At 59.6% G+C, this 104,953-nt stretch carries 81 protein-coding genes, 11 pseudogenes and 1 riboswitch; of the genes and pseudogenes, 47 read left to right on the top strand and 45 right to left on the bottom strand.

What is annotated here, in order from left to right:
• Window positions 1–478: 478 nt before the first annotated feature.
• The 6 genes from AC0L2D_RS28755 to AC0L2D_RS28730 all read right to left on the bottom strand — a co-directional run bounded on the left by AC0L2D_RS28755 (window position 479) and on the right by AC0L2D_RS28730 (window position 6,300).
• On the bottom strand, window positions 479–823 hold the full coding sequence (locus AC0L2D_RS28755) for a DMT family transporter (protein ID WP_027163129.1): 345 nt from the start codon (window positions 821–823) through the stop codon (window positions 479–481).
• Between the two features lie 136 nt (window positions 824–959).
• Window positions 960–2,015, bottom strand: a complete 1,056-nt coding sequence (locus AC0L2D_RS28750) for a quaternary amine ABC transporter ATP-binding protein (protein ID WP_473543580.1) — start codon at window positions 2,013–2,015, stop codon at window positions 960–962.
• Window positions 2,012–3,046 (bottom strand): ABC transporter permease, encoded by a 1,035-nt coding sequence (locus tag AC0L2D_RS28745; RefSeq protein ID WP_473543578.1) that lies wholly within the window; start codon window positions 3,044–3,046, stop codon window positions 2,012–2,014. Before AC0L2D_RS28745 ends, AC0L2D_RS28750 begins: the two co-directional genes overlap by 4 nt.
• Before the next feature lie 174 nt (window positions 3,047–3,220).
• Window positions 3,221–4,192 (bottom strand): ABC transporter substrate-binding protein, encoded by a 972-nt coding sequence (locus AC0L2D_RS28740; protein WP_473543576.1) that lies wholly within the window; start codon window positions 4,190–4,192, stop codon window positions 3,221–3,223.
• Between the two features lie 150 nt (window positions 4,193–4,342).
• Complete coding sequence (locus tag AC0L2D_RS28735) at window positions 4,343–5,428, bottom strand: mandelate racemase/muconate lactonizing enzyme family protein (protein WP_473543574.1); 1,086 nt, start codon at window positions 5,426–5,428, stop codon at window positions 4,343–4,345.
• Between the two features lie 26 nt (window positions 5,429–5,454).
• Window positions 5,455–6,300 carry a LysR family transcriptional regulator gene (locus AC0L2D_RS28730; RefSeq protein WP_473543572.1) on the bottom strand — a complete coding sequence of 282 codons (846 nt, stop codon included), beginning with the start codon at window positions 6,298–6,300 and terminating at the stop codon, window positions 5,455–5,457.
• A gap of 145 nt (window positions 6,301–6,445) precedes the next feature.
• On the opposite strand from AC0L2D_RS28730, the gene AC0L2D_RS28725 reads away from it, so the two are divergent.
• From AC0L2D_RS28725 to AC0L2D_RS28715, 3 genes are all read left to right on the top strand, one after another.
• A complete protein-coding gene (locus AC0L2D_RS28725) occupies window positions 6,446–7,354 on the top strand; it encodes an NAD(P)-dependent oxidoreductase (protein ID WP_473543570.1) in 909 nt (302 codons plus the stop codon).
• A gap of 23 nt (window positions 7,355–7,377) precedes the next feature.
• Entirely contained in the window at window positions 7,378–8,151 is a 774-nt protein-coding gene (locus AC0L2D_RS28720; protein ID WP_473543569.1) for a class II aldolase/adducin family protein, read from the top strand.
• Between the two features lie 136 nt (window positions 8,152–8,287).
• Window positions 8,288–9,214, top strand: coding sequence for a 2-hydroxyacid dehydrogenase (locus AC0L2D_RS28715; RefSeq protein WP_473543568.1), 927 nt, complete (start codon window positions 8,288–8,290; stop codon window positions 9,212–9,214).
• Window positions 9,215–9,248: 34 nt separating this feature from the next.
• On the opposite strand, the gene AC0L2D_RS28710 is transcribed toward AC0L2D_RS28715, so the two are convergent.
• The gene (locus tag AC0L2D_RS28710) at window positions 9,249–10,325 is read right to left on the bottom strand and encodes a GlxA family transcriptional regulator (RefSeq protein WP_473543566.1); all 1,077 of its coding nucleotides are present in this window, start codon (window positions 10,323–10,325) and stop codon (window positions 9,249–9,251) included.
• A gap of 98 nt (window positions 10,326–10,423) precedes the next feature.
• On the opposite strand from AC0L2D_RS28710, the gene AC0L2D_RS28705 reads away from it, so the two are divergent.
• From AC0L2D_RS28705 to AC0L2D_RS28680, 6 genes are all read left to right on the top strand, one after another.
• Complete coding sequence (locus tag AC0L2D_RS28705; RefSeq protein WP_473543564.1) at window positions 10,424–11,494, top strand: GlxA family transcriptional regulator; 1,071 nt, start codon at window positions 10,424–10,426, stop codon at window positions 11,492–11,494.
• Between the two features lie 397 nt (window positions 11,495–11,891).
• Window positions 11,892–12,092: a hypothetical protein gene (locus tag AC0L2D_RS28700; RefSeq protein WP_473543562.1), complete on the top strand. Its 201-nt coding sequence runs from the start codon at window positions 11,892–11,894 to the stop codon at window positions 12,090–12,092.
• 261 nt (window positions 12,093–12,353) lie between these two features.
• A complete protein-coding gene (locus AC0L2D_RS28695; protein WP_473543592.1) occupies window positions 12,354–12,524 on the top strand; it encodes a hypothetical protein in 171 nt (56 codons plus the stop codon).
• Between the two features lie 148 nt (window positions 12,525–12,672).
• A complete protein-coding gene (locus AC0L2D_RS28690; protein ID WP_473543560.1) occupies window positions 12,673–12,918 on the top strand; it encodes a hypothetical protein in 246 nt (81 codons plus the stop codon).
• 234 nt (window positions 12,919–13,152) lie between these two features.
• A complete protein-coding gene (locus tag AC0L2D_RS28685; RefSeq protein WP_473543558.1) occupies window positions 13,153–13,395 on the top strand; it encodes a hypothetical protein in 243 nt (80 codons plus the stop codon).
• Between the two features lie 25 nt (window positions 13,396–13,420).
• A complete protein-coding gene (locus tag AC0L2D_RS28680) occupies window positions 13,421–13,900 on the top strand; it encodes a hypothetical protein (RefSeq protein WP_473543556.1) in 480 nt (159 codons plus the stop codon).
• 364 nt (window positions 13,901–14,264) lie between these two features.
• On the opposite strand, the gene AC0L2D_RS28675 is transcribed toward AC0L2D_RS28680, so the two are convergent.
• From AC0L2D_RS28675 to panB, 5 genes and pseudogenes are all read right to left on the bottom strand, one after another.
• Window positions 14,265–14,429: a hypothetical protein gene (locus tag AC0L2D_RS28675; RefSeq protein WP_473543555.1), complete on the bottom strand. Its 165-nt coding sequence runs from the start codon at window positions 14,427–14,429 to the stop codon at window positions 14,265–14,267.
• A gap of 46 nt (window positions 14,430–14,475) precedes the next feature.
• Window positions 14,476–15,105 (bottom strand): acyl-homoserine-lactone synthase, encoded by a 630-nt coding sequence (locus AC0L2D_RS28670; protein WP_473543553.1) that lies wholly within the window; start codon window positions 15,103–15,105, stop codon window positions 14,476–14,478.
• A 93-nt stretch (window positions 15,106–15,198) separates the two neighbouring features.
• Window positions 15,199–15,923: pseudogene (locus tag AC0L2D_RS28665) on the bottom strand (LuxR family transcriptional regulator).
• A 169-nt stretch (window positions 15,924–16,092) separates the two neighbouring features.
• Window positions 16,093–16,956: a pantoate--beta-alanine ligase gene (panC, locus tag AC0L2D_RS28660; protein WP_473543551.1), complete on the bottom strand. Its 864-nt coding sequence runs from the start codon at window positions 16,954–16,956 to the stop codon at window positions 16,093–16,095.
• Entirely contained in the window at window positions 16,953–17,789 is an 837-nt protein-coding gene (panB, locus tag AC0L2D_RS28655; protein WP_473543549.1) for a 3-methyl-2-oxobutanoate hydroxymethyltransferase, read from the bottom strand. The genes panC and panB overlap by 4 nt, the downstream gene beginning before the upstream one ends.
• 175 nt (window positions 17,790–17,964) lie before the next feature.
• Here panB and AC0L2D_RS28650 point away from each other — a divergent pair, with 175 nt between their 5' ends.
• From AC0L2D_RS28650 to AC0L2D_RS28610, 9 genes are all read left to right on the top strand, one after another.
• The gene (locus tag AC0L2D_RS28650) at window positions 17,965–18,927 is read left to right on the top strand and encodes an NUDIX hydrolase (RefSeq protein ID WP_473543547.1); all 963 of its coding nucleotides are present in this window, start codon (window positions 17,965–17,967) and stop codon (window positions 18,925–18,927) included.
• A 64-nt stretch (window positions 18,928–18,991) separates the two neighbouring features.
• On the top strand, window positions 18,992–19,966 hold the full coding sequence (gene nadA / locus AC0L2D_RS28645) for a quinolinate synthase NadA (RefSeq protein ID WP_473543545.1): 975 nt from the start codon (window positions 18,992–18,994) through the stop codon (window positions 19,964–19,966).
• Window positions 19,963–21,510, top strand: a complete 1,548-nt coding sequence (locus AC0L2D_RS28640; protein ID WP_473543543.1) for an L-aspartate oxidase — start codon at window positions 19,963–19,965, stop codon at window positions 21,508–21,510. Before nadA ends, AC0L2D_RS28640 begins: the two co-directional genes overlap by 4 nt.
• Entirely contained in the window at window positions 21,507–22,388 is an 882-nt protein-coding gene (gene nadC / locus AC0L2D_RS28635; RefSeq protein ID WP_473543541.1) for a carboxylating nicotinate-nucleotide diphosphorylase, read from the top strand. Before AC0L2D_RS28640 ends, nadC begins: the two co-directional genes overlap by 4 nt.
• A 188-nt stretch (window positions 22,389–22,576) precedes the next feature.
• The gene (gene bioB / locus AC0L2D_RS28630; protein WP_027163108.1) at window positions 22,577–23,587 is read left to right on the top strand and encodes a biotin synthase BioB; all 1,011 of its coding nucleotides are present in this window, start codon (window positions 22,577–22,579) and stop codon (window positions 23,585–23,587) included.
• The gene (locus AC0L2D_RS28625) at window positions 23,584–24,723 is read left to right on the top strand and encodes an 8-amino-7-oxononanoate synthase (RefSeq protein WP_473543539.1); all 1,140 of its coding nucleotides are present in this window, start codon (window positions 23,584–23,586) and stop codon (window positions 24,721–24,723) included. The genes bioB and AC0L2D_RS28625 overlap by 4 nt, the downstream gene beginning before the upstream one ends.
• A complete protein-coding gene (bioD, locus tag AC0L2D_RS28620) occupies window positions 24,720–25,355 on the top strand; it encodes a dethiobiotin synthase (RefSeq protein WP_473543537.1) in 636 nt (211 codons plus the stop codon). The genes AC0L2D_RS28625 and bioD overlap by 4 nt, the downstream gene beginning before the upstream one ends.
• On the top strand, window positions 25,355–26,620 hold the full coding sequence (locus tag AC0L2D_RS28615; protein ID WP_473543535.1) for an adenosylmethionine--8-amino-7-oxononanoate transaminase: 1,266 nt from the start codon (window positions 25,355–25,357) through the stop codon (window positions 26,618–26,620). The genes bioD and AC0L2D_RS28615 overlap by 1 nt, the downstream gene beginning before the upstream one ends.
• Window positions 26,617–27,600 (top strand): beta-ketoacyl-ACP synthase III, encoded by a 984-nt coding sequence (locus tag AC0L2D_RS28610; RefSeq protein WP_473543533.1) that lies wholly within the window; start codon window positions 26,617–26,619, stop codon window positions 27,598–27,600. The genes AC0L2D_RS28615 and AC0L2D_RS28610 overlap by 4 nt, the downstream gene beginning before the upstream one ends.
• Window positions 27,601–27,611: 11 nt before the next feature.
• Here AC0L2D_RS28610 and AC0L2D_RS28605 read toward each other — a convergent pair whose 3' ends face one another.
• On the bottom strand, window positions 27,612–27,863 hold the full coding sequence (locus tag AC0L2D_RS28605; protein ID WP_473543531.1) for a hypothetical protein: 252 nt from the start codon (window positions 27,861–27,863) through the stop codon (window positions 27,612–27,614).
• Between the two features lie 67 nt (window positions 27,864–27,930).
• Here AC0L2D_RS28605 and AC0L2D_RS28600 point away from each other — a divergent pair, with 67 nt between their 5' ends.
• Window positions 27,931–29,577 carry an MFS transporter gene (locus AC0L2D_RS28600; RefSeq protein ID WP_473543529.1) on the top strand — a complete coding sequence of 549 codons (1,647 nt, stop codon included), beginning with the start codon at window positions 27,931–27,933 and terminating at the stop codon, window positions 29,575–29,577.
• Between the two features lie 429 nt (window positions 29,578–30,006).
• Here AC0L2D_RS28600 and AC0L2D_RS28595 read toward each other — a convergent pair whose 3' ends face one another.
• The gene (locus tag AC0L2D_RS28595; protein WP_027163101.1) at window positions 30,007–31,293 is read right to left on the bottom strand and encodes a type II toxin-antitoxin system HipA family toxin; all 1,287 of its coding nucleotides are present in this window, start codon (window positions 31,291–31,293) and stop codon (window positions 30,007–30,009) included.
• Entirely contained in the window at window positions 31,290–31,622 is a 333-nt protein-coding gene (locus AC0L2D_RS28590) for a helix-turn-helix transcriptional regulator (protein WP_027163100.1), read from the bottom strand. The genes AC0L2D_RS28595 and AC0L2D_RS28590 overlap by 4 nt, the downstream gene beginning before the upstream one ends.
• 632 nt (window positions 31,623–32,254) lie before the next feature.
• Between AC0L2D_RS28590 and AC0L2D_RS28585 the strand changes: the two genes are divergently transcribed.
• The 3 genes from AC0L2D_RS28585 to AC0L2D_RS28575 all read left to right on the top strand — a co-directional run bounded on the left by AC0L2D_RS28585 (window position 32,255) and on the right by AC0L2D_RS28575 (window position 37,809).
• The gene (locus AC0L2D_RS28585; RefSeq protein ID WP_473543526.1) at window positions 32,255–33,409 is read left to right on the top strand and encodes a porin; all 1,155 of its coding nucleotides are present in this window, start codon (window positions 32,255–32,257) and stop codon (window positions 33,407–33,409) included.
• A gap of 934 nt (window positions 33,410–34,343) precedes the next feature.
• Entirely contained in the window at window positions 34,344–35,096 is a 753-nt protein-coding gene (locus tag AC0L2D_RS28580) for a carbonic anhydrase (RefSeq protein ID WP_063171407.1), read from the top strand.
• 241 nt (window positions 35,097–35,337) lie between these two features.
• Complete coding sequence (locus tag AC0L2D_RS28575; protein WP_473543525.1) at window positions 35,338–37,809, top strand: two-component system VirA-like sensor kinase; 2,472 nt, start codon at window positions 35,338–35,340, stop codon at window positions 37,807–37,809.
• A 115-nt stretch (window positions 37,810–37,924) separates the two neighbouring features.
• On the opposite strand, the gene virB11 is transcribed toward AC0L2D_RS28575, so the two are convergent.
• The 11 genes from virB11 to AC0L2D_RS28520 form a co-directional block, all read right to left on the bottom strand.
• Window positions 37,925–38,965 (bottom strand): P-type DNA transfer ATPase VirB11, encoded by a 1,041-nt coding sequence (gene virB11 / locus AC0L2D_RS28570; protein WP_473543523.1) that lies wholly within the window; start codon window positions 38,963–38,965, stop codon window positions 37,925–37,927.
• Window positions 38,949–40,091, bottom strand: coding sequence for a type IV secretion system protein VirB10 (gene virB10, locus AC0L2D_RS28565; RefSeq protein ID WP_473543522.1), 1,143 nt, complete (start codon window positions 40,089–40,091; stop codon window positions 38,949–38,951). The genes virB11 and virB10 overlap by 17 nt, the downstream gene beginning before the upstream one ends.
• Complete coding sequence (locus AC0L2D_RS28560; protein WP_473543520.1) at window positions 40,088–40,969, bottom strand: P-type conjugative transfer protein VirB9; 882 nt, start codon at window positions 40,967–40,969, stop codon at window positions 40,088–40,090. Before AC0L2D_RS28560 ends, virB10 begins: the two co-directional genes overlap by 4 nt.
• Window positions 40,966–41,679 carry a type IV secretion system protein VirB8 gene (locus AC0L2D_RS28555; protein ID WP_473543518.1) on the bottom strand — a complete coding sequence of 238 codons (714 nt, stop codon included), beginning with the start codon at window positions 41,677–41,679 and terminating at the stop codon, window positions 40,966–40,968. Before AC0L2D_RS28555 ends, AC0L2D_RS28560 begins: the two co-directional genes overlap by 4 nt.
• Complete coding sequence (locus tag AC0L2D_RS28550; protein WP_082827328.1) at window positions 41,676–41,834, bottom strand: type IV secretion system lipoprotein VirB7; 159 nt, start codon at window positions 41,832–41,834, stop codon at window positions 41,676–41,678. The genes AC0L2D_RS28555 and AC0L2D_RS28550 overlap by 4 nt, the downstream gene beginning before the upstream one ends.
• A gap of 22 nt (window positions 41,835–41,856) precedes the next feature.
• Window positions 41,857–42,744, bottom strand: a complete 888-nt coding sequence (locus tag AC0L2D_RS28545) for a type IV secretion system protein (RefSeq protein ID WP_473543516.1) — start codon at window positions 42,742–42,744, stop codon at window positions 41,857–41,859.
• A 58-nt stretch (window positions 42,745–42,802) separates the two neighbouring features.
• Window positions 42,803–43,486, bottom strand: coding sequence for a TrbJ/VirB5 family protein (locus AC0L2D_RS28540; RefSeq protein WP_473543514.1), 684 nt, complete (start codon window positions 43,484–43,486; stop codon window positions 42,803–42,805).
• Window positions 43,487–43,499: 13 nt separating this feature from the next.
• On the bottom strand, window positions 43,500–45,869 hold the full coding sequence (locus tag AC0L2D_RS28535; protein WP_473543512.1) for a VirB4 family type IV secretion/conjugal transfer ATPase: 2,370 nt from the start codon (window positions 45,867–45,869) through the stop codon (window positions 43,500–43,502).
• The gene (locus AC0L2D_RS28530; protein ID WP_473543510.1) at window positions 45,869–46,195 is read right to left on the bottom strand and encodes a type IV secretion system protein VirB3; all 327 of its coding nucleotides are present in this window, start codon (window positions 46,193–46,195) and stop codon (window positions 45,869–45,871) included. The genes AC0L2D_RS28535 and AC0L2D_RS28530 overlap by 1 nt, the downstream gene beginning before the upstream one ends.
• On the bottom strand, window positions 46,195–46,500 hold the full coding sequence (gene virB2 / locus AC0L2D_RS28525; protein WP_473543590.1) for a pilin major subunit VirB2: 306 nt from the start codon (window positions 46,498–46,500) through the stop codon (window positions 46,195–46,197). Before virB2 ends, AC0L2D_RS28530 begins: the two co-directional genes overlap by 1 nt.
• Before the next feature lie 74 nt (window positions 46,501–46,574).
• On the bottom strand, window positions 46,575–47,357 hold the full coding sequence (locus AC0L2D_RS28520) for a type IV secretion system lytic transglycosylase VirB1 (RefSeq protein WP_473543509.1): 783 nt from the start codon (window positions 47,355–47,357) through the stop codon (window positions 46,575–46,577).
• 1,266 nt (window positions 47,358–48,623) lie between these two features.
• Here AC0L2D_RS28520 and virG point away from each other — a divergent pair.
• The gene (virG, locus tag AC0L2D_RS28515) at window positions 48,624–49,349 is read left to right on the top strand and encodes a two-component system response regulator VirG (RefSeq protein WP_473543507.1); all 726 of its coding nucleotides are present in this window, start codon (window positions 48,624–48,626) and stop codon (window positions 49,347–49,349) included.
• A gap of 42 nt (window positions 49,350–49,391) precedes the next feature.
• On the opposite strand, the pseudogene AC0L2D_RS28510 reads toward virG, so the two are convergent.
• Both AC0L2D_RS28510 and AC0L2D_RS28505 read right to left on the bottom strand, forming a co-directional pair.
• Window positions 49,392–49,880: pseudogene (locus AC0L2D_RS28510) on the bottom strand (IS66 family transposase); the annotation flags it as partial.
• Between the two features lie 140 nt (window positions 49,881–50,020).
• A pseudogene (locus AC0L2D_RS28505) lies at window positions 50,021–54,292 on the bottom strand (Ulp1 family isopeptidase); the annotation flags it as partial.
• A 1,424-nt stretch (window positions 54,293–55,716) separates the two neighbouring features.
• Here AC0L2D_RS28505 and AC0L2D_RS28500 point away from each other — a divergent pair.
• Window positions 55,717–56,054, top strand: a pseudogene (locus AC0L2D_RS28500) (polysaccharide deacetylase family protein); the annotation flags it as partial.
• A 26-nt stretch (window positions 56,055–56,080) separates the two neighbouring features.
• Here the strand turns inward: AC0L2D_RS28500 and sbmA are convergent.
• On the bottom strand, window positions 56,081–57,358 hold the full coding sequence (gene sbmA, locus AC0L2D_RS28495; protein ID WP_473543505.1) for a peptide antibiotic transporter SbmA: 1,278 nt from the start codon (window positions 57,356–57,358) through the stop codon (window positions 56,081–56,083).
• A 391-nt stretch (window positions 57,359–57,749) separates the two neighbouring features.
• Between sbmA and AC0L2D_RS28490 the strand changes: the two genes are divergently transcribed.
• Window positions 57,750–57,935 (top strand): hypothetical protein, encoded by a 186-nt coding sequence (locus tag AC0L2D_RS28490; protein ID WP_027163082.1) that lies wholly within the window; start codon window positions 57,750–57,752, stop codon window positions 57,933–57,935.
• Between the two features lie 588 nt (window positions 57,936–58,523).
• Here AC0L2D_RS28490 and AC0L2D_RS28485 read toward each other — a convergent pair.
• Entirely contained in the window at window positions 58,524–59,030 is a 507-nt protein-coding gene (locus AC0L2D_RS28485; RefSeq protein ID WP_050596322.1) for a hypothetical protein, read from the bottom strand.
• Between the two features lie 349 nt (window positions 59,031–59,379).
• On the opposite strand from AC0L2D_RS28485, the gene AC0L2D_RS28480 reads away from it, so the two are divergent.
• Entirely contained in the window at window positions 59,380–59,757 is a 378-nt protein-coding gene (locus tag AC0L2D_RS28480; RefSeq protein WP_145923796.1) for a winged helix-turn-helix transcriptional regulator, read from the top strand.
• 610 nt (window positions 59,758–60,367) lie between these two features.
• Here the strand turns inward: AC0L2D_RS28480 and AC0L2D_RS28475 are convergent.
• The 4 genes from AC0L2D_RS28475 to AC0L2D_RS28460 form a co-directional block, all read right to left on the bottom strand.
• Entirely contained in the window at window positions 60,368–61,441 is a 1,074-nt protein-coding gene (locus AC0L2D_RS28475) for a type III secretion protein (protein WP_473543502.1), read from the bottom strand.
• 319 nt (window positions 61,442–61,760) lie between these two features.
• Window positions 61,761–63,452 (bottom strand): type IV secretion system ATPase VirD4, encoded by a 1,692-nt coding sequence (gene virD4 / locus AC0L2D_RS28470; RefSeq protein ID WP_473543588.1) that lies wholly within the window; start codon window positions 63,450–63,452, stop codon window positions 61,761–61,763.
• Between the two features lie 242 nt (window positions 63,453–63,694).
• Window positions 63,695–64,564 (bottom strand): hypothetical protein, encoded by an 870-nt coding sequence (locus AC0L2D_RS28465; RefSeq protein ID WP_473543500.1) that lies wholly within the window; start codon window positions 64,562–64,564, stop codon window positions 63,695–63,697.
• A gap of 1,907 nt (window positions 64,565–66,471) precedes the next feature.
• On the bottom strand, window positions 66,472–67,068 hold the full coding sequence (locus AC0L2D_RS28460) for a DUF6088 family protein (protein ID WP_473543498.1): 597 nt from the start codon (window positions 67,066–67,068) through the stop codon (window positions 66,472–66,474).
• Window positions 67,069–68,330: 1,262 nt separating this feature from the next.
• Between AC0L2D_RS28460 and AC0L2D_RS28455 the strand changes: the two genes are divergently transcribed.
• Complete coding sequence (locus AC0L2D_RS28455) at window positions 68,331–68,852, top strand: helix-turn-helix domain-containing protein (RefSeq protein WP_473543496.1); 522 nt, start codon at window positions 68,331–68,333, stop codon at window positions 68,850–68,852.
• 370 nt (window positions 68,853–69,222) lie between these two features.
• Here AC0L2D_RS28455 and AC0L2D_RS28450 read toward each other — a convergent pair whose 3' ends face one another.
• Entirely contained in the window at window positions 69,223–69,516 is a 294-nt protein-coding gene (locus tag AC0L2D_RS28450) for a hypothetical protein (RefSeq protein WP_473543494.1), read from the bottom strand.
• A gap of 612 nt (window positions 69,517–70,128) precedes the next feature.
• Between AC0L2D_RS28450 and AC0L2D_RS28445 the strand changes: the two genes are divergently transcribed.
• From AC0L2D_RS28445 to AC0L2D_RS28430, 4 genes are all read left to right on the top strand, one after another.
• On the top strand, window positions 70,129–71,037 hold the full coding sequence (locus AC0L2D_RS28445; RefSeq protein ID WP_473543492.1) for a BRCT domain-containing protein: 909 nt from the start codon (window positions 70,129–70,131) through the stop codon (window positions 71,035–71,037).
• A gap of 437 nt (window positions 71,038–71,474) precedes the next feature.
• On the top strand, window positions 71,475–71,810 hold the full coding sequence (locus AC0L2D_RS28440) for a helix-turn-helix domain-containing protein (protein WP_473543490.1): 336 nt from the start codon (window positions 71,475–71,477) through the stop codon (window positions 71,808–71,810).
• 579 nt (window positions 71,811–72,389) lie between these two features.
• Window positions 72,390–72,689: a hypothetical protein gene (locus AC0L2D_RS28435; protein WP_082827325.1), complete on the top strand. Its 300-nt coding sequence runs from the start codon at window positions 72,390–72,392 to the stop codon at window positions 72,687–72,689.
• On the top strand, window positions 72,686–73,117 hold the full coding sequence (locus AC0L2D_RS28430) for a PIN domain-containing protein (protein ID WP_473543488.1): 432 nt from the start codon (window positions 72,686–72,688) through the stop codon (window positions 73,115–73,117). The genes AC0L2D_RS28435 and AC0L2D_RS28430 overlap by 4 nt, the downstream gene beginning before the upstream one ends.
• 141 nt (window positions 73,118–73,258) lie before the next feature.
• Here AC0L2D_RS28430 and AC0L2D_RS28425 read toward each other — a convergent pair.
• The 4 genes and pseudogenes from AC0L2D_RS28425 to AC0L2D_RS28410 all read right to left on the bottom strand — a co-directional run.
• A pseudogene (locus tag AC0L2D_RS28425) lies at window positions 73,259–73,563 on the bottom strand (nucleotidyl transferase AbiEii/AbiGii toxin family protein); the annotation flags it as partial.
• Window positions 73,556–74,173, bottom strand: a pseudogene (locus tag AC0L2D_RS28420) (type IV toxin-antitoxin system AbiEi family antitoxin domain-containing protein). The pseudogenes AC0L2D_RS28420 and AC0L2D_RS28425, both read right to left, overlap by 8 nt.
• Before the next feature lie 65 nt (window positions 74,174–74,238).
• Window positions 74,239–74,406 carry a hypothetical protein gene (locus AC0L2D_RS28415; protein ID WP_473543487.1) on the bottom strand — a complete coding sequence of 56 codons (168 nt, stop codon included), beginning with the start codon at window positions 74,404–74,406 and terminating at the stop codon, window positions 74,239–74,241.
• A 392-nt stretch (window positions 74,407–74,798) separates the two neighbouring features.
• The gene (locus AC0L2D_RS28410) at window positions 74,799–74,981 is read right to left on the bottom strand and encodes a hypothetical protein (RefSeq protein ID WP_473543485.1); all 183 of its coding nucleotides are present in this window, start codon (window positions 74,979–74,981) and stop codon (window positions 74,799–74,801) included.
• A gap of 102 nt (window positions 74,982–75,083) precedes the next feature.
• On the opposite strand from AC0L2D_RS28410, the gene AC0L2D_RS28405 reads away from it, so the two are divergent.
• The 5 genes from AC0L2D_RS28405 (at window position 75,084) to tdh (ending at window position 83,497) form a co-directional block, all read left to right on the top strand.
• Window positions 75,084–76,421 carry a serine hydroxymethyltransferase gene (locus AC0L2D_RS28405; RefSeq protein WP_473543483.1) on the top strand — a complete coding sequence of 446 codons (1,338 nt, stop codon included), beginning with the start codon at window positions 75,084–75,086 and terminating at the stop codon, window positions 76,419–76,421.
• A gap of 54 nt (window positions 76,422–76,475) precedes the next feature.
• Window positions 76,476–77,654 carry a methionine adenosyltransferase gene (gene metK, locus AC0L2D_RS28400; RefSeq protein ID WP_473543481.1) on the top strand — a complete coding sequence of 393 codons (1,179 nt, stop codon included), beginning with the start codon at window positions 76,476–76,478 and terminating at the stop codon, window positions 77,652–77,654.
• A 106-nt stretch (window positions 77,655–77,760) separates the two neighbouring features.
• The gene (locus tag AC0L2D_RS28395) at window positions 77,761–78,753 is read left to right on the top strand and encodes an adenosine kinase (RefSeq protein ID WP_473543479.1); all 993 of its coding nucleotides are present in this window, start codon (window positions 77,761–77,763) and stop codon (window positions 78,751–78,753) included.
• Window positions 78,754–79,140: 387 nt separating this feature from the next.
• Window positions 79,141–79,339: riboswitch (cobalamin riboswitch) on the top strand.
• 116 nt (window positions 79,340–79,455) lie between these two features.
• Complete coding sequence (gene metE, locus AC0L2D_RS28390) at window positions 79,456–81,801, top strand: 5-methyltetrahydropteroyltriglutamate--homocysteine S-methyltransferase (protein WP_473543586.1); 2,346 nt, start codon at window positions 79,456–79,458, stop codon at window positions 81,799–81,801.
• 661 nt (window positions 81,802–82,462) lie between these two features.
• Window positions 82,463–83,497 carry an L-threonine 3-dehydrogenase gene (gene tdh, locus AC0L2D_RS28385; protein WP_473543477.1) on the top strand — a complete coding sequence of 345 codons (1,035 nt, stop codon included), beginning with the start codon at window positions 82,463–82,465 and terminating at the stop codon, window positions 83,495–83,497.
• A 221-nt stretch (window positions 83,498–83,718) separates the two neighbouring features.
• On the opposite strand, the gene AC0L2D_RS28380 is transcribed toward tdh, so the two are convergent.
• On the bottom strand, window positions 83,719–84,756 hold the full coding sequence (locus AC0L2D_RS28380) for a cytochrome-c peroxidase (RefSeq protein WP_473543475.1): 1,038 nt from the start codon (window positions 84,754–84,756) through the stop codon (window positions 83,719–83,721).
• Between the two features lie 529 nt (window positions 84,757–85,285).
• On the opposite strand from AC0L2D_RS28380, the gene AC0L2D_RS28375 reads away from it, so the two are divergent.
• Together AC0L2D_RS28375 and hemN are read left to right on the top strand one after the other, a co-directional pair.
• Window positions 85,286–85,753: a Ros/MucR family transcriptional regulator gene (locus AC0L2D_RS28375; protein WP_027163647.1), complete on the top strand. Its 468-nt coding sequence runs from the start codon at window positions 85,286–85,288 to the stop codon at window positions 85,751–85,753.
• A 206-nt stretch (window positions 85,754–85,959) separates the two neighbouring features.
• Window positions 85,960–87,297 (top strand): oxygen-independent coproporphyrinogen III oxidase, encoded by a 1,338-nt coding sequence (hemN, locus tag AC0L2D_RS28370; protein WP_473543473.1) that lies wholly within the window; start codon window positions 85,960–85,962, stop codon window positions 87,295–87,297.
• A gap of 1,435 nt (window positions 87,298–88,732) precedes the next feature.
• Here the strand turns inward: hemN and AC0L2D_RS28365 are convergent.
• Window positions 88,733–88,945 carry a cold-shock protein gene (locus AC0L2D_RS28365; RefSeq protein WP_008874821.1) on the bottom strand — a complete coding sequence of 71 codons (213 nt, stop codon included), beginning with the start codon at window positions 88,943–88,945 and terminating at the stop codon, window positions 88,733–88,735.
• Window positions 88,946–89,724: 779 nt separating this feature from the next.
• On the opposite strand from AC0L2D_RS28365, the gene AC0L2D_RS28360 reads away from it, so the two are divergent.
• The 5 genes and pseudogenes from AC0L2D_RS28360 to AC0L2D_RS28340 all read left to right on the top strand — a co-directional run bounded on the left by AC0L2D_RS28360 (window position 89,725) and on the right by AC0L2D_RS28340 (window position 98,216).
• Window positions 89,725–91,029 carry a M16 family metallopeptidase gene (locus AC0L2D_RS28360; protein ID WP_473543584.1) on the top strand — a complete coding sequence of 435 codons (1,305 nt, stop codon included), beginning with the start codon at window positions 89,725–89,727 and terminating at the stop codon, window positions 91,027–91,029.
• Window position 91,030: 1 nt separating this feature from the next.
• Window positions 91,031–92,416 carry a M16 family metallopeptidase gene (locus AC0L2D_RS28355; RefSeq protein ID WP_473543472.1) on the top strand — a complete coding sequence of 462 codons (1,386 nt, stop codon included), beginning with the start codon at window positions 91,031–91,033 and terminating at the stop codon, window positions 92,414–92,416.
• A 979-nt stretch (window positions 92,417–93,395) separates the two neighbouring features.
• Window positions 93,396–94,879: pseudogene (locus AC0L2D_RS28350) on the top strand (NAD-dependent succinate-semialdehyde dehydrogenase).
• Window positions 94,880–95,381: 502 nt separating this feature from the next.
• Window positions 95,382–96,182, top strand: coding sequence for an HAD-IIA family hydrolase (locus tag AC0L2D_RS28345; protein WP_473543470.1), 801 nt, complete (start codon window positions 95,382–95,384; stop codon window positions 96,180–96,182).
• Between the two features lie 1,282 nt (window positions 96,183–97,464).
• Window positions 97,465–98,216 (top strand): annotated as a pseudogene (locus tag AC0L2D_RS28340) (IS5 family transposase).
• Between the two features lie 225 nt (window positions 98,217–98,441).
• Here AC0L2D_RS28340 and AC0L2D_RS28335 read toward each other — a convergent pair.
• Both AC0L2D_RS28335 and AC0L2D_RS28330 read right to left on the bottom strand, forming a co-directional pair.
• Window positions 98,442–98,957 (bottom strand): DUF2285 domain-containing protein, encoded by a 516-nt coding sequence (locus tag AC0L2D_RS28335; protein WP_473543468.1) that lies wholly within the window; start codon window positions 98,955–98,957, stop codon window positions 98,442–98,444.
• Between the two features lie 139 nt (window positions 98,958–99,096).
• Window positions 99,097–99,246, bottom strand: a pseudogene (locus AC0L2D_RS28330) (transcriptional regulator domain-containing protein); the annotation flags it as partial.
• A gap of 1,330 nt (window positions 99,247–100,576) precedes the next feature.
• Here AC0L2D_RS28330 and AC0L2D_RS28325 point away from each other — a divergent pair.
• Window positions 100,577–101,899: a prolyl oligopeptidase family protein gene (locus tag AC0L2D_RS28325; protein WP_473543466.1), complete on the top strand. Its 1,323-nt coding sequence runs from the start codon at window positions 100,577–100,579 to the stop codon at window positions 101,897–101,899.
• Window positions 101,900–102,119: 220 nt separating this feature from the next.
• Window positions 102,120–102,794 (top strand): OmpW/AlkL family protein, encoded by a 675-nt coding sequence (locus AC0L2D_RS28320; protein ID WP_473543582.1) that lies wholly within the window; start codon window positions 102,120–102,122, stop codon window positions 102,792–102,794.
• A 499-nt stretch (window positions 102,795–103,293) separates the two neighbouring features.
• On the opposite strand, the gene AC0L2D_RS28315 is transcribed toward AC0L2D_RS28320, so the two are convergent.
• Together AC0L2D_RS28315 and AC0L2D_RS28310 are read right to left on the bottom strand one after the other, a co-directional pair.
• A complete protein-coding gene (locus AC0L2D_RS28315) occupies window positions 103,294–103,515 on the bottom strand; it encodes a hypothetical protein (protein WP_473543594.1) in 222 nt (73 codons plus the stop codon).
• A 7-nt stretch (window positions 103,516–103,522) separates the two neighbouring features.
• A pseudogene (locus tag AC0L2D_RS28310) lies at window positions 103,523–103,635 on the bottom strand (transposase); the annotation flags it as partial.
• Between AC0L2D_RS28310 and AC0L2D_RS28305 the strand changes: the two are divergent.
• Window positions 103,616–103,823 (top strand): annotated as a pseudogene (locus AC0L2D_RS28305) (hypothetical protein); the annotation flags it as partial. The pseudogenes AC0L2D_RS28310 and AC0L2D_RS28305 overlap by 20 nt on opposite strands.
• Window positions 103,824–104,355: 532 nt before the next feature.
• Window positions 104,356–104,820, top strand: a complete 465-nt coding sequence (locus AC0L2D_RS28300; RefSeq protein WP_473543464.1) for a transposase family protein — start codon at window positions 104,356–104,358, stop codon at window positions 104,818–104,820.
• Window positions 104,821–104,953: the final 133 nt, after the last annotated feature.

The raw sequence follows: 104,953 nt of genomic DNA, 5'->3' as shown, positions 1-104,953 counted from the left end.
GCGGAAGTGATGCTGCGCAACTTCGAATCGATCTGGCAAACCGGAAACGGCGCCGGACGGGCGCGAGAGTTGCGGTAGGCGGGTGGGCTCGGTTTTCTTGAGGTGCCCAAATCGGTGACGGCACACCCTCACGTTCGCCAGCGGACACCTCGCGAATTTAAGCAGCGCCATATGGCTGATCGGGGTAGCTCAGCGCTGCGAAAGCTATTATCGTGCTGCGCCTGGGCCATCATCGTCGTTGCTGCGCCCCGTCCTGCTGACAGTCCATCTTCTTTGGGTCGTCCTTCATATCCTCGAACGTCAGAGCCAACTGGTCGATCTACCGCGGTCACGTTGGCAGTGGATTTGGGCTCGAACTTAGCGGTCCGTATCTGCTCCCGGCAATCAGCGCTTTCTCCGATGCATTCCCACAGTCACGGCGAGCTCGGCCAAACGTTCATGCGCTCGACCGCCAAGGCGACCAAACGAAAACTCGTGATCAGTGACCAACAGTCTTGGAGAAAACGTTGATCACTGCGACGCCGCAAATAATCAGGATGATCCCCAATACCGCAGGCAGATCAAGTGGCGTCCTATAGACCTGAACGCTCACTATGGTTGTTAGCACGATGCCGACGCCGCACCAGATTGCGTATGTGACACCCAGGGGAATCAATTTGAGGGCATGGGAGAGAAAGAACAATGCGACGACGAAGCTGGCGATGGCAGCTGCAGTAGGTCCAAGCTTCGTGAATTGCCGTGTTTCGGGCAACAGCGATGAACCGATGACCTCGGATACAATGCCCAGCACCAGGGCGCTGTAAGCTATGACCAGAGGGTTCATGAAGTCACCTCCCCGAGCGAGGCCTGACAAGCCTCTCCAGAAGGGTGCGCAGCCAAGGCGTACGGCATTTTCGCGGCAACAGTGAGGTCCATTCGGTCGACGAGCGCCATGGGAATCCCATTGTCATGGTCCTTACCTATATGTTGCTGTGGTGCCGCCCGGTCGAGGCTGTGGGTACAAGCGCTTTCAAAACGTCCGTCATCCTGAGCGTGCCCACGCGGGCTCCGTCCGAGTGCACTGCAAAGAATTTGTCAGCAGCTCCCTGGGATCGCAGGATCGCCCGCTCCAAGGTCTCGTCCCCGTCGAGGACTTCATAGCCGTCGTCGTCAGTGATCGTCTTCTCCATTACCGATCGGACGCGCAGGACGCGGGCGCGATTGATATCGCTGACGAAGTCTTCAATGTAAATGTCGGCCGGGTTGAGGAGGATGTATTGCGGCTCTCCCTGCTGCACGATCTCGCCGTCCTTCAAGATGACCAGGTGATCCGCAAGCTTGAGAGCCTCATCGAGGTCATGAGTGATGAATACGACGGTCTTCTGAAGGTCCTTCTGCAGCTCGAGGAGAAGGTCCTGCATGCTCGACCGGATGAGCGGGTCCAGCGCTGAATAGGCTTCGTCCATGAGCATCAGCTCAGAGTTCGACGTTAGAGCCCGGGCGAGGCCAACGCGCTGCTGCATGCCCCCCGAGAGCTGATGGGGATAGAGCGCCTCCGAGCCCGCGAGGCCGACCCTGCTCAGCCACTTGCGGGCCGTTTCAACAGTTTTGGCCCGTCCGTCTCCGCGGACCGAGCATGGCATGCCGGCGTTTCGCAGCACCGTCTCATGCGGAAGCAACGCAAACTTCTGAAAGACCATCGACATCTGGGTCCGGCGCAGTTGCTGGAGTCTGGCCCGGTCGAGCTTCATGATGTCTGTACCATTAACGATAATCTCACCCGCTGTGGGGTCGACGAGGCGGTTGAGGTGACGGATCAGGGTTGATTTTCCCGAGCCCGAGAGGCCCATGATCACAGTGATTTCGCCCTTTTTGATCTCGACGTTGATGTCGCGTAGCCCGAGCACATGGCCGTGGGTCTGCAGCATGTCCTTCTTATGCATCCCCGCCTTCGCGTAAGACACCATGGCTGACGCATTGTTGCCGAAGATCTTGTAGAGGTTGCGGATTGATACGAAGCTCTCGGTCATGCTCATGTCCGCGGCTGGTGCATCTTGTTGACGCGCTGGAGGGCCGCCCGGCTGACTCGGTCAAGCACAATGGCCAGGAGAACAATGCCGAGGCCTGCGACGAGGCCGACGCCGAGTTCAAGTTTGTTGATACCGCGCAGGACAAGCGTTCCCAATCCAGGCGCAGACACTAGCGAAGCGATGACGACCATGGATAAAGACAGCATGATGGTCTGGTTGATGCCCGCCATAATGTTCGGCAAAGCTAGTGGCAACTGGACGCGATAGAGCTTTTGCGAGGAGGTCATGCCAAACGCCTCCCCCGCTTCCAGAACGTCCTTGTCCACCAACCGGATGCCCAGATTGGTAAGCCTGATAGATGGGACGATCGCATAGAAGATGATTGCGATGCCGTAGAGCTTCGGCTCCGTGACGCTGAACAGGAAGATCAGCGGGATAAGATAGACGAAGGTGGGCAGCGTCTGTAGCAGGTCGAGAAAAGGCGTCAGCCAACGCTCCAGGCGGTTGCTGCGTGACATCGCTATGCCGATAGGCACGCCTAACAGGACACAGATGAATGTACAAACCATGATGATGGCGAGGGTCTGCATGGCGTAACCAAAGTGATCAATGAACGCCAGGGCTAAAAATGCCGCCAGTACGAAGACCGTCACCCCGATGCGACGCCCGGCAAAATGGGCGATGGCGACCAGGATTATGATCGCCGCCCACCATGGAAGAGACTGCATCAGGTCGATGGCGTTGCGCAGCGCCCAACTCAATGGCTGGGTAACCGGGTCCAGAACGACTTTCACGGGGTCTTTCACATCAAGGAACAGGCGTTCCAACCCGGCTGTCATGTCGCGGGTACGCGGGATGGCGCCGCACGCCTTGTGGAGGACGTCGAGGGATGGAAACGGGAAAGATTCGGCTTGGTCGGCCCCCGCCGCGCCAGCCTTGGCAAGTAGATCGTCCATCGACATGGGACCGCCGATGGCGCCGGCATCGCACCAGAACCGCAGTCCAAGCGAGTCAAAAGCTCTTTCGTACGCTGTCATGGATCGCCTTATATCGCGGGAATCCGGCAGCCACGCTCATCAGAGCGTGGCCACCGGAACTGGAGGAGATTTGCTTGTCGACGGTTGAGGTGCGCCAAGCCTTCGCGCCTTGCCAAATTCACTCATAAGGTCGATCACCTCCGTTGGGTGCGGAGCCCAGGTGAATGACGGATCTCACTTGAGGACTGCCGCGAGCTTTTCCTTGGCTTCGGGGCTGAGCCAGTCCGCCCAAATCGTTTTGTAGGTGGTCAGAAAGTGGACCGCCGATTCGTCGGCCGAAGCCTTCTTGCTATCCTGCCAGGCCAGTGTCTCGCTCATCTGCTCATTTGTGAAGGTCACCTTGGACATGAGCGCTGCAATCTCCGGCTCGCGCTTCTCGAAATCCGTCGTCGCTGCCGTCACCACCTCTGCCGGCGGATAGGCCGACTTGCCGGGTGTCTTGCAGGTTTCTACCGCGTTGCAGGCGTGAATCTCGGGGACGTACGGGCCAATGTCGACCTTGACCATCTTGTACTTGCCGAGAACGGAGGTCGGACCCCAATAGTAACCGAACCAAGGCTGCTTATTCTCGTTGGCCGCAGCTATCGCGGCTGCCAACGTCTCTCCGGAGCCGTGATTAAAAACTTCGATGCCGTGGCCTTTAAGATCGAAAGCCTCAGCCAAATGGTCGTTGGTGATCTTACAACCCCAGCCTTCCGGGCAATTGTGAAATTTGCCGCCCACCCAGTCGGGGTGCGCCAGAATGCCGTCGATCTTCGCAAGTTCCGGATGTTCGTCCACGAGGTATTGCGGAACCCACCATGCATCAATGCCGCCGGGGGTGAGGACATGGCCCAGCGTCTTGACTTTGCCGGCGGCCACCAATCCTGGATAAGCCGGCGCGCCGTTGAGCCAGAGTTCGGTGACTATGTCGGGGCGGCCGGTCTCAGCAACTGAGGTGACTGCCGTAGCCGTGGCCGATGGAACCACCGTGACCTTGCAGCCGTATCCCTGCTCCATCAGGAACTTGGAAACGGCGGTGACGATCGAGCCCGAGGCCCAGTTCATCTCGGTGACCGTGACGTCACCGCATTTTGCTTCGGCCGCAGTCGCCGCGAGCGTTGCGATGAATACAGCGGCGCTGAGTTTCAACGTGCGTGAGAGCATTGTCTTCTCCTGTTGGTTTTCCATTCCAGGCGATGTCCTCGGCAGCCTGCGCTACCTGGCCGGTTCCCCACGTCGTCAATTATAGGATCACCTAGCATTTAACTAACGAATATAATTCGACCCTGACATCGAGTTATTCGATGCTCTGTCTCAATCGATGGCGAAGCGAGTCACGGCGGCCTCGTCGAAGGTGAAACCTGTCCCGGGACGGGTGGGTATCAGGATGTCGCCATCCACGATCTCCATCTCTTCGCGAAAAAGTGGGGCGTACCACGGCATATGCTCGACGGAGATACAATTGGCGGCTGAGCCGGCAATGCAAAGGCTGTGCTCCGTGAAAATATGGGTGGAAATGGGCAGGCAATACGCCTCCGCCAAGGCTGCCACCCGGCGCATTTCGGTGAGCCCGCCAATCCTTTGGAGGTCCGGCATCAGCACATCGGCGGCGCGTGCTTCGATCGTGTTGCGGATGCCGAAGCGGGTCCACTCCGTTTCACCCGAGGCAATCGCAATGTGGAGCGCATTCCGGACCTCGGCCTGGCCGATGAGGTCGTGGACGGAAACCGGTTCTTCGAGCCAGCCGACGTCAAGTTCCTCGAGCATCCGGCCCAGGCGGATCGCCTGCTTCGGCCTGAGCGCCTGGTTGGCGTCCGCGAGGAGTTCGATTGAGGGTCCAACCGCCTCGCGGACAGCCCTGACGCGCTCAAGATCCTCTCGAGGGTTTTCTTTGCCGACGCGCACCTTCATCGCCCGGAAACCCTGGTCCAGGAAGGTCGCCGCTTCATCAACCAGCTCGTCAATGCTCTGGGATAACCAGAGCCCGCCACTGGCATATGTGCGGATGCGATCCCTGCACGCTCCGAACAGAAGGTGCAGCGGCCGGTCCGCGCTTTTGCCGATTAGATCCCAGCAGGCCGTGTCGAGCGCGGAGAGCGCGGAGATCGTGACGCCCGCATAACCGGTCGGATTGATTTCAGACCAGATGGCCGAATTGATCGCCGTCACGTAGTGGGGATCCTGGCCCACAATGCGATGCGAAAAGCCGCGGACCATCTCGTCGAACGATTTGAGCCGGACTGCATTCAACGTGAAGATATAGCTTTGGCCAACCAGTCCGGTGTCAGTTTCTAAGTATACAAGCAGGCATCCGACCGACCGCATGTTATGAATGGCGGTCGTGATCGGCTTAACAAAAGGTACGTCGGTCAGTCGTGTCTTCAACGCTGTGATTTTCATGTCATTCTCCGGCAAGGGACTGGAATTCAGGTGATTGTGTCGCGCAGGGCCTGCACAGCGGTTTCGATAAATTCCGGCGCAATGACGTCAATACGAACGGCGACAAAGACTGTCCGTTGAAAACGTGGTGCTCCCTCGACCACATGCAGGCGTCCGGACTTGACCTGGGACGCCACGGATTCGGCCAGAAAATACCCGGAGCCGTTGTTGGCCAGGATATGATCCATGGCTACCGCGGAACTGCGGATTGTGAGTTTGTGGCTGAAAACGCCCGGAAAATGCATGCTGTGCTGAGCCCGGAACGTCTCGCCCCAATCCACGAACACGTACCCCGGGACTACCCCGCTCTCCACCGGACGCGGCTTCGACGAGACCATCACGAGTTCTTCGCTGATGAGCGGCTCAATCCGTGCTTCCGCGCAATGGCGCGGATCATAAAGGACGGCAATGTCAAGCAGGCCGGCGCGCAGTTTCTCCATGAGAATGTCCGAGCGCTCGCTGATGGCGCTCGCGACCCCGTCGGGCAGCGCCTCTGCCATTCGTTCCAGCCAGCCCGGCACGACGCGCGGCCAATGATTGTCTTCAACACCCAGCGTGACAAAGGCATTCAGGCCTTCCGGTAGCGTCGCAACTTGCTGGCCCCGCTCCCAGGAACGCACGATATTCACCGCGCTTGCGTGGAATTGATGACCGCCAGTCGTAAGCGCCACTCCGTTGCGCTTGCGGTGAAACAGTTGGCGGTTCAGTCGGCGTTCAAGCGCCTTTATTCGGGCGCTGATGGTCGACTGGGTGACATTGAGTTGGTCGGCGGCATGCTGGAAGCTGCCCGTCGTGGCTACTTCCAAAAAAGCCTTGATGTGCTCGATGTTCATGAAAGGAAACCCCGTTAAATCGAATTCCTCGATATGAGTCGGTAATTATATTCGTTTGCCACGTCAACCAGAGTGAGGAAGAGTGGGCGGGTAGGAAAAGCGCCGGCGTGACGGAGCAAACTCTGGCTGGCCAACGGAGACATTTATGCGGATTGCATTCATCGGGTTGGGCAACATGGGCGGGCCAATGGCCAGCAATCTGGCGCGTGCCGGGTACGAGCTTGCCCTTTTCGACCTGGATTCAAATAAGGTCGAGGCCGTGCGGGCGACTGGCGCAGCGGCCGGCAACCGAGCAATCTCGTCCGCCCCCACCGTTGCGGAGGCGGCCGCCGGAGCCGACATAGCCTTCACATCGCTGCCAAACCCGAAGATCATCGAGGCCGTGGCGCTGTCCGAACAGGGCATTCTCGCCGGGCTGCCGAAAGCCGCCGTCTGGATTGACCTTTCAACCAACAATCTGGAGTGCGAACGACGCATCCGCGCTGCTGCCACCGACCGGGAGATTGCGTTTCTTGACGCACCGGTAACTGGCGGGATTGAAGGAGCAGCTGCCGGTACTCTGATGATCATGGTTGGCGGCGACAAGCATGTATTTGCGCGGTGCAAGCCAGTTCTGGAAAAGATTGGCAACCGGATCATGCATCTTGGCCCTCATGGAGCTGGCTACGTGGCCAAGATTTCGCAGGTGGTGCTTTGCTACCTCAACTCGGTCGCGCTGAGTGAAGCCCTGATGCTGGGAGTGATGGGCGGGGTTCCTGCCGCGACGATGCTTGGAATCATTCAAGGCAGCACTGGAGCGAGCTATGTCGCGGACCGATACGGTCCGGCTATTCTTGACGGAAGCTACGATCCTGGCTTTGCGCTCGGTCTTGCACATAAAGATTTGGTCCTGACCCTGGAGCTGGCAAGGACGGTTGGCGCCACGTTGCCCATGTGTGAACAGGTTGAGGCAATCTACAAAAAAGCTGTCGACCAGTACGGGTTTGACCAGAACCACCTCATGGCCGTGAAGCTCTTGGAAGAGCAGAATGGCACATTCCTCCGCTCCATCTGACAATACGATCGAAAGGACAACCAATGGCACATGAGATGAAAGCCGAGGACTTCAGCGTCCAGGGCGGCCATGCGAACATCTCCAAGGAAGAATGGGAAGCGCGCGTCGACCTCGCTGCTCTGTACCGCCTCGCCAACATGTATGGCTATGACGATCTGATCTGGAACCACATCACCATGCGTGTCCCAGGCACCGATCACCAGTTCCTTCTGAACCGCTTCGGTCTGCTTTATAATGAGGTGACGGCGTCGAACCTGATCAAGGTCGACGAGCAGGGAAAGGTCCTTTACGGCCCGCCGGACGTCAACACCGCAGGGTTCGTCATCCATTCAGCAATCCATAACACCCATCACGACATGAAGGTAGTGTTCCATAGCCACGCGCCGGCGGGTCTCGCCATCACGGCGCTCCAGGATGGGCTGGAGTTCCTGACGCAGGACGGCTCGATGCTTTGGGGCGACATCGGCTATCATGACTGGGAAGGCCTGTCGCTGACCCTCGAGGAGCGGGATCGTCTCGCCAAGAACATCGAAGGCAAGAAATGCCTGATCATGAAGAACCACGGGTTCCTTGCGGTCGGCGCGAACGCCGGCGAAGCGTTCATGAACCTTTATTACACCGTCCGCGCGTGCCGTGTACTGATCGATGCCTATTCCACCGGCCTGAAGCTCGACAAGAGCGGTGAGGACATCTGGCGGCTGGCGCACCGCCAATACGACGATTTCCCGCTCGGCAAATATGAGTGGCCGGCGCTTTTGCGCCAGTGCGACCGGGTCGATCCTTCGTATCGCTATTAATCGAACGGCTTGAACCCCCGGCGGAGACTGGCCGGGCTTTCCAGCGCCTACTGTCTGCAGAAGCCTTGCGCGGAGGTCGAATGGCCAGCCGTTCCCTCCGTGCGGGCCTATTCTCCTCCAAGGGGCGCCCAAACCCATGACCATCCTGTTGAACAACCATGGCTACGATAACGAAAGTTGGCGAAGGGAAATAAGCCGCCAGCTTCCTGAATTGCCCGTCAAAGTGTTCGGTGAACCCATCGACCCCAACGAAGTCGTATATGCGATGGTCTGGAACCACCCTACCGGCGATCTCAATCGCTATCCGAATCTCAAGGCAATCTTCTCGCTCGGCGCCGGTGCCGAGCATTTCGTAGCAGATGCAAGCTTGCCGGACGTCCCGGTAATTCTGCTCGCGGATCCGGCCGTCGCCCGCGACATGGCTGCCCATGCCCTTTACTGGGTACTAACGTTCCACCGGCGGTACGCGGACTACCGATCGCAGCAGCAAGACCGGATCTGGCATCGTAAGCAGATCGTCCCCACGAGAGAGTTTCGCGCTGGTGTATTCGGCCTGGGCCGCATCGGCACAGAGGTCGCCAGCCGCATTCGTGATTTTGGATACGCCGTGAGCGGTTGGGACCGCAGCGCTCGACAGATCGAGGGTGTCGACTGCTATTCCGGAAAGAACTCGCTTGCTGAGTTCCTGGGCCGCAACGATGTGGTCATCAATGCCCTCCCCTTGTCCCCGAAAACCCGCCACTTCCTCGATGGCAAGATTTTCGCGGCGATGCGCCCAGGTGGGTTTTTCATCAACATCAGCCGGGGAGCGGTTGTCCATGATGCAGCCTTGCTAGACGCCCTTGACCGGGGGCACCTTTCCGGCGCCGCCCTGGATGCATTCGCCCAGGAACCGCTTCCTCCCGAGCATCGCTACTGGTCGCATCCCCAAGTGTTCGTTACGCCTCATATGTCCGGTGCAACATTTGCGTCGAGCGCAGTTGCCGTGATAGCCGACAATGTGCGCAGGCTTGAGCGCGGATTTGAAGTCTTTCCGCTGTTCAACCGGGAAGCAGGCTATTGACGCTGCCGGCATGCGGCCAAGCTCTTCCTTTGCATCACCGCCGCTCCGATAGGCCCGCAGTCGTGGCACGCTGCTGCGTCGACACGTTCAAGAACCCTCCGGTCGGAAGGTTGCGGGCTTCGTGAGGGGCGATCTGGTGCGCCTCTCGAAAACACCTCGAAAAGTGGGACGCCGACACGAAGCCGCAGCATACCGCAATTTCAAGAATCGGCATTGCCGACTGGGCCAGCAGGAGCTTCGCGTGTTCCAATCGCAATTCTCGGAAGTAGCGGCAGGGAGAGCGACCGATATCATTGCGAAACAGACGCTCCACCTGCCGCCGCGACAGCCCCGCAGCCGCCGCAAGGTCCGTCATGGTCAGCGGGGCGGCCAGATTCCTCTGCATCAATTCGATCAGTTTCACGACGATCGGGTTGAGCCTGCCATGCTGACGCAGCAGCGGCAGCCGCTGGCGCTCATCGCCCGTGCGGACACGGCCGGCGACGGCCAACTCCGCAACGCTTACCGCAACAGGTTCGCCGCAATGATGTTTCACAAGCTCGATCATCATATCGAAGGCTCCCGTGCCGCCTGCGCAGCTCCAGATATCGTTGTCGACCTTGTAGACGGTCGCCTCCGCCTCGACGCGCATAAACCGCTCTTCGAATCCCGGCAGGGCCTCCCAATGGACGGCGCACTTGCGCTCATTGAGCAGACCAGCTTTCGCCAAAGCAGCAACACCACTCCCGAATGCGCCCGTGTCAATGCGGCGCTGCCGGCATTCGCGCAACCACGCGCTCAGCACCTTGGTTTCACGACCTTCATCAGGCTCATCGCCGCAGACGAGAGCCAGTCCGGGTCGTTCAGGCTGCTGCAGATACCTGCGTTCTTGGGCCAGGTCGGCGTCAGCCGCGACAACAATACCGCAACTGGCCCGCACGGCTTCGCCCAAGTGGGAAACCATACGCCAACGAAAGGCTTCCCGTCCGGCCGCTTTGTTGGCGAGGCGAAAGACGTCCAGGGCAGACGACAGAGCGAGGAGTTCGAACCCGTGCGCCAAGTAAAGGGTGACGGTAACTGGCTCATTGGCGGAAACGGACGCCCAAGCGTCGCGGGACCAGTGGTGGACCATGTCAGACTCTCCGCCGTGTTCTCTCAGCGACACCGGATAACCGGCTCGCGCCCTGTTTGAGGGACGCGGACAATAGGCGAAAGGACGTTTGCGTCGGTATGACAGTAGATTTGCGACAAGGCCCCGGTTCATCAGCGAAGGCGGCACAAAAAGTACGCCGAGCCCTTGCCCCGCTCTCTGTCGGTTTTCTCCTGCTCCATCGGTTTACCCTAGGGGCGTTTGCCAATTTCGTTGACGTGCTGCGTCTGGCCGCCGACGAAGGGGACCGCAGCCGCCCAATCCGCTGTCAATGGCGGATCATCTCGCCTGACATGTCGCCAATCCTGTCCAGCTGCGGCGTTGCTATCTCTCCCCACGAAAGGATCGGAGACCTTCGACGCTTCGATTACCTAGTGGTTGTCGGCGGGGTTCTTGGAGAGGAAAGCCTCTTGGTCGACGAGAGGTTCGACAACCATCTGCGGCATGCTGCCGAGGCAGGCATACCGCTCGTGGGCCTGTGTACCGGCTCATTTATCTTGCACCGCGCCGGCCTCATGCACGGCTACAAGTGTTGCGTCAGCTGGTTCCACAATTCAGATTTCTTGCGACTTTGCAAGGGACTACAGGCCGTGTCAGACCAGATCTTCGTCGTCGATCGAGACCGACTGACCTGTTCGGGGGGAGCCAGCGCCGCACATCTCGCAGCCTTTCTGATCGAGAGGCACCTTGGTAAGGCCCCGGCCGCCAAAAGCTTGCGGATCATGATGTTCAACGAGGTGGCAAAGGGCGAGACCGCCCAGCCAACTGGAAGCCTGCAGGTCGTCGTCCGGGACGAAATTGTGAAACGAGCGGTGCTGGTGATGCAACATCACCTGGAAGTCCCGCTGACTATCGGCCGCTTAGCTGACAAGCTCGGCATAAGCAAACGAATAGTTGAACGCCACTTTCGGTCGGAGCTCCGCAGCTCACCTCGAGCCGTCTACACGCAGATTAGGCTTGATCATTCGTGCCATCTTTTGCTGAGAACGGACAAGTCTATTTCCGAGATTGCACTTGAGTGCGGATTTTGCGACGGTTCGCATCTGAACCGGATTTTCCGCGCCAATTATCTGCGGACTCCTCAAGAGTTCCGTTCGCAGGGAGCAGTTCTGGCGGATGGGTGCGGAACAAAGACATCGAAACCGGCCTGAACGAGTGTTTTAGCCGTCCGAGCCCGGCTACGGTCGGCGAGGGAATGGTCATTCGTCGATATCCGATTCGCCTGGGATCTTCCTTGGTGTCAAATCTGCGGGTTGCTCTCTCCGCACTTTCTTGGCGCGAGACCCAATCGTCCTTCTTCTTGTCGTCATTGAGCTCACATCGGAAGTTTTGCCATGACTGCCCCCTGTTGGCATTCGACTATTCGCCAATTGCAGCCAAAATCAATTGGCCCAACGCTGCCACATCGCAAGCCTCGAAAAGCCAGCTTCGAAGCAGAGCTTTGCCACCCGCACATTTGAAGGCCATGCTTGCCTTATCGGCAGCGATTTGCGTCGGACACGGCCGACTGTAAGAGGGTACTCGCACTTGCCCGTACGGGAGAGCGCCATGCCCCAATCCCTTCTTCGCAAGCTTTTGAAAGCCCTCTCCTCGGAGGATTTCGCACTTTTGCAGCCATCGCTGCATCAGGTCGAACTGGCCATCAAAAGCCAGCTGGAGGTCGCATATCAGCCGATCGCGAGTGTGTATTTTCCGGAGACGGGTATCGCCTCGGTGGTCGCCACGATGACTAGGCGGGCGCAAAAGTGAGGTCGGCCTCGTTGGCTACGACGGCATGACCGGCATTGCGGTTATACTCGGCCAGGATAGGTCTCCTAATGAGACCTATAACCAAGTGGCCGGCCAAGGCTGGATCCGTCGGTCAAGAGCCTTCGCGCCGCGATCGCGAGAAGCCTGAGCCTTCGCGAGTCACTGCTGCGCTATGCCCATGCGTTCCTTGTCCAGTCGTCCCGGACGGCACTGGTTAACGGCCATTCGAAAATCGAGGAACGGCTGGCCCGCTGGTTGCTGATGGTCCACGATCGCGGTGACGGAGACAAGATTTACCTGACGCATGAATTTCTGGCGACCATGCTTGGCGCTCGTCGGCCGGCGTCACGACCGCCCTCCAAATGCTCGAATACCGGGGACTGGTCCGCGCCACGCGGGGTGAAATCACGATTATCGATCGCGCCGGAATGATAAGGCTCACGCACGGCGCTTATGGCGAGGAGGAGCAACGCCATTTCGGCTTGGTTCCGCGTGATTGTCCGGAATCAGACAAAGCCTTGCAAGCTGCGGAATTCCGGCCCTAAGTCGTTTGGTCAGGGTTTCAGGGAGGAAATTCTCGATGACCAACGCTTTTCACTCGGTCACGGTTGAACGAGCAGCCGAAGCCTATGTCCTTTCCAGGGGCAAGGCCCGGTTCCTCTCCATCGCACAGGCAATCCGCGCCATCCGAACACTCATGCCCGCATGCAAGGCGACCGACCGCGAACTGGAGGAGTTGCTGGCGGCGGCATCGATCATTCACGGTGTCCGCGTCGCCTTCGACGCAAGAACGGCGGAAGCCGCAGAACCGCGGCTCCATTCGTAGCGACGATGCCAGCGCCTGCGGAGTCCCACACCTTATCGGACCCGTGCATTTCGATGTCCGAGGTTCGTCACGCCGTGTGACGAATGTTTCCGCCTTGCGACCTCACGGATTGGAACTTCATTTCGCGAAGTGCAATCGACGCGGGATCTGCGATCGAATTCGACGCCGCGGCACCGTAAGCCGAACGCCAAATTCCCGGGAAGCCCGTGGGTTGTGCCGAGCCAGATCAGGTATATGTTTGCCGAACGGCTTGAGGACTTCGGTGTGGGAAATCACGGCAGCGTTGTTGAAGGATGGCAGGTATTAGCTGAGGACGATGCGATAGAAGCCGCGACCGAAAGGCATGGTAAGGATCCTACAACGTCGGTGGCCTATTGCGCCTTCCAAGCGTCTGGCAATGACAAAGGTCTCGAATACCGATTCTGGTTCAATCTGTTTCTGAAACTTTCAAAAAGGGATCACGTCGGGTGGGCTTAGCCAACGGGCAATTGCACGAATGGTGATGACTGAGGGCAAATATCCGGGAGAGCTCGCCTCCCCGCAGCAGATCCATGAACTGGCGGAAGAGTATCGCAAAGCGGCAGCCCTGCTCGTTCCGCTTGGCCGATCAGGCAAGCCGCTTAGCCGAGCGCCGTTTAGACTGTCCGCCATCCACGCGATTGAACTTTATCTGACCGCGCTTTTGCTCCACCGTGGGCACGAACCCAATCAAATCCGCAGGATGCATCACGACTTGGCAGCTCGGGCGAAGCACACTGTCGAAGCAGGACTGCGTCTCCGCACAAAAACCGCCAATCATCTTCAGTCCCTCAGCCAGAACCGGGAATATCTGATCACCCGCTATGGCCCGGAACTGGCCGCAACCGCCTCGCAGATCAACCGGCTCACCGCCACCCTCGAAGAGGTGGCGGTGAAGGTTACCCTTTTGATCGCGTCGTCCTCAAGAACGGATCCACAGCCAGCCGCGACCGTAGCTGGCTAGGCCTGACCCGATTACCGGCTTGCGTGGTTCAAAGCTGTGGTTCGGCGGCCTCCTTGTCGGCGTCATCTGGTAGGCCAGTGACATGATGAACCACGAATACAAGCAGGCAACCTCGTCGCGCGGCATCGGCAGCTTGTCGATTAGGTCACTCGCCAGCCTAAGGTCGCTGCATCGCTGCCCCAATCTTAGTGGCTGGTCCGTACTTACTCGGCGGCGATTGCCAAGCTTTCGCTTTCAAACTTTGCCGACATTCGCAGCGCAGCGGGAAGCCAGCCCTTGCCGTCCAGTTCCGTCTCGGCGTGCAAGCGCCTTCAGGTTTCGGAGCGTGTTCTACAGCTTTCGCCGTGGCATCGGCAGCATGACGTCAGCAATGTGGGCTTTCGACAGTCGTGTAAGGAAGGCCCCCCGGCGTCCACCTGAGGCGCATTTTCAGCCCCACCGCTTCCGCCAGCAGGTCGGCAGTTGCGATGCCTTCCCTGCCGGTTTCATGGCGGGCGACCACGGCGTCGAGGTTCGCGGCAGTCGCCATCGCCGCCCGCGGGCAGAGGAGTGGTCAGGCCGCGCATCCTCAAGCGCTATGCCGACAGGCCGAGAACCGGCTGCCACAATACAGGTCCGTTCAAACGTCCCCTCCAGCGGACGCGCATGAGGCTGGCGTGGGAAACCTCGAGAGAACCGGCGACCGCCTCCGTGTTGCCGACCGCCTTCGGCTGCCCGATGCGCGCCAACGGCCACGTTGCGAGACGCAGGATCCGCTCCATGCGCGTGTCGGTCACTGTCACAATCCGATCGAGTTCGTTGGCCAAGCCGAATTCGATCATCCCCGCGAAGAGCTCGTAGGTTGCTTGGGCCAGCCCGCCAGCCTTGGGTGTTGATGCAGGCAGATCCAGTGCGAAACGACTGCTCTCCCAAACGCGGGTACTCGCTGGCGCCGCTGTCTCACCCAGCAGCATCGGAAAGGTGTCGCGCAACATTGTCGGTCCCGTTGTCGGCAAAAAACGGACGCAACCGCAAATGCGCCAGTCGGATCCTTTGAGAAGGAGATAGACTGGCTTCAGGCCGTCATATGCGTCTGTCTCCATTTCCTCTGCGGTCTGAACATCCCATTCCAGCCTTTCCTTGAAAACCCGATGCCTCAGTCCGAACATTTCTTTGAGCTCGCTTGAAAACTCGTCGTAGAGCTCGGGTGTAATTAGCTGCATCATTTGTCGCCTCCGTGCGGGATGTGTTTCCGTCATCGAAGAGCAAAGCCGACACTGATGCAGCCTGTAGACCTTTACAGGTATCCGAAGAAAGGATCACGATCTCGACTGACGGGAAGCAGCCAGCCGTGCTACAGCCTGGTTGATGGTTCTCACACCAAGTTTTGCCTTGGCGTTTTCCAGATGGAAGGTCACGGTGCGTTTGGAGACGCTGAGAATCTGGCTGATATCCCAGGCCGACTTGCCGTCCGCCGCCCATTTCAAGCATTCGAATTTCGGGGGGTCAGGACTACGCCATCCACCACGCAGTCTTCGGCGAGCCTGCGCCGGGCATATATATGAAAGCTGATCGCCACCAGCTGCAATGCTTTTTCGTAACGTGTCAATGACCGCAAGAGAGGCGGACGGGACTGGTCGGAAGCGAAGGTCAGCGCAGCAAAGCGGCCGCGATGGTCGTGCATCGACATGGTCAATCCGCCACGAATGCCAAATCGAGCTGCTTCTTCCAGAACTCGTTGCTGTGAAGCCGCGAGATGTTGCCGAGGCCGATCCACACCCCAATCAAAAGTGTCCCAGCCTTGGAGCCCGCGCAGGATGACCGGATCATGGCTGTGGTAGCGCAATTGCATATAGCGAGATGTCCAGGAGGACGGATAATTTGAAATCAAGCGCGGCTTCTGGCAGGAGGCCGACGGGCAACTGAAATAGGCGAAGAGCGGAAAGTCGAATGCGGCCGCGGCAGAGGCCATTGCCTCACACAGATCGACAGCATCGACGCTTTCGGAGAGTTGCTCGAGGAAATCTTCAAACACGCGATGCATCTGCGCTTTGCATAACCTCCGTGCCGTTGCTCGATCGCAGGCGGAGACCTTTGGTTTAAATGCTTGGCGATCGAGAAAACGTGTGCGAGCTCGTCAGTTTGATCGCCGGCATTGCTCTGCTATTTTGGTTGATGAGGCTGTTTGTGTGGCGACTCAGCGCCGCGAGCGTCTAATTTGTTGCACCAATTGGTGACATTCCTATGTTGTCGATCAGCCGTATGTCGCCGAGCCATGCCGCGACGAGCAAGCGTGCTGGTCGGTCAAGGCTCGTCAGCGGTTGCAGATCCGCCTCGTCGCGAAGTTCCAGATATTCGACTTCGCGATAGCCTGCAGCCAGAATTGCAGCGCGCGCTTCGGCTAGAATGGGCAGGACAGGAGAGCCGCGCGCAAGCCGGTGCGCCACCCCGAGCAAGACCGCTACCAACTTTGGGGCAATGGCGCGCTGTGCTGGCGAGAGCCGAAGATTGCGCGAGGATAGTGCAAGACCATCGGCTTCGCGGACGGTCGGACAGGCCAGGACGGTGATTGGAATGTCCAGGTCCCGAACCACGCGCCTGACCAGCTGAAGCTGCTGAAAGTCCTTTTCGCCAAAACAGGCCAAGTCAGCGCCGGACTGCAGGAAGAGCTTGGCAATCACCGTCGCCACGCCATCGAAATGGCCCGGCCGGAAGCCGCCGCACAGGCCCTCGCTGATGCCGGACACCGAAACGGTCGTGGCGAAGCCTGGCGGATACATCTGCTCAGCATCCGGCACATAGAGCAAATGCGCGCCCAGCGGCGCGAGCTTTGCAGCATCTTCGTTTTCCGTACGAGGATAGGCTGCGAGGTCGGCAGCACTGTTGAATTGCTTGGGGTTGACGAACAGCGTCACCACGACCCGATCGGCCTTCTGAAGCGCCGCACGCACGAGACTCAGATGGCCTTCATGAAAGGCCCCCATGGTCGGCACAAGGGCGATACTGGCACCTGAGCGACGCCATCGCGCGGCAACGGCGCGGAGCTCGGCAACGGTTCGAACGATCGGCACGCTCATATGACGTCTCCGGTCTTCGGGTCGTTGGTGTAGAGATGTTCCGCCGCCGGAAAGCACCGTCTCCTCACGTCAGCGGCATAAGCGGCAATCGCTGCATCGGCCTGTTCGCCTAGTTCGGCGTAGCGCTTGACGAATTTCGGCCGGAAGGAGCTGAAAAGCCCGAGCATATCGTCGCTCACCAGAATCTGGCCGTCGCAGGCGAGTGAGGCGCCGATGCCTATGGTTGGGACGGCGATCTCCGCAGTGATGCGCCTTGCTAGGGGCTCGGGCACTTTCTCCAGCACCACGCAGAAGGCGCCGGCCTCCGTAACCGCACTGGCATCGCGCCTGATGCGCTCGGCATCGTCTCCCCGCCCCTGGACGCGGTAGCCACCGAAAGTATTGACCGCCTGCGGCGTTAGACCGACATGGGCCATGACAGGGACGCCGCGGGCTCCGAGGAAGCGAATGGTCTCGGCCATTTTCTCACCGCCTTCGAGCTTCACAGCTGCACAACCAGTCTGCGCCATCAGGCGCGCAGCGTTGCGGAAGGCCTGCTGGGGGCTCTCTTCATAAGAACCGAATGGCAGGTCGACGACCATCAATGATCGCAACAGACCGCGGCGCACCGCCTGACCGTGCATGATCATCATGTCGAGAGTGACGCCCAGGGTCGACGAGAGGCCGTGCACTACCATGCCAACGCTGTCGCCAACGAGAACGATATCGCAGTGTGGATCAACCAGTCTGGCGATCGGCGTCGTATAGGCCGTCAGGCAGACGAGTGGAGTCTGGCCTTTCCGCATTTGAACATCCGGCGGTGTCATCGCCTTTGTCTCACCAGCTGCGCTCAACCGTCGCATCCTTCCCTTGCGTTACCCGCCGCGGGTGTCGCGTTTGGCATATTTTTGTGCGAGTGCGAAGAGCTAAAAAAGACCTTCAGCTGTGCGGTGTTGACGTTCGTCCAGCAAGGCTTAAATTCAATCGATTCAATCACCCTGAAATTGGGGCCAAATCATTATCGCGAACATGGACCATCAGGCAAAAGGAACCAGAAAGGGCAGAGCCGCTGTCAAGGCCGACGAAGCAAAAGTGGACCTGATCGCCGTTGTGGTCGCCGTAAATGACAGTGAACCCTGTCTTCTCACGATCGGAAACGCGGACACCCTTCCGTCCGGACCATATGCGCTAGAGCATCGATCGCTGCAATCCGGACTGAGGGGTTGGGTGGAGCAACAGACCGGCCACCCGCTGGGGTACATCGAGCAGCTCTACACTTTTGCCGATCGGGACCGCATAGGGGCCGAGCGCCAGGAACGCGCCATCTCAATCAGCTATCTGGCACTCACTCGGAAAGACCAGGCAACGGGCTCCGGTAATTGTGGGTGGCGGAGTTGGTACGAATATTTTCCCTGGGAGGACCATCGCTCCGGCACGCCGGTGGTGCTCGATATTTTACGACCACGCCTGATCGAGTGGGCGGACGGCGCCAGCGATGCGACCACGCGACGCGAACGCCGGCAGCGCGCCGCGATTGCCTTCGGTTTCGACGATCGCAATTGGAACGAGGAACTCACGCTCCAACGCTATGAGTTGCTCTATGAATCTGCCCTGATCGAAGAGGCTGGTGGCGGACGGGACGTCGCGCCCGCGGCGGTATCTGGCAAGGCAATGATCGCCGACCATCGACGAATCCTGGCAACCGGCATTGCGCGGCTCCGTTCAAAGATCAAGTACCGGCCGGTGGTGTTCGAGCTCATGAGGCCGTCGTTCACGCTGCTTCAGCTGCAGCGGACCGTGGAGGCGCTCGCCGGGAGGCTCATCAACAAGCCGAACTTCCGAAGACTTGTCGAGCAGCAAGAACTGGTCGAGGAAACTGGCGAGACCTGCCTCGAGACGGGCGGGCGGCCGGCAAAGCTCTATCGGTTCCGCCATGCCGTCGTCGACGACAGGGCTGTGGCGGGAACAAAATTGCCGCTCACGCGGGCTTGACATACTTATAGTCAAGGTAGACATATTCCCCTTATTGTCAGATGGAATATAATCGGAGGCGCTGATGACTGGGGCGTTACCTATGGCTGCGTCCCTGTACGAGCGCGTCCGGCGGGTGATCCCGCCGGTCGAATGGCTGGCCTTCACCAGCGACATTGAAGCCATCCTGGCGCTGAAGCGTGATCGCAATGCGGTCATCCTTGCGCACAATTATCAAACGCCGGAGATCTTCCACTGCGTGGCCGACATTGTCGGCGACAGCCTCGCACTGGCCCGCAAGGCGGCTACGGTCGAGGCGCAAATCATCGTGGTTGCCGGCGTGCATTTCATGGCCGAGACGGCCAAGCTGCTCAATCCGAACAAGATCGTCCTCATCCCGGATCTCGGCGCCGGTTGCTCGCTGGCCGATTCGATAACGGCACAAGACGTGCGGCTGATGCGGCAGCGCTATCCGGGGGTCCCGGTTGTCACCTACGTCAACACTTCGGCGGCTGTAAAAGCGGAGTCGGACATCTGCTGCACCTCGGGCAACGCCAAAGCGGTTGTGGAATCGCTCGGCGTGCCGCGTGTGATCATGGTGCCCGATGAGTATCTGGCGAAAAACGTGGCGGCGCAGACGGAGGTCGAGATCATCGCCTGGAAGGGCCACTGCGAAGTGCATGAGCGATTCACGTCGGCCGACATCCGGGAACTGCGCGATGCGCATCCAGGGGTCATCGTGCTCGCCCATCCCGAATGCCCGCCAGAGATTGTCGCAGAGGCGGAATTCTCCGGCTCGACCGCGGCCATGGTGAAATATGTCGAGCGGGAGAAACCGCCGCGCGTCGTCCTGCTAACGGAATGTTCGATGAGCGACAATGTCGCGGTCGCGCATCCCGAGGTCGAGTTCGTCCGCCCCTGCAATCTGTGTCCGCACATGAAGCGCATCACACTGGCTAACATTCGCGTCGCACTCGAGCAGAACCGGCATGAAGTTCGGATCGATCCCGGGATTGCAGGGCGCGCGCGCCGCTCGGTCGAGCGTATGCTTTCCATATGAGCCTCGACGTTCATGACATCGGCGGGGCGCCGGTCATCATCGGCGCCGGTTTGGCAGGCCTGATGACGGCGCTTCATCTAGCGCCGGAACCGGTTGTGCTTCTGTCCAATGCGGGGCTGGGTACCGGAGCCTGCAGCGAACTCGCCCAAGGTGGTCTTGCGGCAAGTGTCGGCGGCGAGGACAGTTCCGAACTACATCTTTGTGACACCCTCGCAGCCGGCGACGGCCTCTGCGACGTGACGACGGTGCGGCGAACGGTCCAAGCTGCACCCGAAGCCATCAGGACTCTAGAACGCTTCGGTGTGGCATTCGACCGACGCGCTGACGGCGCGTTGCGGCTCGGACTTGAAGCGGCGCACTCGCAGCGGCGGATCGTGCATGCGGCGGGCGATGCCACGGGTCGCGAGTTGGTCCGCGCGCTAATCGCCGCGGCACGGCGCACAGCCTCCATCACTATCCTGGAGAACGTGGAGGCCCGCCGGCTTATCGTGGAAGACGGGGCGATCATCGCCGTGGTCGCGGCTGGGTGCACGGGCGCAATCGCCTTGCCAACGCGCCGGGCGGTTCTGGCGACCGGCGGCATCGGCGGCCTGTTTAACGATACGACAAACCCGCCTGGCTCATGTGGACAGGGACTCGCCCTCGCCGCCTGTGCCGGGGCGGAGTTTGCCGACCTGGAATTCGTGCAGTTCCACCCGACCGCACTCGAGGGTCCGCGGCGGCCGATGCCGCTGGTGAGCGAAGCGGTGCGTGGCGAGGGTGCTGTGCTCGTCGACGAGCAAGGAGAGCGTTTCCTCGCTAAAACCGCAGGGGGCGAGCTTGCGCCTCGCGACGTGGTTGCGCGCGCGGTCTGGCACCAACTCGCTGTCGGACGCCGTGTGTTCCTGGACGCAAGGCAATGTCTGGGTCCCAGATTTGACAAACGCTTTCCGGCAATCGCCGATTTGTGCCGCCAGGCCGGCATTGATCCCGCGACCGACCTGATCCCGGTGCGTCCGGCGGCACATTATCACATGGGCGGTGTTGCTGTAGACGCTGCCGGCCGCAGCTCCATCGAGGGACTGTGGGCATGTGGCGAGGTCGCATGCACCGGTCTGCACGGCGCGAACCGACTCGCCAGCAACTCGCTTATGGAAGCGGCGGTCACAGCGAGCTGGGTTGCTGAAAGCGTCGCCAACGTATCACACACCCGGCGACCGCGCGTGTGTTCCGCATTCGTGCCCAAACGGCCAGATGCCTCCGGCATCCGCCCAATCGTCTCCGCCGCGCTCGGCATCATCCGCGATGGCGAGACGCTACGCGACGTGGTCGCGACTCTGTTGCCGATTGCAGCTCACGACAGCGCTGCCTCCGACCCAGCCTTGGTCGCGCTGATGATCGCCATTGCGGCCCTGCGGCGCGAAGAGAGCCGCGGCTCGCACTGTCGTTCCGATTTCCCCGGACGCGATGCGCACGCGCGCCAGTCACGGCTGACACTGCGCAGCGCGATACAGACCGCCGTCTCACTCAGCTGGCGGGCACCGATACGGAGCACCATGACATGAGATCATTCTCACCCCTTCCCTCAACCCTGATCGAGCCGATCGTACGCGGTGCTCTTCTCGAAGACCTGGGCAGATGCGGCGATCTGACCAGCGACGCCGTGATCCCGCGTGATCGCACGGCCACGTTGGTGCTCAAGTCGCGACAGACGGGGATCGTTGCCGGGCTCGATCTGGCCGCCTTCGCCTTCATGCTCGTCGAACCTGCGATCGACATGCAAATCTGGCGCGCTGACGGCAGCGATGTCGCGGGTGGCGAAACTATCGCCATGCTGTGCGGACCGGCGCGAGGCCTGCTCACGGCCGAACGCACGGCACTCAATTTTCTGTGCCGTCTGAGCGGCATTGCCACGGCCACGGCGGCGATGGTCGAAGCCGTGCGTGGCCACAAGGCGAGGATCGTGTGCACGCGAAAGACGACGCCCGGCCTGCGAGCTTTGGAGAAATATGCGGTACGCGTCGGCGGCGGCGCCAATCACCGCTTCGGGCTCGACGACGCCGTGCTGATCAAGGACAACCACATCGCGATCGCCGGCGACATTCGCACGGCAATAGAGCGGGCGCGCGCCGCCGCAGGGCACATGGTGAAGATCGAGGTCGAGGTCGAGACGCTTGAGCAGCTCGATACAGCGCTCACGCTGGGAGTCGACGCAGTGCTGCTCGACAATATGTCGGTTGAGGATCTTACGCGCGCCGTGGCAATGGTCGGTGGCCGCGCCATCACCGAGGCTTCCGGCCGGGTGACACCGAAAATGGCTCCGGCGATTGCCGCGACAGGAGTTGACCTCATCTCGGTTGGCTGGCTGACACACAGCGCGCCCATTCTCGACATTGGCCTGGACATGCCGTGTCGCGGGAACATCAGCACTCATTTGAACTAAGGGAAACACAATGAGGAGCAACGCGCGCGCGGCTGCATGCGCAGAGACGCTGGAAAAGCACGCTTCATGCAGCTCACCTCCATACCCGGATCCCGGTATTGCGCTCACCGACGAGCCTATCGGAAGGGGCTCGCCACTGGACGGACTCGTGAGTGCGCTCGCTGATCAGCAACAGAGGTTTTTTGACGATGACGACGGGAATGAACGAGGAGTGCGGCTCGAACTGTGCCACGCAGTCGATGGAGGCAGCACTGCCCCGATGGAACCGCAAAGAGGCCGAGGCTATATACGGCATGCCGTTCAACGATCTGCTCTTCCTGGCCCAGACCATCCATCGCCAGAACTTCGATCGCAACCGGGTGCAGCTGTCGCGGCTGCTTAGCATCAAGACCGGCGGATGCCCGGAGGATTGCGGCTATTGCAGCCAGTCTGCGCATCACGAAACCGGCCTGAAGGCATCGAAGCTGATGGAGGTCAAACATGTCATCGAGGAGGCGACCAAGGCACGAGATGCTGGCGCAACCCGCTATTGCATGGGTGCTGCCTGGCGCAGTCCGAGGGACCGCGACATGGACGCTGTGCTCGCCATGATCGAAGGCGTGAAGGCGCTTGGCATGGAGACCTGCATGACGCTCGGCATGCTCGACCTCAGCCAGGCGCAACGCCTGAAAGCGGCTGGTCTCGACTATTACAACCACAACCTCGACACGTCCGCGCGCTATTACGGCAAGGTCGTTTCGACCAGGACCTTTGCCGACCGGCTCGAAACGCTTGGGCGGGTGCGCGAGGCTGGGATCAAGGTCTGCTGCGGCGGCATTGTCGGGATGGGAGAGGAAAAGGCCGATCGCATCGACATGCTGGTAACGCTGGCGAACCTGCCCGAGCCGCCGGAAAGCGTGCCCATCAACATGCTGATCCCCATCAGGGGGACGCCGCTTGCCGATGCCGAGCCCATCGAACCGATCGATTTCGTCCGCACCATTGCGCTCGCCCGCATCATGATGCCGAAGTCCTCTGTAAGGCTCTCCGCCGGCAGGACGGCGATGAGCGACGAGACCCAGGCGCTGTGCTTCTTTGCCGGGGCGAATTCCGTGTTTGTTGGCGACACGCTGCTGACAGCGGACAATCCAGGCGAGGACAAGGATACTCGTTTATTTAGACGTCTCGGCATCGAACCGATGCAATGCGAGGCGAAATGAACGAGCCACCGCTCGCCCGCTATGAAGCCACCTTGCAGGGGCTGGCCCGCAAGGACCGGCTGCGCACATTGTCGCCGCGGGGCGGGTTGGACTTCTCCTCCAACGACTATCTCGGGTTTGCCGCCTCGAAGAGACTTGGCGACGCAGTCGCGGCCGCAATCCAGCGGGGCACCCCGGTCGGCGCTACCGGATCGCGGCTTCTGCGCGGCAACGCGCCGGAGCATGAGCAATTGGAGGCAGATGCGGCGGCGTTCTTCGGGGCCGAACGGGCGCTGTTCTTCAGCAGCGGCTATGTCGCCAACTTCGCCCTGCTGAGCACCCTGGTGAAAAAAGGCGACCTGCTGATCCTCGATGAACTGGCGCATGCCAGCATGCATGAAGGGGCGCGGGCTGGACGCGCCGAGTTCAGGATGGTGGCGCACAATGACATTGATGCTTTTGAGGACGCGATCAGGTGCTGGCGCGCCGAAGGCGGCATCGGGCGCATCTGGATCGGGGTCGAGAGCCTGTACAGCATGGATGGCGACCGCGCGCCAATGGAGAGCCTGGTCGAGCTTGCCGATCGGCGCGATGCATTCATACTGGTCGACGAGGCACATGCCACCGGGGTCTGGGGATCGGCGGGCCGCGGGCTGGCCGCGTCGTTCGAGGGCCGCGACAACATCATGGCCCTTCATACATGCGGCAAGGCGCTGGGTGCATCCGGCGCGCTCGTCACCGGGCCGGGAGTACTGTGCGACTATATCGTCAATCGCTGCCGGCCGTTTATCTACGCCACCGCGCCATCGCCGCTCATGGCAGCGGCGGCGCGCGAAGCGCTCGCAATGCTGGTCGACGAGCCGATGCGCCGTATTCGGTTGCACGAGCACGTTGCCTTTGCAGGCCGGCAACTGGCCGAGCGTTGCGGAGCCAAGCCCAGCGGTTCGCAGATCCAGCCATTTGTCATTGGGGAGGTGACGCGCACAATGGCGATCGCGGCGGCTCTGCAGGCCCGCGGCTTCGACATACGCGGCATTCGTCCGCCGACCGTGCCGGAGGGTACCTCGCGGCTGCGCATTTCGCTGACGCTCAATGTCGGCAAGGCCGACATTTCGGCCATGGTCGAGACGCTTGCCGAAGTGTTGGCCACGGCATGAGCAAGCGTATCGTGGTCACCGGAACAGATACGGGAATTGGCAAGACGGTTTTTGCCGCGGGGCTCGCAGGCCTGCTCGACGGCTTCTACTGGAAGCCGGTGCAATCGGGTCTCGATGAGGAGACCGACAGTGAGGTGGTCGAACGGCTCGCTGGCCTGCCATCAGGGCGCGTGCTGCCGGAGGCCCACCGCTTGAGGAGCCCGCTTTCGCCGCACCGTTCAGCCGAAATCGACGGTGTCTCGATCGAGGCTGCCGATCTTGCATTTCCGGTCCTGCCCACACCGCTCGTCATCGAAGGCGCTGGCGGACTGATGGTGCCGATCAACCGACAGACAAGATTCATCGACATCTTCGCTGAATGGCGGCTGCCGGTGATCCTGTGCGCCCGCACCGAGCTCGGCACGATCAACCACACTTTGCTGTCCATCGAAGCCCTGCGGGTTCGCTCCATCCGGCTGATCGGCGTTGCCTTTGTCGGTGAAGAGGCGGCCGATACGCAAAGGACAATCACCGAATTGGGCGCGGTGCGTCAGCTCGGCAGACTGCCACTCCTGGCTCCGCTCACGCGCGAAACTCTGCGAAAGGCGATGATTGCCGGCTTCGACCTCGCCCAGATTGCCGAGGGCGAGTGATGTCGGGGTCGCGCGTGTGGCATCCATTCACCCAGCATGCGATCGAGCCGCCCATGCCGGCCGTTGTCCGCACCGAAGGCGCTTGGCTCCAGACGAATGACGGAAAGCGTATCCTCGATGCAATCTCCTCCTGGTGGGTGGTCACTCACGGCCACCGCCATCCACGGATGATGGAAGCGATCCGGATTGCGACCGAGATGCTTGACCAGGTGATCTTCGCCGGCCTCACCCATCAGCCGGCAGAGCAATTAGCCTCCGCGCTGATCGAAATGGTACCGCCAGGCCTCGACTGGGTCTTTTACTCCGACAGCGGCTCTACCTGCGTTGAAGTGGCGCTGAAGATGGCGCTTGGCTATTTCCGCAACATCGGCGCGCCGCGCTCGCGCATCGTCGCGATGGAACACGGCTATCATGGCGACACGATTGGGACGATGAGCGTCGGCGCCCGGGGCGTGTTCAATGCCGCCTACGAACCGCTTTTGTTCGAGGTCGACATCATTCCTTTTCCGGCCGCGGGGCGCGAGCAGGAAACGCTGGATCGTTTCGAGGCCCTGTCTCGTGACCGCCGCGCCGCCGCGCTGATCATCGAGCCGCTCGTGCTTGGCGCCGGCGGCATGCTGATGTATCCGGCCTGGGTTCTGACCGAATTGAAGAGGATCGCTGAGGCCTACGGCACGCTCTTGATCGCCGACGAGGTGATGACCGGCTGGGGACGCACCGGAACCATGTTCGCCTGCGAGCAGGCGTCCATCTCTCCGGATATGCTGTGCACCTCGAAGGGCTTGACCGGCGGTGCCGTCCCGCTGGCGGCCACGCTTGCCACCGATGCCATCTTCCAGGCCCACTATTCCGAGGACCGCAAGAAGACGTTTTTCCACTCAAGTTCCTACACCGCCAATCCGATTGCCTGTGCGGCGGCACTTGCCAATGTCGAGGTCTGGCGGAACGAGCCTGTCGCCGAGCGGGTCGCGGCCTTGAGCGCGAAACAGGCCACTGGCCTGCAACGCTTCCGAAACAATCCCTTCTTCGCCGACAGCCGAGCGAACGGCACGATCCTCGCTCTCGATCTGCGCACCGGCTCGGCCGGCTATCTGGCGGAGATCGGGCCCAAACTGCGCGCTTTTTTCCTCGAGCGTGGCATGCTGGTGCGCCCGCTCGGCAATGTGCTCTATCTGCTTCCGCCCTATTGCATCACCGGCGAGGAGCTCGACTGCCTCTATGGCACTATCGAGGAGGCCGGCGAACGCTTCGGTTCGCGGTCATGAGCCGGTCGTCGCGCATGCTGGGCTTCGGTCATCATGCGCCTGCGCGCAAGGTCGAGAACCCGGAAATCGAAGATCGTCTCGGGCTCGAACCCGGCTGGATCGAGCGGCGCACCGGAATCCGCTCGCGCTTCTGGGCAACGGGCGACGATACATTATCGGGCCTTGCCGCGCGTGCCGGCGACATGGCGCTGGCGGATGCCGGTGTCGACCGTGACGATATCGGCCTGCTGGTGCTCGCGACGTCGACGCCCGACCATCTTCTGCCGCCGAGCGCGCCGCTGGTGGCACACCGGCTGGGACTCGACCGCGCCGGTGCGGTTGACCTGACAGGCGCCTGCGCCGGCTTTATCTATGCCTTGATGTTCGCGGACGGATTCACCCGCCTGCATGGCAAAGCGAGCGTGGTCATTGCCGCCAATATCCTGAGCCGCCGCATCAATTCAGCCGAGCGCGCAAGTGCGGTGCTGTTTGCCGATGCCGCCGGTGCCGTGGTGGTTGCGCCGTGCGAAGAGCTGGATCGAGGGATTCTCGGCGCCGCGCTGGCGTCGGACGGCTCGCGCTACGGACTGATCCAGATTCCCGCCGGAGGAAGCAACAAACCGTTCCACGGCGGGCTGGAGCTCGAGCAGACCTGGATGACGATCGCCGACGGCCGCGAAGTGTTCGCCAAGGCCGTGGAGATGATGTCTCGCTGCTCGCAGGATGCCCTCTCGGCTGCCCGAATGGGATCGCAAGAGATCGACCGGTTCGTGCCACACCAGGCCAATGCGCGGATTTTCGATGCGGTCGGCAGGAACCTCGGCATAGCGGATGGAGCGATCGTCAAGACGATCGCCGAATATGGCAATTCTTCCGCCGCTACGATCCCGCTCTCGCTGTCGCTGACCCATCAGACCGAGCCATTCCGGCCGGGCGAGAAAATCCTTCTGGCTGCGGCAGGCGCCGGTCTCAGCGGAGGCGCCCTCATCATAGGAATTTAGCCGCACGGCGGTCATGCACAGGAGTGGTCACGGATGACACGAGCAAACGGGTCTGCCAAAAAAAGGTCGCCGGCAAGCTTCACGGGCGCTGGCGCGGTGACGCGAGAGCGATGAAAGTTGCAGGCGATTCTGTCGATCAGCATAATCGGCGATACTGTCTTGCCAGAAGGGTTGTCGGCGCCAGCCTGGGAGCGGAGCGGCTCATAGACAGCTTCCTCGTTCGACGAGTCATCCTGGTCGATAGGCAGGTCCTTCTGATGCATAGATCAACATTGTAGCGGCAGCAGTGCAGCCGAGAATTTGAATAAGAGGCCCCTCGAAGGCATCATCATGCAGTCCGAAAAGAATACCCATCTGCCTGCCTCAACAACCCTCGCTCCCTTTCGAAACCGGGTGTTTCGCTCGATCTGGATAGCCACACAAATATCCAGCCTCGGCTGGCTCGTGCAAACGGTGGCTATCAGTTGGCTGATGGCCACGATTTCTGCTTCGGATCTGATGGTTGCACTTGTGCAGGCTGCATCCACCTTGCCTGTATTCCTCCTTTCGATCCTGGCAGGAGCCATTGCCGATAACTTCAGCCGCCGATGGGTGATGTTTGCGGGACACTGCCTGATAGCCTTGGCGTCAACGACGCTGATGATTTCTGTGGGGCTCGGATTTGCCGGTCCCTGGCTAATCCTCGGATTGGGTTTCCTGGCCGGCTGCGGCTTTGCCTTGAATGATCCGGCCTGGCACGCTTCTGTTGGCGATATCCTTCACAAAAGGGACATCCCGGCCGCGGTCACCCTCATGTCGGTCGGATATAACATTGTGCGCAGCGTCGGTCCGGCCTTGGGGGGCATGGTCTTGGCGTTCTTTGGACCGCTGGCCGCTTTCGCCTTGGCAGCCTTAAGTGATCTGGCGCCGCTAACCGCAATATGGCGTACTCGATGGGATGTTCGCACTTCCCCTCTCCCTCGTGAACGAATGACGATGGCAATTCATGACGGAGTGCGCTTCACGGTGATGTCCCTGGAGATCAGGGCAGCGATTGCCCGCGCCACCCTTTTCGGCCTGGCAAGCATCTCCATCCTTGCATTGCTGCCTCTGCTTGTCCGGGACCAGCTGAACAGCGGACCTATCATCTACGGCATCTTGCTGGCCGGCTTCGGCATCGGTGCTTTCATCGCGGGCATGAGCAATAGCTTTCTGAGGCGGATCACGTCTCAAAACAGGCTGGTGTCCTTCGCCTCCGTCGCTTGTGCAGCATGTTGCCTTTCCCTTGCACTCACATCGTCGATCCCTGTGGCGGCCGTTTCGCTGGCACTTGGCGGCGCGGGTTGGCTCATCACCTGGACTGGCATCGACGTGTCGGTGCAGCTGGCAAGCCCCAGGTGGGTGGTCGGCCGCACATTGTCGATCTACTACGCGTTGAGCGCAGGTGGGATGGCCGCTGGCAGCTGGATCTGGGGTACTGTCGCACAGAACTACTCCTTAGGCTGGGCTTTGGAGGGCGCCGCAGGCGCTCTGTTGCTGGTTGCAGCTGCGGGAATACTGTTTCCGGTCGGTCCATGGGAGGAAACGGATCAGGAAAGTTCGGATTTTCGGCCGCCGGAGCTGGCACTCGAGTTGAAGCCCAGAAGTGGACCCATAGTGGTGAAGGTGGAATATCGTATATCCGAAGAGGATATCGAGACCTTTCTGGGCTACATGCGCGCAAGGCGGCATGTTCAGAGCCGTGCCGGTGCGCGAAACTGGACACTGCAGCGAAATCTTCAAACGCCATCAATTTGGACAGAGACATTCCGCACTCCAACCTGGATGGATTTTCTTCGCCTGAATCATCGGCTCACGGCAGCGGATAAGGAAATCGGTGATCATCTCCTGTCACTGCATGATGGGGAGCGTCCGCCTCACACAGTGCTTTCCATCGAACGCACGACTGAGGCAGCTCGTACCCGTTCCCCGACACTTTTTTCTCGCCCTCCGAGATGACGTGATACAAGAGCGATCGCACTTGGCGCCAGTCGGAGTTCGAGGACCGTGAAGGCCCCAGGCAGTACACGAGCTGATGCGGCCGGCGCTCTCTTGAGAATTGCACCGCGTGTCGAGGCCGGGGAACTGCGCTCTGGTCGTTCCGCCAGGCGGCGCGAGACGGCAAGAAGCGCATGGGTCTTGAGTGGTGGGGATCGCCGGCAGCGCCCTTCGGCGGGCAGTCAGCCAGTTGTGCGGCCCGGATGGCCGGCAAGAGGATCCGACTCGCTCCAGGCAGGCGCTGGGCCAGCCAGAACCGGGGGCTGTTCGAGCCCAAGCGTTTCGAATTGGCGCACGCATGGCCTCGAGCTTTCAGCGCCGGAGATGGTGGCCAGACAGAGATTTGACGCCCTTGAAGGGCGGCCCCGCGGAACGAGAACGCGTTCAGTATCATTGCTGCGCTCTTTGGGCGGCTTGCCTTTCGCGATGTTCGAACGCGTCGGTGAAGCTATCGAGTTCTTGGTGGGTCATCCCAAGCGCGCGCCCCTCCTCACGCCATGTGGCGACCGCCCTCTCGACTTCTGCGAGGATCGTCTTCGCTCGATCGGTCTTGATCCGGAAATAGGCAGTGACGGACATCAACGCGTCGATCGTCGCTTCCGGTCCGGTTTCCTCCGATACCCAGGTTTTCAGTTCTCGCACCCGCTCTGGGAACGGGTTGATGTCGAAGGCAGGCGCCAAGCGCCATTGCCCGCGATGCACATGGATAAAGCCGTGATTGTGGAGGTGGTCATCGACATTGGTGATAAGGATTGAGAAGGCGATGCGCCGCCAAAGTTCTTCTATATTGGCCGCTGGCTGGCTGCCGTGCTGACGGAGCACATCCACGAGTTCAGTATAGCTATGCTCGCCAGCGTCGCCTGACTCCGCGGCGATCATGGTGGCGGCGGAGACATACATAAGCCGATTTCCGTTCGGGGTCCGATCGAAGCGCCGGATGAGCGCGACTGGAGCGCCGTCGCTGTCGAGCAAACGTGTCTCGGCAGCCTCCACGCCGGCTTTTTTGGCCAGAATCATGGCGAGCACTTCGCCTTTTGTGACAGATCGATCATCGGCAATGCTCGGAAACTTACCTATAGCGAGGCGTCCGTCATCATCGACGACAGAGCATTTCGGACGAAGTCCCCCAAGGGACGTGCCACGTCCACGCAAATAGGCGAGATCCGCTGCCGTTTCGGTGTTCGTCTCGACGGCGTGTGTGGCCGCGAGGAGTTGACCGACTTCAATGAGCGGCGGCGTGGTGCGTCGACCCTCCTCGGTCTTCCTTTGATAACTCCCTGCTTCGTCCTTCAACCGGAGCGCACCAATGCGGCTCATGTCGTCCACTGCCAAGAGGTAATCCATAGCGTTCAGAGGCGGCGTTTCAGCGACATTCCCAGCCCGGCGCGCCTCTTGGCGACGCTTGGCGTGGTCGCGCTGGATGACACGCCGGCCCCATCCGTCCGGCTCGGTGTCGGCGATCGCGTTGTGGAACACCGATCCGTCGCCGGTCTTTCGATGAAACTGAGGGCCGGTAACGAGTGGCAGACCGGGTTCGATCGAGAAGCCTTCCGCTGCTCTCAGCCAACCTGCATCGTATTCAAACGCAGCGCCTTCACGCGCACCCTGCTGATCATAGCGCAACGTGCCCAGTGGCGTCGCTTCCTCGCCGAGGTGAACAGCAATAGAACGTCTCATATTGCACCGGGCGGCCTACGCACCCTTACCCTTTTGGGCAAACGTTCGGCATCGAGGAGCAGGCCTTGTTCGTCGCGCTGGGGGTCGACGATCTTAGTCAGAGCCTCGTCAAAGCCCAGAACAAAAAAGGTCATGGCGTAAGCACCCATAGCAACTGTCGGGTCTCCTTTTTCGATCTTCAGATAGGTGCTCTTTGCGATGCCCAGTCGTTCCGCCATCATCATCACGGTCAGGCTGCGTTTTTTGCGGGCGAGCGCAATGTCGGTGCCCAGCTTGACAAGCGCCCGCTTGACTCTGGGGGGCAATGTGTCGGTCACCGTCGAGCGCATCTTTGTCTCATAAAAACGACCTTAACTTATTTTAGGTCTTTTATATAAACCCAAATCTGGGATCTGTCGAGAGTAGGCTAGATAGCTGTCGGTCCCCAAAGGGTATTGGCGCTGCCACCAGACGCGCCAATCTCGTGAGCATGCATCCACCCAATCCGCATTCGCCAGATAAGCTGCACAGGGTGTCAACTTTGCCCCGGAATTCGCCGCTGCAAAACGGAACGGGCCATGCTTGACTCGATTCCGGTTGCGCGCCGGAAGCACAGAGCAGCCACGCACGCTCTTTCGACCCCACCCTTCATAGCGAGCAAAGGCTGTCGGCATCGAGCGAAAGTGTCACATTCCAAACATACGAAGTTGTCCCAACGTCTGGTTCTCGTGCTCAGCCTGCGCCGACAAGAGAGCGCCACGAGCAGCAGCCGCCAATTTGAATGTCGCGGAGCCGGTTCGTCGGAATGGCACGTCGCTTGCTGCTCCGCATGGAACGCACACTGCTAGCCCACGAACAGCGGAGATAATAATGGCGATTGATTCACAAGGGCTGCCCCTCCCCTGTGCCCCTGCTCAGCGGGTATTCCGCATTCCTCAGATTGCAAAGAAGAATGCGATCCCCTTTTGAATGGAGATCCAGAATGAACGTAAGCAGCCTTCTTCCCGGCTCGGTTGCGGCCCTGATCTCCGTTTCGGTGGCTCGCGCGGCGGACGAAATTCCCGCGTCGGACCGGACCGAATACGTCCAGATCTGCGACGTCTACGGTCCGGGCTACTTCCATGTCCCCAACACCGACACCTGCCTGCGCATCGGCGGCTACATCCGATACGACGTCGGCATCGGCGGTGTCCGTTCGCATGAGGGGGCAAGAACATCCAGTGCGAGAACCGGGGAGGCTCAGGGCACCTGGCGAAACAACACGCGTTTCACGTTCAAGACTTGGACGCGCCAGGAAACCGAAATCGGACCCCTGAAGACCTATACTGAAAGCCGCCTGAACTTCGGCAACCGCAACCCTTATCCGGGTCCGGACAGCTCTCAGAACCATGCCTTCAACAGCGGCACCAAGTTGACTTCCGCCTGGATCCAGCTTGGTGGTCTCCGAGTCGGGAAGGACGAATCGGCCTTCGACACATTTATCGGATACGCCGGGAACATCCTCAATAACGCACTTGTTCCGTATGGCGACTTCGATACCAACGTGGTTCAGTACTATCTGGATTCCGCCAGTGGCTTTTCAGCTCTGGTTTCACTTGAACAAGGGGTAAGTGAGGTCGGTTCTCTCGACAGCCATGTTCCCCACGTTGTACTAGGCGTGAGACAGACGCAGGCCGGCGGCGCGATCACCGGCGTAATCGCTCGTGACAGCAACTACGACGCTTTGGCCGGCAAGGTCCGCATCGACGTCAATGTCACAGATGACCTGTCGCTATTCGGTATGTTCGGCTACGGCTCCATTGGCAATCTCAACGACGACCCAACCAACGCTGTCGCCGCTCATGGTCGCGGCTTTTACAAGAATTGGAGCGGCGATTGGGCTTTGTGGGTGGGCGCCACCTATACGCTCGACGAGAAAACGGCGTTGAATTTCCAGGTCTCCGGTGATCAGCTCCGGAACTCCGGACTGGCTGCAAACGTCGCGTATATGGCCATTCCAGGTTTCACAGTCACAGCCGAAGTCGACTATGTCCATTATGCCAAGTTCGCTGCCGTCGACCGTGCCGGCATGAATCCGATTCACGTCGGCAAAGCGGACAGCCTCGGCGGCGTACTGCGATTCCAAAGCTCATTCTAACGCAACGAATCTGAATGTCAGAGGGCCGACAGGTGGCCTCGGGATCTGACCTTGCGACGTTCAAGATGTTGTCTTGGAAGATCATGCCCCGACGTGTTGGTGGACTTCATAGCCTGCTCAGCGAGGCTCGCATAGAGCGCTCAGCACCGGGTGCGTCCATCTGTATCCCACTTGTGCTACCCCCATTGCGATGAGCTGCTCGATATCGAGAGCTTCGGCAGCACGGCAAGAACGGTAGACACCTGGACGCTCCGTCCAGGCACTCGTCAAGTTTCCTCAGTGGTTCAGGATCAGTTTTCGGCGGGCGTCGTTGCAAAATCAGTTCTATTCACCAAGAATCTTGTTCTGGTCGGGCCATCTTCAAGGGCAATTCAATTCGTGTCTGAGTCGCAGCGGACCGTGACAGCATAAGTCACTTTGCTCCGCGTTCTTGCTGCCTTGCCTAGTTCTCCGCCGCGTCATTGTCGCCGACATATGGCGGACGCTCCGATGTGGAGCCGGTGTCCTCAGCAGCACCGCAAATCGGGCATCAATGCATCCACGTCATGGATGTTCTTATCGAAGCAATCGATTTTTCTGGCTGTCCAATGATGAATATGAAGCACTTGGCGTGGTGGGCGCCGTCGGAGTCGTTGCATGGAATCGCTTGTCCAGTGCGGCCAGGGTGCCGAGGCGATCTTCGGAGGGGTCGACCATATGATCTGCGACCCAACGGCAATTGGCCGTCGTGGAGACAATGGCTTTCAAGTAGCAGGGACCATCTGCCGGGTGAAAATAACTGATCACACCGCATGTCGGCCGAGCTGAAGTCCGCGATGGTAGCGTACCGAACTGTTCGGACCGCAAAATGCGACGACGTCGCCCACATCACAGCTGCGCCTGCAGTCCCCCCGTGCCAGCGCCAAATTGACGTGTTCAGTAGGAGCCAAAGCATATGCACCGTCGTAATCTGATCAAGGGGTTCATTGTACTGGGCGCGTGTCCTATTTGCGCTGAAGCCGCGCGGACGGCCAGCACCGAATGGGGATATGCCGGCCCGGTCGGACCCGAACAATGGGGGCATCTGGACAAGAGGAATTTGGTCTGCTCGGCGGGCATGCAGCAATCGCCGGTCGATATCAAGGGCGCGGTCAAAGCGGATATTCCGCGCATTGCCATAGGCTGGCACAGGGGCGGCGGCAGGATGGTGAACAACGGCCACACCATTCAAATCAACCTGCAACAAGGCAGCACGCTCACTCGAGGGGATCGCGTCAGTGAGTTGCTACAGTTCCACTTCCATGCGCCAAGCGAGCACCACGTCGCAGGCAAGAGTTTCCCGATGGAAGCGCATTTCGTCCATAAGGACCGCGACAGCGATACTTTGGGTGTGCTGGGCGTGTTTCTGACACCAGGCGCGACAAATGCCAGTTTTGCCAGGCTTGCTGCAGCTTTTCCAGCAACGTCAGGCGATGAGGCAACGGTCGACGACGTCGATCCGAACGAGCTTCTGCCGGCTTCGCTTGGCTACTGGACATATGAAGGATCTTTGACAACACCACCATGCACGGAAAACGTCGACTGGATGGTGGCGAGGGAACCGGTTGAGGTCGACCCAGCAGACATGGAGCGATTTACCTCGCTGTATCCCCGAAACGCGCGCCCTATCCGTTCACCCAATCGGCGCTTCATCCTGGGCCTCAGCTGAGGACCCCTGAAGCCGCGAAGGGTCGAAGCACCGCCTGCGCGTTGTATTCATCTGCTTCCACGCAACGATGTGCTCCGCATCGCGGGGGTCCTTTGGACGCTCATTCTCGTTCTGGAAGTGACCGAAAACCAAGTTTGGCGACGGTGTTGAACCGTCCTCGTAAGGGTGAGAGGTAGGCGTGGCTTTCCTATTCCAGCAGCATCCGGCCGCATACCGAACGCCTGGCGAGCTGGACTTCAGGTTGGACCTTCGCAAGGCGTGCACCGCGGATCAAACGCCGTTTCCTTGGGAAACACGGCTCAGCTCCGACAAAGCAATTGTAATCGCCCTAGCCGCCTCGGTTGCGCTCTTGGTCGGGACGCAGGGGCAGCCCCCGCAGATCAACGATGCGATCCTAAGTCAACTGCGACCGATTCAGATCAACGATGCATTGCTCCGGCGCGACGTCGCCCGCGCTCGGACGGATATGGCATTGGACTCCCGGTCGGTTGCTTCTGCCGGACAGGCATTGCAAAGGAATCGTGAAAACTTGCAACGCTCTCCCGGGGTTTCGCCCGATGAGAGCTCTGGGCAAGCCAGATTGCGCGCGCAGCTCATAAACTCGATCGAAGACAAGGAGGCTGCCGTCTCAGCCTTGGTCAAGCAAGATCAGCTTTTGCAAAACTGTCTCGCTGATCTCGCTCGCTCGCTTGGTCGCCTTGGGGGGGCACCGTCACGCAGGGTTGTACTTTCCAAGCTGATCGCGAGTTCGGCCGAACCGGGGCTCGCCCTCGCATCACAGATGGATCAGCCTCCCGACCGATTTGCTCCGAGCCAGGCCCGGGCTGCCGCGGATGTTGTAGGCAAGGCCGGCGCTGCCGCGTCTTCATTGTGGAGGTGGGACCAAGCTGCCAATCAGATCGCATCCCTCGACACATCCTCCAAGGCCGCCGAACTGGAGCGAGAGCATTTGAAAGGCTACGCTTTGGCCAGCGCGCAAGCGCAGCGTACGCGATTTTTCCTTGGCTTGCTGTCCATATGCCTCTGCATGTTTGCGATCCTTCGGTCCTCCAGGCAGCATCTGCGGATGAACCGGCTGAAAAGGCGGTTGGAGCTTGAAGAGGCAATGCGTGAGATCGAATCTCGCTTCAACGATAGTAAGGCAAAGAATGCCTCGGCGCGCCTTTCCACCGAAGCAGCGCTTAGACTCGTTCAACGCGTTTTCGATTCGCATCAATGCGCGCTCGCTCTGGTGGATCCGAGTCTCAGCAGGCAGACCGAGTGCTTTGTGGCGAACACGTGCATACCCGTCTGGAACCTCTCGCTTATTGATGAAGTCGTTTCACTTGTCCGCGCCGGACGACCAGTGTTTCACGTTGTTCCGGCGGCTGAAATCGTTCGGATCGCACCAGGCACGACCGGCTTTTGTCAAATTGTAGCTTGCAGGGCCTCCGATCAGCAGGCTGTGGTTTGCATCCTTGTTTTTGAACGAGATCGCTCACTCCCCTCAGCAGACGACCTGCGAGTTCTTGCCAGTGCCATTGTGCGTTTGAGCAACCATCTTGAAATGCAACGTGTAAATGACGAACGCGACATTCTGGTGAGTCGATGGGAGCATGTGGAAAGGCTGAGGACTGTCGGCACGATCGCAAGCGGCGTCACACATGAGTTCAACAATATTTTAGGCGCAATAATCGGATATTCAGAAATTGCCCAAAGTCTGGTGCGTCGCCCCTCTCGAATTCGGAACCACATCGACCAAATCATCTTAGCTGGCCACCGAGCCAAGCTGATCGTTGACCAGATCTTGTCCCTCAGCCGAAACCGAAAGCGCGTGCCAGTGCCTTTCAATGTCTCCGAAATTGTTATGGATCTTGCGCCATTGCTGCGGGTTACAGTTCGTGCGGATGTTCAGTTGAACTTCAAGATCAACGAGTGGGAAACGGTGATCGAGGGCAGCCCAACCGAGATACAGCAGATCCTCATGAATCTGTGCAAAAACGCGTCGCAAGCTGTCTTGAAGGAGGGCCGTGTCGAGGTTAGCGTTTCTCGCGCCCAGGTGTGCCAAACAAGGCCGCTGGCTCAGGGAACCTTGAGACCTGGAGATTACGTTCTCCTCTCCATCAGCGACGATGGCACAGGAATCGCAAGTTCGATCCTTCCGCATGTCTTTGAGCCCTTTTTTACCACGCGCTCTCGCGTCGGCGGGACCGGGCTGGGTCTTGCCGCGGTGGACAGGCACGTGAGCGCGCTCGCAGGCTGCCTTGACGTCACCTCGGCTGTTGGCCGAGGGACGCGCTTTGATATCTACTTACCGGCCTGCGAGGAGGAGCCAGTCAGCACTGACATCGTTTTCGGCCCATACGACGGATCACTTGGCAACGGAGAAATCGTTGCAGTTGTGGAGCCCGATTCAGCAGAGTTGGAGATCTACAAGGACAAGGTCGCCGCGCTGGGCTACAAGCCGGTCGGCTTCGCGACCTTCGAAAGTCTTTGCGGCTGGATCGAGAGCGGGAAGGCAGCTGACCTGCTGATCTTGGGTAGAATGCCTTTCGTTGAGCGGGAACAGGCAGAATCTGCATGCCCTACCCTCATGACGGTGCCTGTCATAGTTGTCGGTGAAATCGACCCCATGCCGGTCACATCTGCTAATCAAGCCTTCGTCCTGTGGCTAGCGAAGCCGGTCTCGTCCCGGACAATGGAGCATGCGGTTCGTACGATGATGATGGCATGATGCCGCCGACTCGCTCAGGCTATCCAAGCACTCCGAGAAAGCCCGTCAAAAGACATCGAAGTAGAACAAAATGACGCGTCACATCACCGGCTTATCGATCCCGAGACGTTGTTCCTTAGTGCTTGTTGAGAAGGTCGGCTACTGTCTCTCCCCGTCGCCGGGCATCGGCGGCGAGCCATACCTCTCCCACCTCATACACGTCGCCTTGGGTACGGAACGGTACGATGACGTCAATAGCAGCCGAGAGCATGTCAAGAAGCGTGCGGTCTTCCACAGCGGCTCCTTGCGCGCTGCTCTTGACGAGTGAAAAGAGCTTTTTGAAACCTTGGACCGGATCAGCCCCATGGATCGTGGATATCGATCCCGCATGGCCGGAAACGACTTCGCTAAGGTAGGCCCAAGCGGCATCATCACGCATCTCGCCAAGCAAAATTCGATCGGGGCGCATGCGCAAGCTGGCTTGCAACAGTTGCTCGGCCGTCACCGCACCTGCGCCTGCCCGGTCCTTCGGATAGAGTAACCGGACATGGTTCTCGTGCGGGATTGCAAGTTCGAGCGTGTCCTCGATACTGATCAACCTCTCTTGCGGGGGTATAGCGTCGATCAAAGTCTTGCTCATTGTCGTTTTGCCGCTTCCAGTAGGTCCGCAAAGCAGCATGGTGAGCCGCCCGCAGACACAGGCTCGCAAAAATTGCTCCAAGTCACCATGGTCGTAGTGGTGAAGAATCGTTTCGTCCTGCCGCTCCTGGCGCTCTTTTCGTGAGCGCCATTGATTCCAACGCGAGTATTCGTAGCGAGAGGAGACTTCCTTGAGTTCGGTCACACGACTTGAGGGACGCCGTATCGTCAGGCTTATTGTTCCTGAGGGTACAGCGGGCGGCAGACAGATCTGCAGCCGCTCTCCGTTCGGCAACTCAGTCGCACAAAGAGGGCTTTGCGGTCCAACATCTTGCTTGCGCAGCGCTCCAGCGAGGATCGCGATGTCCTCAAGATCGTCATAAGACAGTGGCAGCGGGTGTTTCGTGAAAACGCCGCCCTGTCGGACAAAGGCTTCCCCAGGCCGGTTGATAGCGACCTCTTCGGTCCTTGGCTCCTCAAGCCATTTCAGAACGGGCTCCAGAAGCAAACGCAATTGAGGATCAGCCTCGGATTGCATTGTTGTCTCTCCGGCGTCCACGATGTTGAGGGGATGGCGCCACGGCAGTGGCTCTAAGATCGTATACATCTGAGAAATCGAGGTCCCGAGCCACAAAGATGGACACGGCATCTCCCTGGTTTTTCTTCAGGGTTGGCGGAACGTTAACTGTCGCTCTCAGCGTCGTCTCGACGGCTTGTCCACCATTGCTCTGGAAGCTGTTGATGCCGCTTCCGCCGCCAGAGCTGGCCGCGTATTGACCGGCCGCCTGAAACGCGCCTTGAATGACGCTCATGAGAATGGCGCCGCCAAAGCGTTCCCGGAAGTGATTGTCCACTGTGCCAGGCATTCCGGAGCGGCCAAGCTCGTCAGCGCCTGGCGATGCTATCGAAACGAGGGCATGGTCAGGTGTTTCGATCCGCGTCCACAGCACGAAGACACGCGCATCACCCTGTTGGAGACCGCTCTGGATTTCTCCAATCACGGTCGTCCCGCGGTCCAAGAGCACGACATTGTTGGTTGTTCCGCGAACGTCTTTAGGTAAAACACACTTCACATAGCCGGGTAAATTTGTGTCAATTGCCGTTTGCAGAATGCAGGGAATGATCGCTCCTTGAGTAATCACGAGATCAGGGTGCGGCAAAAGTGTGGCCCGGCTCGGCTCCTGTATATCTGGCTTCAATCGGCCTGACAGGTCGCCACCGTTTGAAATCTCATCCGCGGTCGCCGGAGCATCTTTATGCTTGTCTTCGCTCCGCTTATCGTCATTGGGCATTTCACCGCTGCCACTGTAGGCGAAAATTGGTGATTCCTCCGGCGGCGGATCATCTGGCGCCGGTGGGGGCGGCGTGGATGGCGCAGGATCTGCCGCCTGCGCCGCCTGTACGGGTGCTGGAGGTTCAGGAGCAATCTCGATCGGCACGGGGCGGAATGGCTCGGCGTTATCGACAATTGGCGGTTTTGGCTGAGATGGCTCGTCTTGTGTGCTGGAACGACCTCCGAGCCAGATGAGCGATAGAGACGAGATGAGAACGAGAGCAGCGACGGCCAATTTCTGCGATCCCGAAACATGCCGGCGGGTCGGCTCCGAGACCATCGATCCGGATGCATGGACATCATGTCCCGCCTGCGGGCCGGTAAGATTCATCGGCCCGAGCCTTTCAAAACGCGCCACACGTTGGGTGTCACCGTACCGGTCCCTGGCGCTCGTCCCAAAGGATCATAAGCCCTGTTGAAGATGGACAAGACCGTGTTGCCATCTCTCAGACGCCATTCCCGGGCGACTGCGGATACTTCAACATAGTCGCCTTTGACCGTGTAATTGGCAGCGGCTTCCTTGCCGTCGGGATTGATGACGTAGAGGGAGGGTATGCGAGAATTGCCTGCGAAGCCAAATACGGTCGTAAAGCCATTATCGAAGACTTCCAGCGGCGCCAGCGATCGATCGCCCTTTGCGACGTAGTGAAAATTGCTTGCGTCCCGACTGGCAGTTGCGGCGGGCCGATTCAACAAATCCTGAACTCTCTGGTCTTGCAGCACTTTCGCCCGGGCCTGGCCAAGAATCGAGCGTCTTTCTGCTTCCTTTCTCCGAGCAGCAGCCTCATCACCTGGATAGGTGAACTGCACACTGTAGTATAGGTCTGGTTGCTTCTCATCGAGTTTGGGCATCGCCTTGGTTGAAATACTGAAGACGTATCTGCGTGTACCGGACTCGCTCTCGGCCAGCACGATGACCGGCTGTGGCGACAGCATCCGGCTAGCCTTAAAAAAGAGATAGTTGGCGCGCGGGAGCGCAGCCAGGTCTTTGCTATTGGAAACGGCCACGGCTGCGACAGTCTCGTTGGCCGCGAATGTGACAACCAGCGTTGCCCCCACTGCGGTCGACAGGCGCACCACTTCGTCGGGGCGGTAGGCTAGGTAGCGCATCCGCGCATCATGCTTGCCGGCAAGTGGCGTGTCTTCGGCGCACGCTTCCATCGTCAGGAAGAGTGAACAGGCCAGCGCCAGAAATACTCTTTTTGTCATGGCTGCACGAAGCCCAGGTTCGATACGGTATCTTCCGAGGCTTGATAGGATGTGACGAGTAGGCCTCCCGGATTGGTGAGCCTCGACTGCCCAGGCAGACCCGTCAAGCGCTCGTAGCGGATGGTAGCTGTCCAGGAGGTCACTATCGGCGGCTGCCCATCGATAACAAGCGTACGTTTGTATCGGATCTGCTGAACGTCGGGACTGATGTCGTTTGATGAAATATGCCCGACCTCGAGCTTGCCGCGCTTGCCGACTGTGACTTGCGGCGAGGTGGGATTGGGATAGTTGAAGAAATCTTGATATTGCTGTTGCACAGTCGGTGCGCTGAAACTGGATACGAGATCATAGGCGTATTGGGCTGTATCTGCTGTGTAGCCCTCGCGCAGGCGCACATATTCCCACAGCGAAGCGTTTATGACGGCTCGGTCTTGGGTTGCGGGCAGTCGAGAGATTGACACTTCGCTGTCTACGGTCCCGTCCGGCCGTACCCATAGGAACACAGGCACGAGCTTGGCCAAGGGGACCATGGCAGCGATGGTAAATGCCTGGGCAACATTTCCGAGGACCGCCGCCGCGGCAAAGGCTATAAGGGCCTTTGACAGGCGCCGCGCAGACTTCGCTCGTGAAGTTTGAAACGCTTCCACCTGCTTGTAGTGGGCGGCTAGCGTTTCTCTCTCCACCAGAAGGGCATGTTCAGGAAACTTCACTTGGGCTCTTCCGTACACTCAACCTGAAGATCCTCAGGTGTGGTTTCCCATTGTCCCGCGTTCAGTTGGAATGGCGTACCCGTGCAGGTCGCAAGCCGATCGGTTGTCTTGCAGGCCGCCAAAGCGAGGATTGACAACAGTAGATAGCGTTTCATGTTTTTGGCACCGGTTGATTGATTAACGACGCGCCGTTTTGGCAGGGGGGCGAGTGAGGCTGCTAGGCAGTTGGTTCGCACCTGCCCAAGAGCCGCCGGCGATGCTGCTGGCGATCGCCGGAAGCGCGACGATCAGAGCGTCGCCAGCTAGGAAAAGCATGTCGAGTTCGTAAAGCCCGATGATCTTGGCTGCTGTCGTACCGGAGTTTTTGATCACCAAAAGCATGACTCCCAGCGAGGCTGCTTCGGCAGCGATAACTATCGTTGCAACGATGTTGAGGAGGAGAAGCAGCAGCCCATACGAGAGCAGTTGGCCGATCCATTTGGTAGCCATGTCTCGAGTGTGATCAAAAAGGTAGCCTACAAGAACCAGGGGGCCGATCGCCAAAAGCACCTTCGTCAGAATTCCGACGGCATCATAGATCTCGAACGCTGTCCACAGCGCGCCGTAGAAAATCCATTCCGCTCCCTGGAAAGCAAGTATGTCCTGGCCATTCATAGGCCCAATTTCGGAAGCAACCACCTGAAGGGAATACTGAGTTAAAGCAAACATCATGTCGAGCTTCTGGGGGATACCGATGAAGGGCAAGTCGCTGCCACTGATCTGGTGAGCAAGCCTTGGAATCGTCTTTTCGAAGACCGCTTCAATGTACTGCTGGTAGTTGGCCTGGCTTAAGATAAGAGCAACGACAATCGATACCATGATTACGCGCGAGATACCCCCGCGCGCATCGACTTGACCACGCATGACCAGACAGCCTTGGATTATTATCCAAAGCGTGACACACGCAACCAGAGGCGCGCTGACCGCCTCTTGGATTTTTTCAAGCACGTTGTGCAGCCCTAACGTAAAGGCCTGATGAAAGATCGTGTCTATAGCCGTGAATGGCGCGTGAATTCTGAAAGTCATGGCGTGAGCCTGATTTGTCGCTGATCAGCGCAGCTGAGCCGGATGAACTCAGCGTCGTTTACGGGAGGACGCCAAAAATGCGAGCGGTCTTCTGGCGTTCGCGACGCTGCATCGCGGCCTCCTCTGCGGCGTGAAGGCTTGCTTGTGCAGTGGCCATCGTCAGCAGACTCGTGGCCTGGGCATTTTGGATCATCGCATCGTGAATCTGCTTGAGGACCAGACCATTGGTCACCGTGGCCTGCACAATATTTCTCGAGCTGGAAAGCTGACCAAGCGTGTTGTCGTTAGCCTTAAGGCGCTTGTCCATTACGTCCAGAGTGTCGGCTGCAAGACCTGCGGCATTGGCGGCACCAGCGATTTGCTCCTCTAACAGTTTCCCTTCTGCATCGGTGCCGGTGACTCTCCGATCTGAGTCCTGCGCAATGTTACGCGCCATAATCGAAGCTGGCGCCCGAGCATCAAACATCTGCCCCTCCAGCTTGTTGCTCGACGGGTAGTGATTTCCTTGGTTCAGTGCGCCCAGCACACCCGTGACACCGAATGACGACGTTAGCATCTCCACCATTTCGATCGTGGTAGCGAGCGTCTCGGCTGACTTTATAAGGATCGCCGCAGTGGAAGCCGCTGTTAAGGCCGATTGTGTTTCTGTTACTGGGTCGCTGACAATAAATTGCGACCGGGCCTGTGTGCTAAGCAGAAAGGAAGTAGCGAGCGTTGTTGCTGCAAGCTTGGCAAATCTCATGAATATTCCTCCGTCAGTCTTGAACTTCGTGGTAACGAGCCATGAACTCGTCGAGCCACGCACTTGGGGCATCTCCGTGTTGGTCACGAAGCTGGTCGGCAAAGCGCACGGTGTTGGCCCGCCCCGAGAGTACGGCTACATGCTCGCGCATCTGGCCGAGATCGAATTCGCAAACAACACTCCCGCTGTCGCGCTTGAGCAAAAACTTGCGGCTGCCAATTGCCATTCCCTGGCGGATTGCCTCGAACTCCTGCGTGGTGCACTTCAAGCCATCGACATACGCACCCCGGTCCGCCGTCGGTGATGGGTAGAAAATCTTCGTCATGCATTGCGCAACGAGACTGGCTCCGAGAGGCGATTCAAGCACGTGTTCAGGCTGCTGCGTTGCGAGTATCAACATCCCATTATTCTTGCGGACGGTGAGCAAGAACTTGTCGATAACAGCCGAGAACTGGGGGTTAAGCAGATAGAAGCGAAATTCGTCGCAGCTCATGACGAACCGACGCCCATCGACAACAGCGCCCACGCGATGCAGAAGATACGCGGCGGCGGGCGCACAGACCTCCTCAAATTCCAGGAGCTGCGTCATGTCGAAGCCGGTAATGCAGGCATCCAGCCTTACTTCGTCGACATCGCCGTCAAAGGCCCATCCAAGCGCGTTCCCTCTACACCACCGCTGCAGCCGCGCTCCAGCGCCCTCGGAGGGGCCGTGCAGCAGGAATTCGCGCAAGCCCGCAATTGAACGCATGACGGGTTCGAACGAAAGTTGACGAACAATGCCACGCTCCAGTCGACGGCTTTCCTCCGGCGAGATCGGGCCACGGCCGTCACTCTCGATTAGAGCCATCAACCATTCGCGCAGAAAGTCCAGCGAGGCGGAGGTGTTGTCCAGTCCACGCAGAGGGGCCAAGCCGCTCGGAGCGCCTCTGCGCAACGCCAGATATGTCCCTCCCGTGGCTCGCACCAACAGTTCACCACCCCGGTCCTTATCGAAAAAGACGATGGCACCATCGCGGTCGACTACGCTTTGCTCAAGCATCGCGAGGATAAAGGTCATCAGCGTCGTCTTGCCTTTGCCGACGGGCCCGAATATCGCCGTCATGCCGACGTCGTTCTCATGGGGGATGTAGTCGAAAGAAGTTCCCCCGTTCGTGCGAAAGCGCGCAAGAGCTTTGCCCCAGTGGCCGGAAGTGGAACCGCTTGGGAAGTTCTCAAAGGAGACAAGCCCGGCAAAATTGTGCGACGTGATCGCCCCGGGGCGTGTTCGCCACCTGTTGTTTCCCGGAAGTTGCGACCAGTACGCGGCCTCCATGCCGATCCCCTCTTGGACGATAACGGCGCCCGTGTCGGCCAGCCTTGCGCGGGCATTTGCTGCGCGATCTCCAAGGCTGTTGAGGCTGTCAGCATAGACGCACAGGCTCAAATGATGTGAACCCATGACGAACTCGTTGCTTGCCAGTGCGTCCTCTGCTTCGGCAAGTTCATTGATCTGGGTGAGAGCCTTGTCGCCGGCGCTCGTCATCTGGCTGGACTTAAGGCTAAGCTTCGCATGAGCTTGTGGCCGAGTGAGGAAGGAAAAGCTCTGGCTAAGGACAAGCGGGAAGTTGGCGGACAGCAACGGATTTAGCATGCCTGGCCGCGTGGTCGCCGGATATTCACGCAACGAAAACAATGATCCCACGGAGCCACCCCCGGGTCTTCGAATCTCAAGCGCCCGCTTACCGCAGATGACCTGGTCAGTGTAGATCGCGGCACCAAGTGAGCCGGTAACCATCGGAACCGGAAGAAACCGGCACGTCATTATCAGCCGAAGCGCCTCACCGATTTCCGTGAAGAGCACGTCGCCTTTCTCACGAATACCCAACCGGCGCAGACCGTAACCGCCGAGTGACCCAGAAATGATCTGCCAGAGGTCCTCCAAGCTTCGCATTTGTGTGGTCAGATCGTTGTCATCGCGTCTGGGGGATTTGGCAATGCGCCAGCCGATCTTGCCGATGGCGGTGCGGGGGAACACGATGACAGTGAGGAAGTGATCGTTGCGAAACAGCTTGCCCGACAGCACACGGCTCTCATAGGCCTCGCTCAGACTGCCAGCGAATGTGCTTTGAAACTGGCGCGATACCGGTTCCGGCACATCGTTGTTTCGCACAAGGTGTGCGTATAGCGTGACATTGTCGTCGGCTATGTTGCGCAAGAGAGTGTTGAACGCGCGGCAGCGCGAGTTGCGCATCTCAGCGTCTTCCAAATCAAACGGCAGTCCGTTCAAATGTGCCATGGCCATGATCGATCCGTCCTCCAGAAGGACAACTTGATCGCTTAGATGACCGATATACGGAAGGTAGATCTCGCCAGATCTCTCGGTCCGGCCACTGGCGCCAAACATTACACCATTCCTCTTCCGCGTTTTGGCACTCTAATCGGATTGGCGCTGACGCTCGCGCCGCCCCAGCCCTGTCCGTCCACGCTTCTGCCGGCGGTCTGCAAATAGAGGAACACGACGCTTGCGGCGTTATAGTCACGCTCAACAATCAGCCGTGCTCCGAACCAGAGTGGCACGAGCACGACTTCATAAAGCGGGTTCTTAAGGATGATGATGACGAGCCCCGCCAACATCATGAGCGCTCCGGCCAGTGTCAGCGGCACCCCCAGAAACAGTGCGGGGCGTGTCGCCGCCACATAGAGGGTGCTCACTTCCAACCGGTCGCTCATCAGCCGCCGCCTATGAGCGCCTTGCCCAGGAAGCTGGCGCCAAACATGATGACGATTCCTCCAACGACGCCCGCAACCAGGCCAAGTGAAGCACGACCGAACATCCACGAGATACCGATGGCCACGAGTCCGAGCACGGCCAGCGATTGTCCGAAGGGGCCAAGTATGAAGGTGCAGATATTCTGGACCATCTTTGCAGGATCCGTCCCTCCGGTCACCTGGGCCGCGGCTGGCCCGCTGGAGAAGACCGTCCACGCGACGCCCGCAGCAGCGGCCGGTACATATTCCGCCGCCATGCGCAGCATGGAAAAAGGCGAAGGAACACGCGTTTTAAGCGCACGAAGTATTTTGAGTGGCTTCATCATTGTATCTCCAAGATTTAATCGAATACGAGTTTGTTCGGGTTCGAGGGTTCCCGCTCTTCCGCAGCCTGGCTGCCTTTCGGACCGGAGGGATCGGCCCCGGAGCCGTTTGCCTGATAGGAGCCCCAGATGTCCCAGGAATTTTGGTTGGGCTGCTTTCTACTGGCCTGTTGGCTCCGATGGAGCAGAGGCGGCACGGCTTTGCGACCGGGTGCCTCAAGGTGTGGCGCATCTCGAGCGGCCGGCTCCAGCGTTCGCTCAAGGTGACTTGACATGTCCTTTGCGGCCGACTCGACCTTGCGTACATAACCGTTGGCGAAGCCACGCGTGACGTCGCCCGTGTTATAGGCCGAGATGGCACGGCGAAGCGCCAGTTGCTGCGCCGGAGCAGTCGTGCCGCCGGCATACCGGCTCTCAAGCAAGTGGGCGGCAGCCGAAAGCGAGGCGCAGGGCTCGAAAGCCTTTTCCGGCGTGAGATTGAGCATGGGAAAGTTCTTGCTGTTTATCTGCATCAATCCAACATCGACAGAATGTTGTGCTTCGAGGCGGTCCTTGATGCCCCGCGTGGCTTGCAGGAGGTCTATCCAGCGAAGCTGCTCACCTGTGGTGTTGTCATGGGCCACCAGCGTTTCAAAGCCACTTTCAATCTTGGCAATCGCGGCAAGGGTGGACGGCGCAACCCAGGGTGCGCATTTGCGCGACAGGCGGTGGAACTCACGGGGCGAAAGTGGCGCGGGCTCGGCTGGGAGTGACATGGATGTCAACAGGACAATGGCCAGCGGCCAAGCTGCAATAAACATTTCCTATCACCTACCTTTCCAAGCGCCGCCGGGCGGGTTCTGGCCCTGTCCGGCACGCGCTTATCGGGGAGGTTTGTTACTGCGTGATTTTCAAGTTCGGCTTTTCGGCTTCAACTGAAACAAAGACCTTGTTCGTGTCAGCGTGGGTGGGCATCTTGCGCATGCGCGGGGCGGCCCGGGCCCGATCAGCCCGCGATATCAAAGCATCCTGGTACGTTGACGCCCTGTGATCCCGACGGTCCGTTGCTGCTGGATCGTAAGCCGCCGCTTCGGCGTCATGGGGGGTGATGGGGTCGTCTGCGGGCGCCTGGTCAAAAGCAAATGGAAGCTCGGCGGCTTATTCGGACTGCGGGTGCCGTGGGTCAATCGAATGGGAGAACCGAGAGGCGCCAAGCTGCCCAACGTTGCGTATGCTGCGATTTGCTTAAGGGGATGGTCATCCGCGGCCTTGCATGGTCAGGTCATCGACACCGCGAGCTCATCCGCGAAGCTAGGCGCAAATCCCCGGCGCGAAGGTCAATCGGAAGACGTCGGGGCACAGCCCAGCCTGGTGCGAGCCTGATTCGGCTGTTCGGCCGGCCGCCAGAGGGGATCATGTACAGTCCACCGGCACATGACCGCACGCCATCGGCGGCGTCCGACGGCGCAACCGGCAGGCATAGTGACTGGCTCAAAGGGAGTGTGTGCATTCAACTGAGAAATGTTAGCTCGGATGGTAGCCGCACCGACCTGCCGGTCGCGCGCACCGGGCTTGGCGCCGCCGGCCGCATCGGAAGAACCCGCCGTGGGCGGGAAACATTCCATTGGCCAAGGCCACTATAGCAGAGACGGCCGTTCTTGCGCCCGCCGCCTCTACAATCAATCAAACGCCGCGCTGCTCCACCGCGTCGGAGCCGGACACGCGACCGGGTTTTGTTTCGAGATGATCCAGCTCCGCAAGCGCCAGAACTGCGACGACGCAAGGACATGGCAGGCAGCTGGGCGCCCGTGCGTCGAAGTCGAGTGGTTTGACAGGCCTGCATTCGACCTCGAAGCGATAAAGCGAATGAGGCCACGGCAGGGTCATGCCGGCGCTTGGATCCGTCTGGTCGCCACGGGCTGCTTGGTGCGGTCAATTGCCTGTGGATGAGAAGACCAGGACGAGCAACGGCCTCACATTGGCCGTACGCCACGGCGAGTGGTAAGCAAGGGGCAGCTGTTCTGCATCGGTGCCACAAGGTTGCTCGGCAACAGCTTTAGCCAGGGATTCAAAATGAAGGTGAGCCGTTGAAACATGTCCTTGTCATTGACGATGATGCCGCAATGCGGCGCCTCATCGCCGAGTATCTCATTATGCATGCCTTGAAGGTGACCGCCGTCAACGATAGCAAGCAGTTTAACTACGTTCTATCCCATGAGCCTGTCGACCTCGTGGTGGTTGACCTCAACTTGGGCCGGGAGGATGGACTTGCGATCGTCCGCAATCTGGCGACAAGATCGGACTTACCCATCATAGTGATCAGCGGCGACCGGCTTGATGAGGCGGAAAAAGTCGTTGCACTGGAGCTCGGCGCAACCGATTTCATTCCCAAGCCTTTCGGGCTGCGCGAGTTCCTGGCCCGCATTCGCGTAGCGCTACGCCAGCGCCTTGCCAGTCCGCGAACGAAAGATCATCGCTCGTTCCGGTTTGGAGCCTGGAAGCTCAGCGTCAAGCAGCGGCGGCTGATCTGTGCAGAGCGTGGCGAGGTCAAGCTTACCGCATGTGAGTTCAATCTCTTGATCGCGTTCCTGGAGAACCCCCGCAGCGTACTATCCAGAGAACGGCTTTTGCTCGCGAGCCGTGTGCGTGGAGAAGAGGTCTACGATCGAAGTATCGATGTCCTGATCTTGCGCTTGCGCCGAAAGCTCGAGGCTGATGCGGCCAATCCTCGCCTGGTCAAGACGTGTCGTGGTGCGGGGTACTTCTTCAACGCTGACGTTGACGTCAGCTACGGAGGCAGCTTGGCCGCGTGACAGGAGCTAGCAGACGAGGCTGATCAAGCGAAAGCAGCGTTCTCAGGCCACAGGCTTCAGCTCGGGCGCCCGGGTGTAGGCAGGCGCAGGTCGTGGATCTGGCTGCTTGGACGGCTGTCGACGATGCTGCTGAGGACGTCGGCGAGATAGCCGAGTGGCTCGACACGATTATGCTTGCGGGTTTCGATCAGCGATGCATGACTGCCCCAGTGTTCGGCACCGCCGTTCGAGCCAGCGAAGAGCGCGTTCTTGCGGTTGAACGCGAATCGGACGGATTGAGCGCTCGACGGTGTTGCTGTCGATCTCGATGCGGCCTTCATTAATGAAGCGCGGAACGCCTTCCCAACGTGAGAGCGTGTATTGACCGGGCGAGCTTTGTCTTGTGACCCATCAGGCCGAGCTTTCGTGCAGCCAAAGGTTCAAGGTCGGCAACAATAGCGCGGCTATTTTCCTGACGCGTCGCACCGCGTCTATCGGCCGGTCGTTCGCTGGCTCGATCCTGTAGAGGTCGGCGATCCGTCTCAGCGCCTGGCGGCGATCGGCGCGTTTCCAGGTCTACAATCACGTGGCAATGGCAGCCTGATCAATTGCGGCGACAGCTACCGGTCCGGGGATCCCATCAGCCTCTCCGTCGCCAAAAGAGCTGTTCTACTTCATCCTGGCCATCGAGCTCAACGCCCTGCGTCGGAGCGCTCTCGGCTTCTGGAGGAAGCCATGAGGTCCGCTCGGGCTTGATCGGAGTCACGCCTGATGGAAGACGTGTCTGCTTCGCTCGCCTGGCGCCCCATGGCGAGGCTTTGCGGATTCTCTGTCCTCTGCCTCTTCGCCGGTCTCACCAGCGCTGTGTAATGTTCAGTGTTGATGATGACGCCCCCGCTGTTCACGCGGTTGCTGCCGTCAGGTGGGCTCGGCAGCTCGTTAGGGGCCTCGCGCGACTTGCTCAAGTGCTGGTCAAACGGCGCTGGCGCGACTTGTCGGGCTTGCTGCTCTTGCAACACGGCGTCTTGCACCTGCGACCCGGCTGCTCCCAAGGCTTCCGCGGGGATTGCGGCAAGCTCGTGCGGCAAGCGGCCCTGCCTCAGTCGGTTTTGCAGCGCCTGCCGATCGGCGACGAGCTTGTCGAGGTGCAGCGGCCGCTGCCGTTCCGGCCACTCTTGGTTCGCCAATCTCTGAACCAGCGCGCGCGTGCCGTCCAACACGAAGACGCCGCAATCAACACCGTTGTTCTGCCGGGCCATTTCGGGTGTCACCAGGGCGGTCGCGTCCAGTCTTGCTGCGAGCTCTCGTGCAGGCGCGTCATTGTATCCCCGTCCATCGCGCTGATGGATGGAGTCGTAGTGATAGGCGACCGCTCTTTCCGGGTCGCGGCGATCAACGAGCAGCAGCGACCAATGCTCAGTGCGTCCCTGATTCTCCCCCGTAGCCAAAGGATTGCCACTGTTCACCGGCAGGAACACGAAGTCGGCTGCGACGTCGCTGTGATGATAGATGGACAGCAATGTAAGTTGCGCGTCCCGGTCGTGACGGCGCAGTTGCTGGGAGACCAACGGATCCACCAACCGCGTTCGGGCGGCGAGCGCTGGGTGGGCCACCTGCAGGTCCTGCTCCAGCAACCGGTAATCCCTGTGGATATGGGCGTCGCCCAGCAGGTCGGCGCCGAGCACCGCCCCCTCGGGGAGGTTGGACGAGCCTGACGGAGAAGCTCCGATCCGTGCATCGGAAGAGCTGGTCAGATCGACGAACGGAACACCGCGATAGGTGTCTGACAGCATGGCGGTCGCAGGCAAGGCGTGTCCTGGAGCACTTGCCAGTACTGCTGCGGCTGCAGCTTCCCTCATCGCACCGCGATGGACAAGCCAAACGTCGTTGCCTCCCTCTGGCCTCCGGGCGGTGTAGCCCTGACCTTTAATCTCATAGTTCCATTCCGGCTGGTCTGCGTCCGGCAAGAGGCCATGATGGTACAAGGAAGAGAGCATCGCGTCTGGGACGCGTTGAGTCCCATGGGAGAAGCCTTCAGGGACGGCGAATTGGATGTTGATGAAGTCCTCGACCGCAGCGGGGGGTGCGTCAGACCTTGCAAAGGACCCGGCCTCCGCATGCAGGCTTCCAATGTGTTCGGACCCTGTGCCTTGAACAGGTACCCCTGCCAATGGCAATTCACCCAAGTGCTGCATGGGGGGCTGCATCGGAACGCGGCCGCCTTCGCTCAGCGGCTGCTGAATGGCGGCGGCTTGCAGCGGATTCAGGGCCCACTGCCTCTCCGTCGGCCGCAACGGCGCTGTGTCATGTTCATTGTTGATGATGAACCGCTCGGGTGGCAGGTGGTTGCCCTGATCAAGCGCGTCCGGCCAGGGCCGGTGTTGGCTGGCAGCTAACGTTGGCGGGGCGGCGGCCTCAACTCCGGCGTGTCCAGAGCCGGCCGCTGCGAAAGCGTCCGCCATGATCCTGTCTGACGCGGGTTCCGCATCGCCAACCCGTTGCAGCGCGGAGAGCAGATTGCGGTAGCCTGGAAACAACCTCTCGGCGAATTCGATCCGCGAATCATGATCCAGCCCAGAGATCGTCAGACCCTGACTCTCCAGCACCTCAGAAAATCTGCGAAGAATACTACCATAGACAGCACGGCTGCTTGGAGCCAACCTGCTGTCATTGGCCACTTGTTCCAAGAGATGCACGTCTGCCTTTGAGGGCACCGGCACTCGCCACCCGCGAGTAGCCGAATAGCCCGGCTCATGATACGCACGCAGAACGCTCAACGCCGGCTTCATTTCATCGTTTTTCGGAAAGAAAGCATCGACGTGATCGACCAGGGATTGGTGATTTTTTAGATCAGTCGCTTGGCCACGAGCGCCGAGATCATTCGCCAATCGGCGAAGTGTACGCCTATAATTTTGGAGGGTTCTCACGCTCAATTTTTGCTGAGCCGCAGCGTGGGCGATCGCCTTATCGATAAGATCCCGGTGTTCGTCGGACAGATGGGGATAGCCGGTGGCACGGGCGCCACTCGCGACAGGTCCGCCTCGGCGCGGCTCGGCCACGTGCGGCTCAAAGCCCGCTTGCCGGGCCTGGCCCGCATCAGGCAAGGGGTCGTTGCGGCCCACGAAAGGGAGCATCGCGTCTGGGACGGGTTGAGTCCCATGAGAGAAGCCTTTGGGGACAGCGAATGAGACGTTTATGGAGTCCTCGATCGCAGCGGGGAGTGCCTCATACCTTGCGGAGGGCGCGGCCTCTGCATGCAGCCTTCGGGTGTATTCGGACCCTGTCCCTTGAACGGGTACCGCTTCCAATGGCAATTCACCCAGCTGCTGCATGGGGGGCTGCATCGGCACGCGGCCGCCTGAAATGCCGATTTCGCTCGGCGGCTGCTGAATGGCGGCGGCTTGCGGCGTATTCAGGGCCCTCTGCGTCTCCGCTGGCCGCACCAGCGCTGTGTAATGTTCGTCGTTGATGATGACCCGCTCGGGTGGCAGGTGGTTGCCCTGATCAAGCGCATCCGGCCAGGGCCGGTGTTGGCTGGCAGCTAACGTTGGCGGGGCGGCGACCTCAACTCCGGCGTGTCCAAAGCCGGCCGCTGCGAAAGCGTCCGCCATGATCCTGTCTGACGCGGGTTCCGTATCGCTAACCCGTTGCAGCGCGGAGAGCAGATTGCGGTTGCCTGGAAACAACCTCTCGGCGAATTCGATCCGCGAATCATGATCCAGCCCAGAGATCGTCCGACCCTGACTCTCCAGCGCCTCAGAAAATCTGCGAAGCTTACGACCATAGACAGCACGGCTGCCTGGGGCCAACCTGCTGTCATTGGCCACTTGTTCCAAGAGATGCGCGTCTGCCTTCGACGGCACTGGCCGCCGGCCAGGCGCCGAATAGCCCGGCTCATGATATGCACGTAGGAAGTTCAAAGCCGTCTTTATATCACCGTTTTTCGGAAGGAAAGCATCTACGTGATCGACCAGGGACTGGTGATTTTTTAGATCAGTCGCTTGGCCACGAGCGCCGAGATCATTCGCCAATCGGCGAAGCGCAGCCGAGTATATTCGGAGCGTCCCCGCGCTATGGTGTTGCTGAGCCTCAGCATCGGCGATCGCCTTATCAATCACGTCCCGATGTTCGTCGGACAGATGGGGATAGCGGGTAGCAGGGTCGCCGCTCGCTCGGCGCGGCTCGGCCACGTGCTGCTCAAGTCTCGCTTGCCGGGTCCGGCCCGCATTCGGCAAGGGGTCATGGCGGTCCACGAAAGAGAGCATTGCGTCTGGGACGCGTTGAATCCCGTGGGAGAAGTCTTTGGGCACGGCGAATGAGACGTTGATGGAGTACTCGATGGCAGCGGGGGGCGCCTCAGACCTTGCGAAGGGCGCGGCCTCTGCATGCAGCCTTCGGGTGTGCTCGGACCCTCTCCCTTGAACGGGTACCGCTTCCAATGGCAATTCACCCAATTGCTGCACGAGGGGCTGCATCGGCACGCGGCCGCCTGAATTGCCGATTTCGCTCCGCGGCGGCTGAATGGCGGCGGCTTGCGGCGTATTCAGGACCCTCTGCCTCTCGGCTGGCCGCACCAGCGCTGTGTAATGTTCGTCGTTGATGATCACCCACTCGGGTAGCAGGCGATTGCTCTGGTCAAGCGCTTCCGGCCAGGGCCGAGTCTGCTGTTGGCTGGCAGCTAACGGCGGCGGGGCAGCGGCCTCAACTCCGGCGTGCCCAGAGCCGGTGGCTGCGAAAGCGTCGGCAACGATGCTGTTTAGGTCACCCCGTCGAGCGGGCATCCCTGGGTCGCTGAAAAAGGACGAGGCGGCTTGATCATGTTGCCGTAGCTGAAGCACTTCGCGGAAGCCCTGTTCAAGTCGCAGAACCTCTTCTGGATTCGTTGGCGACTCGTCAGCTTGATCCAACAGCCTGCGGGCCTCGGCAAGGTGCTGGTTATAGCCCACTTGCCGGGCCTGGTCCGCCTGCCCCTCTCCCAAGCCGGCGCCCTGCACCTGCGACAAAGCTGTTACACGGGATGGGTTACTATTTCGCGGGTTCACACTAGCCTCACATCAAACTGTATCGTCATATTCTGCGCCAATCCGCGCAGCGGTGCGCCGTTGCTCGGCCCTCCTCCCGTCGCGGGATGAACTTCCAGCTGCACGTGTCCGTGTGCTATCGCGATCCATTGCTCGGCTTCCAGGAGTCGTATCTCTACCCCATGAGGTTACCCCCGAAGCTTGATCCGCTAAACCAATATGGTGTTACACTTGTAGTCTCGCAGAGACTTCTCGCAGCTCTCTGGGTCACGCCGAGAGCCGTGACCGAGAACAGGTGAGCACAAGGTTCGCGCCCCTCAGGGGAACAAATCTGTAGACCGGCGTTCCTCACTGCAATCTTATGCCACTTTTGGGCGATTAAACACAAAACAACACTACAAAGCCTCCGCTCAAATTCTACGGAATCCAAGACAAGATACAGACCGCTGGTGGGTCCGACGCGGTACTCCAACTTGGGACGCGACGTCGGATGAGCGTGAGCCCTGTCGGCCGAAGGGCATCGTGAGTCCTTCGGCGAGGACAAACCCATCGTCGTTCTTGCCCGTAAGTTCAATGCCGATTGCTGCTATGGCGCAGGTCACTGGTCTCCTCTCGCGGCGGCGCCAGATCATCGCCATCGACTTTGACGGCCACAGCCAGGTCTGCGAGACACGCCCATGAACCCCGAAAGGAACGGCGATGAGGTTGCCGCAGCCGGCGCTACCTGGGGATAGTCCAAGCCGACGCAGCGGTTTGGCCGACCGTCTGCACAACGGTAACATTCCGTCGTTTCCGACGATTATAGGTTGCACATCACTTCTGGTTCGGGGCACCAGATGGCAGATTAGCGCAAATCTTTCGCACGAGCAGCAAACGGTGGGTGGCCCGACGCCGGCCTCGTGCCCAAGAGCGCTGCGGACTGGGCATCAAGGGTCTGGCCGGACGCCTTAAGGAAGTCGCGATCCGCAATAACACGGTGGTGCTCCAAAACACCCAGGTCGTCCAATATCAGTCGGACACCGAGGCGGGCAGTTAGGGCGCGGCGGCAATGAATGACGGAGCTCGTAGCGCTTCACCATACGGCGAAAGAAGACAAGTCGAACGAAGGCATCAAGTTCTCGGCGATCGCCGCTGCTCTGGAACTGGAGGCGCAAACCGGCAACGCAGATGCGGCGCGGCTTTTAGCATCGCGTGCTCACTCGCCTTGGGCTTCTGCGCGGCAAGTCTGTACGCAACGTTCCGCCAGGGGGGTAGCGGCGAGGCTTTGATGACGTTTGACATCCGTGCCTTTTGGTTCGAGACGCCGTTCTATCTGGGTTTCGCAACTCCTGTCCGCTATCGGGGTCCTCTTTGCCCAGCCGGGGGAGCGCTTCTCGCTGCCGCAGATTCCGGAAGCTCCCGACACAACGCGGGTGATCGCGATGGATTACATCTTATTCCGGCGGCTTCGAGCGGCCGAGCAAGGCGGACGAATTCGCCGACCGGACAGACCCTTCCGCACCGCCTTCGATATGCAGTACCAGGACAAACGCATTCCGTTGGAACTCGGTCCAATTTCACGCTGATGAATGACAGCGCCTACTGGCATGCGCTGGAGCGCTTTGCCGGCGAGGTCTGCATTAAGCCCGATGTCGAGTGCATCAGCTATTGCGACTATGTTTCACGGCGACGTGACGGCGAAAAGCAGACGTCGGTGGGTGGCTGACGAGAAGCGCCCGCCGCCCGCCACGCTCAGCTTACCGGCTGATCCTCAAGGCGCAAGCCGGCCCGCTCTCGCGCCAAATAGTCTTGGTCGATTTCCGTTAGCGGCGCCCCTTCAAGCGTCGCCTCGAAGGCGCGCAGGCGTTTGTAGATGGATATCAGCTCGACGATGGTCGGCCAGGAATTCACGAGATATTGGAACGAACTGGCGACTTGGGAAAACGCGGTGACAATTTGCTGGAAAACGCCAAATGTTATCTTGCCAAGAGCTAAGGTCGGAACAAGAAGAAAGGTAGCAAAAACGTTGTCGACTTGGAGATAGAGATAGCGGACCATGTCGAAGTAGACATAATGAGTGTATAACGTGAAATAGTTCTTCCGAACATTTCTGAAAAGCTCGGCCAGCGTTGGTGGCTGCGCGCGTGCCGTATCGTCCTCGCCGAGGACAAGTTCCTTGCGCAGAGCGGCTTCAACGCGCTGATTGCGAAATTCCAGGCCGGGAAGCTTGATGCCGACGATTGCCAGCAAGCCGGTGCCAAACAGCGACCACCCGACCGCCGCGATGACCAGTGGATAAGGGATTGCGCCGACGATTGGAAGCGTTGAGACATGGAGGGACAGGGAGGCCAGCAAAGGCAGGAATGCAATCAGGGTCATGATGGAGTCGATGAAGTTCACTCCGAGCCCCTGCATTGTGCCGGAGAAGCGCATCGTGTCGTCCTGAACGCGCTGCGACGCCCCTTCGAGATGGCGCAGCCGCGGCCAGTAGGCGGTAAAATAATTGTTCATCGCGGTGCGCCAGCGAAACACATAGTGCCTGACAAAAAAGACGTTCAGAACGGCAATGCTCATATAGACCAGAGCCAAGGACAGAAACTGCCATACGCCGTAGTAAAGCTCGGCAGCGGAAACGGAGCCCGGTGTGGTGAGTGCCCTCTGCACCATGTCGTAAAACATGCCGCGCCAGTCATTGAGCGCCACGCTGAGCTGGACGATGAAATTGGTGACGAAAATGATCAAACCAGAGCCAAGGATCGACCAGTTCTGCCAGCGATGCGGGGAATACAGCGCCCAGAAAAGGTAGAATACGCCTATACCGACGAAGAAATATCCGCAAAACCAGAGGAATGCCGGCGTCAGGAATCTGATTGGGCTGATGACGAGTTCTGCCTGCGGATCGACCGGCGGCATGCCGAGCATCGTGCCAAGGTGTTCGCCGCCGAAAAACCACAGGAGGACGAGCAGAAGGCTCCAGACGGCGGCCGAGATGAAAAAAGGCTTCGGCTGCGGGAAGAAGGATACGAACACGTTGAGGTAACTCCTCGGTTGAAGCGCAAATCAGCAGCGTTGCTGTCAGGGGGAGGTGACATACGGGTCAGTGATCACCACCACATGCTTGCCCTTCGCACCCGCAGACGGGCTGCCAGACTATGCGGCGGCTTTGTTGACGAAGTTCGCGCCAAAACTGTCGTCGCAGCGGCCCACCGCATCGAAGGCGAAAGTGTCCTCCTTCGCGTTGAAATCGCTGTAGTGGTAATGTCCGCCGTCCCTACGACTACTCCGTGGATCGAATTGTGAACTGGAACAGAAACGTGTCATTGCCGGCCCCCCGGTCAAATTGTCATTGGCGTCACCCACGAGAGCAGATCGTAGCCGGGACCGCCGAAGAGCTTGTCATGATCCTCGCCGACGAGACGCGTTGGAAGCGGCCGTTGTCGCCGCGAAGATAGTCGTCGCCCGTTCCGCCCCAGATTCAGTCATTTCCCTCGCAGCCGATGCCGTGATCATCGCCATCGCCACCTTCGATCTTGTCATTGCCGCGACGACGCTCAAGCCGGTCATTGCCCTCGTCACCCGCCATCCAATCCTCGTGATCGGCCGATGAGCCTCCCACCACGCCACCTGGCGCCCTCATATTCCTCATCAGATAATCGGGGAATTGTTAGATAGAAAGATTTGCGGAATGGATGTGTGGCATCGGCTTCGTCCTTCTGCGTAGCAGTTGCCGGTCTCGGTGGCGGCGGGCGATGCTGGCTACCCAGCCGACGGCGCTCGTGCGCCAACAGGAGGCCCAAGGATGCGGTCCTGGCCGCCTCGCAGCAGGCAAGACGCGGTAGACGCCCGTGAACGATGCGCCGGCGCTGCGCCAGGCCATCATCGCATAGCCCCGTTGCGACTTCGATCAGGTGACGGGTGGGATCGAAGCAGGTCATCTACAACGCCTTGATGGCACCCGTCGGCGAAAGCGACGAGGTCATCCTCCCAGCACCTACTGGGTCTCGTATCCCGACATGGTCCGGATCGTCGGCTTGACGCCCAACGACTACCGGCGGCGCTTTCGAAGCCGCCCGTTGACGATCTTCTGAACGACTGCTTTTAGGCCGTGCAGGAAATCAGCAAATGTGCCCCGACTCCGAGTGAGGGATGGGTGGCACGCTCCGTCGCCAAAATGCAAGATCAGATCAGATTTCGATCAGGATCTTGCCGACTGCCTTGCCCCTCTCCTGTGCCTCATGCGCTTCGGCAAGCGGTCGAGCGGCAGCTTCATCGCGATCTGCGTCCAGTAGGCCCCAGCCGCCCCGCAGGCGGAGTCCTCTTCGACTGCTTGGCGGAACGCATCCTCAGGGATCGTGTAGAAGAATATGAAGCGGAAGGCATAGCCCCCGAACATCGTCGATAGGAACGGCATCGACAACCTGACCGTCGGATCCTCCCGCCCATTTGGCGAGGACGATGGCCGCCGTGCCGACGGCTCCCGCGCCGCCTTGGACGAGAACGCGCTTTCCGCGCAGATCACCATCTGCGAAGAGGCAGCGATGGGCGGTGATGGCCGCGATGCCCAGACATCAAACGACGCATTCTCGGGAAGAGGGGGCGCATGGGAGGAAGGAACCACCACGAACTCGTCCGCGGATCCGAACGCCTGGCCTGTCTGAGCCTTGAAAACGCAGACCCGTTCGCCGATCCGCTCCTCGGACATGCCCGGCCCAACCTTGTCGATGATCCCGGCCGCACCTGATGGGGAACCACACGGGGAAAGGGGATCGGCCTGCCGCCTAAGCCCGTTCTTGTCTTGACATCCGAGGGGTTCAGGCCGAAGACGGCCACCTTGACCCGGACCTCGCCGAATTGGGCTCGGAATCAGGAAGAGAACCTATCTGGAGGACGCCCTTCGCGGAACCCCGCCCGTAGTAGAAAGCAGCTCTCATTCTCGGTCTCCTGACAATTGCCAATGACCAAAGGGATATCGATGCCACAAGTGTTCTTGTAGGCAATATTTGCCTATAGGTGTATAAAGTACATATTGGAGCTTCGCCTACAACTGTGCCGTGGAGGTGACGGTCGACGTGGCCGGCGGAAAGTGGAAACCGCTGATCATCTACGAACTCCTCAACGGCCCACGACGTGGTGAACTCCGGGGCATGGTGGGCGAGCCGAGCCAGCGCTCCATCACGATGCAACTCCGACAACTCGAAACCGACGGCGTGGTCGAACGCCAGGTCTTTGCCGAAGTGCCGCCCCGCATGGAGTACTCTCTCACAGAGTTCGGGAAGACGCTCGCGCCGGTCCTGAACGCGATGAAGGAGTGGGGCGAGGCGTTTGCCGCCCCAAACGGCCTTGTTTGCGGGCCTGACGGCGAAGCACTTGAGGTCGCCCGACCGCGTGCATCCGCCGATCGGGATCACACATCGTCAAGGCGCTCGTAGAGGATCGAGGCCAAATGCCATTGTCGGTTCGGGTGCATCTCCCAAGGCCAGCTTCGTGCCTCCACCACCCTAAGAGCGCGGCACCGCCTGAGGGTGGTCTGCCGGCGTTATATCGTCTTGGAGCCTGAGTTGATCGGCTCACCGTTCACGATTCATCAAAGAGGGCACCACTGCCAACGTTGGAACATCGAATGGTTCAACAAACGTTGGCTAGCCGATCGAGATCCTGAATCCTCGCCGTTGTAGGCATCGACGACCCGCTCCGTACCGCGGTCGTCCTGGACAACCGTGCGACCGAGGGTGCTGAAGAACCCGGCCAGTTGTCCGTGCCGGTGAAAAGCTCAAAAAGCTATGTTGGAGGGCGTCATTTTTTGTTGAAGGCATTGTTCCAGTGCCGGACTAGCCATTCTCTGACACCGGAGCGACGCCCCGCGCTGTCGCCGCTCCACAGATCGATGCCGGAGCGTGTGGTGCGATGCTGCATCGCACCAGCGGCAGACGTGTTTCTGAAAGTTACCCTAAGGCAGGTACATCAACGGCCAGCGCATTGGAAAGGGCAAGGCCGTGAACGGAATTCGGGGAGAAGGCGTCACTTACCATGGCCGAGACCTCAACGGCCTGAGCGATCTCTGCTTCTGGAGGCAGCCATTAGATCCTCGCGGGCGTGATTATAGGCGTGACTTAGGGACTGCCCGATTTCACCACCCCGCCGCAGCTGTCGATGGGAGGTTTGCGGGCCTACTGTATCACGGACTGAAGCTGCAATATCTGCTATGTGGCCGTCCAGATTCGCATTCCGTTCCTCTGCTGCATGCTGCGCCGGAGGCATGTGCGGCAAGACATCTTGCATGCCGGGAACTGCGTAAGCTTGGGCCTGTTGATTTGCGTCGAACTGGTGATACGCCGCCAATTGCGGCGGCTCGACAGGAGGCCGGGGCAGCGAGTCCAGTTGGTTGACGGCCACCAGAACTGATTCCACTGCGTCTTGGTGCGTGCGCGAGGAAGGATCCATTCCGTAGGCTTCCTGAATCATCAGTGATGCGATTTCCTTTTGATGGTCTCCAGGAATACGGGACAATGCGTTGCGTACACTATCAGCGAACTCGGGTGAGATCACTTGTACTTCTGCATATTTTTCCCATGATACGGGTGCGTTTTGCTTCCGGCGCAAATCGTGGGCAGTCTGTTCATTTGTGTCCGGATGCACGAACGGAATCAACCCCTCAACACGGTTTTTCAGGAATTCGGCGTCGCTTTTGTCCATCGACCAATGACCTTCCTTGACCGGCACTCCACTCCATGCGCTGTCTTTCAACCGAACAGCGGGACCGTTGGCCCAGGCATCCATAACCACGGTCGACCTCGGGTCGCGGCTTCCGCGCCGCAGTTCGTTCCAAATGTGACCCGTCTTGACTGGGATCTCATCACCTTCGTGGGTTATCTCTTTCATTGACACGGAAGCACTAGAGGTCACACTCCGCTCGTCGGCCGCCATGTGTGGGGCGTGGACGATAGCGGAAAGGGGAGCGGTCTGATTGCAGCACGCCGCTCCCATGACTACGGCCAATGCAACCTTAATGTTGGCGTCTGCTCCCACCATTGCAACCGCCGATCCGATGCTGTTGTGGCCGTGAGAGGGAATGTCGTCTACCTTAACGTTTCCCCGGCCATGCTTGAGCAGCACGCGAACGTCGTGAACAGTTTGCCCCGCTGTCGCGAGTCTTATCGGGCTGGTGACGTCGTCACCGACGACACACGCTCCCATATGATAGGCGGCCTGCTGGATCTGATGTGGCTCCAGAGGCGCATCTCCGCCCCGTCGCAACCTGTCGGCAGGCGTGCCTAGGGAGACCCTCGGCGCTGCCGCTGATTCGCGCGGGGACTCTTCCGTGTCATGTGTGGCATGTCGAGTCGATCCGGAGGATTTGGAGATGCAAATTCCCATAGCCGTTCACCTGTTGTGGAGTTTCTGATCGCCGAGGACGGGATACGCGAACGGGCGCTTAACCGTCAGTGTCATCTGGATGAGCTTCCATCAAGGGTGCCGGCTCCGGGAGGGCGCCTGTCTGGCTTTCGAAGATGCGTTTAAGGATGCGGTCCGAAAAATATCGCACCTTCCTCAATTGCAATGGTGGCAGGCCCTTGATGAGAACAATCTCGTAGTCTTCATCGAGCAGCCGAACCTGTTCGGGACGCAGCAGCGGTGCACCTTGATGCGAATTCTGAATGTTCCAATCGAACGTTCGCGCCTGGCTGTAGGAAATCGACTTGGCTTCAAACGTGTATTCACCGATGGCTTTGGAAATGTAGGTTGGGGTCTCGTCATCGGCAGTGGCCATGAACACTTGCAGGCCGGTATTGCTGAGAAAATTCTGCTTGCCAGCCTCTCCATAAGCCCCCGTCAGTGCCGAAAGGCTTTGGATGATGAGCATGAAACGTCCCTTGTAGCCCGCGATAGTCGTAATTGCGGTCTCGATCGCCTCCAGCTTACCCAAGTGCTTGAACTCATCGAGCAGAAATAGAACCTCGTGCTTTTCATCTTGGCGGGGCAGCGACCGCTGTAGGATTGAAACGATTTGCTGAAAGAACAGGCGTACCAAAGGCGCGATCACCTCAAGGTCGTTCGGACCGACGCACAGATAGATGCACGTTCTGCGACGGCGAAGATCATAGACCGAAAAGTCCGAGCGACTTGTAGCTGCCTTTACAGCCGGATCCGCCCACAGATTGAGCCCGCCATCGCCGAGGACGGACGTGTAGGAGGTCAGGATTTTTGTATCGTTCCCCGCCATGTCGTCGAAGATGCGTTGTGCCTCTTTGTTCCGGGTCTCCATGGCGAGTTGCGCGAAGAGCTTGAACTTTTCCCCCGGCTGAGCGAAGAGGTCATAGACGGCGCCGATTGTTGGCGTGCCCCGCTCGATACAGGCAAGAATCCCCGCGACAAAGATATCTCGCGCGCCGCTGACGAAACCTTCCGCGCCCTCCCCCTTGGCCGTGATCAGGTTTGCGGCCAAGCGGCGGGCTTCGGTGAATTGCAGCTGTGGAGGCAGCGCTATAAGATCCAACAGCGGATTGTAGCAGTTGGTGCGCCGCTCCGAATCCAGCGGCGCGAATTTGAATACGTCGTCACCTGCGGCTTTGCGCGCCCTCGAGGTGAGCTCAAAGAGCTCCCCTTTGACGTCCAGAGCTATCACTGAGCCTTTGAATGTAAGTAGCGTTGGAATGACTATGCCGACGCCCTTGCCGGCGCGGGTCGGTGCAACGATGAGGCTGTGAGGCTGCTCGCCATTGGTCAGGTAGTAGCCAGGCCAGAAAGGGCCACTCGTCTTCCCAAATACCGGCCCTGTCACGCCACGATATCGACGCAGATATCCGGTTCGTCGCATTTCATCCACTCGCGCCCAGCGCGCCGTCCCGTGATGTTCGAGTTTGCGCCGCAATACGATCTGCTGAATCAGCAAGACGACCGCCGACGTGGCGAGCACGATAGCTACGCCCCGATAGAATACAGGAGTTGCGAAACCCAGATAGAACGGCGTCTCGAACCAAAAGGCACGGATGTCAAACGTCATCAAAGCCTCGCCGCTACCACCATGGCGGAATGTTGCGTACAGACTTGCCGCGCAGAAGCCCAAGGCGAGTGAGCACGCGATGCTAATGGCTATGTTGGGGGGCGTCGTCTTTGTTGAAGGCATTTGTTCCATTGCCGGATTAGCCGCAGCTAATGCTGCGCTTTTCTTAGACACCGAACCGACGTGGCGCGACGTCGCGCTCCTCAGATCGATGCCTCAGCGGGTGGTGCGATGCTTGCATCGCACCACCCGGCAGACGTGTTTCTGAAAGTTACCGAAAGGCAGGTACATCCACGGCCAGCGCATTGGAAATGGCAAGGCCGAACGGAATTCGGGGAGAAGGCGTCACTACCATGCCCGAGACCTCAACGGCCGGAGCGATCTCTGCTTCTGGAGGCAGCCATCAGATCCTCGCGGGCGTGATTATAGGCGTGACTTAGGGACTGCCCGATTTCACCACCCCGCCGCAGCTGTTGACGGGAGGTTGGCGGGCCTACTGTCGCACGGACTTCAGCTTCAAGACCTGCTATGTGGCCGTCCAAATTCGCATTCCGTTCCTCCGCTGCATGTTGCGGCGGAGGCATGTTCTGCAACAGGCCATGCAGGTGGGGAAGTGAGTTAGCTTGCGCTTGTTGATTTGCGTCTAACTGGTGATACACGGCGACAATAGCATTTTGGGCGGTCGCCTTGACCATTTGGTGCTGATGAGGATCAGCAGCCAATTCAATCGCCTGGTCAAAAATGCGAGATTTATTTTCATCATTAAACTTACTGAAGTTTTGCGAAACAAACATGACCCCTAGAGCTTTCTCCATTGGGTCCATGTCGCCAATGCGATTAATAAGAGCAGTCTGCTTCTGGGGTCCCAAAAAATGGGCTACATTACTAGCAGATTGGACTTGGAACAATGCAAAATCAGCCGAGTTGAACCCCAATCCGGCCGTCAATCTGTCGGCCAGAACGTTGGCTGATCCTCCCAGCTGGTTGTTGCGCCTATCAAATCTGCTGAGGTCAGATTCTTGCCCGGGTGCCATGTCCTGAACGGCACGTCGCATTTGCCTCTCGGTGGATTTGAAGCTCCCAAGATCGCGTCCTGTGTCGCGCGGGTTAGCAGTTACTAGCCGTTCTGCAATATTGGTCAGTGGCCCGCCCGGAAGGCCATCGTGGTTGCGCCGGTCGGCCCTCCTCCCCTCGCGGGATGAACTTCCAGCTGCACGTTTGCTATCGCGATCCATTGCTCGGCCTCCAAGGCGTTTTCCACTTCATGGTGGTTACCACCGAAGCTTGATCTGCTAAACCAATATGGTGTTACACTTGTAGTCTTGCAGAGGCTTCTCCCAGCTCTCCGGGCCACGCCGAGAGCCCATCTATCCAAACAAGTATGAAGTTGGCCTCAAAGGCGATGCGTGTTTCGCAGCCCGACGGCACGCGTGGCACGCCGATGCCGCCTGTCGCCTACTGCTCCGATCCTTGCAGAGGCATGATATCGCGCGCAGCAGCTTTTCCTTTGAGCGCAGGCTTGCATGCTCGAGGTCTCGATGACGGGGATCGCTTACTCCGGCTGATCAGCGCGGCCGAGCTGTCGTGTCGTCTGAAAGGGAAATCAGTCGGACCTGATCGGCAATTTGCGCAGCACCGCGCCAATGCCACCGCTGTAGCGTGCCACGACCAAGGCATTCCTACTGAAGGCGGCGGCAATCTCCTGTCGCAGCCGGCGCCAGGCGAGGAGCAAAGGTTCGACGGGAAAGATCGTGCGGGCGGATTGCACGGCAATGCCACCCCGTCCTCCACCGCCGCCTGTCGATGTGAGTGCCGCCGTCGTCGCACCAGCCGCTGGCGAGCCAACCGCCGGCTGGGCGATCGCGACGTCTCCAATCCCTTTGTGCCCGGCTTTTCTCAACGGGAGTCGCCAGGCGCCGCCATCTTGGAACGGGACGGTATATTCAGCACCAGTTCCGCAGCAACATGACCGGCTGCAATTGCCGCGCAGCTTTGCGCCCCTACCGCATTGATCCAGGCGCCGACTAACATCCTTTGCTGCAACATCCCCTCGCCTTCCACGCTCTTGACGATGGAGGACTCACGGAAAACTTCAATTCACCAAAACGGTCAGTTTATCGCGCTCCTGTCCGGGGCCAACTGTGCATGAGTCTGGGACGCGATTCCAACTTTTTTCGGCCACGACCTACGGGAACATGGAGCTAATCTGCAGCCAGAGCCCAGGCACAGTGACCGAGATCTACCAGGATCAAATCGACAAGATCGTTGGATCATCAGCCACGGTTGAGGATACCAACCATGAGGGGAGCATCGGGAGCGGCCACCGGTATGCAGGCGTGCTTAGCGACTAAGCGTCAGTTGCTACTTGAAGGAGCCTCTCACACTGAGGGTCGTATAGCCGGCCTAGGTTGCCTCTCGCCTGAAGCCGAGGCGCGCCTCAAACCTGTGCAGGTGTTTGCAGCCCTGTGCGATTTAGGAGACCGCGCGTCAATGAAGTGAATCAGCTTGCTTCTGCTGAGCGCATTCACGGCTCGGACTGAGTCCCTCAAGATGAGAGTGGTTCGGTCCGGCACTGACCCTAGGGCGGGGGGCTTGTTGAGCCGGTGCCGAACCGAACCGTCTGGGCAACGCCGGCTATGTCGTCGGAACGTGTGGCATCCCCGCGGCCAAATCGTGGCGGCAATGTGTCCCAGATTCACCGTTTCCAACACGCGCATTGCAAACGTGACTGGACGTTTCGGAAACCGCGGGGCGCTGCTGGGTTTTGTCGGGAGCTCTGCAGGTGGGCGGCTGTTGTTTCCGCGGGGCGCCGGGCGTCTCACCAACTCACGCCAGCCGGCGTTGCGCGACCACATCCAGCTCGACCATCTCCTTCGGAAGGGCTCACAACGAGGATGGGTGTATCAGCACATTGGCATCCGAAGCAGAAGTCATTCGCTTCAATCTTGCGGGCTGATGCAAAAGGCTCGCCGATTTTCGTGACCGGGCAAGGCCGTCCCGTTTGTTGTCGATGCCGGAATGACGGAACGGCCCGAGTCGGGACTATGCAGATGAGGCGAGCCGGCCGAGTGTGGGATCGGGCTATAGACCGTTGGGGAAGACGGCATGAACGGCAGGGCTACGTTTCAAATCGAAGAAGGATTCACCGCTCATTTTCTGCTTTCGAGATCGCCGCATGTACCCAAGCGGGCACTTTCGCCTTGAGAGCGACTACGCGAGTCCATTCCTCGGGGGTCAGTCTGTTCTTGAGCAATTTCGCGTAGTGGACACCGTTAGCCCGGCCAAGGTGCGCGATTGCCCGGATGGCTTCGCCCGACCTGTTCTTTGGCAGGCTCGTGATCCAAGCGGGCGCGTGCTTGAGGCGTATTGTGTGGCGGCCAAGTTTCAGGGTCTTCGACTTTCCGGTTGTGAGAAAGACTTTTTGAACCGGAACTTGTGTCGTCAGGCCCAGCTGGTTCGCCGCCGTAGCACCGGAATTGACGACCTTCTCACCTGACAACGAAGCGTACGACTTCACGACCGCTTCCGCTTCCGGCAGCACATATCCATACGGCGTTTTCCTGGAGGGCGTGTACATTCCCCTGTAGACGCGCGCCAGTTCGCCCTTTTTCGCAAGTCTGCTCAGAGCTTGATCGGCTGCCGCACGGTTTCCAGAGCCCACGAATTCCTTCGAAGTGAGCAAAGCACCTTCCTTGGCTCTTTTCGTACGCATTCGAACCGCTCGCGTGACCTCTTCCATGGCATACCTCTGTCAGAGAGAAGATTCGAGTTTCTGACCGAATTGGCCCTTATCATATTGATAGCAAAGAAACAGTTCAAGACGGGCTATAGCCAAATCTGGACGCTATATGCCACCCAAATTAGCAGGTCTTTGAGCCTTCCTGCGTGGATGAATGAGGCATCGAGGGTAAGGCGACTGCGGAAGTTGGTCGAGTCATTGCCGCCTTCGCCCGCAACTTCAGGCCCGGCGAGGTTGCCGATGATCGGCAGCTCCATGTCGGGGCCGCGGCTCAAAGGGTTTTTGGGAATCAAATCGCGATCATCTTACGGCCGCACCAAAGTCGAAATCGGCCAATTCAGAATCCGAACTTCAGCGTCGGATCCACAGTTCCCCGTGTTTCTCCTGAAGGTCTCGGCGAAGTCGTCAAAGCCACATTGGCCAACGCGCGACGAGCTCGGCATCAGATATCAATCCGGTTCGAGCTTTGGCCTTTAAATGAGCTCAGCACTCACCCGTCCCGCAATCCTGCGGTCCTTCTCAGCGCGCAGGCCGGATTCTTCCGCCCTCTGCAGGACGGCGTTAATCCTGGCCAAGCGACGCATCTGCAATTTCTCAGCCAATTTGAGAACGGTTCTCGTCGCTTGCCCACGGATAGCCTTGGCCGCGACGCGTGCGTACAGCTGTCTTCGTCATCGGGGTTCCTCTCAGGTCCCGTTTATCGATTTTAGGCGACATAGCAGGCAAGTGAATTTTTCAACCCGAAATAAAAGCGGTCGTTGGCAGCCCTGGAGGTTGCGTTGCTGAAGGTCTCCAAAAGGAGGAATGTCAAGGCTGCAAGCGACCCGATGGCGGTGTCTACTCCGGATCACCAGGTCGTAGGCGCTCCCGGGCCAAGCTCGCAGCTGTGAGTTTTCACCTCGTCCGAGCGGCCCGGCAGCCCCAAGTTGGCGCGATCGGCTGTTCCGGCATCGCGCCAATTCGGAGATCGGCGAGCCTTGACCCTCACCAGCACCCGACATACTTTCCATAAGCAACTTGCGTAGGGATAGCGGGTGCAGCCCGATGAAATCGAACTGATTGTGGACGACGCTGACTTCCGGAGGACCCATGCCTCCTCTTTGATGTCGTCACGCCCGATGGCGTGCTTCAGCTATTGGGGGATGTTGAGATGGGCAGCAACCATCTTGTTGTCCGTGACCTCCATATTGGGGGCGACGCCGAGGTCCAATGGGGTTGGTCCAAATTGCGCAAGCTCGGTCGAGTGATCGCGGAGAAGCTTAATGTCGACTACATCGAAGTTCGTGGAGCGGTTCGGACAACGGGTGCGAACCCGGGACGTCGTCCAGGTGTCGTCAGGCTTTCCCGTCCGGCTGAGCCTCGGCTTTTTACACAGCGCGAATACTCCTGAGGCTGCTCGGGTTCTCGTCAGGAGACAGCTGCCGCTGAGGACGGCCCATGCGGTCCTCACGGAGATGGTCGATCAGGGCAAGGCGTTCGTGACTGTTCCTTGCGTCGACGACCTGCGGGCACTGAAGGACGAACTCTCATCCGCAGGAGTGATCGCGAAGGTTCATGCGCCGCGGCCGATAAGCGTTCGCGAAGTTCGGGATAGCACCAAGCTGTCCCAGGAGGCGTTCTCCGTGAGGTATGGCCTCGATCTGGCAACGCTTCGAAACTGGGAGCAAGGTCGCTCGGAACCGGATGCAGCGGCGAATACTCTGCTTTGGACCATCGCCCGGAATCCGGAGGCAGTCGAAAAATCGCTCGACATGGAGGACGAAGTGGCGGCGCCGTCTCCCTAGTAATCTAAGTCTGGGAAGAGGGCCGTCGGAACGGCCCCTCCATCGCGCGGCTACTCGGCATGCCAATGAACTCTAGCCCGACCGCGCTTTGCTCCATGGTGGGCATAATCCCAATCAGATCCAGCACGACCTGTCGAGACGCACGGAGCACGCCCTGGAGGCGGACCTGCGCCTTCGCGCGACGGCCAAGCATCTCCAGTCCCTTAGCCAGAACCGGAATATCTCGTCCCCGCTACGGCCCGGACCTGGCTGCCACCGCCTCCTAGATAAACCGGCTCACCGCCACCCTTGAAGAGATGGCGGCAAAGGTCACTGCATTGATCGCGCGGCCGCGATTGCAGCAGGCAGATCCAGCTGCCTCCTAGGAGGTTCACGGCCGGGATTCAGCGGCCTCCTCGTCTGCTGCGACAGCTAATCCGATGACATGATGCACCGCGAACACATCGACGAGGTACGCAGCCTCGTCCCGGGAAATAGGCAACATGTCTGCCGTGATTTCATTATCGATATAGGACTCGGCGTCCCAAAGGGTCCGAGTCAGCTTCCCGTTGGCCGGCTCAATCCGCTCAATGATCCTTTCGAACGCGGCGTTGGCGGCCTCGATAAGCAAGTTACGGTCGGCCCCGGCGACTGGCAGGGACGCAATAACGGCATGGGTATCCATGACGAACGTTTCCTTCTGGAGTGGCGGTCTCTTGCCTCAGCATTTTCGGTCGCCATGCCGACGCTGGTTCTTGTAGGGGTGGCTCGTCGAAGCGCCAGGCGCCACCTTGTGCTCACATGCGCAGCCGCAGGATACGCGAGAATTCGGCAGATGCAATCAAAGGTGACAAGCACGGCTGCGCCAGGGACAGAACAGTGTCGGCATAGTGGGCGAAAGCGGTCTGCGAGCTTAAGGTTCCCGCGCGAAGCGGTCTGGAACCAAGCCTGATCCCCGGAGCCGCCGTCGCGCGTCCCGTCAAGCGCAGGCGCGCGCACTCCGCAAGGGCTTGAGCGGAGCGTTCCCTTGAGGACGAGCACGGCTGCGCGAGGGACAGAGCGCGTCGGAGGCGGAGCGGGTTCAGGCGGCCTGATCCTTGGTGAGTCCAGAGCGCCTTCTTTAGTCGGCCGCTCGGGCGAAACGCCGTTCCTGGCGGTGGCAACCTGGCCTTACCATTCCGAAAGCAAGGAGCTAAGGGGATTAACCTTCCGGTTTCGGCACGCCTGGTCTAGTCGGCGGATAGATGAGTGTTGTGATGTCTGCTACAATCGAGAAGTAGAGTCGAGGGGGGCGACAATGGTTGAAGTGTTCCGCGGAAGGAGCGGTAAACTCGAACACGAAGGGGCCGCGCTCGGTAGAGTCCATGCGCAGGCAAATCACCGCAAGGCGTTGGGGTACTGGCTCGGGTTCTTGAAGGGCGTGATGGCCAGCGAGCAGGTGGAGCGGGCGGAGATGCCGCCACTCAGGGTCGAAGCTGAGCAGTTCCTGTCCCTTCTTCACGACGATGATGCTGCCGAGCTCATCCGCGATCTGGATATTTGGGGTAACGCGCCCGAAGAGATCTACGCGGTCCTTGAAACAATAATCGGCATAAGGTCACGGGAGTTGATCGCCGCTGACGACAAGGACGAAGTAAACGAGTTCTACGGATTCTGTGCCGGCATCGCCTGCGACAACTCCATCACGCCAGCAGAGGTCGAAAAACTGCTGTCCAGGTTGGACTCGAGTGTGGTCCTGCGCAGAGACAGCCGCGTGGCATCTCTCGGAGAAACTGCCAGAAGGTCTTTTGCTGACGGTCGCATAACCGCCGAGGAGGCAGAAGACATATGCGGGTGGATTGCCCGTCTTGTCGGCGACAGCGCGACAGACACGGGGCTGCCTACCTTCGGCAATGTGGGTGTCATTGACGGCGCCTTGGAGGACGCAAGCCAGTTCGTGATTCCGAGCCGGATGTTCGTCCTCACGGGAAAATTCGCCATCGGCCCGCGAAAGGCAATCGCTGCGAGGATTTGCGAACGCGGCGGTGATTGGAAGGACACCGTCTGCGGCCAGACCGACTACCTCGTCGTCGCGGCCGAAGCGTCTCGGGACTGGAAGCACAGCCACGAAGGCACGAAGATCATCAGGGCAATGGAGCTTCGCGAAAAGGGAGGTCGGCCGGATCTGGTTCTTGAACCGATGCTGGCCAAAGCGTTGGGTTTCTGACCGCCTCCATACGCTTGAGAGCCTGATCGGAAGCGCGGAGCCTGAACACCTGAGCCTTAGTGAATCGTGATACGGGGCTCTGGGCGCTCGCCACACTTTTAAGCAAAACTGGCTCGACGTGGCGCTCGGCTGCTATTCCTCCGTCCATGCCGAGATGACCGTTCGGATCGTGGCCGCTCTCTCGTGTGCGACTTGCCCATCGATCGGATACTGACGGAGACAGACGGCCCTTTCACTCACGTCGAGGGTCGGCCCAGCGAGCTCCGCTGACGTGAAAACCACGGTCGCCGCGATGGCCGACGTCCGGAGGTCCCGATCGAGCCGTCAGGACGGCGGTAAGATAGAACCTTGGTTCTTTATTGAGATGGGGGCCTCAAGGCTAGATTTGTAATCTTCGTGCTACATAATGGGTGAATCTGTAGCACCAAGGTGACAGAATGCCCACTCCACACAATCCTCCTGCTGCGGTGCGGCGCGCGCTGCGCAAGCTTGGGGCGAACATCCATGATGCCCGTCGACGCCGACGGCTGCCTATGGCGGTCGTCGCCGAGCGCGCCTTCACGTCTCGCTCGACGCAGCAAAGCGTCGAGTCCGGAGAAACCAACGTCAGCGTCGGCATTTATGCCGGCGTTCTGCAAGCGCTCGGTCTCCTCGACGGCCTGAGCCAGGTAGCCGACATCAGCAACGACAGCGTCGGTCAGGTGCTCGCCAGCGCCGACCTGCCCAAGCATGTCCACCTCAAGCGGCCAACCGGCTCGTCCAGCAATGGCTGACTTCGAGGCCCATATCGATTTGGACGGCCGCACACGCCGATCGGACTGGCGAGGATCAACGAGACCATTCTCTTCGAGTATGACGGTGCATGGCTTAAGGATCCGGACGCTCGCCGGAGGCCGGCTCTTGCCTGCGCCGTGATTGCAGCGCTCAGCCCACACGTCGGGCGCATGTCAGCGGGGATAGTCCTCCGCTCGGAACAGGAGCCGGATCGAAGCCCCTCAACGAAGGTCACGCGGTTGTTAAAACAACGAACGCATTGAAGTGACTGCCAAATGTTTTCTGGCAACGAGAACATTTCGACCCTGAGGCGTCAAAAAGTCACGCTTTTGATTTTAGGGAAATCGCCGAAAAAATATTTGGAGGTTTCGTCAACTATCGCGACCGGTTGGACGATTTTGCACCTCGCGGCCGCCCGGCGGCCTGCTCGACGCTCGTCAAAAAATACCGTCGCCCAACATATATCGTGCGTCCTAGACCGATGCCATCCAACCGTAAGGGGGTACCGGCCGGACTGCCAGCGCCTTGATCAAACCCTGCGTTCTGGTTATATTACTGGAAATATGTCGGAGGCAACTATGGGCAGCTCGCAAAGACGCGCCATTCAAAGCTATCGATCTCGCCTTAGCGAGCGCGGCTTGGCGCGCTTCGAAGTGCTTGGCCGCGATGCCGATCGCGACCTTATTCGATCTTTGGCTCGCCGCCTGGCCGAAGATGGGCCGGATGCCTCTAGCCTGCGCGCTGCTGTCAGCCAGACCATCGCGGGCGAGCCACCCAAGCCTGGCGGGATCCTCGCCGCATTGCGTCGTTCGCCGCTGGTGGGAGCCGACCTCGATCTTTCCCGCTCCCATGAAGAGGGACGGAAGATCGACCTGTGACACGCTACCTCCTCGATACCAACATCATCAGCAATGTCGTCAAATCGCAGCCGTCGGAATCGCTCCTGGCATGGATGTCGAGTCAGCGTGACGAGGATTTGTTTATCGCTTCGCTGACCGTTGCGGAAATTCTTCGCGGGGTTCTGGAGAAGCCGCGCGGGAAAAAACGCGACGCACTCGACAAATGGTTCTCTGGGCCTGAGGGGCCGCAGGCGCTGTTTGCGGGCCGCATCCTCTCGTTCGACGACAAGGCCGGGCTGATCTGGGCGCGGCTGATGGCAGGAGGAAAAGCGGCTGGCAAGCCGCGCAGCGGGCTCGACATGATCATCGCCGCTGTCGCCGGAGCGAACGAGTGCGTGCTGGTAACGGATAACGAAAAACACTTTGCCGGGCTCGAGGTCATCAATCCGATACGCGGAGCGGTCTGATGCGGCGGCGGGTCCAGGAATGCTCGGGACGGTATGGCTGAAACTCAGATAGAGTGGACTCCGCTTGGAACTCAGTCGCAGGATGCTCGATCGTTACGGGCAGGCTGCGCCCATTGTTATGCAATACAGATGGCCAAACGCGCCAGCGCCAGCGTCCTGCGCCAGGACCTCCCGAAACGTCGCCAGCATCGTCTCCGCGCTCGGATCGCCAAAACCTAGCAGGTCAAGGTCGCGTGTGCCGCGGTGCGGATCATTCGAACAGCTCATCATCAGCATCGCGCCCTTCAGCACGAAGCAGTCAGCGTGGGGTGACTGGCTAAGCCGGAAAAGCAGCCGCTCCAGGGCGAAGCGGGTCAGAACCAGATCGAGGTCTGGCCACTTGCCTTGGCGAGTTGCAGCAGACGTGCGCGCACTGAGGCTCCGATGTTCTTGATCTCTTTAGCCATTGGCAGTCAGCGCCTCGATATACGGCCGGATGACCGTGGCGACACCGCCACGCTCAGCCTGCCTGCCAATTTCGCCGGGCGTGGCCTTGCGCTGGCGAAGCGCTTCCTGGAGGCTCTCGATCGCCACCGACAGGCCGATCTTGTTGCGATATCGGAAAAGTCCGCGATTGTTTTGACAACCCCAAAGACCTTTGCGGTCACGCCCTCGACAACATGAGTTTCGACGCTGTCGTTGAGCAGATTTCGGTAAAACGCACGATGCGAATGGGTGTGCCTCGGGTTTGGGAGCCCAGTCTTTCTGGCCGATGGCCACCATACCTGTCTCGGAAGCTGATCTGTCAGCTGGTGGAATGCCAGGGCTGACACAAGGCAACGCCTTTGGGTACGCGCTTGGCAGCCTCGGCTAGGCTATGATTAGCGTCGAGCGGCGCATCGGAGAGTTGGTGGAGGCCGCGTGCGAGCCGGAGCACCTCCCCATCCCGTTCCATGCGACTCATCGTGGCCGCTGTTACGCCGGCGTTGCGCAGCTCCGCGAGACGCGCGATTCGCGCACTGTCAGAACTGCGTGGGCGATTTGGCGCAGGGCAGCGGGCTCTGGCTGATACGACATCTCGGAACTAAGGGGTTACAGTTTGAGGATTTGTATCACCTTTGAGAATCAATGGAAGCCAATCGTCAGCCGCGCCGCAGCCATGCTTTGAGCTCGCCGTGGACGGCGACCCCTTCGAGCAGGATATCGGTTTCCTTGGGATGTGGTTCATCGGGACAGAGATCGGAGCCATGGACAAGATGGATTTCATCCCCGTCAATGCTGAGCGTCCCATCGCGCGGCGACCGGCGCATGAAGCGCCTCGGCCGTACGCCGCATCTTCGCAAGCCGGCCTTACCGCGCAGCCGCCGTTGTGCTGGGGCGCATCCGGTATGCACGTGCCGCAACAGATCCTTCAAAGAAAATCGCGGACTTTTAGCACTCTAAACCGCTCAGAATATGTACGTTGAGCCTATCATTTGGGCCGCGGGTCGAGACCGTGGCATATCGGAAAACGATCTGCGATGCGGTCGGCGTATTGGCCTTGTCGGACGACAAGATTGCCTCTGAAAGAGTGGGAGGACGCCAAATGGAGGAAGTTTGCCAGCCGATGATGACACTGGTCAGGCGCCTAAAGGCGGCGGCTCATCTTGATCGACTTCGAATCCTGGGACTTTGCGCGCATGCGGACCTGACCGTCTGCGAGCTAGCAGAAGTTCTGAGTCTGTCTCGCGAGCACGTGGTCGCACACGTCCGCCAGCTTGCCAGAGCCGGCTTTCTTCTCGGCAACGAACAGCGCCCCTGGCCTTCGTACCACCTCGAAGCAGGAGGCTCGGACGGCGGCTTGGTTCAATTGTTGGTTGATCTCCTGCCCCACGGCGATGGCCATCACAGACAAGACCTACAGCGCCTGGAGGCGATACAGGGCGCGCGGTCCAAGGTGGCCGCCTGCTTGTCCTGAAACTTAGTCTCAATGGAGCGCGAAGCTGACATGAACAATTCGACTGGCGGCGCCATCGCGGAGCTTGGCACTTGCGAGTGGCCTCACCTGGCTGTCGCAGATTCTCGCGTTCACGAGCTGCTTTTAAGACAGGAGCGCCAGGAGCGGACGACCCTCAAACTTATCGCCTCGGAGAACTTCGCGTCCTCCGCGGTGCTGGAAGCGACCGGGTCTATTTTCACCAACAAGTATGCCGAGGGATATCCCGGCGCGCGCTACTACGCCGGAAACGAGATTGTCGATGAGCTTGAAAACCTCGCCATAGAGCGATTGAAGGCGCTGTTCGGCTGTGAACACGCCAACGTGCAGCCTTATTCCGGCTCGCCGGCCAATCAGGCTGTCTGTCGAGCGCTGTTGTGCCCGGGAGACAAGATGATGGGCTTGACCCTCCCCGGCGGGGGGCATCTGACGCACGGTTGGGCGGTGAACTTCTCCGGCACTGACTATCAGCGAGTTCCGTACGGGCTGCACGAAAAGACACAGCAGATTGACCATGACCGCTTGCGCGAGACAGCCAAACGGGAACGACCGAAGCTCATTTGGGTCGGCGGAACTGCTTATCCGCGCATCTTTGACTACGAGGCAATGGCCGACATTGCTTCGGAGGTGAACGCCTATCTGGTGGCCGACATCGCCCACATCAGCGGCCTCATTGTCGCAGGAGTGCATCCAAACCCTGTTGGCCGTTGCGATGGGGTCACCAGCACCTCTCACAAATCGCTCCGCGGCCCTCGCGGTGGCTTCATCTTGTCAAGGAATGAAGACCGCTATCAGGCGCTCTACCATTCCAAGAGCAAACACAATCTGGCCAAACGCATAGACCGTGCCGTGTTCCCTCTCCTCCAGGGCGGACCGCACATGAATACGATTGCCGCGCTTGCTGTCGCTCTGCACGAAGCAGGCAATGCATCCTTCCGTGTGTACGGTCAGCAGATCGTCAACAACGCCAAGGCTCTGGCCCAGGCGCTTCTGGAGCGAGGTTATGAACTCGTCACTGGGGGCACTGACAATCACATGCTGATCCTTGATCTTAGGGACCGGCCGCTGTCTGGGAAAGACTATGCCGAGCGATTGTCGCAAGCAGGGATCATTACGAACTTCAACATGGTGCCGGGCGACCGGCGCCATCCCGCGCTCACCAGCGGCATACGCTTAGGCACGCCAGCAGTAACGTCTGTGGGCATGCGCGAGGCGGAGATGGTGCAGATCGCAGCCTTCATCGACCTGGTTTGCCGCCAGCCCGATGATTCGGACGTCCATGCCCGCGTGCGCAGAGACGTTGCCGATTTCTGCGCTGCGTTCGACGTGCCTGGCATCTCCGACAGGTAAGGCGGCCGGATCAACTGTCACATCCAATTCCAACGTTTGAAGCGAGGACATTCCATGACCAGACAATTCGTGTTCTCTTCCGAATCCGTCGGCGCGGGACATCCCGACAAGATGGCCGACAATATCTCAGATGGCGTGCTTGATGCGATCCTTCGCAAGGATCCTAAGGCCCGAGTTGCTTGTGAAGCGTTGGTGAAGTCAGGGATGGTCGTTCTGGCTGGCGAGATCACCAGCCACACGCAGATCGATTACAGCCAAGTTGCCCGCGATATCATTTTGGACATTGGATATGACGACGATGCGATCGGCTTTGACGGCCGTCGTTGCGCCGTGATTTTGGCCTTGACCGAGCAGTCGCCCGACATCAGCCAGGGCGTCGACGAGGGACGAGGGCAGGATCTCGATCAGGGAGCAGGGGATCAGGGCCTCATGTTCGGGTACGCGTGCAACGAGACCGAAACATTGATGCCGTTGCCAATCCAACTTGCTCACGATTTGACAAAAAAACAGGCAGAGGTGCGCCAAACCGGACGCCTTGGCTGGCTTCGCCCGGACGTTAAATCTCAAGTCTCCGTCCGCTATGAGGGTTTGCGCCCGGTAGCGCTTGATACCATAGTCCTGTCGACGCAGCATGACGAGGAGGTCTCACAAGCCACGGTCCGCGAAGGCGTCATTGAGGAGATCATAAGGCCGGTCTTGCCTCACGACGACCTGGATACGACGAGGATAAGGTTCCTGGTCAATCCAACAGGCCGGTTCGTGGTCGGTGGGCCGCGCGGCGACTGCGGGCTCACCGGACGCAAGATCATCGTCGATTCCTACGGCGGGATGGGGCGTCACGGCGGTGGCGCCTTTTCGGGCAAGGACCCGTCGAAGGTTGATCGATCGGCCGCCTATGCGGCGCGGCACGTCGCAAAAAACGTCGTTGCCAGCGGCCTTGCGGAGGTCTGCGAGGTTCAGCTTGCTTACGCGATCGGTGTCGCCGCGCCGGTCTCTGTCCTCGTCAATACATTCGGAACCGCAAAGATTGATGAAAAGAGGATCGAGCGCGCCGTCCTTGAGCTTTTCGATCTCCGGCCGAAAGGCATCATTAAGGCGCTTGATCTCTTACGGCCGATTTACCGCAAGACCGCGACATACGGACACTTCGGCCGCGAAGAGCCGGAGTTCAGCTGGGAAAAGACGGACAGAGCTGACGAGCTGTTGCGAGAGGCAGGACCGGCAGCCGCGTGAGGCGCCGGTATTGGACGCGTCGGCATAGGGCGACCCATTCCACACTCATAAGAAACACCCGGTCGGGCGTGGCAGAAAGCCGGCAGGTTCCAAGGCGGAGACATTGATGCCGGATTATGACGTGCTTTGCATCGGCAATGCCATTGTCGACATCATCGCCCAGTGCGACGACGCTTTTCTCGAGACAAACGGCATCATCAAGGGTGCGATGAACCTCATCGACACCAAGCGCGCCGAGCTGCTCTACAGCCACATGGGACCGGCGATCGAGGCCTCGGGTGGCAGCGCCGGCAACACGGCGGCTGGCGTCGCCTCCTTCGGCGGACGCGCCGCCTTCTTCGGAAAGGTCTCCAACGATGCGCTGGGCGAAATCTACGCCCACGACATCCATGCGCAGGGCGTCGCCTTCGACACCACGCCGCTCAAGGGTGAGCCGCCGACGGCGCGCTCGATGATCTTCGTCACGCCCGACGGCGAGCGCTCGATGAACACCTATCTCGGCGCCTGCGTCGAGCTTGGCCCTGAGGATGTCGAGGCCGACAAGGCGTCTGGCGCCAAGGTCACCTATTTCGAAGGCTATCTGTGGGACCCGCCGCGCGCCAAGGAGGCAATCCGCCAGACGGCGAAGCTGGCGCACGCGGCGGGCCGCGAAGTGTCGATGACCCTGTCGGATTCGTTCTGCGTCGACCGCTACCGCGACGAATTCCTCGAGCTGATGCGTTCGGGCACGGTCGACATCGTCTTTGCCAACAGCCACGAGATCAAATCGCTCTACCAGACATCCTCGTTCGACGAGGCGCTGGCGCAGATCCGCAAGGATTGCCGGATAGCCGCCGTGACCCGCTCGGAAAAAGGCTCTGTCATCGTGCGCGGCGACGAGACCGTGGTGATCAAGGCGACCGCGATCAAGGAACTGGTCGACACGACGGGCGCCGGCGATCTCTATGCCGCCGGCTTCCTGCATGGCTATACGCAAGGCCGCGACCTGCAAACCTGCGGCGACCTTGGCTCACTGGCGGCCGGCTTGGTGATCCAGCAGATCGGCCCCCGGCCACGGCAAAATTTGCGCCGCGAGGCTGAGCAGGCGGGGTTGTTGTAGGGCAGCATCTCGGCCACGTATTGCCCACCTTTCCCTTTTGCAGGCTGTCCAGGCAAGCGCGTGTAAATCGAACGCGTACCAGTCCGAGAAGCATGCCGGTTTTTCTCCAAATTTCTGATTGTTGAGGCTCAGGAACATTGGCGCACTTCGGGCCAGTACTGCCGCCCGATGATGAATGGCCAACACGCGCCCTTTGACGAAGTCGTTTTGAGACGGGATCGTACAAGAGGCAGATTGCCCGAGGGGCGAGCCACAGTCTGCAAACATCGGAGCCGCAGAATGCTCAGCTCTACGGCGACATGGGACGTGGAACAAGCCGCAGGCGAACAATTCACATAAACACATAAACATTTCTTTATACGGAATTGACAAGAAATTGGGCTGCTGCGATTGTTCGCATGTCGTGGTTCTCCGCAAGGCGTTGCCGTAGCGGAGCTAAGAGGGAAGCCGGTACATGCCGGCGCTGCCCCCGCAACTGTAAGCGGCGAGCCAAACCCAACAATGTCATTGGGGCGAATGCCCCGGGAAGACGGGGCAGAGGCTGTGACCCGCGAGCCAGGAGACCTGCCTCGGTAAACAACGTCCACAGGCGGGGTGTCTGGTGGCTGCGGCAGCTCGGCGTTGATGCCGGCCTGCTAGCGCCTTCCTTGCCCCCCGCCCCAACCATCGGGGTATGGAATGAATGTCTCCCAGCAAGTTCCCATAGCAACGCTTGGCGTGCCGCGTATCGGTCGCCGGCGAGAACTGAAATTCGCTCTCGAAAGCTACTGGTCCGGAAAATCGTCTGCTGCCAACCTTCTGGCGACGGCGAAGGCACTGCGTGCCGCCAGTTGGAGCGAGCAGCACGACCGCGGCGTGTCGAAAATCCCGTCGAACGATTTCTCACTTTATGACCATGTGCTCGACACCGCGGCAATGGTCGGCGCCGTGCCAGCTCGTTACGGCTGGACGGGCGGCGAGGTCCCGCTCGACATCTACTTCGCGATGGCGCGCGGCACGCAAGGCGATACCGCGGGTTGCGGACAGGCCAGTCACGGGCATGCAGTTCAGGGGCAGCGCGTAACCGCGATGGAAATGACCAAATGGTTCGACACGAACTACCACTACATCGTGCCGGAGCTGGGCGACGATCAGACCTTCGCCCTCTCGTCAACCAAACCAGTCGATCACTTTCTGGAGGCAAAAGAGCTCGGCATCCATACACGCCCGGTCATCCTTGGACCGGTGACCTTCCTCAAGCTGGCGAAGTCTCCCGATCAGGGCTTTAATCCCATAGCGCTGCTACCGCGGCTGCTGCCCGTCTACGAGCAACTCCTGCAGAGGCTGGAACTCTCGGGGGCCGACTGGGTGCAGATTGATGAGCCGGCGCTTGTGCTCGACCTTAACCCGAACGAACGAGCTGCCTTCGAATTCACCTACGGCCAGCTGTCGAATGCCGCGCCCAAGTTGAAAATTATGTTGGCTACCTATTTCGGGCCGTTGGGAAACAATCTCGAGACCGCGGTTTCGCTGGGCCTGGCGGGCCTGCATCTCGACCTCGTGCGCGCTCCCGAGCAATTGGAGACGATTGGTCGGCTCGCACCGAAGGATCTGGTGCTCTCGCTTGGCTTGATCGATGGCCGCAATGTCTGGCGCGCGAACCTGACCGCCATTCTCGACCGCATCAAGCCGGTCATCGCCGGTTGGCCGCTCGACCGCGTCGAAATTGCGCCTTCCTGCTCGCTGCTTCACGTGCCGATGGACCTGCGGATGGAGACCGCGCTCGTTGTAGACGTCCGTTCGTGGCTGGCATTCGCCGCCCAGAAGACTGAAGAGCTGCTCGTGCTGGCCCAAGCCTTGTCCGAAGGCTGGGAGGCCGTAACAGGCGGGCTGAAGGCTTCTGATGAGGCGGCCGCCGCGCGCGCAATGTCGACAAAGGCCCATGATCCGCTCGTCCGCGGGCGAGTCAGCAGCATTGACGGCGCCATGAAGCAACGAAAGAGCGCATTTGCCAAGCGCTCGAGAGTCCAGGCTGACACGCTCGCCCTGCCGTTGTTCCCGACGACGACCATCGGGTCCTTCCCGCAGACGCCCGAGGTGCGCAGGGCACGCTCCGCTCATGCGAAGGGTCGGCTGAGCTATATCGACTATCAGACCTTCCTGAAGAAGGAGACTGAGTGGGCCGTCCGTTGGCAGGAGGAGATCGGGCTCGACGTGCTGGTACATGGCGAGTTCGAACGAAACGACATGGTGCAGCATTTCGGCGAGCAGTTGTCCGGCCTCGCCTTCACCCAGCATGGCTGGGTGCAAAGTTACGGCTCCCGGCTCGTGCGCCCTCCCATCATCTTCGGCGACGTATCGCGGCCCAATCCGATGACGGTTCTCTGGTGGCAATTTGCCCAGTCGCTGACGAAAAAGCCGGTGAAGGGCATGCTCACGGGCCCAGTGACGATTCTTAACTGGTCTTTTGTTCGCGACGACGTACCTCGCGCCGAGGTCTGCCGCCAGATTGCACTCGCCATGCGCGATGAAGTGGCCGACCTCGAAAGAGCTGGCGCAAGAGTGATCCAGATCGATGAGGCTGCGTTTCGCGAAGGCTTGCCCCTGCGGAAGTCCGAGTGGAAGCATTATCTCGGCTGGGCTGTCGAATGCTTCCGGCTCGCCTCGACGGGTGTAGAGGACGCGACTCAAATTCACACCCACATGTGCTATTCGGAGTTCAATGAAATCATCGACTCGATTGCTGAACTGGACGCGGACGTGATTTCAATCGAGACGTCGCGCTCCAAAATGGAACTGCTGGACGCCTTCACCAAGTCGAAATATCCGAACGAAATCGGTCCCGGCGTCTACGACATTCACTCGCCACGTGTCCCCGAGATCGGCGAGATCTTGCATCTTGCCCAACTGGCTCGCGAGCGACTGTCGGACGGCCAACTGTGGGTGAATCCGGACTGCGGCCTCAAAACAAGGAAATGGGAAGAGGTCCGCCCTGCCCTCATCAACATGATCGCTGCAGCCTGCGCGCTGCGGGAGAAAGTGCAGGCGCAGGCCGCTGGGCCACTGTGACGGCAAACATGTGACCCGCGGGCCTCGCGGATAATTTGAGGCAGAAAGGACGGCAGCGAAAAGCCGCGAAGACGTCGGTCGACGCGTGCGAGTCCACCCTTGTCGTCCAGCCGAAGGCCGCTGGACGGCTGAGCGGCGGGGCACGATTTGGGACGCCGATTCTGGTCCGAGGACGGATGATTTCGGCCTCGAAATGGAGGAAGGCGGTTTTGTCCGTGAGCTTCTGCCTCACAGGGCCAGCGGCCGACAGACGCGAGGGATCAACGCTTGCAGATGCCGCCTGAGCACTGGCACTATCGAGATATCGGCGGCGAGGTCGACCCATCAAGAGCGTCGGTGTCGATTTGACTGCGTCGCATGTGGCGGACATCGACAAAATAGCCATACCGCCCAGCCGCAAGCTGCGACCATTCCTCATCGTTTCAATTGAAGCCGGCTGCATCTGGCACGGCGTGTGCTCCGCTCCTGCTGAAGTTCCGCTAGGACAGAGCTTTTCACGCGCGCACGGCTCGCGGTGGTGTGTTGCTTCGACACAAACGCCCCCGTGGACATTACGATCGGTCCAAGAATTCAGCTGTGCTCTCCGAGCCTATCTTTCCGTCATGCAGGCTACCCGAGCAGTCGGGAGGAGTGGAACCAACCAAGTTGTAAGGAGCACCTGATGTCTGACATGATGAAGGCACTGGTGAAGGCCAAGGCCGAACCGGGCATCTGGATGGAAGAGGTGCCGGTGCCGGAGATCGGCCCCAACGACGTGCTGATCAAGATCAAGAAGACGGCGATCTGCGGCACCGACGTGCACATCTACAATTGGGACCAGTGGGCGCAAAAGACGGTGCCGGTGCCGATGGTGACGGGCCATGAATTCGTCGGCACCGTTGCCAATTTCGGCGCAGCGGTCACCGAATACAAGGTCGGCCAGCGCGTGTCGGGCGAAGGCCACATCGTCTGCGGCCATTGCCGCAACTGTCGCGCCGGGCGAGGGCATCTGTGCCGCAACACGCTCGGCGTCGGCGTCAACCGGCCGGGTGCCTTCGGTGAGTATCTGGCGATCCCGCAGCACAATGTCGTGCCGATCCCCGATGATGTGCCCGACGAGATCGCGGCGATCTTCGATCCGTTGGGCAATGCCGTGCACACGGCACTCTCCTTCGATCTGGTCGGCGAGGACGTGCTGGTTACCGGCGCCGGGCCGATCGGGATCATGGGCGCGCTGGTGGCGCAATGTGTGGGCGCGCGAAAAGTCGTCATCACCGACATCAACCCGGTGCGGCTGGCGCTGGCGAAAAAACTCGGCGTCCAGCATGTTGTCGACGCCTCGAAGGAAAAACTGCGCGACGTCATGCCGGCGCTCGGCATGACCGAGGGTTTTGATGTCGGCCTCGAAATGTCAGGCGCCGCCCCCGCTTTTCGCGACATGATCGACGCCATGAACAATGGCGGCAAGATCGCCATTCTGGGCATCGCGCCGACCGGTTTCGAGATCGACTGGAACAAGGTCATCTTCAAGATGCTGCATCTCAAGGGCATCTATGGCCGCGAGATGTTCGAAACCTGGTACAAGATGATCGCGCTGGTGCAGGGCCCGCTGGATGTTTCGGATCTGATCACGCACCGCATCGGCATCGACGATTTCCAAGCCGGCTTCGATGCGATGCTCAGCGGCAGTTCGGGCAAGGTGGTGATGGACTGGTAGGGCGACGGCCGGCGTGATTTTGCGAAGGTGGTGACGGGACACCACCCTGGCCTGCCGTCGATCTCCCCGCGCGGGAGCATGGCTGGTGCAAACAGTGGCTGCTCCCCAACGTGCGCCGCTCAATGTCGGCGACGTAGGCGGACCAATCGGACGATGCTCGTAGCAATTCGCCCAGATCGGTTAAGGAATGCTCACAGGCCCCATCGTCTGCTTCCCAATGCCTAGGATCGAGGCCGAGGTGTCCTGGGCGTTTCAGGCGGCAAGATGGGATATGTGATCTCCGGTCGCTTTCCGGTCAGCGAATGAAGGTAGGCAACGATCCGATCGATTTCGATTTGGGTCAGCTCTTGGCCAAGCTGGGTGGTGCCCATGATCGCGACCGCCTCTCTCAGGTCCCAGACCTTGCCCGAATGAAAGTATGGCGCGGTGATTGCTACATTGCGCAGCGACGGCACGCGGAAAACATAGGAATCCTCTGGTACGCTGGTGACGGCAAATCGTCCCTTGTCGTTCTCGGGGAGAATGTCGGCGCTAGGCTTCTCAACGAGGCCGAATGGATAATAACCATTCCCACCAAGATTGACACCGGAATGGCAGGACGAGCAGCCCTTTTCGATGAAAAGGGCCAGGCCCTGTTTCGCTTCGGGGCCGATGGCGGTGTCATCGCCATTGAGGTAGGCGTCGAAGGGGGCCGGCGTGACCAGCGTCGCCTCATAATCTGCGAGTGCGGTGGCTAGGTTATCAAAGGTGATGGGTTCGGCCTCCCGCGGGAAAGCTGAATGGAACCACTCCACATATTGCGGCATCGATTTGAACGTCTCGAGCACTTGGTGCGATGTGTTGGCCATCTCGGCACCGGCCTGTACAGGCCCTTTGGCCTGAGCTTTCAGGTCTTCGGCGCGACCGTCCCAGAACTGCGATTTGTTGAAGACAGAGTTAAACACCGTCGGCGCGTTGCGCTGCCCCTTCTGCCAACCATGGCCAATCGAAGTTTCACGATTGTCGTCGCCCCCGGTGGCCAGGTTGTGGCACGAGTTGCAGGAGAAAACGCCTGAGGACGAGAGGCGTGGATCGAAGAACAGGGCCTTGCCGAGGGCAATCTTCTCCGGCGTGTTCGGGTTGTTGGTGACCGCCGGCATGGGTGGCAAGGGCTTGAAGATGGCCAGTGCCGTTTCTCTGAGGTCTGGTGGAATGGACCGCGCAGCAAAAGCCGTGGCTGCGACCAGCGCAACAGCTATCGCAGGGAACAGGATTTTCATAGATGGAGTCCTTACGATGTGCACGGAACCCATTCTCCACATGCGGCTTGCGAACGCCCTGCGCTAGATCAGCGGATCGAGAGAATCGTGTCTGCCGTTCAAGCCAATCGAGCGGCGGGAACAGTGACTGCGGTTCATCGCCACGGCGGATTTTAATGGTGGGTGCGCGCAATCGCTGTTTTCGTCTGAGATTTTGGTCGGTTCCGTTGCCTGTCGCCACATGCTGCCGCAAAGCCCACCTGTTTAATGCGGCAAGGTTTCTGCCCCCGGCGCATGCACGGCTCATGGTCTACAAGCTTTCTGCGTCCTTCTTTGCGATTCAGACCGACGAGATCGGGGCTGAACGGCGGATACCGGCGCAGTTATGGACAGCTATTACCGCGCAGATTAGTGTCACGACAGCGTGGAGTGGCGCCATAGGCCTCGGTCCTGGACGAGCAACGAACAATCCTGTCGGGAGATTTGTTGCTTTCATCGGAAATCACCACTAGAAGCGACCGCTCCGCAGACCAATCCACCGGAGAGTTTCATGCCAGAAGAAGACTTTGAAAACGCCAACAACCTCATCGACCTTACCGCGGATGTTGTCTCAGCCTATGTTTCCAACAATCCCGTGCCGGTGGGCGAACTGTCTACCCTGATCGGCCAAGTGCACGAAGCTTTGAAACGCACGGCATCCGGTCGCGTCTCGGCACAAGAGCCGACGGTGTTGACGCCGGCCGTCCCGATCAGGAAATCGGTGACACCGGACTACATTGTCTCCCTTGAGGACGGCAAGAAATTCAAATCGTTAAAGCGTCATCTGGCGACCCATTACGGGCTGACCCCCAACGAATATCGCGCCAAATGGGGTCTGCCATCAGACTATCCCATGGTCGCGTCGAACTACTCGGCTGCGCGCTCTGCGTTGGCCAAGACAATGGGACTCGGCCGCAAACCGAAAGAGCCTGAGGTCTCGACGCCCGAGAAGCGGTCTAGGAAGAAGGTACCAGCGTGACTTCCTCCATCCAGACCCGTTGTGGGGCTGGCGGCTCGATCAGCAAGATGTGAGCGAAACACTCGAAAAGGCGGGATCAAAATCCCGCCTTTTCCCTTGGCACGGTGTGATTACACGCCGCGAAGCCGAATGGAACTGACATAGCGCAGAGACACAGGAGACCGCAGGGGTAAAAGGACCAACTTTTCAGCTTGGGACGGAAACCGTTGCAGACCTCTATCCTAAAAGAATATCGCGAGGCTCTCCTGCCTTGGTACACCATCTATCCGACTGTAGCGGAGTTCACCTCCAGCGTCGGGGCCGAAAGCTATGAGGAATGGCTCAGAGGTCTGCCTGCTGACGATTCGGTGTCGCTCTATCTGCACATTCCGTTCTGCCAATCGATTTGCTGGTTTTGCGGCTTTCCAACCACGATTGCCCGCAATCAGGGGCCGATCCTCAACTATATGAATGTTCTGCGTGACGAGATCTGTTTGGTCTCGGAGAAAGTGCAGCAGGGGCTCGTGGTGAACGACGTGCATTTCGGCGGAGGAACCCCGACCCTGATCGGGGCAGCCGAGTTCCTGGCCACTATAAAACTCCTGCGCCGCCGCTTCGCGTTCAGGGAAGCCGCCACGATCGCAGTCGAAATTGATCCACGCACCTTCACAGCCGAGATCGCCGAAGCGTTGGGAGCAGCGAACGTGAGCCGCGCGAGTCTGGGGGTGCAGAGCTTTGATCCGATCGTTCAAAAAGCGATCAACCGGGTCCAGAGCGAGGCGCAGACGGCCGCTGCCGTCGAAAAGCTGCGCCGGCACGGCGTAAGCGGCATCAACTTCGATCTCATTTTCGGTCTCCCAAACCAGACGCTAGAGTCCTGCGTCCAGACTGCGGCGGCGACTGTCGCCATGCGTCCCAGCCGACTTGCGGTGTTCGCCTACTCCCACATTCCATCGGTGATAAAAAATCAACGCCTGATCGAGAAGACTGCGCTGCCGGACAGCGTCGCTTGCGCCGAACAGGCTGCCGCCGTGGCAGAGACGCTGGTTGCGGCCGGCTACCGTGAGATCGGCCTGGACCATTTCGCCTTGCCGGACGACGAACTTACGCTGGCGCAGACCAGCGGTCGCCTACGGCGTAACTCGCTGGGTTACTCGGCCGACACCTGCAAAACCCTGATCGGTTTCGGTGCGTCCTCTATCGGGCGGGTCGGCGAGGGTTACGTCCAGAACGAGGTGACACGTGAGTCCTACAGCCGGCACATCGAAGCTGGCCGTCTGGCGACTTCAAGAGGCTGCCGACTTACAGATGAAGACCGCGTGCGAGCCACAATCATCGAGCGGCTGATGTGCGATTTGCAGGCCGATGTGCCGGCAATTTGTGCGGCCTATGGATTCGATCCAACTCGCCTTCTCGATTCGGCTGCTGAACGCCTGGCGAAGCTGGCCGAGGATGGGATAATGGACATCGAAAAGGGTTTCATCCGGGTGCGTCAGGAACATCGCTTCGTAATTCGCGCTGTTGCTGCCGCATTCGATGCTTTTCTCGACCGGGCTGTCCCATAGCACAGCCAAGCATGAGGGGGCCAAAGCGATGGCTCGTGCCAAACCGCCTGCTCGTCAAGCCGCCGCCGGCCCCGGTCACGGCGCCCTGCGCGGATTGAAGTATTGATTTCCCGAATGGGCAAGGTGCCGTCTAAGCGTCTCAGTCATACAACGGCGATTGGCTTTGCGAGATGGGCTGCCGTTCGACATCTGTAGGTTCGAATACCACCGTTTCGCAGGCAAGGATTTGGGCCGACGAAAGATCGTCGGCGCGATGATCTCGTCCAACTCCCGAGGCACGGTCGTGTATATCGCATCAAACTTCGATGCGGCGGTCCGTTCGTCAGTAATGAGGACCAACAGTCTTGAGGTTATGGGCGGAAACTAGCCTAGCCAGCTAATAGCGACGTGGGTAGGATCCGAGAATTCTCAGGCCATCAATCTCCGCCAACGCAGCCAGCGCCGGGTGCATCAAACGTGGCCAGCGACATCGATGACATAGTGATGGGTGTCCAGCCGCTCGCATGACGGTCGCTGATAGACATAGAGAACGGCCAAGTCGTCCTTCGAGAACCTGTTCAGGAGGGACACAACTGAGATTTTGCTCTGAAACGCGGAGGTGAAGTGCTGTCCGGTCAAATCCTGTCGGCGCAGGGGTCCTGCGCCGGAGCACCCACCACCGCGTAACGCTATGCAGGCCTTGTTCAATTCCTGTTCGCAATATCTGCAGATTATACAGCCCGGCACCAAGCGCAGGACCAAATGCCGCTATCGAGGAGAGTTTTGCTCAGCCACGAAAGATGTCGCTCCCACACGGCTCTCTCTCGCTCGTACTCGGCGACAATCGTGGGAGACGTCAAGCGCAGAACCTGGTCGAGGTAGGGAGTGGCTCCGACCAGAGAGGTCGTAGCTGGGAGGCATGCAATGTCGACGCAGCCATTCTCATATGCTTCGAACAATCCGTCGGTGAACGGGATGAGTTCAACTCGGTCACCAAAGAGGTCCAGCGAGGCTTGATGGGTCAGGTTCCCCCAGGGCCAATGTACCCTGCTCTCTTGATTCCGAGGTGTCGATGGCTGGAGGTTGGCTGAATTGCTCGTTCCCCGGCGCACTCGATCGATAATGCGTCAGAGCCCACATTCACACGCACGCGGTTCATGACCGAACATATAGCAGTGATCGGTGTGAAGCGACCCGGCCCACAAGAAGCCCGCAGCTTGATCTCAGTCGTTCTGATCCGCGCTTGTCGCTGTCGGCATCTGCTAGGTAAGAACTATTGTAGACAATAAGAGGGCTGGGACCCGCTCTCTTCGCTTGCAAAAATCTGTTTCAGCAGAACTTAGCAGATTGCCGCAATCCCCCGCCCGGTCAGCGGGAGATCCGTGTTCTTGCCCGCTCATATGGCGCGGTCAGTGGCCCTTCTGCCCGGCTCTTGCCGGGCAGAAGCAGAAAAAGATCAGCCAGCTTTGCTGAGACTGCCTGCGGAGGACTTGCCGGTACGGCGGTCCTGTTCGACCTCGTAGTTAATCTTCTGGCCCTCATTGAGGGTCGAAAGGCCCGCTCGTTCGACAGCGGAAATGTGTACGAAAACGTCCTGACCTCCGTTGTCAGGCTGGATAAACCCGAATCCCTTGGTGCTGTTGAACCACTTCACCGTTCCAGTCGCCATAACGTATTCCTTTGTAACCATCCAATGTAGACAGGCTATAAGCCAGGTCCGCTTCATATCCGAGATTTTAGGGACAGCAAAAGCGAAAATAGCAAAAGCCCCGGTCAAATCGCAAATCGGCTCGAGAGCTCCATCGTGACCGCCTGTCGCAGACAGCGTCTCCCGCTGGCGCTCCGAATGGCAAACACAAGTTCTGCAACGCTCCGGTAAAGCAAGAACCGCGTCTAACGCCGGTTCGGAGCCGTGTTAGGGAACCACCGATCGGCCGATGTTAGCAAGAGCACGCTGACGACCAGCAACTACGGGCGCGTGCTAACGTCACCATGTTCGCGCCCCTCTGCGAAGGATGCACCTAGCAACCTCTTTTAACGTGAAGCGCTCCCCGTCGACGGTGTCTGACGTCGGACAATGTCAGACGTACCGCAACACAGATTCCGGTGGATCGCATCGCCGAAACGGCTTTCCTCATCTGGCACGGCTCGTGCGCGGTTCATGCAAACGCGCAGGAGAGTCGTCCCATGATCCCCAAACAGAAAAATGCCGTCCCACCTTTCGCCGACCTACTCAAAATTGACACCCGAGCGGGGCCTGGCAGCATTGTCAGGGCTCGCCTGGACCGGCGCTGCCCACCGATCCGCCTTCTCCCCGTGAGGGCGCCAGGGACGCAGCACCTTGAAAATGACGGACAACTCACTTCCGTTCGAGCCTTGTCCATCGCCCCCTCACCAAAACCGAAGCGACCGTCTGCATGGCTGCGGGGGGCACTTTTTGCGACCGCTATGGCATTTCTGACGACCGCGCCTGCGGCGGCCGCCAATGCCTTCAAGGCAACGAATTTCCTGCTCGACAATGGCATGGAGGTTGTCGTCATACCCGATCACCGCGCACCCATTGTCAAACATATGCTGTGGTACAAGGTCGGCAGCGCCGACGAGCCTCCGGGCAAATCCGGCATCGCGCATTTCTTCGAGCATCTGATGTTCAAAGAGACGGCCAATCACGGCGCCGGCGAGTTGCACCGCGCGGTGGCCGAGATCGGCGGTTCGCAAAACGCCTTCACCTCTTACGATTACACCGCCTTCTTTGAAACGGTGCCGCCCTCGGCATTGGAACAGATGATGGGTTTCGAGGCTGATCGCATGCGCAATCTCACCCTCACAGAGGACGTCATCGACACCGAGCGGGAAGTGGTCCGCGAGGAGCGTCGCCTGAGGGTCGACAACAATCCGCAGGCGCTTCTCGATGAGGAGGTCGTCACGACGCTTTGGCAGAGCCAACCTTACCGCATCCCGGTGATCGGCTGGATGCACGAGATCGAGAAGTTGAATCGCAGCGACGCCGTCACGTTTTATTACAAATACTACTGGCCGAACAATGCCGTGCTGGTGGTGGCGGGCGATGTCGAACCGGAGAGTGTGAGGGCGCTTGCCGAGAGGACCTATGGCAAGCTCCCGCGTGGACCGGAGCTGCCGCCGCGTGAGCGCGCCTCCGAGCCGGTGCAGAACACCAAGCGCGTATTGACGCTGAGAGATGACCGCGTTTTGGTCCCCGTCTTCTCCAGACATTGGGTGGTACCGTCCTATCGCACCGCCGAGCCTGGCGAAGCCGAGGCGCTGGACCTCCTGGCGGAGATCCTCGGCGGCGGCAACCGAAGCCGGCTTTACCAGGAGCTCGTTGTCAAGCAAGGCATAGCCGCCGCGGCCTACGCTGGTTTCCAGGGCAACATGCTGGATGCTGGCAAGTTCAGCATCCGAGGCTGGCCGCGCGGCGACGCCGAGCTTGCGGATGTCGAGGCTGCCGTGGACGCCGAGATAGCGCGCATCGCCAGCAACGGCGTCACCAGCGACGAACTGGAGCAGACGAAAAACCGCTATATCCGCTCGTTCATCTTCGGCCATGACGAGCAAGGCACCGTCGCCCGCTTGTATGGCGCCACGCTTGCCACGGGCGGCAATGTGAAAGACGTCGAGGAATGGCCGGACCGCATCCGCAAGGTCACGGCCGATCAGGTTAAGGCCGTGGCGGCCCGCTACCTCGTGTCTGACCATTCGACAACCGGCTATCTCCTGCCCAAGGAAAATTGACATGATGACGAACCTCTACCGCAGGGCCATTCCACAGGCATTGCCCTCTCCTTTTGGACAAGGCTGGCGCCTCGCCTCTTCGCTGGCTGTGCTTTGCCTTGCCATTTTGTTCCTCACTCTCCCGGCACTTACCGCGCGTGCTGCCCTGAACATCCAAGAGGTGAAATCTGAACAGGGGATCACCGCTTGGCTGGTGGAAGACCATACGCTGCCGATCATCACGCTCCAGTTCGTGTTCGACGGCGGCACCAGTCAAGACCCAGCCGGTAAGGAGGGGCTTGCCGAATTAATGGCCGGCTTGTTCGACGAGGGCGCAGGCGATTCCGGCGGCGACTCCTTTCAGGTGCGGCTCGATGATGCCGGCACTGAGATGGGCTTCCACGCGGGGCGTGATGGCATCCATGGCTCGGTGCGCATGCTTTCCCTGCGCCAGGACGCCGCTTTCGATCTCATCAGGCTCGCGTTGAACAGGCCCCGCTTCGATCAGGAACCCCTTGACCGAATCCGCGCTCAGCTTCTCTCCGGCATCATCGCCAACGAGCGCGAACCTCACGCTATCGGCGAGGATGCCTGGCGGCGCAGTATCTATGGCACGCACCCGTATTCGAGGCCGCCCGAGGGCACCAAGGAAAGCCTGACCCGCATTACGCCCACCGATCTAAGCGCCTTCCACAAGGCCGCTTTCGCCCGCGGCGGGCTGCACGTCGCGGTCGTGGGCGACATAGATGCCAAGTCCCTGAGCGCAAGGCTCGACGAGTTGTTCGGCGATTTGCCCCCGAAACAGACGCTTGCGCCGGTGCCTGATGTCACGCCGAAGCTCGGCCGGTTGACCTGGGTCGCATACGCCCTGCCCCAGACTTCGCTCCGGCTGGCTTTTCCCGGCATCGGGCGCACCGAGCCGGAATTCTATGCTGCGCAGCTGATAAACGATATATTGGGTGGGTCATCTACCTCACGGCTGTACCGGGAAGTGCGCGAACAGCGAGGCCTTGCCTATAGTGTCTCCTCTAGCTTGGGAAGCCACCAGCATTCCAGCACGCTTGTCGTGGCCACATCGACGCGCGCCGACAGGGCGGCCGAGACGCTCGGCCTGATAAGACAGATAATCAAGGAACTGGCGGACACGGGCCCAACAGCGGCCGAGCTCGATGCGAGCAAGAAGCATCTGATCGGCGCCTTTACTATCGACCATCTGGGTTCCTCCAGATCTATTTCAGGCACGCTTCTCGCGTTGCAACTTGACAAGCGCGACAAAGACTACATTCAGCGGCGCCAGGCCCTCATCCAACAAGTGACGATCGACCAGGTCAGGGCGGCGGCGAAGAAAATGCTTTCGGCCGAGCCCGCCATTTTGGGCATTGGCACGGGGCTTGCCCCAGCCCCGTGACGACCAGCAGTCTCGCGCTCTGCCAAGGTCCGCACTGATCGTCTTCGGAATCGCGTAAATGCTGAGTGGCTAACGATTGGCAAGCAAGGGATTCCAACTTTCCGTAAAACGCGAAAGGTTCGGATCTCTGTTTAGGTGCCAGCCGGTCGGCAGATCGAAGAGCGCCTCGAAGGGAAAATAAGTAGCCCAAGGAGCGTCAGCGCTTGCGCCCAGTCAAAGGGCCGAGACACGGGCCGGCTGCAATGACAAGATCGGTCAAGACGGCAGCCGGCGAAGTGCCACACGCAGATGGCGGGACACGGGACTCCACGGCCCCCGACACGAAGTGCTGTTTTCCAACTCGGGATCGTCACCTGCTGTGGTCGAAGCGCACCCTTGCGGTTCGGTGAGCCTGCCAGCGTATCCGACTTACTCCGCAACCAGGTTCGTTTCTTTTGAGCATTATATGCAGCCACCTATTGGGTATAGCCGTTTCTCTCACCGGTTCAAGGTCACGCGATCGTAGGCTAGTGCCCTGTTCGCACAAGCGGCGGCGGCGCCGACTTCCGTTCGGAGTCGGGACTTTACTACGGCTGGCGGACCGATCGATCTTTCCACACGAGCCTCAAACGGTGCCGATGAGAAGCTTGGAAGAACCGTGCAGAGCAACTTTTTGGAAGGAAGCTCCGACCCCAGTTTTTGCTCAGTGATCGTTATGATGTCGACCTCACCTTCGCATTGACCCGAGGACTCCGATCTTGATCCGCAGCGCTGCCGCGGTGGGGAAGCCGATGCCTGTTGTTCAGGTTGCACCTTTCGAGAACCGCGAGTCATCGACAGAAGAAGTGAAAATTCTCGCTGCGAGCTGAGTGCAATGGTCTACCAGCCGTCTGACCGAGGCCCTATAAGCAACCCGAAGGTGCGGAGTACCACCGACGGCCTGTCGACCTACATATCAGCCGAATTTGAGAGGAATCCGGTATTGCCCTTGTGCCTGCCGATGATCCGCCACTTGAAATCCCCGGACCTGTTTGGCGCCATTGATCGCCTGCCGGCGCTCGGCACGCCGATTAGCGAGCGGACATTCGAGGTCCTCAATCCGTCGAGCGGTGAGGTTCTGGCGGCACTTCCCGACATGGGCGTGGAGGAGACACGCGCTGCGATCGACAAGGCCTATGTGGCGCAGCCTGGTTGGGCTGCGCTGACCGCCCGAGAACGCAGTGACGTTTTGTGGCGATGGCATGAGCTGATCATTGACCACGCCAATGATCTTGCCGCGATACTCACTGCAGAGATGGGCAAGCCGTTTGCCGAAGCCAAGTCGGAGGTTTCGCACGCGGCCGCGTATCTGCAATGGTACGCCGAAGAAGCCAATCGCATCTATGGCGAGACGATCTCCGCACCGTCGACAGACCGTCGCATGCTGGTGATCAAGCAGCCCATCGGTGTGGTCGGCACGATTACGCCATGGAATTTCCCGGCCTCGATGGTGGCGCGCAAGATCTCGCCGGCCCTGGCGGCGGGCTGCACGATCGTACTTAAGCCTGCTGAACAGACGCCGCTCGTGGCAGGTGCAATGTTCGCGCTCGCCCACCAAGCCGGCTTTCCCGACGGCGTGGTGAACCTGATTTATGCGTCTGAAGGTGATGGCGTCGGACGTGAACTTTGCTCCAACCCGAAGGTCCGAAAGATCAGCTTTACCGGCTCGACCGAGGTTGGCAGGCTGCTCATGCGCCAGTGTTCGGACCAGATCAAGAAGGTCAGCCTCGAGCTCGGCGGCAATGCGCCGTTCATCGTCTTTGACGACGCCGATATCGACGCTGCGGTTGACGGCGCGATCCAGGCGAAGTTCCGCAACGCCGGGCAGACCTGTGGTTCAGCGAACCGTCTTTACGTCCAATCGAGCGTTCACGATGAGTTCGTTGAAAAACTCGTGGAGAAAGTCCGGTCTTTGTCGGTTGGCGACGGCTTCGCTCCGGCAGTGGACGTCGGACCGCTCATCGACGTGCATGCTTTGGCCAAGATCGAGTCCCACATCGCAGATGCCGTTGCCAAGGGTGGCGCAATTCGATGCGGTGGCGAACGCATCGGCAAGGATGGGACCTTCTTCAAACCCGCAGTCCTCACTGAAATCACCAGCATTATGGCGGTTGCGCAAGAGGAGACTTTCGGGCCGCTGGCCCCGATCATTCGCTTCCATGATGCGGATCAGGTTGTGCGTGAGGCCAACGACACGATCTACGGCCTCGCCGCCTATTTCCGATCTACGGCCTCGCCGCCTATTTCTATGACTCGAACCTGAAGCGTGTCTGGCGCGTTGCCGAGGCATTGGAATACGGCATGGTTGGCATCAACACCGGGCGTATGTCTTCGGAAGCGGCGCCGTTTGGTGGCATCAAGCAGTCCGGCATTGGGCGAGAGGGTTCCCGCCACGGGCTCGAAGATTACCTCGAAATGAAATACCTCTGCATGGGGGGCATCTGATCTCTATGGGGATGGGCCGCCTCAGGCGCAGAATGAACCAAAGGGATGACAGAAACGCTTTGGCGAACCTTCTTGCGGCTGGTTTCGGCTCTTTCAAGACCTCCGGCCTGCGCGCCTTAAGTGAGATCCAGACGCCCAGCTACCTTGAACCGCCTCTACGGCGAGGAGGCAAGGCGCCGCTAGCAGACTGCAGGTTGCTCATCCTATCCAAGCGCGGCACGTCTCGCCAGGCTAGTGGTTCCAGAAAATAGAACGCGATTGTCCATCAGCTGCGCTGACGCAGCGAATGTCGTCAGCCGACGGTGCATGGCGTCCGCACGCCCCGCGGATGCCATCGACACGTTTACGCCGCAGCCCCCCTATTGCCGCACCGCCAACTGAGCGCCCTTCGCGCATCGCTCTCAATCGGTACAGTCGCCGGCATTCTCGCCTGGAGAAGGTTCAGTGACACAAGACGTGCCCAGGCCGTGCATGCACGAAAGACATTGAGGGTTGAGATCCAATGATTACAGCGCATCTGCTCGACATGGACGGGGTCCTGGTCCGGGGCGGCCAACCGATTGCTGGCTCCGTCGGCTATGTCGCCGGGCTAATCGCCAGGGGTGAGCCGTTTCAGATCTTCACCAATAACTCGCGCTTCACGCCCGAAGATCATGCCGAGCGTCTAAGAGCGGTCGGCTTCGCCGTGCAGCCAGAGCACATCTACACCTCGGCGCTCGCCACGGCGCGGTTCATGGAACTGCAAAAGCAGGGATCATCTGCCTATGTCATCGGCGACCACGGTCTCGTCGAGGCCCTGCGGCAGGCAGGCTGCCGGATAACGGAGGTTGCCCCCGAATTCGTGGTCCTCGGGGACACAATTTCGTACCACTATGAACAGATCGCGACTGGCGCCGAGCTTGTGGCGAGGGGCGCGCGTTTTCTCGCCACCAATCCGGATGCGACTGGCCCGACCGAGCGGGGGTCCCATCCGGCGTGCGGGGCAGTCGCGGCACTAATCGAAAAGGCCACCGGCCGTCAGCCCTATTTCGTCGGAAAGCCGAACCCGTTCATGATGCGCGACGCGCTCGACCGGCTAGGAGTGCGAGCTGTTGATACCATCATGGTCGGGGACCGCATGGACACCGACGTGCTCGCAGGCCTGGAATCGGGCCTGAAAACAGCCCTTGTGCTCAGTGGGGTGACCAAACTGGCAGACATAGAGCGGTTTCCATTCAGACCCGGCTACGTGGTCGAGCGCCTTGCCGATCTGGGCCAGATCATCGTCACTCAACAAGCAGAACGACCCCTACACCACGACTGAACGCTCCCGCTACATTCCGAATGTCGGCCGTTGAACCTGGGCAATTTTTGGAGGAACATCTGGCCGCAAAGAAAGTGATAACAGTGACAACTTAGTCGAAGTGCACCCCATGTAGTCCAATGCATGCCGGTCCTGACCTCTATGCAGCGAGAGTCTTCGGCCAAAGACTCTCGAGCTCCGAAGTAGACTGCGTCCAGCGAATGCGTCAGGTTCGATAGAGCCCAGATGCGTTCGCTGTGACACTCACGCCCGACCGTTTCTGTCAAGGCTTTGAACAGCGCGACGAGTGTCGTTCAACCACTGGAGTTTTGACCGATTTCATCGCCGCGTCACTCCGGAGGCGATCCTACACGTGGACGCCACGCAGGCTGTTGGTCGTATGCGCATCGCTCAGACAGACGAGTTTGTCGAAGCGATCTGCTCACCCATTGGCGCATAAATTCCACAGCCCGTAAGGCGTGGGCGCGTTGCTCATTAGGGAGTGGTTGCGCCTCGCTTTTGTGGTGAACAGGACGGGCAACAGGGCGGCCGCTGAATAGCGCAGCAGCCGACGGACTGCCGAGGAACAGGCGGCTCGGCGGCTGCGGGTAGTGAGCGGCATCGAAGCGCTTCAAGAAAACTTTCAATTTAGCAATCGGCCTGCCGCAGGTATTGGGTTCAAGCATCGCGCCTTCCAAATACGTGCTCCTTAACCAATTCATGGTGTGACACCGATGCGATCGTTAAACCTGTCTCTCCACAGGTTCGCCTACCGCGCTCACGCTCCGTCGCGTGTGCTGACGAGGATCAGCTATGAGGTGCTAAGACTACGCTGCGAGTGAGCCTTTCCGCATTTACTTCAAAGGCGGATCTCGGGTTGGCAACGGCCAAAATAGTCGCTGCCGTGACAGCCACAACGACCGCGCTCGAAGTCTGACAATTTATTTAGGCCTTGCGCTTCATTCACGTAGTCATATCAGACGCAGCGCCAAGTTCCGCCACCTCAACTTTCGGCACCAAGCCCGCATAGCCGGACGCGAAACATTGCGTCTCTGATTTAAAGTCCTGAACGCAAGGACGGCTGAACCCGAGTGCCCGGCAGGAGACTGAGCTCGCTGCCGGGCCGGGTACGCCTTGGGAGGTGGCGTAAGTCCGCGAGCTTCGTGGCGGGGGAACCACTCAGTCCGCGCGTTTTGCTGAGCGTGCATGTACCGGGCCAAGGCAAAAATCGTTTTAGGGCCTGTTGAGAATCAGGATTCCACTTTTGCCTTTGAGTGATTCAAGCCTCATTTTGGAGGCTGCGATGATCCGAACGGTTCTGACGGACGAGCAATGGGAGAAGATAGCTCCGCATTGACTTGTCAAGGTGACGGACGCCGGGCGTAGCGGCAAGGACAACCGGCTGTACGTCGAGGCCGTGCTATGGAAGGCGCGCACGAACAGCCCCTGGCGTGCTCTTCCGGAAGGCTTCGGCGACTGGAATGCGATCTTCAAAAGCTTCGACTATTGGTCGCAGCGGGGTGTCTTCGAGCGCATATTCGAGGCGGTTTCAGATGATCCGGATATGGAATATGCGATGATCGACGCCGCCATTGTTCCGGTTCATCGTCATGGGCACGGCGCTAAAGGGGGACTCAAAATCAGGCGATTGGCCGCTCCAAGGGCGGCTGGACAACCATAATCCTCGCGGTAACCTACGCACTCGGCAATCTCGTGCGCTTAACCCTGCTGCCGGGCCATCGCTATGACACGACCGGTGTCGAGCCCTTGATCAAGGATGTCGATTTCCAAGGGCTCATCGCCGACAAGGCCTTCGACGCAAATTGGATCATCGAAGAGATGAACCAACGCAGCGCAAAGATCGTCATCTCGCAACGCGCAAAGCGAAAGCACCCGCTTCACGTCGACGCCGAAATCTACAAATGGCGTCACCTCATCGAGAACTTCTTCGCCAAACTCAAAGCCTTCAAAGGCATTGCAATGCGCAGCGAGAAAACCGATCGCAACTTCTCCGCCATGATCTACGCATGCGCTGCTGTCATCAATTCACGATGATTCTCAACAGCCCCTAGAACACCCGACGCGCGATAGCTTTTTTTCTCTGTTGCGTACTCGACATGGCCAGCTATCGGACAATGTGTAACGTGCCTCTCAGCATCGACCCGACGCCTGAACCAGAGCGCACCTCTCAGGCCGTTCCAAGTCGACCAACGAACTAGCAGTGAACAGTTCTATTTCCGAACTGTTCGCCGGCTGATGTACAAGTCTGACTGTCCCTTTTCAAAGAAGGAAATCCCCGTACCCTCCATGCATGAGGGCGCGGCCACGAGTGACAGCGCGGCGAATGCGGTCGCGCAGATGGTCGCGAGGATCCCTCCAGTCGGCATGGACGCGCCGCTGACCAATCAGCGCTTCAGCGAGCTCGCGATGTGACGCCCCAGCAAGCGATCCGTCGAGCGCACGAAGAACGAAGGTCAAACGGGGACCGCGTTTTTCCGGCGGAAACAAGCGGGCGGGCGGGTGCTGACCCAAGTTTAGGGCATTGAGGCACTTGAGCGCCCACAGGCGGTGCTTCGAAAGGGTGGCGGGCCAGATGGCCTCGGTGCGGAGGCAAACGGGGTGCAAGATATCCGCGCCAGAGACGGCGAGCTGGAGCGTATGCTCCGCCTTGCGAAGAAGAACATGCTGGCCCTTGTCTGGCGCCAGCAGGACCGTCGCACGGCATGGCAATGCCGAGAGCTCGAACGGCCCTGTCGCCGACCAAGCAGACAGCTGTTCTGCAATCACCGGCAGCACATGAGCGCACCATAGCGGAGACCAGAATACGACTGAATTGCGCCCATAAGACTGCGCGAAACAGGATACCCCAGCTCAACAGGTCACCGGCCGACCTGACCACGTCGAGAAAGGGATAGGACAAAGTATTGGCTTGCTGGCTTGCAGCGGTCACGTCACGCTGGAACGCTGGATTACGTCGTAAGAACTCCCAAGCCCATTCGCGCGGCGTCAGACCAGCGGTGTAGTCGTATGATTTTTCATCGCGCCAATCAGCCTCGTGCAAGCCCGTCACGAGAACTGCAGGCATGATTGTGCTCCCCTGCCCGCCCGCACAGACGTCAAAACACCATGCCGCTTAGCAAAGCGCCGGCGCCGAGGGCTCCAGACCTCGACGGCGTCGTTTCGTCGAAACGTGCGCCAGTGGCACTGTCGAGGGCAGAAGACGCGCGCAAACAGAGAGCAGACCGTCGAACCCGCGCAGCGACAGCCAGGGCGGCCGGAGCACGCCAAGGGAGTCGGTTTGATAGCGGTGATCTGCTCCTGCGTGTTCAAGACGTTCCTTGAAGGTGCAGTGGCGTGGTGGATTGCACGCTGATTGTGGGCAGGTTGTCGTAGCGCGAGCGCTATAAGCTCAGTCATCGGAGGTCTCCTGGGAGGAAATTGCCGCCATTGGAGGCCAAGTTTCACGCTGTGGCAGCCTGTATAGGTTTACAGGTTAAGGCGACTGTTCAGTGCGCTCGCCAAACGAACCGGCGAGGCTCGCAATGCCTCCAGGATTGGTGCTCACGCGGGCTTTGAGCGGCATGGAGACGTAGCCCGCCGGAGCCCTTTCGCCTGCTGCAGCCGATTTCAGCGGCAGACTTGTTCCACGCTGCCTTTGGTGCGAGCATACAAATCGCAGCGTGGGACAAGTCTGCCGATCGTTTGTCGTCTGGATGAGATGGTATGCCGAGCCGGAGCTCCCCTGTCCCCTGACCCTCATACCTTTCATAGCGAAGACGGTCGCCAGTAGCTGAATGTAGCTAGCGACCACTCTCATGTGTTCGTTCGAACGCAGCTTGCTGGTGGGATCGGCAGACTTCAAAAATGCAGTCAAGACTGCGTTGCGGGCTATGATTGCTGGCTCGCCTGGATCACCATCAGCCCCGCCAAGCGGTGCCCACCCTTCCTCCGATCTCCGATTTTTTAGCGCTACCGGGGTCTAGACCCAAGGCGCAGCCAGCTCGGTCCCTCACCGCGTCCACAACCTCCTGTCAATGGAGCCGGCTGCGTGAAGCGATCCGGAGCGAAGGTGTCGGGGGGCCAACCAAGTTCGCCGTGAGCTTCACTGCTTTTGTCCTGCGCGGTGTGGCGGATCGCGCCGGACGTGGATCCGGTGGTTACGCGGTACTATCATTGTCGGATTCTCGACGATGTCGGACATGCGACGCTTCGCTACGAGAGCGAATGCATTGTTCGGAAACGATTTCCAGTTGGCACGACGGATGCAGTTCTATGCGCAAAAGCACTGCGACCGCATAGCCGAGAACAATCCACCTGATGATCACGCTTTTCGAACACGCCGGCTCCGCCGCAAACACAGAGTGTTCCCGAGTAGACGGAAGCCATTGCGCTTTCAGTCCTCCGGTTGTCCGGACATGACCGAATTCGATCTCAGGCCAACTGTCAATGCACCCGACGATGACCCCCATCTTTGGCTTGAGGATGTAGAAGGCGAACGGGCACTTGCGTGGACCGCCAGCCAGTCGTCAAAGACCCTGAAGCACTTCGCGGGAATACAGTTCGAGCGCGACCGGGCGGCGCTGCCAGCCATTTTCGACCGTCCCGACAGAATTCCCCTGGTCGCGCGCCGCGGTCAATACCTCTATAATTTCTGGCGAGATGCCGGAAATCCGCGCGGACTGTGGCGCCGGGCCACCCTTGCCCTTTATATGAACGCGGATCCCCAATGGGAACTGCTGCTCGATCTGGATGCCCTCGCGGCTAGCGACGGATTGGACTGGATCTGGCGCGTCGCGTCGATCGAGCCGGAGAGACGGGAGAGAGCCGTTCTGCGCCTGTCGCGCGGCGGCAGCGACGCGGTCGTGCATCGCGAATTCGACTTAGGGTCTCTGAGCTTTGTTGCCGACGGTTTCGATCCCCCCGAGGCCAAAGGCCGCACTAGTTGGCTGGACCCTGACACGCTTCTGCTTTCCAGTGCGCTTGGTAACGGCATGGCCACGCGCTGCGGCTACGCGCGCACCGTGCGACTGTGGAAGCCTGGCGCGAATCCCCTCGCGGCGCCCGTGATCTTAGAGACTGGTTCCGAAACCCTCGGTGTGTCTGGCCATCTGGACCGTACCGCCGAGAGCGAGCGCCTGTGGTTCGTGGAGCAGCGGGTCTGGCTTGAGAAGAAAGTCCGCATTGGTGATAGGAGCGGGCCGAAGATCGAGATCGACCTTCCTAACGAGGCCAAGTGGGCTAACTTCGGCGATTGGCTGGTGGAAAAGCCGCGCAAAGCATGGACGGTTGCCGGCACAACCTATTGCACCGACGCGCTGATCGGCATCTCACTTTCCGCTTTCCTGGCCGGCGAGCGCCGTTTAGTACCCGGTCTGAACCAGCCCAGAGGCGCTCCCTGCGGTCATTCTTTTGGAATGACGGGAAGCTCATTTTCGGACACCTGGCGAACCTCGCTCCGAGATTCGAGGTGTTGCACCCGGGACCCGCAGGATGGACACGCCGAGCCCTGGACCGTGCCCGCGCAGGGGGGTTGGCCTCTGGTCACTCGATACGGCAGTTCACGAGACCAATGGAGAGGTCCTCGTTTCGGCTCAGGACCCGATCATGCCGCGGCAGCTTTTCATACTCGATCTCAATGCCGCGCCGCCGCTCAGTGCTCCAGTGATCCTGAGGCGCAACCCGGAGACTTTCGCCGCATCCGAACTGGTGGTCATGCGCCACGAGGCAGTCTCGATTGATTATGAGATGATCCCCTATACGCAACGGGGAGCCCGACAGGAGGAAACTTCGAACAAGCGAGTAGAGGTCGATGACTGTGAGAACGGTGCAAATAATCCAGAAACGATTCACGAAATGCGCGCCATCGATCTGTCGATCTTAATCAATACTGCAGGACTATTTTACAGTGAAACCAACTATTTCTTGGATAAAGGAGACAATATTATGGCAACAAAACGAATGAAACGGGCGCGGGGAGTAGCAGCGGCCGTCGTGCTGATGCTGGTAGGGCGTGCGGCCGCGGCAGACTTTGCAGAACCGTGCGACCCGGATGAGGGTGCCTTGTTCACGGAATGGCCAAGCCCCTGGCAGATCCGCCTGCGCACGTTAGGGGTCATCACTGAGGATTCGGGCTACGTTAACGGGGTGCCCGGCTCCGGTCTGTCGTATTCCAACAGCGTGACGCCAGAACTCGATATTTCGTATTTCTTCACGAACAATGTCGCAGCCGAGCTTATCCTCGGCACCACCTACGCCAACATCACAGGCCAAGGCTCGATCGGCGCGCTGGGGAACATTGGCAAGGTTTGGCTGCTGCCGCCCACGCTGACATTCCAGTACCACTTTACCGATTTCGGCGCCTTCAAGCCCTATGTCGGCGCCGGCGTGAACTATACGATCTTCTATCATCAGCAAGCCGGCAGTGCCGATGATCTCAAGGTCAAGAACACATTCGGTGCCGCGCTACAGGTCGGATTCGACTACATGGTGGACCAGCACTGGGGCGTCAACTTCGACGTGAAGAAGCTTTTCCTTGAGCCCGACTTCGACGTCACTGTCGTCGGCGCTAAGCTCACAGGCAAGGCTAGGCTCGATCCATGGCTGGTAGGCGCAGGTCTCACCTACCGCTTCTAAAGACGAAGCACCCTAAGAGGCATTTTTCCGGTCCGCGCGCGGGTCATCCGTGCCGAGAAGTGACACCGCGATGGGTCTTAAGGGAGTTGTTGGCATGCGCGTAGAAACGATCATTGCGACGTGATCGGTGTGCCGGCCGCTCCCACGCAACCTGACGATCTGTCTACTGCGATTCTGCAGCAGAGGGGGTGGCGCGGGTGTCGCTGCCTGGCGATGTGGTGACCTGGGCGGCAGGGCGTCACCAGATGCTCAGGCGGATGCTTTCCGACCAGCGTTTCAACAAAGACTGGCGAAGTGGCGGGCGCTGCAGGACGGCGAGATTCCCGAGGATCATCCGCTGATCGGGATGTGCAAAGTGGACAACATGGCCACTGCGTGGCATGGGCGGCGGAGACGAACGGTCTGGCGAAACTGTTCAGTTATGTCGCAGCGCGGCGGCGGTGCCGATCTGATGTGCGAGTGCGACCTCGGTCTCTGAATCTCTCCGGAGACACTTCGATCACGCTCGCCATTGTCGCGTGCAACGATCAGCGCCGAGGCAGATCGTCGACGAGTTGGCGCCGCTTGAGCGCGTCGGACGACGAAAGAACTCCGGGATGCGCGCCATCTCGGCCAGCAGTTGATCGACGCATTGTTCGATCCGTAGCGTCACCAGCAAGGTGATACGACGGGGCGCGAAGCTGCTGGACAGTAGGCCGCAAGCGTCGGTGATCGGCGCCATGCGGGCCGCGGTTCTTGGAGAACACCGAATGGTCCCAGGCCGCGTCATCGACGCAGATGCCGATGAACCAGCGGAACAGAAGGTCGTATCCAGCCGTTCTATCAAAAGCCGCTCCGAGCGACGTCGCATTCGGGCGATTGTGAACGAGGCGCTGGGGGCGCGCTCACGTCCTCGCTGCGAGCCACTTCAACAGCCTGTTAGGCGGCAGCGTTACGCGTTGGAGCGGCACTTGGCGGCGCTGTGTTCACCAATGGGCGCGACCTTCGATCCCGCCGCAAAAGCTGCTGCGATGGATGCTTTTGCAGGCGCGCTGCATGGTGCACAAGACTCACCCCAGAGATATTCGACGCTGAAGCGATTTCACCGCGACTACTCCCCGGACCTGCGCGTGACGGCACTGTTGCGTCGTGCGGCGGACCGTTTGACTTCGTCACGGATGTGGAGTCCGCGGGCTTTGTCTTAGACTCCCCACGCGCGGGACAAATGCGCCTGCCGCGACTCCTTCGGGCTAGCCGAGGCAAGTCTAGGCGCAACCATGTCCTCCGGAAAAGCCTCACAACGGAGGACATGGCCTACCAAAATCTTCGTGATCCAAAGCAGAACCAGCGCGCCTCAATGTTGCGGACTTATACAAAAGAATTCCCGTGATTTTGATGATCTGCCGAGACTGTTCCGTTTTCAGCTACGCCGAGCGGCGGGCCGGCCGAATTTGGGTCGGGCTCTGGGCTATTCGGGAAGACGGCATGAACGACAGGGTTTCGCCCAAGGGAATCGCATATGGCGATCTTGGCTTGAAGATGGTTTGAGAAGGGATTCTTTGGGAAGGCAGTCGACCGAGGAGTGACTGCCATTTCCAGCCTTGAGAGCTATTTCGGTGCGGTCCCTGATCCGCGCGCGGCCAACGCCACGCACCGGCTAGGCGACCTGATCGTGATGATGATCGCGGCGAGCTTATGTGGCGCGACCAATGCGACGGAGTTTTCGTTGTTTGCGCAAGAGCGCAAGCAGGCGCTGTCGCGGTTGTTCATGGCCTCATCGCTGCTGTCGCCGCAACAGGCGATCGATCTCACCAGAGCCCATTGGCAGATCGAGAACGCACTCCACTGGATGCTTGACGTTCATCTGCACGAGGACCTCAGCCGTGCCCGCAAGGACCATGCTCCCGCCAACACCGCCCTCATCAACCGCATTGCCAGAAATATCCTTCAGGCCGCCGACATCGACAAAGTCCCCATTAGCCACCGCATCAAGAAATGCGCCTGGAATGACGACTATCTCATCCAGGCAATCGCTCATATGCGATAGCCCTGGGGTTTCGCCGCCAGTGTCTGGCGCGTGGCCAAGGCATTGGAATATGGCATGATCGTGTCCCGGGGAGTGGTGTAGCTGACGGCATTGGTCGCCGTGCTCTCCGGCATGGGCCGGGCTGATCAGCGCG

It is taken from the genome of Mesorhizobium sp. WSM4833 (assembly GCF_055811095.1).
The sequence above is the reverse complement of the archived record's forward strand: the minus strand, read 5'-3'. Positions and strand labels throughout refer to the sequence as shown.

Bases quoted from the DNA above. Each gene is read 5' to 3' on its own strand.
- AC0L2D_RS28755 (WP_027163129.1), bottom strand. From the start codon at position 823: ATGAACCCTCTGGTCATAGCTTACAGCGCCCTGGTGCTGGGCATTGTA.
- AC0L2D_RS28750 (WP_473543580.1), bottom strand. From the start codon at position 2,015: ATGAGCATGACCGAGAGCTTCGTATCAATCCGCAACCTCTACAAGATC.
- AC0L2D_RS28745 (WP_473543578.1), bottom strand. From the start codon at position 3,046: ATGACAGCGTACGAAAGAGCTTTTGACTCGCTTGGACTGCGGTTCTGG.
- AC0L2D_RS28740 (WP_473543576.1), bottom strand. From the start codon at position 4,192: ATGCTCTCACGCACGTTGAAACTCAGCGCCGCTGTATTCATCGCAACG.
- AC0L2D_RS28735 (WP_473543574.1), bottom strand. From the start codon at position 5,428: ATGAAAATCACAGCGTTGAAGACACGACTGACCGACGTACCTTTTGTT.
- AC0L2D_RS28730 (WP_473543572.1), bottom strand. From the start codon at position 6,300: ATGAACATCGAGCACATCAAGGCTTTTTTGGAAGTAGCCACGACGGGC.
- AC0L2D_RS28725 (WP_473543570.1), top strand. From the start codon at position 6,446: ATGCGGATTGCATTCATCGGGTTGGGCAACATGGGCGGGCCAATGGCC.
- AC0L2D_RS28720 (WP_473543569.1), top strand. From the start codon at position 7,378: ATGGCACATGAGATGAAAGCCGAGGACTTCAGCGTCCAGGGCGGCCAT.
- AC0L2D_RS28715 (WP_473543568.1), top strand. From the start codon at position 8,288: ATGACCATCCTGTTGAACAACCATGGCTACGATAACGAAAGTTGGCGA.
- AC0L2D_RS28710 (WP_473543566.1), bottom strand. From the start codon at position 10,325: ATGGTCCACCACTGGTCCCGCGACGCTTGGGCGTCCGTTTCCGCCAAT.
- AC0L2D_RS28705 (WP_473543564.1), top strand. From the start codon at position 10,424: ATGACAGTAGATTTGCGACAAGGCCCCGGTTCATCAGCGAAGGCGGCA.
- AC0L2D_RS28700 (WP_473543562.1), top strand. From the start codon at position 11,892: ATGCCCCAATCCCTTCTTCGCAAGCTTTTGAAAGCCCTCTCCTCGGAG.
- AC0L2D_RS28695 (WP_473543592.1), top strand. From the start codon at position 12,354: ATGGTCCACGATCGCGGTGACGGAGACAAGATTTACCTGACGCATGAA.
- AC0L2D_RS28690 (WP_473543560.1), top strand. From the start codon at position 12,673: ATGACCAACGCTTTTCACTCGGTCACGGTTGAACGAGCAGCCGAAGCC.
- AC0L2D_RS28685 (WP_473543558.1), top strand. From the start codon at position 13,153: ATGTTTGCCGAACGGCTTGAGGACTTCGGTGTGGGAAATCACGGCAGC.
- AC0L2D_RS28680 (WP_473543556.1), top strand. From the start codon at position 13,421: ATGACTGAGGGCAAATATCCGGGAGAGCTCGCCTCCCCGCAGCAGATC.
- AC0L2D_RS28675 (WP_473543555.1), bottom strand. From the start codon at position 14,429: ATGGCGACTGCCGCGAACCTCGACGCCGTGGTCGCCCGCCATGAAACC.
- AC0L2D_RS28670 (WP_473543553.1), bottom strand. From the start codon at position 15,105: ATGATGCAGCTAATTACACCCGAGCTCTACGACGAGTTTTCAAGCGAG.
- panC (WP_473543551.1), bottom strand. From the start codon at position 16,956: ATGAGCGTGCCGATCGTTCGAACCGTTGCCGAGCTCCGCGCCGTTGCC.
- AC0L2D_RS28650 (WP_473543547.1), top strand. From the start codon at position 17,965: ATGGACCATCAGGCAAAAGGAACCAGAAAGGGCAGAGCCGCTGTCAAG.
- nadA (WP_473543545.1), top strand. From the start codon at position 18,992: ATGACTGGGGCGTTACCTATGGCTGCGTCCCTGTACGAGCGCGTCCGG.
- AC0L2D_RS28640 (WP_473543543.1), top strand. From the start codon at position 19,963: ATGAGCCTCGACGTTCATGACATCGGCGGGGCGCCGGTCATCATCGGC.
- nadC (WP_473543541.1), top strand. From the start codon at position 21,507: ATGAGATCATTCTCACCCCTTCCCTCAACCCTGATCGAGCCGATCGTA.
- bioB (WP_027163108.1), top strand. From the start codon at position 22,577: ATGACGACGGGAATGAACGAGGAGTGCGGCTCGAACTGTGCCACGCAG.
- AC0L2D_RS28625 (WP_473543539.1), top strand. From the start codon at position 23,584: ATGAACGAGCCACCGCTCGCCCGCTATGAAGCCACCTTGCAGGGGCTG.
- bioD (WP_473543537.1), top strand. From the start codon at position 24,720: ATGAGCAAGCGTATCGTGGTCACCGGAACAGATACGGGAATTGGCAAG.
- AC0L2D_RS28615 (WP_473543535.1), top strand. From the start codon at position 25,355: ATGTCGGGGTCGCGCGTGTGGCATCCATTCACCCAGCATGCGATCGAG.
- AC0L2D_RS28610 (WP_473543533.1), top strand. From the start codon at position 26,617: ATGAGCCGGTCGTCGCGCATGCTGGGCTTCGGTCATCATGCGCCTGCG.
- AC0L2D_RS28605 (WP_473543531.1), bottom strand. From the start codon at position 27,863: ATGCATCAGAAGGACCTGCCTATCGACCAGGATGACTCGTCGAACGAG.
- AC0L2D_RS28600 (WP_473543529.1), top strand. From the start codon at position 27,931: ATGCAGTCCGAAAAGAATACCCATCTGCCTGCCTCAACAACCCTCGCT.
- AC0L2D_RS28595 (WP_027163101.1), bottom strand. From the start codon at position 31,293: ATGAGACGTTCTATTGCTGTTCACCTCGGCGAGGAAGCGACGCCACTG.
- AC0L2D_RS28590 (WP_027163100.1), bottom strand. From the start codon at position 31,622: ATGCGCTCGACGGTGACCGACACATTGCCCCCCAGAGTCAAGCGGGCG.
- AC0L2D_RS28585 (WP_473543526.1), top strand. From the start codon at position 32,255: ATGAACGTAAGCAGCCTTCTTCCCGGCTCGGTTGCGGCCCTGATCTCC.
- AC0L2D_RS28580 (WP_063171407.1), top strand. From the start codon at position 34,344: ATGCACCGTCGTAATCTGATCAAGGGGTTCATTGTACTGGGCGCGTGT.
- virB11 (WP_473543523.1), bottom strand. From the start codon at position 38,965: ATGCAATCCGAGGCTGATCCTCAATTGCGTTTGCTTCTGGAGCCCGTT.
- virB10 (WP_473543522.1), bottom strand. From the start codon at position 40,091: ATGAATCTTACCGGCCCGCAGGCGGGACATGATGTCCATGCATCCGGA.
- AC0L2D_RS28560 (WP_473543520.1), bottom strand. From the start codon at position 40,969: ATGACAAAAAGAGTATTTCTGGCGCTGGCCTGTTCACTCTTCCTGACG.
- AC0L2D_RS28550 (WP_082827328.1), bottom strand. From the start codon at position 41,834: ATGAAACGCTATCTACTGTTGTCAATCCTCGCTTTGGCGGCCTGCAAG.
- AC0L2D_RS28545 (WP_473543516.1), bottom strand. From the start codon at position 42,744: ATGACTTTCAGAATTCACGCGCCATTCACGGCTATAGACACGATCTTT.
- AC0L2D_RS28540 (WP_473543514.1), bottom strand. From the start codon at position 43,486: ATGAGATTTGCCAAGCTTGCAGCAACAACGCTCGCTACTTCCTTTCTG.
- AC0L2D_RS28535 (WP_473543512.1), bottom strand. From the start codon at position 45,869: ATGTTTGGCGCCAGTGGCCGGACCGAGAGATCTGGCGAGATCTACCTT.
- AC0L2D_RS28530 (WP_473543510.1), bottom strand. From the start codon at position 46,195: ATGAGCGACCGGTTGGAAGTGAGCACCCTCTATGTGGCGGCGACACGC.
- virB2 (WP_473543590.1), bottom strand. From the start codon at position 46,500: ATGCTGCGCATGGCGGCGGAATATGTACCGGCCGCTGCTGCGGGCGTC.
- AC0L2D_RS28520 (WP_473543509.1), bottom strand. From the start codon at position 47,357: ATGTTTATTGCAGCTTGGCCGCTGGCCATTGTCCTGTTGACATCCATG.
- AC0L2D_RS28485 (WP_050596322.1), bottom strand. From the start codon at position 59,030: ATGTCCGAGGAGCGGATCGGCGAACGGGTCTGCGTTTTCAAGGCTCAG.
- virD4 (WP_473543588.1), bottom strand. From the start codon at position 63,452: ATGCCTTCAACAAAGACGACGCCCCCCAACATAGCCATTAGCATCGCG.
- AC0L2D_RS28465 (WP_473543500.1), bottom strand. From the start codon at position 64,564: ATGGATCGCGATAGCAAACGTGCAGCTGGAAGTTCATCCCGCGAGGGG.
- AC0L2D_RS28460 (WP_473543498.1), bottom strand. From the start codon at position 67,068: ATGGAAGAGGTCACGCGAGCGGTTCGAATGCGTACGAAAAGAGCCAAG.
- AC0L2D_RS28455 (WP_473543496.1), top strand. From the start codon at position 68,331: ATGTCGACTACATCGAAGTTCGTGGAGCGGTTCGGACAACGGGTGCGA.
- AC0L2D_RS28450 (WP_473543494.1), bottom strand. From the start codon at position 69,516: ATGGATACCCATGCCGTTATTGCGTCCCTGCCAGTCGCCGGGGCCGAC.
- AC0L2D_RS28445 (WP_473543492.1), top strand. From the start codon at position 70,129: ATGGTTGAAGTGTTCCGCGGAAGGAGCGGTAAACTCGAACACGAAGGG.
- AC0L2D_RS28440 (WP_473543490.1), top strand. From the start codon at position 71,475: ATGCCCACTCCACACAATCCTCCTGCTGCGGTGCGGCGCGCGCTGCGC.
- AC0L2D_RS28435 (WP_082827325.1), top strand. From the start codon at position 72,390: ATGGGCAGCTCGCAAAGACGCGCCATTCAAAGCTATCGATCTCGCCTT.
- AC0L2D_RS28415 (WP_473543487.1), bottom strand. From the start codon at position 74,406: ATGCGCCGGTCGCCGCGCGATGGGACGCTCAGCATTGACGGGGATGAA.
- AC0L2D_RS28410 (WP_473543485.1), bottom strand. From the start codon at position 74,981: ATGGCCATCGCCGTGGGGCAGGAGATCAACCAACAATTGAACCAAGCC.
- AC0L2D_RS28405 (WP_473543483.1), top strand. From the start codon at position 75,084: ATGAACAATTCGACTGGCGGCGCCATCGCGGAGCTTGGCACTTGCGAG.
- metK (WP_473543481.1), top strand. From the start codon at position 76,476: ATGACCAGACAATTCGTGTTCTCTTCCGAATCCGTCGGCGCGGGACAT.
- AC0L2D_RS28395 (WP_473543479.1), top strand. From the start codon at position 77,761: ATGCCGGATTATGACGTGCTTTGCATCGGCAATGCCATTGTCGACATC.
- tdh (WP_473543477.1), top strand. From the start codon at position 82,463: ATGTCTGACATGATGAAGGCACTGGTGAAGGCCAAGGCCGAACCGGGC.
- AC0L2D_RS28380 (WP_473543475.1), bottom strand. From the start codon at position 84,756: ATGAAAATCCTGTTCCCTGCGATAGCTGTTGCGCTGGTCGCAGCCACG.
- AC0L2D_RS28375 (WP_027163647.1), top strand. From the start codon at position 85,286: ATGCCAGAAGAAGACTTTGAAAACGCCAACAACCTCATCGACCTTACC.
- AC0L2D_RS28365 (WP_008874821.1), bottom strand. From the start codon at position 88,945: ATGGCGACTGGAACGGTGAAGTGGTTCAACAGCACCAAGGGATTCGGG.
- AC0L2D_RS28360 (WP_473543584.1), top strand. From the start codon at position 89,725: ATGGCATTTCTGACGACCGCGCCTGCGGCGGCCGCCAATGCCTTCAAG.
- AC0L2D_RS28355 (WP_473543472.1), top strand. From the start codon at position 91,031: ATGATGACGAACCTCTACCGCAGGGCCATTCCACAGGCATTGCCCTCT.
- AC0L2D_RS28345 (WP_473543470.1), top strand. From the start codon at position 95,382: ATGATTACAGCGCATCTGCTCGACATGGACGGGGTCCTGGTCCGGGGC.
- AC0L2D_RS28325 (WP_473543466.1), top strand. From the start codon at position 100,577: ATGACCGAATTCGATCTCAGGCCAACTGTCAATGCACCCGACGATGAC.
- AC0L2D_RS28320 (WP_473543582.1), top strand. From the start codon at position 102,120: ATGAAACGGGCGCGGGGAGTAGCAGCGGCCGTCGTGCTGATGCTGGTA.
- AC0L2D_RS28315 (WP_473543594.1), bottom strand. From the start codon at position 103,515: ATGGCGCCGATCACCGACGCTTGCGGCCTACTGTCCAGCAGCTTCGCG.